A 115343-nucleotide genomic window follows, 5' to 3' on the forward strand; every position below is an offset into this window, starting at 1 on the left:
GCAGCCGGGCCAGCTCGTCCTCCTGCCCGGCGGCGGCCGCGGCCAGTTCGTCGGGCAGCGCGGCCCGCAACGCGCGCAGCGCGGTGGAGAAGGGGGCGAACGGCAGCCCGTCGGCGCCGATCTCCACGCAGCCGCCGAGCGCGACGACCGCACCCCGGCGGCAGGCGGCCGCGGCGAACTCCTCGACCAGCCGGGTCTTGCCGACGCCGGCCTCACCGCCGAGCAGCAGCGCCTGCGGCTCGGCGGCCTCGGCACGGGCCAGCGCGTCGTTCAGCGTCCCCAACTCGTCGCTGCGGCCTACGAACACGGGACTCACGGACCTGGTTTCCACAGGCCAGAGCATCCCATGCGGCTCGGAGCGGACGGCAGCGGTTTTCCACAGCCCCGGTGCGCTTGTCATACGACCCCGAGACAAGCCGCCCAGCGACGAACGCCCCAACGGCACACGACCCAATGGCACACGATCCGACGGCACACGACCCGCCAGCCCACCACCCACCGGCACACGGCCCGACAGCGTCCCGCCCACCGGCACACGGCCCGACAGCGTCCCACCCACCGGCACACGGCCCGAAGGCGCATGAGCCGACGGCAGTCCCGCAGACCGGTGGCCAACCCCCGTACGGCCACCGGCCTCCGGGCCCTGGGCCAGGCCCCCGGCCAAATCTCCGGCCAGGTTCTGGGCCGGGTCTCTGGCCGGATTCTGGGCCAGGTCTCTGGCCGGACTCTGGGCCAGGTCTCTGGCCGGACTCTGGGCCAGGTCTCTGGCCGGTCTCTGGCCGGACTCTGGGCCAGGTCTCTGGCCGGACTCTGGGCCGGGCCCCCGGCCGGACTCTGGGCCAGGTCTCTGGCCGGACTCTGGGCCAGGTCTCTGGCCGGACTCTGGGCCAGGCCCCCGGCCGGACTCTGGGCCAGGCCCCCGGCCGGACTCTGGGCCAGGCCCCCGGCCGGACTCTGGGCCAGGCCCCCGGCCGGACTCTGGGTCGCCGGGCGGGCGGAGCCGCCCGGCACCCTGTTCACACCGTGCCCGGGAGCCGGCGTCGGCTGCGGCGGCCGGTATGGACTTCTTCCGGCACGGCGGCCTGGCGGGCCGCCTCCTCGCGGCGGGCGGCCCGGCGGTAGCGGACGGCCTCGCGGACCAGACGGGCGTCGTCGGCCTGCCGACGCAGTTCGGCGGCACGGATCTGGTGGAGTTCGAGCTCGAACATGGCGTTTCCCTTGGTGAGAGACGGTGGTTGGGCTTCGCTTTTCGCGATGCCTCCACCTTCGTCTCCCAGGGGGGTCCGCCACATCGGGAGAGTTCCGCATCTTCGGACCGGCGCCGGACTCCGGACGCGCGTAAGGGGCCTCAGGTCGTCCATAAGGTGCTTACGGACGTCCTAAGGCCCCTTCTGACCTGGGCTGTCTCAGCTGGTCGAGGGCAGTCCGAGCAGCGCGTCGGAGTACTTGAGGACGGCCAGCAGCAGGCCGATGACACCGAGGGCGACACCCGCCCAGGCGACCGACTTGATCCACGGCGCCTGCGGCTTGCCGGGGGCACCGAAGGCGGGCCGGGCGATCACCACGACGCCGGTGATCAGCGCCACCAGCGCGAACGCGCCGGCCCACAGCGCGGTGGTCTGCCAGGCGTCGCCGTAGACCTCCTTGACCTGCGTGGCGACGCTCGCGGTCGACGAGGTCTGGAGCTGGCCTACGAGGGTCTCGCGGGCGGCGGCCACCGAACCGATCCAGCCACCCGTGAGGGAGACCAGGCCGAGCACGACGGAGACGACGGCGGCGGCGCCCAGGCCGACCCCGGACGGGCCCTCGGCCTCGTCCCCGGCCTCGTCCAGCTCTCCGGCAAGGTCGGCGTCGTCCTCCAGGTCCTCCGCTTCGAGGTCGGCGTCCGTGCCGTCGGCGGCCTCGGTCCCGGCGGCCGCCGCCTCCACCCCGGCCTCGGCTTCGGGCTTGGACTCCGTCACGTCGTCGGCCTCCGTGGTGACGCTCACCTTCTCCTCGTCGGTCGTGGCCTCGGTGCCCGTCTCGGCACCGGTCTCGTCAGCTGTCTTGGTTCCCATGTCCGGCACCGTACGGATCCTGTCTGAGAGGTCTCTTAATGATCGTTCTCTACGGCACGCGCGCGTGCTTCACGCCATTCCGGGGCGAGGATCGACCACACCTCCAGGTCGTGCCGTAGGCCACCATAGGGGTGCGCCTGGCGGCGTACGCCATCGCGGGTCATCCCCAGCCGCCGGGCCACGTTCAGGCTGGGCTCGTTGCCCGAGGCGGCGACCCACTCGATCCGGTGGATACCGCGCTGCTCGACCGCGAAGTCGATCAGTACCCGCATCGCGCGCGTGACGAGTCCGCGCCCGGTGCCGGCCGGCTCCAGCCAGCAGCCGACCTCGCAGTTCCCGTGCTCCGCGTCGAAGTTCAGGAAGAGCACCCCGCCGACGAGCGTGCCCTCGAGCCACAGGCCGTGCAGGGAGCCGGTGTCGGCGGCGCGCAGGTCGGCGTACCGCTGGAGCATCGCCCGCGCGGAGGGCACGTCCTTCTCCCTGGAACCGAAGGAGATGAACTGTCCGATGAACTCCCGCCCGCGTTCCAGGTGGGCCAGGAACTCCTCGGCGTGCCAGGGTTCCAGCGGGCGCAGTTCGCCGCCGTCGTCACCCAGGGATATCGCGTACATCGTGCTTCTCCAGTTCCACCACGTCTTCGAACAGCACGTCGAGCCTCTCATGCGCGGCACGGCACTCGGGCGGCACATGGCGTTCACGCGGCTGGTCCGGGCGAGGCCGACGCCTGGGCAGTTGGGCCTGACCACCTCGAAGCGGTACCGCAAAGCCGTCGGCTCTCCGGTCGGGATCAACGTCAGTCGAACTGGTCTCCGAGGGCCATGATCATGACCCCCAGGATCATCAGCCAAAGGGCTCTGCGGGTACGGCCCCGGGCCCCGAGCGCCCCCGCGGCCACACACACGGCGGAGCCCACGGCATAGGCGGCCGGGACCAGTGCGGGTACGCCGCCGCCCAGTCTCATCAGGGAGGCGGTCAGGCCCATCACGGTCAGCAGGGCCCCGGTCACGGTGGCGGTCCAGCGGGCCCGACGGGCGTCCTCGTAGGGATCCTCGTCGTCCTCCGCGGCCGCCACCTCGGTTATCTCGGGTTCGGTGTCGGATTCCGCGTGTCCGGTCATGGCGGGCGAGCGTAGTACCCGCACCTGAGGAAACCTGCTGCGAATGATGTCGACAACTGCTAGCTTCCGCTGGTCAGCCTTGATCGGCCCCTCGCCGACGACCGAAGCGGGTGCGTTGTTTGCCGGTCCGAATGAGCTCCTACGCATTGCCTTCCACTACGAAGATCACAAGGAGCCCGTTCACCCATGTCCGACACCAGGACCGGGGGCGACCGCCTCACTGACCGCCTGACCCACCCCCGTTACCCGCTCAGCAACGCCTACGACCCCCGCTGGGTGGTCGAGAACCAGATGGGCCCGCACGCCCTGTGGCTGCTGGAATGGCTGGCCCCCGCCCTCGGTCTGGACGCCCTGCGCCCCTGCGCGCGCGTGCTCGACCTCGGCTGCGGCCGGGCGATGACGTCGGTCTTCCTGGCCCGGGAGTTCCATGCCCAGGTCACCGCCGCCGACCTCTGGATCAAGGCCGACGACAACGCCCGGCGTATCGCGGAGGCCGGGTTCGCCGACCGGGTGCAGCCCGTGCATGCCGAGGCACATGACCTGCCGTTCGCCGAGGGGGGCTTCGACGCGATCGTGAGCATCGACGCCTACCAGTACTTCGGCACCGACGACCTCTATCTCCCCACCCTCGCCCGCCTGTTGCGGCCCGGCGGCCGGATCGGTGTGGTCGTACCGGCGCTCCGGGAGGAACCCGCGGGGGCCGAGCCGCCGGAGCACCTCAGGCCCTGGTGGGAGCCCGACTACTGGTGCTTCCACTCGCCCGGCTGGTGGCGCCGGCACTGGACCCGCAGCGGGGCGGTCGAGGTCGAGGCCGCCGACTGGCAGCCGGACGGCTGGCGGGACTGGCTGCTGTGGTGCGAGGTGGTCGCCGAGGAGAGCCCGGAGGAGTTCCATCGCACGATGGCCCGCCAGGTCGCCGAGATGCTCCGCGCCGACGAGGGCCGCGCCCTGGGATTCGTCCGCGTGGTCGCGCGCCGCAGATAGCGCCGCAGATAGCGCCGCAGATAACCGTACGGCCCCGGAGGCATCGCCTCCGGGGCCGTACGGCGTCGTCCGTGGGCTCAGCCTTCGCTGACGCCCAGCCGCTCCAGGATCAGCTCCTTGACGCGGGCCGCGTCGGCCTGGCCGCGGGTCGCCTTCATGACCGCGCCGACCAGGGCGCCGGCCGCGGCCACCTTGCCGCCGCGGATCTTGTCGGCGATGCCCGGGTTGCCGGCGATGGCCTCGTCGACCGCCGTACCGAGCGCCGAGTCGTCGGAGACGACCTTCAGACCGCGCTTGTCGACGACCTCGTCCGGGGTGCCCTCGCCCGCGAGGACGCCCTCGATGACCTGGCGGGCCAGCTTGTCGTTGAGGTCACCGGAGTTGACCAGCGCGGTGACCCGGGCGACCTGCTCCGGGGCGATCGCCAGCTCGTCCAGCGCCTTGCCCGACTCGTTGGCGCTGCGCGCCAGTTCGCCCATCCACCACTTGCGGGCGGAGGCCGCGTCGGATCCGGCGTCGATGGTGGCGACGATCAGGTCCAGCGCGGCGGCGTTGATGATCGCCTGCATCTCGACCGCCGAGATGCCCCACTCGGTGAGCAGTCGGTTGCGGCGGGCCAGCGGCATCTCCGGCAGCGCGGCGCGGATCTCCTCGACCCACTCGCGGGAGGGGGCGACCGGGACCAGGTCCGGCTCCGGGAAGTACCGGTAGTCCTCGGCCTCCTCCTTCACGCGGCCCGAGGTCGTGGACCCGGTGTCCTCGTGGAAGTGCCGGGTCTCCTGGATGATCGTGCCGCCGCCGCTCAGCACGGCCGCGTGCCGCATGATCTCGAAGCGGGCCGCACGCTCCACGGACCGCAGCGAGTTCACGTTCTTCGTCTCGGAACGCGTGCCGAACTTCTCGGTGCCGTTGGGGCGCAGCGACAGGTTCACGTCGCAGCGCATCTGGCCCATCTCCATACGGGCTTCCGAGACGCCGAGCGCCTTGATGACCTCGCGCAGTTCACGGACGTACGCCCGCGCGACCTCGGGAGCACGCTCGCCGGCGCCCTCGATCGGCTTGGTGACGATCTCGATGAGCGGGATGCCCGCGCGGTTGTAGTCGAGCAGCGAGTGCGAGGCGCCGTGGATACGGCCGGTCGCGCCGCCCACGTGGGTGGACTTGCCGGTGTCCTCCTCCATGTGGGCGCGCTCGATCTGCACGCGGAAGGTCTCGCCGTCCTCCAGCTGCACGTCGAGGTAGCCGTTGAAGGCGATCGGCTCGTCGTACTGGGAGGTCTGGAAGTTCTTCGGCATGTCCGGATAGAAGTAGTTCTTCCGGGCGAAACGGCACCACTCGGCGATCTCGCAGTTCAGCGCGAGACCGATCTTGATGGCCGACTCGATGCCGATCGCGTTGACGACCGGGAGCGCGCCGGGCATGCCGAGGCAGGTCGGGCAGGTCTGCGAGTTGGGCTCGGCGCCCAGCTCGGTCGAACAGCCGCAGAACATCTTGGTCTTGGTGCCGAGTTCGACATGGACCTCAAGGCCCATGACGGGGTCGTACGACGCCAGCGCGTCCTCGTACGACACCAGGTCGGTCGTGGTGGTCACGGTGAAACTTCCCTCTCAGCCCAGCAGGACGTCGTCGTCGCCCAGCCGCTTCAGCTCGCGGTAGAGGATGGCGAGGCCGGTGACGATCGCGACGGCGGACACGGTGGCATCGATCAGCCGCAGCGTGTCGTGCTCGGCGCGGGCCTTCTTGATCTGCTTGGCGACACCGACCGCGCCGAACACGGTGGTGGCCATCGACAGGTACGTACCGGACTTCGACTTCTTGAAGCCCTTGGCCTTGGACAGTGCGTTGCTCACAGCGACGGTGCCTCCTCAAGGAGCGGGTGCCCCCACCTTTCCACGAAGGCGGCCTCGACAGCGGCTCCGACCTTGTAAAGGCGGTCGTCCTTCAGCGCCGGCGCGATGATCTGCAGGCCCACCGGGAGGTTGTCCTCCGGGGCGAGACCGCAGGGCAGCGACATGGCCGCGTTGCCCGCCAGGTTGGTCGGGATGGTGCACAGGTCGGCCAGGTACATCGCCATCGGGTCGTCGGCACGCTCGCCGATCGCGAAGGCGGTGGTCGGGGTCGTGGGCGACACGATCACGTCCACCTGCTCGAAGGCCTTCTCGAAGTCGCGCGTGATGAGCGTGCGGACCTTCTGCGCGGAGCCGTAGTACGCGTCGTAGTACCCGCTGCTCAGCGCGTAGGTGCCGAGCATGATGCGGCGCTTCACCTCGGGGCCGAAGCCCGCCTCACGGGTGAGGGAGGTGACCTCCTCGGCGGAGTGCGTGCCGTCGTCGCCGCTCCGCAGGCCGTAGCGCAGGCCGTCGAAGCGGGCGAGGTTGGAGGAGCACTCGGAGGGCGCGATCAGGTAGTACGCGGAGAGCGCCAGGTCGAAGGACGGGCAGTCCAGCTCGACGATCTCGGCGCCCAGTTCCTTCAGCAGCTCGACGGACTCGTCGAAGCGCTGGATGACACCGGGCTGGTAGCCCTCCCCGCGGAACTGCTTGACGACACCGACGCGCATGCCCTCGACGCTGCCGTTGCGGGCGGCCTCGACGACCGGCGGGACGGGCGCGTCGATGGAGGTGGAGTCCAGCGGGTCGTGCCCGGCGATGACCTCGTGGAGGAGGGCGGCGTCCAGGACCGTACGGGCACACGGGCCGCCCTGGTCCAGCGAGCTGGAGAACGCGACCATGCCGTACCGCGAGACCGCCCCGTACGTCGGCTTCACACCGACCGTGCCGGTCACGGAGGCCGGCTGACGGATGGAGCCGCCGGTGTCGGTGCCGATGGCGAGCGGCGCCTGGTAGGAGGCGAGGGCGGCGGAGGAACCGCCACCGGAGCCGCCGGGGATCTTGGTGAGGTCCCAGGGGTTGCCGGTGGGCCCGTACGCGCTGTTCTCGGTGGAGGACCCCATGGCGAACTCGTCCATGTTGGTCTTCCCGAGAATGACCACGTCGGCGGCCTTCAGCCGCTTGGTGAGCGTGGCGTCGTACGGCGGGATCCAGCCTTCGAGGATCTTCGAACCGACGGTGGTCGGCACGCCCTCGGTGGTGAAGATGTCCTTGAGCGCGAGCGGGACGCCGGCGAGCGGCCCGAGCTTCTCGCCCCGGGCCTTCTTCTCGTCGACGGCACGCGCCTGGGCGAGCGCCCCCTCGCGGTCGACGTGCAGGAAGGCGTGCACCTTCTCGTCGACGGCTTCGATCCGGGCGAGGTGGGCCTCGGTGACCTCGACGGCCGTGAGCTCGCCGGAGGCGATCTTCGCGGCGGTCTCGGCGGCGGTGAGCCTGATGCAGTATTCGATCTTATTGGCCGTCATGGCTGTCTAGTCCTCCCCCAGGATCTGCGGCACCTTGAAACGCTGCTGCTCCTGGGCCGGGGCGCCGGAGAGCGCCTGCGCGGGGGTGAGCGAGGGACGGACCTCGTCCGCGCGCATGACGTTCGTCAGCGGCAGCGGGTGTGAGGTCGGCGGTACGTCTTGGTCGGCGACCTCGCTGACGCGGGCGACCGCGCCGATGATGTCGTCGAGCTGTCCCGCGAAGTGGTCGAGTTCTTCGGGCTTCAGCTCCAGACGCGCCAGCCGGGCGAGGTGGGCGACCTCCTCGCGCGTGATGCCAGGCATGCAGCGTTCCTCTGGGGTGAGTGTGTGTGGTTTGGAGCCAATCCTATGGGGCGGGGCCCGGTGACCGTGCAACGGTTTCCCCGGGCCCCGGAACCGCGGCGGCTCACCGGCTCAGTGGCGCTGCTCCCAGGCCACGCTCTTCAGGTAGTGGTTGTCGTACAGCTCCTGCACCTCGAGGAGGCTCTCCAGGGTGGCCTCGCCCAGGCGCAGGCGCTGGAGGTGGCGGAAGTACTCGAAGCGCTCCACGCCCGGTGTGATGACGATCAGGATGTCCGCGGTGCTGCCGGGGACGGCGGCGAAGGCGTGCGGCACCCCGGGCGGGATGACGACCAGGTCGCCGCGCTCGGCGGTGACGACGTCGTCGCCGGAGAGCAGCTCGGCGGCGCCGTCGAGCAGGTAGAACATCTCGGCGGAGTTGCGGTGCAGGTGCGGCCGGGCGCCGTCGCCGCCCTCGCCGAGGGTGACCCGAACGGTGGAGAGCGCGCCTCCGGTGGCGCTGCTGTCGGCGAGCAGCCGGACCCGGGTGGGGTCAGCGCCGACCAGCTCGGCGTCGGCCTCCCACACGATCACGGATTCATCGAACTTCGGTACGAACAACGACATTCCAGAACCCCCTGTTGATTGACCTGCCGTTCACGCGAGCCGTTCACACGAGGAACAGCAGCACCGCGCTGATCAGCACAACGATCGCGGTGGCGAAGTGGATCCCGTACGCGACCGCCTTCGTCCCGCCGTGGCGCAGCACTATCAGCGTGTCGAACAACGGCACGAGCGCCACACAGAGCATGAACCAGGCCTCGGCACGGGCGCCGGCGAAGGCGAGCAGGGCGAAGCCGATGACACCGAAGGTGCCGTCCCTGAGGCCCTTGACCGCGAGGTAGGCGGAGGCGTCGCCGTTCGGGTCGGCGGGGACGCCGTAGCCGGCGGCGGACGGGCCGGGCTGGAGCAGGAACCGGGCTCCGATGAAGAGGATGAACAGGTCGAGCACGGCGGCGAGCGTGTAGGCGGTGATGGTCATGACGGCCCCCTTGGGGTCTTTCTAGCAGCGCTAGGACTGAAAGCGACGCTAGTGGAGCCTTGGCAGATTGTCTAGCACTGCTAGAATCTCTGGCATGCCGATTCCGATGTGCCGGGAGCGCGAGCGGGCAGAGCGGGAACTCGCGGAGGCGGAGGGCTGGGACGCGGCCAGGGCAAGGGCGCGATCATGGCAGCGGTGGCCGAGGACTACATGTCGTTCGCCCGCCGACGCCCGGCCCTGTACGACGCGATGTTCACGCGCGGGGCTGTGTCCGATGTGCGGCTCCGCCGCGTGGGCGCGAGCAACCGCGAACGACCCGCACCCGCCCACGGCGCCGCACGAACGGTGAACGGGCGGGTGGGCCGAGATCTACTCGGCGGCCGGCAACGCAGCCCGCGGCCGCTGCCACCCCCGCGACCCCCGCGCCAACAGCCACGCCGTCGTCTCCTCCGGCGGCATCGCCGCGGCGACCAGCCACCCCTGTACGGCGTCACACCCGAGGTCCCGCAGCCGCTCCCACGTCTCGTCGTCCTCCACGCCCTCCGCGACGACCAGCAGCCCCAGCGAATGCGCGAGGTCGACCGTGCAGCGCACGATCTCCGCGTCCTCGTTGTCCACGGCCAGCCGGGCCACGAAGGACCGGTCGATCTTCAGCTCGCTCACCGGCAGCCGCCGCAGATGCACCAACGACGAGTAGCCCGTGCCGAAGTCGTCCAGCGACATCTTCACGCCGTGCCCGGTCAGACCCGCGAGGGTGTCGGCGGCCCGTTGCGGGTCCTCGAGCAGCACATGCTCGGTTATCTCCAGCTGGAGCGCCCCCGCCGGGACCCCGTGCCGGGCCAGCCGCGCCGCCACCGAGCCCGCGAAGCCCGGGGTGTGGACGTCGCGCGGCGAGACGTTCACCGCCACCGGCACCCGCAGCCCCTGTGCCCGCCACCGGGCGACCTGGGCGAGCGCGGTCTCCAGGACGTACTCCGTCAGATGGGGCATCAGTCCGGACGACTCGGCGATCGCTATGAACTCGTCCGGCGGTACCTTGCCGCGCTCGGGGTGCACCCACCGCACCAGCGCCTCAAGACCGGCCACCTGCCCGTCGAAGCGCACCTTCGGCTGGTAGTGCAACTGCACCTCGTGCGCGTCCAGGGCGCGGCGCAGATCGCCCAGCAGCCCCAGCCGGTCCGGGGTGTTGGAGTCCCGCTTGGACTCGTACACCTCGACGCCCGTGCGGTCCCGCTTCGCCTGGTACATCGCCACGTCCGCCCGGCGCAGCAGCCCCTCCGCGTCCAGCGCGTGGTCGGGGAAGACGGCGACGCCCGCGCTGGCCTCCAGGACGAGGGTGAGGCCGTCGAGGTCGAGCGGGGAGGAGAGGGCCGTGACCAGGCCCCGGGCGATCCGGGTCGCGGACGTCGTGGAGTCGGCGACCGGCAGTAACACCGCGAACTCGTCGCCGCCGAGCCGGGCCGCCTCCGCACCGCGCGGCAGCGCGGCCCGCAGCCGGTCGGCTATCTGCAACAGCAGCCGGTCACCGGCGAGATGACCGAGCGTGTCATTGACCGAACGGAATCGGTCGAGGTCGATCAGCATGAGGGCGGCGCGGGCGCCGATGCGTTCGGCGTCGTCGAGGGCGGTCCAGATCCGCTCAAGGAGCCACTGCCGGTTGGGCAGTCCGGTCAGCGGGTCGCGCAGCTGCTCCTCCGCGCGGGCCCGGGCTATCCACAGGGTGGAGTCGAGGGCGACCAGCGGGATGGAGAACAGCGGGAGCAGCAGCGGCTGGGCGACGGCGACCACGCAGATCAGCGGGGCGATGCCGAGCAGCGCGACGGCGACCAGACCCTGTCGCATCAGGGCGGTGTGGGCGACGGTGGGCACTCCGCCGCCGCGCGGTGCGTGCAGGTACCAGAGCAGGGCGCGGGTGACCGCGAGGTAGGCCACCGCGACGAGGACGACCTCGGGGGCGGTGGCGACGCTCCAACTGTCGGGGTTCCAGGGCGACTCGACGGTCGGTACCCGGCCGAAGACGCCGAGCACCAGCGCGCCGGCGCCGATGCCGAGGATGTCCACCGCGCCGTGCAGGACGCCCTGCCGCCAGCGGTGGCGCCTGGCTATGCCGACCAGGACGACGACGGTGAGGCTGACCATACCGGCGGGTACCCAGCCGTACAGCAGGAGTACGGCGAGGGTGAGGGCGGCGCCGGAGCCGGTGCCGCCCCACCAGCGGGCGCGGCCGAGCAGCACCAGGTGGCCGACGATGATGCCGGTCAGCACGGCCAGCGACCAGCCGACCGTGCCGGACGGGAAGAGGGCGTGGTTGTCGGTGAAGGCACGGTAGAAGCCCGCGCCGAGGGCGAACGCGGCGGCCGCGACGACTCCGGCGGGCAGCGCGGGCCAGGACAGGTGCCGTTCGTGCTCGTGGCCGGGCAGGTCGGGCGGCGGGTCGACGGCGGCCAGCGGCAGCGGGTCACGCGCGTCCAGTGCGACGCTCACCCCCGGTATGCCGACGCGCCGGTCGCCCCGTACCGTCCACCGAGTCCCCCGCCACGCGCTCGCCCGGCGGCGCAGCGGCAGCCGCGCTTCCGGGGCGGCGCTCTCGGTCGGTTCCATTCCCGTCCCTCTCACAGCCGGCGGTGCCCACGCCATGCGGTCCGTGCCCTGCAGGAGCACGGGAATGCCCCGACCGCATTTGGGCACGGCAGGTGCACATCTCAACAGTAGGCCGCAGAAGGCTTTCACGGGCAGCGGTCGTCGACGGTTGCCCGATTGCGCACCGGCCACCCGTATGCATCTGGTATGCGCCGAACGGGTGGCCTTCAACCGCTACTCCTCGGTCGGAAGGGCGACTTCGGCCGCCGCGTCCGGTCCCTGCTCCAAAAGGACGACAAATCCGTCCTCGTTCAGAACCGGAACCTTCACCTGCATCGCCTTGTCGTACTTCGATCCGGGGTTGTCACCCACGACCACGAACGACGTCTTCTTCGATACCGAGCCGGTCACCTTGGCTCCGCGGCTCTGCAGGGCGTCCTTGGCGCCGTCCCGGGTGAAGTGCTCCAGGGTTCCGGTCACGACGACGGTGAGGCCTTCCAGCGGACGCGGCCCCTCGTCCTCGCCGGTGGACTCGTCCTCCAGCGGGACTCCAGCGGTCTTCCACTTTCGGATGATCTCGCGGTGCCACTCCTCGGCGAACCACTCCTTGAGCGCCGTCGCGATGATGCCGCCGACGCCGTCGATGTTCGACAGCTCCTCCTCGGTGGCCTGCTCGATGCGGTCGATGGAGCGGAACTCACGGGCCAGTGCCTGCGCGGCGACCGGGCCGACGTGCCGGATGGAAAGGCCGTTGAGGAAGCGGGCGAGCGGGCGGGTCTTCGCCTCCTCGATCTTCTGGAGCAGGGCGAGGGTGTTCTTCTTGGGCTCGCCCTTCTGGTTGGCGAAGACCGTGACGACCTTCTCCTCGCCCGTCTTGGGGTCGCGCTTGGGCAGCCCGCTGTCCGGGTCCAGGACGTACGCCTTGATGGGCAGCAGCTTCTCGATGGTGAGGTCGAACAGGTCGCCCTCGTCGACCAGCGGTGGTTCGGCGGGCTCCAGCGGCCGGGTGAGCGCCGCCGCCGCGACCCCGCCGAAGTGCTCGATGTCCAGGCACTCGCGGCCCGCGAGGTAGGCCACCCGCTCTCTCAACTGGGCGGGGCAGGCACGGGCGTTGGGGCAGCGGAGGTCGATGTCGCCCTCCTTCATGGGCCGCAGCGGCGTCCCGCACTCAGGGCACTCGGCCGGCATCACGAACTCCCGCTCGCTGCCGTCCCGCAGGTCGACGACCGGGCCGAGGATCTCCGGGATCACGTCACCGGCCTTGCGCAGCACCACCGTGTCGCCGATCAGCACGCCCTTGGCCTTGACGACCTCCTGGTTGTGCAGGGTCGCGAACTCCACCTCGCTGCCCGCCACCGTGACCGGCTCGACCTGCGCGTACGGCGTGACCCGCCCGGTGCGGCCGACGCCGACCTTGATGTCGATGAGCTTGGTGTTGACCTCTTCCGGCGCGTACTTGTAGGCGATCGCCCAGCGCGGCGCCCGCGCGGTGGAGCCGAGCCGGCCCTGGAGGCGGATCTCGTCGAGCTTGACGACGACCCCGTCGATCTCGTGCTCCACGGAGTGCCGGTTCTCGCCGTAGTAGGCGATGAACTCCCGTACGCCGTCGAGGTCGTCGACCACCCGGTTGTGCGGCGAGGTGGGCAGGCCCCAGGTCTTGAGCAGGTCGTAGGCCTGGGAGAGCCGGGTCATGCCCTCGAAGCCCGCCAGGGCGCCGATGCCGTGGACGACCATGTGCAGCGGGCGGGAGGCGGTGACCCGCGGGTCCTTCTGGCGCAGCGAACCGGCCGCCGCGTTGCGCGGGTTGGCGAAGGGCTTGTCGCCGGCCACGACCAGCCGCTCGTTGAGCTCGGCGAACTTCTCCATCGGGAAGTAGACCTCGCCGCGGATCTCGACCAGGTCCGGCACCGTATCGCCGTGCAGCCGGTCCGGGATCTCGGCGATCGTACGGACGTTGGGGGTGATGTCCTCGCCGGTGCGGCCGTCGCCGCGGGTCGCCGCGCGGGTGAGCCGGCCGTGCTCGTAGGTGAGGTTGACGGCGAGGCCGTCGACCTTCAGTTCGCACAGGAAGTGGTACTCCTGGTCGCCCAGTTCCTTGTGGATCCGCTCGGCCCAGGCGGCGAGGTCCTCGTCGTTGAACGTGTTGTCCAGCGACAGCATCCGCTCGCGGTGCTCGACCGCCGTGAACTCCGTCTCGTACGCACCCGCGACCTTCTGGGTCGGCGAGTCCGGGGTGCGCAGCTCGGGGTACTGGTCCTCCAGCGCCTCCAGGGACTTCAGGAGCTTGTCGAACTCCGCGTCGCTGATGACCGGAGCGTCCTTCACGTAGTACCGGAAGCGGTGCTCCTCGATCTGCTCGGCGGTCCGCGCGTGCTGTTCCCGTGCCTCTGCGGGCACCGCCGTCTCCGCCTGCTGCTTGTCGCCGGCCACCGTGTTTCCTCCCGTTACTCTGGGTTGTCCGCGAGTGATCTCGCCGCCCGGACGCAGTGGGCGAGCGCCTGCCGGGCATAGGCGGGGGAAGCACCCGCCAGCCCGCACGACGGGGTGACCGTCACGGCCTCCGCGAGAAGCCCTGGTTGCAGCCCCAGCCTGCGCCACAGCGTCCTGACACCCATGACGCTACCGGCAGGGTCTGACAATGCCGTGTCCGTGCCCGGAACGACACCGACGAACAGCTGGGTACCGCCCTCCACGGCCTCGCCGATCGCGTCCTCGTCACGTTCGGTGAGGAGCGAGAAGTCGAAGGAGACGGCGGCGGCCCCGGCCCGGCGCAGCAGCGCGAAGGGCACGTCGGGGGCGCAGGAGTGGACGGCCACCGGGCCGCCGGTGTGGCTGCCGATGACGTCCCGCAGCGTCGACTCGACGACCTGGCGGTCCACGGCCCGGTGGGTGCGGTAGCCGCTGGCGGTCCGCACCTGACCGCGCAGTACGGCGGTGAGGGACGGCTCGTCGAGTTGCAGGACGAGCCGGGCACCGGGGATCCGGCGCCCGACCTCGGCGAGGTGCAGGCGCAGGCCTTCGCCGAGGGAGGCGGCCAGGTCGCGGCAGGCGCCGGGGTCGGAGAGAACGGACTCGCCGTTCCGCAGCTCCAGGGCGGCGGCGAGGGTCCAGGGGCCGACCGCCTGCACCTTGAGCGGACCCTCGTAGTCCTGGGTGAACTCCTCCAGCGCGTCCAGGTCCTCCCCCAGCCAGGAGACGGCCCGCCGGGTGTCCCGGCCCGGCCGGTCACCGAGCCGCCAGCCGCTGGGCTCTACGCGCGCGTAGAGCTCGACGAGCAGGCCGGCGGTACGGCCGATCATGTCGGCGCCGGGGCCGCGGGCGGGCAGTTCGGGGAGGAAGGGGAAGTCCTCGAAGCTGCCGGTCGCGGCCTTGGCGGCCTCTCGGGCGTCGGTGCCGGGGAGAGAGCCGACGCCGGTGGCCGGGCCGAAGGAGGGGGTTGCGTTCACGTGGGAAGCCTAGGTTCGGTGGCCGACGGGGGGGGTGCGACGGTGGTTGGTCACGTGCGGGTTGTGGGGGTTTGGTATCAGGCGCCGGGACGTACGGTCACGTCGTTGATCTCCGCGTCTCTCGGGAGGTCCAGGGCGGTCAGGATCGTGGTCGCCACCGACTCCGGGTCGATCCAGCGGGACGCGTCGTACTCCTTGCCCTCCTGCTGGTGGACCTTGGCCTGCATCGGGCTCGCCGTGCGGCCGGGGTAGACCGAGGTGACCCGGACGCCGTTGCCGTGTTCCTCGTGCCGGAGGGAGTCGGCGAGAGCCTTCAGGCCGTGCTTGGAGGCCGCGTACGCCGACCAGCCCGCGTGGGCGTTGAGGCCGGCGCCCGAGTTCACGAAGAGCACGTGGCCGCGGGCGGCGCGCAGTTGGGGCAGGAAGTGGCGGGTCAGTTCGGCCGGTGCGACCAGGTTGACGTTCAGCTGGTGGCGCCAGGACTTCGGGGTCAGCTCGCCGATCTCGCCCAGGTCGACCACGCCCGCGATGTGCAGCAGCGAGTCGACCCGGTCCGGCAGCGTCTGGTGCGAGAAGGCCCAGGAGAGCTTGTCCGGGTCCGCCAGGTCGCCCACCAGGGTGCGGGCACCGGGGAGCCCGGCGGCCAGTTCCTTCGCTCGGCCCGCGTCGCGCGCGTGCAGGACGAGGTCGTCCCCGCGCGCGTGCAGTCGGCGGGCCACGGCGGCGCCGATGCCGGAACCGGCACCGGTGATCACATGAGTTGCCATGAGGGCCATGCTCGCATCAGCCGGCGCTGCGGGCCGCCTCCAGGTGGGCGAGTACCTCGGCCGGCTCCTCGGCGAAGAACATCAGCTCCGCCAGGGGGCGGGGCAGGAAGCCCTCCGCCTCCATGCGGTGGAACTGCTGCTCAAGGCCGTCGTAGAAACCGGCGGTGTTCAGCAGGACGACCGGCTTGTCCGTGCGGCCGTGCTTCTTCAGCTCCAGGATCTCGGTCGCCTCGTCCAGGGTGCCGGTGCCGCCGACCATGATCACCACGGCGTCGGCCTTCTCCAGGAGGAGCCGCTTGCGCTCGGCGAGGTCGGACGCGATCACCATCTCGTCGGCGCCGGGGCGGACCTTGTTCGCGAGGAAGCCGACGGAGACGCCGATCAGCTTGCCACCGGCTTCCTGGACGCCGTCGGCGACAACCTTCATGAGGCCGACGTTGGAGCCGCCCCAGACCAGGGTGTGGCCGCCCTTGCCGATCAGTTTCCCGAAGTCACGGGCGGGGCCGGTGTAGCGGGCGTCGAGATCCGCCGCGGAGAGGAAGACACAGATGCGCATGGAGTCAGGGTAGGCGTGGCCGGGTGGCGGGTGCGGGCCGCGGGTAGCCGGCCTCGCACTTCCCGGCGCCTCCGGGTGAAGAAGCCGCCCTCGGGAACAAGCGGGCGCCCGTCGACGTCAACCACATATGCCCTCAGGACACACGATCACCATCGAGCAGTCCCCGCAGCACGTGCGCGTCGCACACGGCGATCTGATTCTCGCCGAGAGCGACCGGGCCCTGGTCCTCCACGAGACCGGCTGCCCTCCGCGCTACTACATCCCCGCCGAGGACGTCCGCCTGGATCTCCTCACGCCCTCCGAGTCGCACAGCGTGTGCCCCTTCAAGGGAACCGCCTCCTACTGGTCCCTGCCGGACGCGCCGGACCTGGTGTGGGCCTACCCCGACCCCAAGTCCGACATCGCTCAGATCAAGGACCACCTCTGCTTCTACGAGGTAGAGGTCACCGGCTGACGCCTGCCGTGTCCGCCGTCCGGACGGTCGACGCGATCGTCGCGGAGCCGACGACCCGGGTGTCGTCGTACAGGACGATCGCCTGGCCGGGGGCGACGCCCCGGACCGGCTCGGTGAACGTGACGCGCAGCTCGCCGTCGACCGGTTCGGCGCTGACCTCGGTCTCGCCGCCGTGCGCGCGGAGCTGGGCGGTGTAGCGGGCCGGGCCGGTGGGGGCGGTGCCGCACCAGCGGGGCTTGATCGCCGTCAGTCCGCTGACGTCCAGGGCGGCGGCCGGGCCGACCGTGACCGTGTTGTCGACCGGCGAGATGTCGAGGACGTAGCGCGGCTTGCCGTCGGCCGCCGGGGTGCCGATCCGCAGCCCCTTGCGCTGGCCGATGGTGAAGCCGAACGCGCCCTCGTGGATGCCGACCTTGGCGCCGGACTCGTCGACGATGTCGCCCTCGGCCCTGCCGAGCCGCTGGGCCAGGAAGCCCTGGGTGTCGCCGTCGGCGATGAAGCAGATGTCGTGCGAGTCGGGCTTCTTCGCGACCGCGAGACCCCGGCGCTCGGCCTCGGCGCGGATCTCGTCCTTGGTCGTCAGGGTGTCGCCGAGCGGGAAGAGCGCGTGGGCGAGCTGCCTCTCGTCCAGGACGCCGAGGACGTACGACTGGTCCTTCGCCATGTCGGAGGCGCGGTGCAGCTCACGGGAGCCGTCGGGGAGCGTCACGATCTTCGCGTAGTGGCCGGTGCAGACCGCGTCGAAGCCCAGCGCGAGCGCCTTGTCCAGCAGGGCCGCGAACTTGATCTTCTCGTTGCAGCGCAGGCACGGGTTGGGGGTGCGCCCCGCCTCGTACTCGGCGACGAAGTCCTCGACGACGTCCTCGCGGAAGCGGTCGGCGAGGTCCCAGACGTAGAACGGGATGCCGATGACGTCGGCGGCGCGGCGGGCGTCGCGGGAGTCCTCGATGGTGCAACAGCCCCGCGCGCCGGTACGGAAGGATTGGGGGTTCGCGGAGAGCGCGAGATGGACGCCGGTGACGTCGTGGCCCGCCTCTGCCGCACGGGCGGCGGCGACGGCGGAGTCCACGCCGCCCGACATGGCGGCGAGGACGCGGAGGGGGCGGGTGCGCTGCGGGGTGTCAGTCATAGCCCCTCCAGGGTAAGGGGCCACGGGAACCAGGACCCGCGAGTATCCGTTGGGGATCACATGGGGGCGACGACTGGTGATCGGGACCGGCGGATCGGGCGGCGGGCGCTGCTGGTCGGCGGGGCGGCGGCGGCCGCGGGCACGGTGGCGCTGACCAGGGACGAGCTGACGCGGCTGTACTGGCGGCTGCCGGGGGTGCGCAAGGCGCGGGTGGCCGGCGCGGTGGACTTCAGGAGTGCGCGCTGGGTGGCCGCGTCGCCCGCGAACTACCGGACGGCGAACCGGCCGGACGACTATCCGATCGACCGGGTGGTCATCCATGTCACCCAGGGCGGCTACGCGAGCGCGGTGAAGGTCTTCCAGGACCCGGCGCACGAGGCGGCGGCGCACTACATCGTGCGCAAGGACGGGCGGATCACCCAGCTGGTCCGCGAGCTGGACGTGGCGTTCCACGCGGGCAACCGGTCGTACAACGAGCGCAGTGTCGGCATCGAGCACGAGGGCTTCGTGGACCGCCCGGAGGACTTCACCGACGCGATGTACGCGGCGTCGGCGCGGCTGACGGCCGCGATATGCCGGCGGTACGGCATGTCCATGGACCGGGAGCACGTGATCGGTCATGTGGAGGTGCCGGGGACGGACCACACCGACCCGGGCAAGCACTGGGACTGGGGTCGCTACATGGGTCTTGTACGGCGGGTCGGACAGGCCTGACCCCAGGTTCCGCATGTGACTGAATCGTTATCCTGTGCTCGCTCTGCGCGTTGTCTGTGTCCGTTGCGTCCCCCACCCCAGGCGCTAGCTGCGCCTGCTCAACTCCGCCCCTTTTCAAGGGAGTTAAGCATCTCCAGCATCCATGGCCCCCGCACAGTCCCCCCGCTCTCCTCCTAACTTCGCCTCAGATTTCACACAGAGCTCAGGTCAAACATCCCCGCCATGACCCACACCTCAGAGCCCTCCTTCGAGACGGGCGGCAGCGAAGAGCAGGACACCCGCGGCAGGCGCCGGCGCGCCAAGGGCGCGGAACACTCCAAGGCCGAGCGCGTCACCGGGGCCGAGCACTCCAAGGACGCGACGGCCAAGCGCGGCAAGGGCGTTCACCGGCGGAAGTTCCTCGGCGGCATGGCCGGCGTCGGCCTGGGCGCCGTCGCCGCGGGCGGCGCGACCTTCGCCCTGCTGACCGACGCGAACGGCAACAAGGCGGGCGCCGCGACCAACACCGCCACCCTGTCCATTCCGGACCTCCTGGAGGGCACCACCTCCGACAGCACCACCACCTACACGCTCGAGGCGCAGACCGGCAGCGCCGAGGTGATCAGCGGTGTCACCAGCACCACCGCGGGCTACAACCAGTCGTTCCTCGGCCCGACCATGAAGTGGACCAAGGGCAACACGGCCCTCCTCAACATCACCAACAGCCTGGGCGAGGACACCACGGTCCACTTCCACGGCGCGCACGTCCCGGCCAAGATGGACGGCGGTCCCCAGGTCGCCTTCTCCGACGGGGAGACCTGGTCGCCGACCTTCGAGGTCCTCGACGAGCCCATGACGCTCTGGTACCACCCGCACGCCCTGGGCACCACGGCCAAGCAGGCGGTGCACGGCCTGGCCGGCATGATCATCGTCGACGACAGCGACAACACCACCAGCGCCGCGCTGCCCACCACCTACGGCACCGACGACATCCCGCTGATCTTCCAGTGCCTGGCCGTGGACGCCGACGGCGACATCAAGTACGACCTCACCGGCTACCTCGGCGGCGACCTGACCTACCCGCTGCTGGTGAACGGCACCAACGTCGACGACACCACGCTCACCTTCTCGGCGACCAAGACCCGGACCCGGTTCCGGCTGCTCAACGCCTCGCCGTCGGACATCATCACGATCCAGCGCAGCGACGGCGGCACGATGTCGCAGGTCGCCACCGACCAGGGCTATCTGTCCGCGGCGGCGGACGTGACCGAGATCCGGCTGGTGGCCGGCGCCCGCGCCGAGATGGTCATGGACCTGTCGGACGACGTCACCCTCCAGGCGGTCGTCACCACCGGCTGGGTGCGCGGCGGCAGCGGCACGTACGACTTCCTGACCGTCTCGGCCGGCGGCACCGACACCCCGGACGACCTGCCCACCTCGCTGCGGACCATCGACCGGTACGACACCAGCGACTTCACCGCGCGGACCATCACCCTCGGCCAGTCCGGCACGACCATGACCATCAACGGCTCGGCCGGCACGAGCATGAGCTCGATGGCCATGATCAGTACGACGCTGGGCTCCAAGGAGATCTGGACGATCAAGAACGGCACGCAGCTGGAGCACTCGTTCCATCTGCACGACGTGCCGTATCAGCTGATCTCCATCAACGGCGAGGATCCGACCGGCGTCGAACTCGGCTGGTACGACACCTACGAGGTGGTCGGCGGCGGCTCCATCGAGATCGCCATGGAGTTCACCGACTTCAGCGACGACACGTACATGTACATGCTCCACTGCCATCTCCTGCAGCACGAGGACGAGGGGATGATGGCGTCCCTCATGGTCACCGAGAGCTAGCCTGAACCTGGTTCTCGGGAAGGCTGCCGCCGGCGGTGGAAGCGCCGGCGGCAGCCTTTTGCCGTGTTCCGCCCGCAGGGGGGCGGGGACCGCCGCACTCGGGTCCGACACACGAAACACCGGCCCGGTGACCACGACTGAGTCGGTCACCGGGCCGGTGGCGGTGTCAGGGGCGCCGGGCCCCGCTGTCTCAGGAGGTGCTGACACCCACGGTGAGCGTCGCCTGGTACCCGTCGGAGACGCTGTCACCCAGTGCGGTCAGGGTCAGCAGGCCGGAGGAGGCGCCGCCGTCGTCGTAGATGGTGTCGTCGTCGAGGAGGGTCTCCGCGGTGGTGTTGTCGGAGTACGGCGAGACCGCCTGGACCTGGGCGTTGAGGTCCGCGTCGAAGAAGAGCTGGCCGGTGTGGATGATCGAGCCGCCCGTGTACGAGTCGTCGGTCAGTGTCACGTCGGTGTGCACCCGCATGTGGACGTGCACGGCCCGGGAGACGTAGTGGCCCGGCCAGATCGAGATGAGGCTCACCTCGCCGTCGGCGTCGGTCAGTTGGCCGCCGCGCAGGAAGGTGCCGTCGTCGTCCTCGGTGTGGCCGTTCTTGCCGACGAAGCCGGAGTACTCGCCGAGCGCGTCGCAGTGCCAGATCTCGACCAGCGCGTTCTCCAGCGGAGCACAGTCGTTGGCCTCGTCGACGACGGTGAAGGTGTACTGGACCTCGACGCCTTCCTTGTCCTCGCGGACGTCCTCTCGCACGAGCGCACCTTCGAGCGAGTAGGGCCCCTCGGTGACCTCGGCGTTGAGGGAGCAGACGCCGGAGGAGGCGTCGCTGGTGACGGTGGTGGAGGCGCCTGCGTCGGCCTCCGGGGCGGTGGTGGTGTCGGCGGAGGCGAGGCCCGCGGCCAGCAGTCCGCCGGCCGCGGCGACGGTGGCGCCGCCGATCAGCACGCGCCGCCGTTTCATGGTGTGGTCCATGCGGTGCCGGCCCGGCCGAGCGGAAACGGAGTCGGAGTCGGAGGGATCGGGTGCGGGGCTCTGCGCGGAGGCAGAGAGGTTGTCTGTCATGTCAGCAGAAGCTAGAGAGCCACCTGAGGTGTGCCCTCGCCCCGCGCTGTGCGCATGCTGATGAGAAATCTCGCAACTCGGCTTCTTTGGAAGCGACTTGGGGTCAATACCGCGTGTCGCGGAGCACCGTCGAAGTGGCCGGGATCAGCTCAGTCCGGCGGCCCGGGCCCGCTCCACCGCCGGTCCGATCACCTTCGCGACCGCCTCCACGTCGGCCTGGGTGGAGGTGTGGCCGAGCGAGAAACGGAGGGTGCCGCGGGCCAGGTCCGGGTCGGTTCCGGTGGCCAGCAGGACGTGACTGGGCTGGGCCACCCCGGCCGTGCACGCGGAGCCCGTCGAGCACTCGATGCCCTGGGCGTCGAGCAGCAGGAGCAGCGAGTCGCCCTCGCAGCCGGGGAAGGTGAAGTGCGCGTTGGCCGGGAGGCGGTCGACCGGGTCGCCGCCGAGGATCGCGTCCGGTACGGCCGTACGCACGGCGTCGATCAACTGGTCGCGCAGGGCGCCGATCTCGCGGGCGAACCACTCGCGGCGCTCGACGGCGAGGTTCGTCGCGACCGCGAAGGAGGCGATCGCCGGGACGTCGAGGGTGCCGGAGCGGACGTGCCGCTCCTGGCCGCCGCCGTGCAGGACCGGTACGGGGGTGTACTCACGGCCGAGGAGCAGGGCTCCGATGCCGTAGGGGCCGCCGACCTTGTGGCCGGAGACGGTCATCGCGGCGAGGCCGGAGGCGGCGAAGTCCACCGGGGTCTGGCCGACCGCCTGGACCGCGTCGGCGTGCAGGGGGATGCCGAACTCGCTTGTCACGTCGGCGAGTTCGCGGACCGGCAGGACCGTGCCGATCTCGTTGTTGGCCCACATGACGGTGGCGAGGGCCACGTCGTCGGGGTTGCGGGCGATCGCCTCGCGCAGCGCCTCGGGGTGGACCCGGCCGTAGCTGTCGACGGGGAGGTACTCCACCGTCGCGCCCTCGTGTTCGGCGAGCCAGTGGACCGCGTCGAGGACCGCGTGGTGTTCGACGGGGCTGGACAGGACGCGGGTGCGGGTGGGGTCGGCGTCGCGGCGGGACCAGTACAGGCCCTTGACCGCGAGGTTGTCGGCCTCGGTGCCGCCGGAGGTGAAGACGACCTCGCTGGGGCGGGCGCCGAGTGCTTCCGCGAGGGTTTCCCTGGATTCCTCGACCGTGCGGCGGGCCTTGCGGCCTGAGGCGTGCAGGGAGGACGCGTTGCCGGTGACGCCGAGGGTGGCGGTGAGGGTTTCTACCGCCTCCGGGAGCATGGGGGTCGTGGCGGCGTGGTCGAGGTAGGCCATGATGACGTCGATTCTACGGGGGGCGGGGTGAGGGTCGCCCAGCGCCGTAGGAGTCGATCGCCGTGAGCGGGTGCGGGCCGCCGGCGGCTGGTCGCGCCCACGCGGCGGAGCCGCACATGGACACGGCCCCGCGCCCCTGAGGGGGCGCTTCCCTGAACGGGGTTTGCAGGGTCCCGTTCACAAGCTCCAGGACACCGTGTTCGAGACGTCCATCGCGATGCCCAGGATCGCCAGGTCCGCGATGCCCAGGGCCAGGCCCAGGTAGGCGCGGCCCTTGCGGCTCGTGCCGCGCCACAGGGACACCAGGGCCAGGACGATCGCGATCGGGCCCAGGAACAGGTTCAGGACGAGGAGGCCGAGGAGGCCGAGGATGAAGGACGCCACGGCCATGCCGTCGGCGTCGCGGGTGCGGGGTTCGGGGCGGGTGGCGGCCGGGGCGGTGAGGTGCAGCATGGCTCAGCTCCTGGAAGTCGTGGTGGACGGTCAGTTGGCCGAGGTGCGGCGCCGGCGGGCGATGCGCTCGCGGAGTGCGAAGACGGCCAGCCAGACGGCGATCACGGCGGCGAGTCCTGCGGTGACGCCGAGCGGCGCGTGGGCCACGGTGCCCAGCACCACGCCGAGCAGCATGAGTGCGGCGACGAGGAACAGCATGGGATTCGATCCCCCCTCCGTTAAGTTTGGGTGAACGGTTGTAGTAACAGTTGTTCACTGACTTTGAGTCTAGCAACTCCCACGGCTTTTCAATTCCGGAGAACAGTTGTTAACTGGATGACATGAGTCACACCCTCGGCATCCGACAGGCCCAGAAGCAGAAGACCCGCCAGGCATTCCTGGACGCGGCGCTGGGGCTGCTGGAGGAGCAGAGCCTGAGCAGCCTGGGACTGCGCGAGGTCACCCGGGCCGTCGGGGTCGCCCCGACCGCCTTCTACCGGCACTTCCGCTCCACCGCCGACCTGGGCGTCGCCCTCGTCGACGAGGCGCTCGGCAGCCTGCACCCCATGGTCCGCACGACCGTCTCCACGCCCGGCCCGGAGCGCATCACCCGTGCCGTACGGCTGATCGCCGACCATGTGGCCGCGCACCCGGCGCACGTGCGGTTCATCGCCCGGGAGCGGCACGGCGGGGTGCAGCCGGTGCGCGAGGCCATCCGGGACCAACTGGCCCGGTTCGCCGAGGAGGTCAAGACCGAGCTGGCCAGGGACCCCGAGGCCGCCGGGTGGAGCGACGACGACCTGCTGATGCTCGCCCACCTCTACGTGGACCAGATGCTCATCACCGCGTCCCTGTTCCTGGAGACCCTGGAGTCGCCGGAGCCCTCGGATGCGGAGCGGCAGCGCGTCACCCAGGTCGCCGCCCGCCAGATGCGACTGATCAGCCTCGGCCGGCAGCACTGGCTGGACTAGGGCCTTTCCGGCGGATCATGCCGCAGACGCGGGGCCTGCCACGTCCACCTGCGGCGTTGTCGTCGGTTGTCAACGTCCCCCAGCCTTCGGCCGGGGGTGCCCCCACCGCGTTGCCGCCCTCCTGCGCCTTGCAGTCGGACGCACCAGGCCCCGCTCACCGGCGCTGATGATGTGCCGTTGTTCTCCTGCGACCTGATCCGCCGGACAGGCCCCAGGGCCGGGCAACGCGAAGGGGCGGTGCGTCCGGTCGCCGGACGCGCCGCCCCTGTCGTGCCACGCCTGGTGTCAGCTCTTCGTGGCCTGCTGGGTCGGAGCCCCGCTGGGCGCCGCACCGCCCGCGCCGGGACCGCCCTGGCCGCCGCCGCAACCGCCGCCGCCCTGACCGCCGCCGGGGCCGCCCTGGCCGCCGCCCGGACCCCCGCTCGGCATGCCGGTGGGGGTGCCGGTCGGCTTGACGGTGGAGTTGCCCGTGGGCGCACCGGAGGGAGCACCACTCGGCCTCCCGGAGGCGTTGCCGGTCGGCATGCCCGACGGAGCCTGACAGGACTGCGTTTGACCGGAGTTGCCGCTGCCGGACGACGACGAGTCGCCCGAGCCGCACGCGGTCAGCAGCAGCGGAGACACGGCGAGCAGGGCGACCGCGGGGACGAGACGTACACGCTTCATGAGAGACAGCTCCATAAAGGATGAGGGAGTCCTGAGGCGTGGCACTCAACCAACGGCGCTTAGGGCGTACTTGGGCCCGCACTGTCCCCGGCCTGTGATTCGGGTAAAGAGAGGCTCAAGTCACCGCGCTGACCTGCGTCTTTCCGGACGGTCGCGGTTTACTCGCTGGTACATGTCCGTGACAGAACGGGGTTCCGGCGGATACGTCAGCCGAGGCGGACCCGGGCCAACTGCCGTGACTGGGCGACCAGTCGGTCCGCGCTGTCCCAGACCTCGGCGTCCTCCTCCAGGAAGCCGCCGGCCAGGTTGCGGGTGGTGACGGAGACGCGCAGCGGGCCCGGGGCGGGGCGGTGGCGGACGTGGACGGTGAGTTCGACCGTGGGGACCCAGCCCTTGAGGCCGATCTCGAAGGCGGTGGGCGGCAGCGCGTCGACCGCCAGCAGCAGGGCGAGGGGGTCGGTGTCGCGGCCGTCCGCGAGGCCGAACCAGGAGCGCATCTCGCCCTTGCCGGAGGGGGCGCCGAGGGCCCAGCCCAGGGTGGCCGGGTCCAGCTTGAGCATCAGGCGTTCGGTGATGGCGGAACTGCCGTCGACGGGCGCCGGCCCGTCCTCGGGGCCGAAGCACTGGTCCATGGGCGGGATGGCCGGCGGGGTCGCCGTGGTGCGCACGTCGTCGGGGAGGGCGGCGAGGTCGCCGTAGGAGGCGAGGACGCGGATGCGTTCGACCTCGTTGCCGTCGTCGTCGTACTGGAAGAGCGAGGCCTGGCCGGTGGAGAGGGTGCGGCCGGTGCGGACGGTGTCCGTGCGGATCACGGCCGGCCCCGGCTGGGACGCGGTCAGGTAGTGCGCGGAGATGGTGAACGGGTCCGGATGCGGCAGCGTGTCCGCGAGGGCCCGGCCGAGGACGGCCAGCAGATAGCCGCCGTTGACGGCGTTGATGATGGTCCAGCCGGCCGAGAGGTCGATGTCGTAGACCCCCGGCACGCGCCGGGTGACCGCGGTGTCGCGGTCGAACTCGCTGTCGCCGATCACGGCTCGCGTGGAAGCTGCTTCTGGCATGGCTGAACAGTACAACAGGAAATTACTAAGCGGTAGCTTTCCCGGATGGGTGCCGCCGGTACGGCGATCAGCCAGTAAGGGATCCACCCCGCCGGGTGAGGTTCCGGCAATTTCTAGGTAAGTGTCCGGACACGTCCGTAACCCGGAGCCGGGAATTCCCCTCTATGGGGACATGAGCCTCACCGGGACTCCGTTCCTCTACACGACCATCGTCCTGTCCGTGGTCGCCCTCATACTGCCGCTCGTCCTGTGGTCGAGGATGCGCGGGCCCAAGGCCGTGCGCACCGTGGCCCGGGTCCTGATGCTGCTCTTCGCACAGGCCACCGCGGTGACGCTGATCTTCGTAGTGGTCAACAACCAGAACGACCTGTACGACAACTGGGCCGACCTGCTCGGCACCGGCGACCACGTCCAGCAGGCCGCGAACCTCGGCCAGGACGGGACCGGCGGCATAGCGCTGAGGCGGTTGCCCAAGGTGAGGCAGACCTTCACGGCGGCCGAGGGAGCGGCCATGCACGCGGCCGGCGGGGTACGGGTCACCCAGCTCAAGGGCCGGGTCTCGGGCGTGAACGCCGAGGTCTACGTCTGGCTGCCGCCCCAGTACGACGAACCGGGGTACCGCAACCACAGGTTCCCGGTGGTGGAGCTGCTGCCGGGCTACCCCGGCTCGGCGAAGGCCTGGTTCGGTTCGCTGAAGGTGCACGAGCAGCTGCTGCCGCTGATGAGGAGCGGCAGGGTCGCGCCCTTCATCCTGGTCGCCCCGCGCACCAACCTGCTGGCCGGTGTGGACACCGGCTGCGCCAACATCCCGGGCACGGTGAACGCCGACAGCTGGCTCAGCATCGACGTGCCGAGGATGGTGACCGACAACTTCCGCGCCGCCGCGGCTCCGGCGAACTGGGCGGTCGCCGGCTACTCGGCGGGCGCGCACTGCGCGGTCAAGCTGGCCGTCGCCCACCCGGACCGCTACCGGGCCGCGATCAGCCTGTCCGGCTACAACGACCCGATCGGCGAACGCAATTCACTCGCCGCGCAGAGCGTCACCCTGCGCGAGCGGAACAACCCCTATCTGCTGCTCAGGAAGGCGGCCGTGCCGCCCCGGATCGCCCTCTACCTGTCCGGTGAGTCAGGCGACGGCTACCAGGCCGGAGTGGCGCTCGAACAGCTCGCCAAGGCCCCGACCACCGTGCACGTGGTGTTCCTGCCGCGCAGCGCGGGCGGCCACAACATGGCGCTGTGGCGGCCCCAGGTGCCGGCGGTCTTCGAATGGCTGACGGTCAACATGGGCCAGAGCCGTGCCCGGTCCGGTACTACTCCTCGCGAACCGTCGTCCGCCGGTTCCACGCACGCGGCGCTCGCCAGTGGAACCGCATCGCGAGCAGGCGCAGCACGAAAGCGGTGACGACCGCGAGCCCGCTGGTGAACGGGGTCAGCGCGTCGTAGTGGATGCACAGCGCCACCATCGTCGCCCCGACGATCGCCGGGACCGCGTACAGGTCGCGGTCCCAGCGCAGCAGCGAGGGAACCTCGTTGGCGAGCACGTCCCTGAGCACACCGCCGCCGACCGCGGTGGCGAGCCCCAGGGCGACCGAGGCGGTCAGGTTGAGGCCGTAGGAGTACGCCTTCGTGGTGCCGGTGACGCAGAACAGGCCGAGGCCGGCCGCGTCGAAGACCAGGACCGACGACTGGATGCGCTCGACGTGCGGGTGCAGGAAGAACACCACGAGCGCCGTGAGCAGCGGGGTGCTGAAGTACCCCAGGTCCGTGAAGGCGGCCGGGGGCACCGCCCCGATGATCACGTCCCGGAAGATCCCTCCGCCCAGCGCGGTGACCTCGGCGAGCACGGCGATGCCGAAGACGTCGAAGTTCTTGCGGACGGCCAGCAGCGCGCCGGAGATGGCGAACACGAAGATGCCGATGACGTCGAGCGTGTGCTGGACGGAGGGAGAGAAGAGTTGCTGCAGCTGCACCCTGACATTGTGACCTGTCAGGGTGCATGAACCTTACAAAGCCAGGCTCACAGGGCGGGTTTCCCTGTGGTGAACAGCCAGGTCTGGAACAGGTCGTCCAGCTGCTGCCCGGAGACCTGCTCCGCGAGCCGGATGAAGTCGGCGGTGTCGGCGTTGCCGTAGCGGTGCAGCTTCGTCCAGGCGGGGAGCAGCTTGAAGAACGCGGTGTCCCCGATCCGTTCGCGCAGCATCTGGAGGGTCATCGCACCGCGCTGGTAGACGGCGGAGGCGAACATGGTGTCGCGCTGCGGGTCGGCGACGACGGTCCCCCAGAAGGGGTTGTCGGCGGCGCGGGAGTTGTAGCCGGCCAGGAAGGAGTCGTGGGCCGAGCGGGTGCCCTGGTGCTCCGCCCACAGCCACTGGGCGTAGGTGGCGAAGCCCTCGTTGAGCCAGATGTCCTTCCACTGCGCCACGCTCACCGAGTCGCCGAACCACTGGTGGGCCAGTTCGTGCACGATGGTCGTCTCGTTGCGCACCGCCGAGTAGGCCGGCTTGCTCTGCACCTCCAGCGAGAACCCCGCCTCCGGCATGTCGTCGACGATCGCGCCGGTCTCCTCGAACGGGTACGGCCCGAAGACCTGCGACCAGTAGTCGGTGGCGGCGGCCGTCACGGCGTACACGTCGACGCTGTTGCTGTTCGCGAGGACCGGGTCGATGGCGACGTAGATCGGGATGCCGGAGGGCGTCTTCCCCGTCCGGACATCGAACTTCCCGATGGTGGCGGTGGCGAGGTAGGTCGCCATGGGCCTGTTCTCACGCCAATGGCTGTACGTCGAGGCGCCCTTGTCGTACGTCGAGACCAGCCGGCCGTTGGAGACGCCGGTCAGGCCCTTCGGCGCCTTGATCCGGATGTCGTAGGTGGCCTTGTCGGAGGGGTGGTCGCTGGACGGGAACCAGGTGGAGGCGGCGTTGGGCTCGCAGGCGACGAAGACGCCGTCCGCGGTCTTCATCCAGCCGTAGTCGGAGCCGAAGACGATGGGGCCGTTGAGGGCCTCGGGTATCCCGCCGTAGGTGACGGAGACGGTGAACTCGTGCCCCTTGGGCAGCGGGTTCCTCGGCGTGACGGTGATCTCGTCGCCGGTGCGCGTGAACTGGGCGCGTCTGCCGTTCACTTCGACACGCGTGACCTCCAGCTTCTGGAGGTCGAGATCGAAGGAGGAGAGGTTCTGGGTGGCGCGGGCGGTGAGGGTGGTGAGGCCGTCCAGGCGGTCGGTGTCCGGGTTGTACGCCACGTCGAGGTCGTAGTGGCGGGCGTCGAAGCCGCCGTTGCCGAGCTGCGGGAAGTAGGGGTCATCGATGCCCGCGGCGCCCGGGGTGGGGGCAGGGGCGGCCGCGATGACGAAGGAGGCGGCTGCCGCGGTAGCGACAGCCGCCAGACGTGCCGAACGGGAGAGGCGCATGAGTCGTCCCTTTCGAGCGTGCTGGTCAGCGAACAGACACGGTCGACTCTGCGCCCTCCCGTTAGGGCATGTACATGCCTTTACCCAGTTGTGTCATGGGCTACTTCTCCGTTGACTCCTGGGAGTTCTGTGCCTCACCTGTGGAGGCGTCGGCAGCCTCGGACTCCTCGGCCGTCTCCGGTGCCTCGGCCTCGGCGGCCGGTTCCGGCGTCTCCGTCTCGGCGACCGTCTCCGGCGTCTCCGCCTCGGCGACCGTCTCCGGCGTCTCCGTCTCGGCGGCCATCTCCGCCTCCAGTGCGGCCACCGCCGCGGACGTCTCCGCCGACTCCGCCAGCACCTCGTCGGCGACCAGCTCGGCCGCCTCCTTGGCCACGGTCAGCAGCACCGTGTCCTGCGGGGCCTGGTCCTCGAAGTTCTCCGGGTGGTGGCAGGCGACCTGCTGACCGGGCTTCAGCTCGACGAGCTTGGGCTCGGTCGTCTTGCAGATCTCCGTCGCCTTCCAGCACCGGGTGTGGAAGCGGCAGCCGCTCGGCGGCGAGATCGGCGAGGGCACGTCGCCCTTGAGCAGGATGCGGTCGCTCTTGGCGTTCTTGCGCCGCGGGTCCGGGATCGGCACCGCCGACATGAGCGCCTTGGTGTACGGGTGCATCGGCGCCTTGTACAGCGACTCGCGGTCGGCCAGCTCCACGATCTTGCCGAGGTACATCACCGCGATCCGGTCCGAGACGTGCCGGACCACCGAGAGGTCGTGCGCGATGATCACGTACGTCAGGCCGAGCTCCTGCTGGAGGTCGTCCAGCAGGTTGACGACCTGGGCCTGGATCGACACGTCCAACGCGGAGACCGGCTCGTCCGCCACGACCAGCTTCGGGTTCAGGGCGAGCGCGCGGGCGATGCCGATGCGCTGGCGCTGACCGCCGGAGAACTCGTGCGGATAGCGGTTGTAGTGCTCGGGGTTGAGGCCCACGACCGACAGCAGCCGCTGGACCTCCGCCCTGACACCACCCGGGGGCGTGACGCCCTGGAGCTTGAAGGGAGTGCTGATGATCGTGCCGATGGTGTGGCGCGGGTTCAGCGAGGAGTACGGGTCCTGGAAGATCATCTGCACGTCGCGGCGCAGCGGACGCATGGCGCCCACACCGAGGTGGGTGATGTCCCTGCCCTCGAACTCGATCGTGCCGCCGGTCGGCTCCAGCAGCCGGGTGATCAGCCGGCCCATCGTCGACTTGCCGCAGCCCGACTCGCCCACGACGCCCAGCGTCTCACCGGACTTGACCTCGAAGTCGAGTCCGTCGACCGCGTGCACCGCACCGGCCTGCCGCTGGAGCAGGCCCTTTTTGATCGGGAAGTGCTTCTGGAGCCCGGTCACCTTCAGCAGGGTCTCGCCGGGGGCGGCGTCCTTGGTGAGGGTGGCACCTTCGCTCTGCGCAGGGATGGTCACCGCTTTGTCCTCGCTCACAGCTTCGGCGCAATCTCTTCGGTCCAGATCCGCTCCCGCTGCTCCTGCGTCATGTGGCAGGCGGCCCAGTGCTGGCTGCCGACCTCGGTCAGCTCGGGGCGGACCGTGCGGGTGACGTTGTCCTTCGGGACGTCGGCGTACGGGCAGCGCGGGTTGAAGGCGCAGCCGGACGGAACGTTGATCAGTGAGGGCGGGGAGCCCTTGACCGGGATCAGGCGGTCCTGCTGCTCACGGTCGAGACGGGGCATCGAGCCGAGCAGGCCCCAGGTGTAGGGGTGGCGGGGCTCGTAGAACACCTTCTCGGCCGGTCCGCGCTCGATGCAACGGCCGCCGTACATCACCAGGATGTCGTCGGCGAGCTCGGCGACGACGCCCAGGTCGTGGGTGATGATGATGACGGCGGAGCCGAACTCCGTCTGCAGATCCCGGATCAGGTCGAGGATCTGCGCCTGGACGGTCACGTCCAGGGCGGTCGTCGGCTCGTCCGCGATGAGCAGCTCGGGGTTGTTGACCAGCGACATCGCGATCATCGCGCGCTGGCGCATACCGCCGGAGAACTCGTGCGGGTAGCTGTCGACGCGCTTGTCCGGCTGCGGGATGCCCACCCGGTCGAGCATCTCGACCGCACGCCTCTTCGCGGTCTTCTTGTCGACGTCGTGGTGGATCCGGTACGCCTCCACGATCTGCTTGCCGATCGTGTAGTACGGGTGCAGCGCGGACAGCGGGTCCTGGAAGATCATCGCCATGTCGCGGCCGCGCAGCTTGCGCACGTGGTCGGGGTCGGCGGACAGCAGCTCGGTGCCGTCCAGCCAGATCTCGCCGGAGATCTGCGCCTTGCGCTTGCCGTACTGGCCGGCGGTGTGCAGGCCCATGATGCCGAGCGAGGTCACCGACTTGCCGGAGCCGGACTCGCCCACGATGCCGAGGGTCTTGCCCTTCTCCAGCGTGAAGCTGAGCCCGTCGACGGACTTGACCAGGCCGTCGTCGGTCGGGAAGTGCACCTTGAGGTCGCGCACTTCCAGGAAGGACGTCGGGGCGGGCGAGGTGAGCGTGGGCTCCCCCACAGCCGCTCCGCTTCGGTGCAGTTCGGTCATCCCAGCCTCACTCGCGGGTCGATGGCAGCGTACAGAAGGTCCACGGCGAGGTTGGCGACGGCGATCGCGAGGGCCGCGAACAGGGTCACCCCGAGAATGACCGGCAGGTCATGACTGCTGATCGCCTGGACCGCGGCGAGGCCGAGGCCAGGAAGGTTGAAAGTGGACTCCGTCAGCACGGCACCGCCGAGCAGCGCACCGATGTCCAGGCCGAAGACGGTGAGGATCGGGGTCATCGCGGAGCGCAGGGCGTGCCGGGTGATGACCACCCGCTCCCCGAGTCCCTTGGCCCGGGCGGTGCGGATGTAGTCCTCTCCGAGCACCTCGAGCATGGTGGCCCGGGTGAGGCGTGCGTACATCGCGGCGTTGAGCAGGGCGAGCACGATCCATGGCAGGAGCAGTGTCTCGAACCACACCCCGATGGAGTCGCCCGTGTTGAGGTCGTCCTTGAGGTGGATCCAGCCGAGGCTGTGCACGAAGAGACCCATGGCCACCATGCCGGTGAAGAAGACCGGCAGGGAGACACCCCCGAGCGCGCCGACCATCGCGGCACGGTCCCAGAACGAGCCCCGCTTGAGCGCGGAGACGATACCGGCGGCGACACCCGCGACCAGCCACAGGACACACGCGCCGGCGGCGAGCGCGCCGGTGACGGGCATCGCCTCCTTCAAGGTGTCCCACACCGGCTTCTCGGTGACGAAGGAGTAGCCGAAGCAGGGCGCGGGGCAGTGCGTGACGTCGTTTCCGTTGGCGTAGTCACGACCCAGCGGGATGCCCTTGATGAAGTCCCAGAACTGCACGAGCACCGGCTGGTCGAGACCGAGCTTGGTGCGAATGCCCTCGATCTGTTCGGCCCCGGTGGCCTTGCCCGCGAACAGGACGGCGACGTCCTGGCCCGCCCACTTGGGAAGGACGTAGAAGACGGTGAAGGTCGCGAGCAGAACGACCAGCACCATGACGATTATGGCGAACAGACGCCGGATGAGATAAGCAAGCACTGTGTGCGGCCCGGCGGTGGCCGGGCCTCCTCGTGGGAGGTCCCGACCACCGCCAGGGCCATCACCTGCCCTTCGGACTGGCGGGTTTCGGCGGCGAGGGTGCGATCACTTCGGGTGTCCGTCGACTACTTGACGACGCCCAGCGAGACGTAGTCGTAGCGGCCGTTGAAGGCAGCGGACGAGTAGATGTTCGTCAGACGCGGACCGCGCCAGGAGACGTTCTTCTCGTAGATGAACGGCATCCAGTCGGCGTTGTCGATGAGCTGCTTGTTCATCTCCTCGTAGTACGCGGTGGACTTGGCCGGGTCGGTCGACGCGATCGCCTCGTCGAAGAGCTTGTCGATCTTCGGGTCCTTGATCTGCGACTCGTTGTAGTTGCCGTTGTCGAAGATGAAGCGGCTGTCGAACAGCGGCTGGCCGTAGCCCTGGCCGGTGGGGAAGTCGGGGCCCCAGCCGCTCATCGTCATGCCGTAGCCGCGCGCCTTCACGACCTTCGGCGAGCCGGTGATGCTGGAGGACTGGGCACCGTCGATCGAGTCGACCTCGATCTTGATGCCGACCTTGGCGAGCTGCTCCTGCAGGGCCTCGGCCGTGTCCACCTCGGACGGGTTGTTGGTCCGCGCCGTGATCTTGGTGGAGAAGCCACTCGGCTTGCCACACTGCTTCAGCTCGTCCTTGGCCTTGGTGAGGTCCGGCTTGCCCTTGCGGGCCAGGATCCCGTAGGGGTCGTAGTCGGAGTAGCCAGGGATGGACTTCGGGAAGACCGAGTTGGCGATCTCGCCGCCCGCCTGGACACCGCCACGGGTCTGCTGCAGGCCCGCGAAGTCGGTCGCGTAGAAGACGGCCTTGCGGCAGTGGACATCGTCCAGCGGCTTCGCCGAGTGGACCAGCGCCACGTACCGGACGAAGGAGGTCTGGATGTTGTCGACGTCCGCCCGGTGGTCCTCCACCGCGGTGATACGGCCCGACTGGGTCATCCCGGTGCCGTTGACGTCGAGGTCGTAGTCACCTTCCATCAGCTTCTTGTCGTTCTCCTCCAGGTTGGCGGAGATCGTCACGGTGATCTTGTCGGGCAGCGCCGGACGGATCGGGTCCGAGGCCTTGTTCCAGGCGGTGTTGCGGACCAGCGTCAGGCTCTTGCCGGCGTCGTAGGACTGCACCTTGTACGGACCCGAGGAGAACGGGTGCTGGGTGTACTTGGCACCCGTGTCCTTGCTCGCCTTGACCGGTGCGCCGGTGGGCATGGCGAGGAACTGCTCGAAGTCGGCGTTCGGCTTGGGCAGTTTGAAGACGATGGTCTGGTCGTCGGGGGTCGCGATGGCCTTCAGACCCAGCTTGTCCTTGGTCTTGTCCTTGTACGGACCCTTGTACTCGCCCTTGGGGTCGAGGGTCTGCTTGATGTACGCCGGGCCTCCGGTGATCACATCGGTGGCCCAGATACGCTCGATGCCGTACTTGATGTCCGCGGAGGTCAGCTTGGAGCCGTCCTCCCAGGTGAGACCGGAGCGGAGCTTGTAGGTGTAGGTCTTGCCGTCGGCGGAGACCTGCGCGGGACCGGTGGCCAGGTCGCCGACCAGCTTGTTGGAGGCGTTACCCGGCTTGGTGTCATAGGTGACCAGGGTGCGGGTGAAGTACCGCATGAAGTCCCAGGTCATGCCGTAGTAAGTGCGCTGCGGGTCAAGGGAGTCGAAGTCCTGCTTGCCGATGAACTTCAGCGTCCCGCCCTTCTTGCTGGACGCGTTGACGACCTTGTTCAGGGCGGCGTTGAACCCGGCACCCTTGTCCTTGCTGTCGTTGTCGTCCCCGCTGCCGCCGCACGCGGTGGTACCCACCAGCGCTGCCACCACGAGAGACGCACCGGCGACAAGTCGCCGCCTCGGGAAACCTGTGGACATTTTCTCGTAACCTCCGAGATCCGCGTTCCCGGGCCTGTGCCGGAGAACCATGAAGAGAGCCACCTGACAGTAAGGCAGGGGCAAGAGGTGCGTCAGCGTGTTCCCTTGGGGTCCAGCGCATCACGCAGACCGTCCCCGAAAAGGTTGAAAGCAAGGACGGTGACGAAGATCGTGACACCGGGGAAGACCATGAACATCGGGTCGTGCTCGTAGGTCTGCAGCGCGTCACGGAGCATGCCGCCCCATGACGCGGTCGGCGGCCGCACACCCGCTCCGAGGAAGCTGAGGGCCGCCTCGGTGAGGATATTGGTGGGAATCATGAGCGTCGCGTACACCAGGATCGGTGCGACGAGGTTGGGCAGCAGTTCCCTGAACAGAATGTGCCGACGCCCGCCGCCCAGGCTTCGCGCGGCCTCGATGTACTCGCGTTCCCTGAGGCTGAGCGTCTGACCGCGGACGATGCGGCCGACGTAGGGCCACCCGAAGAAGCCGATGACCAGGACGAGGACAGCGATGCGCACTCCCGAGCCGGTCAGACCCAGCAGGTCGTCGGGGAGGACCGAGACCAGGGAGATGATGAACAGCAACTGCGGAAAGGAGAGCAGGGCGTCCATGATGCGGCTGATCAGCGAGTCGACCCAGCCTCCGAAGTAGCCCGCCACGACACCGAACAGCGTGCCGAGGACCACCGCGACCACCGCGGCGAGAAAGGCCACGAGGAGCGAAATACGGGCACCGTAGATGATGCGGCTGAAAACGTCCCGCCCCTTGTTGGGCTCGACACCGAAGAGGAAGTCACCGCTTACACCGCCCCAAGCGCCCTGAGGAAGGTTGGTGAACGGGTCCAGCTTCTCCTGGTGGAACTCGTTCGGAGGATGGCCGAGCAGCGAGACGATCAACGGAGCGAAGAGCGCGACCAGTACCAGGAAGACCACGAAGACGCCCCCCGCGAGCGCCACTTTGTCCTGCTTCAGACGGCGCCAGGCGATCTGCTTGAGGGTGCGGCCCTCGATCTTCGTGCCGCCTCCCGTCTCCGGCGACACAGTGGGGGCCGCTTCCGCGGTCGTGTCGTGCAATGGCGCCGTCATCTGGCAGGGACCCCTCTCAACCGGCGGTAGCCGGCGCGCGTTTGCCGCTGGTAGCGGCCTCGAACGATCAGTCACACAGAGGGCGAACCCCTAGCGATGGGAGTCTTAAACGCCCAGGTGATCAGTCGCCAGACTTGACGGCGAATGGATGCGCAACCGTGATGCAAGCAGCGGTTTCCCGTTATGCGGACGCGGGATCACGCGGGGCGAACACAAGGCCCACCGCCCCGGACCGGAGGAGTGATTCACTTCACGCCACAGAAACAACATGGAAGCATTCGCGGTCATTGCCCGGCAATCATCCGCCTGACCAATCGGGACAATCGACCCATCGGACACAGGGCCCATCAGGCACAAATGACGACATTTCAGGGTCCCTTGAGCCTTCGTCAGCCTCGCCCCGGGAACTCGCCCGGCGGATCCCGGAACCGGACGCCGGCGTCCCCACTGCCAACACGCTGAGCGCCCAACACGCCTTGATGCACGGGTAGTTGGCCGGGCGCATCCTGAACGGGCAATACGAGGCCTCAAATCGAGGTCAAGGCCGGTACCGGGCGACCGGCGTCTCAGTAGCCGCCGGGCGCGGGCGGATAGCCGTACCCGGCCACCGGAGCCGGTGGCAGTGCCGCGTGCGCCTCGCGGTCGTAGAACGGCCGTGCCGCCGCGCGCATCCACATCACCACCGGGTCGTACTCGTCGGTCATGGCGACCGTCGAGACCGGCAGCCCGTCCGGCACCGCCCCGATGGACTGCTGCATCATCGCCCGCACCGAGTCCACGGCCGGCGGCGACGTGTCGTACACGTCGAGCCCGATCGCGAGATACGGCGCGCCGAGCGCCGGCTGCACCCAGGCGCGCCGCAGGGAGCGGATCGCGGGCGTGCGGTGGGCGTTCTGCGACAGCAGCGCGTAGAACTGCGGGATCTCGATGGCCGGTTCCGCGAGCCGCAGCGGCCCCGCGGGCTGGCGGTCCAGGCCGGTCGCGATCCGGCGCAGATCCAGCCAGGGGACGCCGACGCCGCCGCCGGGGGCGTGCGGGTTGAGCCAGAGGCCGAAGTGGTCGGGATAGAGCGTGCGGGCCACGTCGAGACTGTCGACGACCTCGTACGAGCGGTTCCAGCCGCTGGCCGACAGTTCCTGGGCCGAGGTCACACAGGGGGCGTAGCCGTGGCCGTCGACCTCCATGTTCCCGTACTGGGCGTCGGGGGAGCCGGCCTGGCCGTGCCAGAGCAGCATCCAGATCTGGCCGGAGGAGGGCGTGGCGAGGGCGCGGAGGAGTGCCTCGTAGGCGTCGTAGCGCCCGGGGGTTACCTGGCGCAGCATGTGCTCGACCTGTCCGGTCGCCGCGGTGCCGCTGGCGCTCACGTGTTACCGCCCCTTCATTGAGTTGCCCCGCGTTGGAGGTCGCCCCGCGTTTGGAGACAGCTTAAGCGCCGAGGGGGTGGAGGCCGATGGTCCGTCGGCGGGTGCGGCTGGTCGGTGGCCGGTGGCGCCCACGCGGCGGAGCCCACATCGGCACCGCCGGCTGCCCCTAGGGGGTTCCTAGTGGCCGTACTGGTAGAAGGGGCGGACGTTCTCCCGCATCCAGTGGCCCACCGGGTCGTCCGCCACGTCCAGCAGGACCAGGTTCACCGGCCACTTCACCGGGACCCGGCCGAGGGCCTTGCCCAGCGCCTCCAGGGGCAGCGACCTGATGTCCCCCTCCCACTGGGAGAGTTCGACGCCCACGAACATCACGGGGTCCGCCGTCTCGACCGCGGCCAGGCAGCGGCGGGCCGTGGCGACCACGCCGGTCCCCGCGAACTCGGCGGAGGCCGCGGCCAGGAAGTCCATCGGGTCGTCCTGCCAGTCCGGTTCGAAGAGCCGGACCCGGCCGCCCGAGGCGGGGCCGTCCAGTTCGCTGCGGCCCGTCCGGCACAGCTCGGCGACCGCCTCCGGCGGCAGCGGGACGCCCACCACTCCCCCGGGGTTCACGGCTATGCCGACCTGCGGGGGCAGACCGCGGGCGAACTCGACGGCCGGGGCGATCGTGTACGACAGATGGGAGCCGACCACCTGGCGGAACTGCTCCTCGGAGCTGAAGACCGGGACGTACACCCGGCCCTCGATCTCCGTGGTGGGCAGGTCCAGCGGGCCGCTGTGCGGGCCGCCGCCCTCCGGCAACGGGATCCACAGGAAACTGCGGGCCAGTACCTCGATGAGGCGGCCCGCCGCCGCGGGGACGCCGAGGGAGGCCGACAGCACCTCCTCCAGTTCGTTGCCGGGCCAACCGCCGTGCGGGTGGGGGTGCGCCTGTGCCGGGAAGTCCGCGGGAATGTCCGCCGGGAAGTCCATCTGCCTACCGCCTGCTGGAAACCGCTGCTGCTGAGACTGAAAAGGCTAGCGGGTGGCTGTGACAATGCCTCACCCCGTCAGACGCACCGCTTTCCGTAAGGCCTCACCCGGCGGGCTTCTCCGCCTTCCGGAAGGCGATCCGGCACAGCACGTCCGCCGCGTCCCGGTCGAGGAGCACCGCCGAGCCCACACCCTCGGGCAGCCCGCCCTGCTCCACCGCGCGCACCAGGCGGGCGGCGGCGTGGCGGTGGCGCAGGAACGCGTACCGGGAGACGCCCCGGCCGCGTTCGCGCTGGCCGTCCAGTGCCGTGCCGGGCGTGACATCGAGGAGCAGCAGGTGCAGGGTGCCGCCGCGGCGGCGGGCCTCGCGGGCCAGCCAGTCGCGCACCCAGGCCTGGGTACCGCAGTCGTGCACCACCACACCCTCGCCGGTGCGCAGCGCGCGGCGCAGTCCGGCGTAGTGCGCGAGGCGGACCAGCGGGCGGTAGAGGGCGTACGGCAGGAAGCGGGCCAGGCGGGCGTCCCAGCGGTCGCGGGTGTCCTGGGAGTCGATCCGGGTGCCCTGGACGGTGCGGTGCATCAGGGTGGACTTGCCGCTGCCGGGCAGCCCGGTGACCACGACCAGGTCACGGGGGCCGAAGAGCAGGCCGTGCGGGCTGCGCCCTGCCCGGTCGCGCAGATCGCGGACGACCGGCGCCGGCCGCCCCCCGCACCGCTCGCGGGCCGGGGCCGTCGACTGCTCGGGCAGGGCGATGCCCGTCGTCGTCGCGTATGCCGTGGTCCTTGTCACCGTGATCGTCCTCCCTGGGGGTTCAGGAAAGGTTCTCCCCGCTTACTGTAAAGAGAAGGTAATGCACGGTGTCTCGCGGTTCCGTCCGCTTACGGCCACAGGCCTGTTACAAAGCTCCGCCCGGCATGCAATGATGTGCCCGCCAACTGCATACCGGCCGTTTGAATCCGCGCGGGAGAGTCCCCAGCCAATCTTCGCTGGGGCGCCGAAGGAGCAAGTCCCTCCCTTGAATCTCTCAGGCCCCGTTACCGCGCGGGCGAGGCACATCTGAAAAGCGGGCCGCTGTGTCAGCGGCCCCACCCAAGGTGCAAGCCAGGACCACTGGTGTGGTCAGGGCGAACCTCTCAGGTTCCGATGACAGATGGGGAGGACAGACCTCGCCTGTCATGCCCTGGGATCTTTGGGAGACGACCGACCGATGAGCAGTTCCGATTCCGCCGCACTCCGCCGTACCGCGCTCGATGCCCTGCATCGCTCGCTCGGCGCCACCATGACCGACTTCGCCGGCTGGGACATGCCCCTGCGCTACGGATCCGAGCGCGACGAGCATGTCGCCGTGCGGACCAGGGCCGGGCTCTTCGACCTCTCCCACATGGGCGAGATCGCCGTGACCGGCCCCCAGGCCGCCGCCCTGCTGAACCACGCCCTGGTCGGCAACATCGCCTCCGTCGGCGTCGGGCGCGCCCGCTACACCATGATCTGCCGGGCCGACGGCGGCATCCTCGACGACCTGATCGTCTACCGGCTGGCCGAGACCGAGTACCTGGTGGTGGCCAACGCCTCCAACGCGCAGGTGGTCCTCGACGCGCTGACGGAGCGCGCCGCCGGGTTCGACGCCGAGGTGCGGGACGACCGGGACGCGTACGCGCTGATCGCCGTCCAGGGGCCGGAGTCGCCCGGGATCCTGAAGTCGCTGACCGACGCCGACCTGGACGGCCTGAAGTACTACGCCGGGCTGCCCGGCACCGTCGCCGGGGTCCCGGCGCTGATCGCGCGCACCGGCTACACCGGCGAGGACGGCTTCGAGCTGTTCGTGCGGCCCGAGCACGCGGTGCAGCTGTGGCAGGCGCTCACCGAGGCGGGTTCCCCGGTGGGCCTGGTGCCCTGCGGGCTGTCCTGCCGGGACACCCTGCGCCTGGAGGCGGGCATGCCGCTCTACGGGCATGAACTGACCACTTCGCTGACCCCCTTCGACGCCGGGCTCGGCCGGGTGGTGAAGTTCGAGAAGGACGGCGACTTCGTGGGGCGCGAGGCGCTTCAGGAGGCCGCCGACCGTGCCGCGGCGAAGCCGCCGCGGGTGCTGGTCGGGCTGGTCGCCGAGGGCCGCCGGGTGCCGCGCGCCGGGTACCCGGTGGTGGCCGGCGGCGAGGTGATCGGCGAGGTCACCTCCGGTGCCCCCTCCCCCACGCTGGGCAGGCCGATCGCCATGGCGTACGTCGACGCGGCGCACGCGGCGCCGGGCACGGCGGGCGTGGGCGTGGACATCCGGGGCAGCCACGAACCGTACGAGGTCGTGGCACTGCCGTTCTACAAGCGCCAGAAGTAGACCCGCGGCGCCAGAAGCAGATCCACAGGGAGACACTGAGCGCGGCAGCGCGTGACCCTGCGCACATTTCCGCTGCTCACGCACGTTTCCAGCAGTCCTCTTCCACCAGCACTCCCCCGCGTACAGGAGAATTCAGGCCATGAGCAACCCCCAGCAGCTGCGTTACAGCAAGGAGCACGAGTGGCTGTCGGCCGCCGCGGACGGCGTGGCGACGGTCGGCATCACGGAGCACGCGGCCAACGCGCTCGGTGACGTCGTCTTCGTCCAGCTCCCGGCCGTCGGCGACACCGTGACCGCGGGCGAGTCCTGCGGCGAGCTGGAGTCGACCAAGTCGGTCTCCGACCTGTACTCGCCGGTCACCGGTGAGATCACCGGGATCAACGAGGACGTCGTGGACGACCCGTCCCTGGTGAACTCGGCCCCCTTCGAGGGCGGCTGGCTGTTCAAGGTGCGCGTCACGGACGAGCCGGCCGAGCTGCTCTCCGCCGACGAGTACACCGCCTTCACCGCCGGCTGAGGGCCGCCCAGACACCGGCTGAGGAGTCGTAGAAACAGATGTCCGTTCTGAACACGCCCCTGCACGAGCTCGACCCGGAGGTCGCGGCCGCGGTCGACGCCGAGCTGGAGCGCCAGCAGTCCACCCTGGAGATGATCGCCTCGGAGAACTTCGCTCCGGTCGCGGTCATGGAGGCGCAGGGCTCGGTCCTCACCAACAAGTACGCCGAGGGCTACCCGGGCCGCCGCTACTACGGCGGCTGCGAGCACGTCGACGTCACCGAGCAGATCGCCATCGACCGGGTGAAGGAGCTGTTCGGCGCCGAGTACGCCAACGTGCAGCCGCACTCCGGTGCCTCCGCCAACCAGGCGGCCCTGTTCGCGCTGGCCCAGCCCGGCGACACCATCCTGGGTCTGGACCTCGCCCACGGCGGCCACCTGACCCACGGCATGCGCCTGAACTTCTCCGGCAAGCAGTTCGACGTGGTCGCCTACCACGTGGACGACTCCGGCCTGGTCGACATGGCCGAGGTGGAGCGGCTCGCCAAGGAGCACCGGCCGAAGGTGATCATCGCCGGCTGGTCGGCCTACCCGCGCGAGCTGGACTTCGCCGAGTTCCGGCGGATCGCCGACGAGGTCGAGGCGTACCTGTGGGTCGACATGGCCCACTTCGCCGGCCTGGTGGCCGCCGGTCTGCACGCGAACCCGGTGCCGTACGCCGACGTGGTCACCTCCACCACCCACAAGACGCTCGGCGGTCCCCGCGGCGGCATCATCCTGGCCCGCCAGGCCTTCGCGAAGAAGCTGAACTCCTCCGTCTTCCCGGGGTTCCAGGGCGGTCCCCTGGAGCACGTGATCGCGGCGAAGGCGGTCTCCTTCAAGGTCGCCGCCTCGGAGGACTTCAAGGAGCGCCAGCGTCGTACGGTGGAGGGTGCGCGCATCCTGGCGGAGCGGCTCACCGCCGCCGACGCCCGCGAGACCGGTGTGAACGTCCTGTCCGGTGGTACGGACGTCCACCTGATCCTCGTGGACCTGCGCGAGTCCGAGCTGGACGGGCAGCAGGCCGAGGACCGCCTCCACGAGGTCGGCATCACGGTCAACCGCAACGCCGTCCCGAACGACCCGCGCCCGCCGATGGTCACCTCGGGTCTGCGGATCGGCACCCCGGCGCTGGCCACGCGCGGCTTCACGGCCGAGGACTTCACCGAGGTCGCGGACGTGATCGCCGAGACGCTGAAGCCGTCCTACGACGCGGCGGCCCTGAAGGCCCGGGTCCAGGCCCTGACCGGCAAGCACCCGCTGTACCCCGGTCTGAACAAGTAGTTCCCCGGCGGGGGCACCCGATGGCGTGTGCCCCCGCCCTTTTCGGAGGAGTTCCCGTGGCCATCTCGGTCTTCGACCTGTTCTCGATCGGCATCGGCCCGTCGAGCTCCCACACCGTCGGCCCGATGCGCGCGGCCCGCATGTTCGCACGGCGCCTGCGCAACGAAGGGCTGCTGGACTCCGTCACGTCGATACGTGCCGAGCTGTACGGGTCGCTCGGTGCGACCGGCCACGGCCACGGCACCCCGAAGGCGGTGCTGCTCGGCCTGGAGGGCGCCTCGCCGCGCACGGTCGACGTGGAGACCGCGGATGACCGGGTCGAGACGATCAAGGCCACGAAGCGCCTGTCGCTCCTCGGCGAGCACGAGATCGCGTTCACCTACGACGCGGACCTGAAGCTGCACCGCCGCAAGACACTCCCGTACCACGCGAACGGCATGACCCTCTGGGCGTACGACGCGTCCGGGGCGGAGCTGCTGTCCAAGACGTACTACTCGGTCGGCGGCGGGTTCGTCGTCGACGAGGAGGCGGTCGGCGCGGACCGCATCAAGCTGGACGACACGGTCCTGAAGTACCCGTTCCGCACGGGCGACGAGCTGCTGCGCCTGGCGAAGGAGACGGGTCTGTCGATCTCCGCGCTGATGCTGGAGAACGAGCGGGCCTGGCGCACCGAGGAGGAGATCCGCGAGGGTCTGCTGGACATCTGGCGGGTGATGCAGACGTGCGTCGCGCGCGGGATGTCGCGGGAGGGGATCCTGCCGGGCGGCCTGCGGGTCCGCCGCCGTGCCGCCATCACCGCGCGCCAACTGCGCGCCGAGGGCGACCCGTTGGCGCACGCGATGGAGTGGATCACGCTCTACGCGATGGCCGTGAACGAGGAGAACGCGGCGGGCGGGCGGGTCGTGACCGCGCCCACGAACGGCGCGGCGGGCATCATCCCGGCCGTTCTGCACTACTACATCAACTTCGTGCCGGGCGCCGACGAGGACGGCGTGGTCCGCTTCCTGCTCGCCGCCGGCGCGATCGGCATGCTCTTCAAGGAGAACGCCTCCATCTCCGGCGCCGAGGTCGGCTGCCAGGGCGAGGTCGGCTCCGCCTGCTCGATGGCGGCGGGCGCGCTGGCCGAGGTGTTGGGCGGCTCCCCGGAACAGGTCGAGAACGCGGCCGAGATCGGCATGGAGCACAACCTCGGCCTCACCTGCGACCCGGTCGGCGGCCTGGTCCAGATCCCCTGCATCGAGCGCAACGGCATGGCCGCGGTCAAGGCGGTCACCGCGGCCCGCATGGCCATGCGCGGCGACGGCTCCCACAAGGTGTCCCTGGACAAGGTCATCAAGACCATGAAGGACACGGGCGCCGACATGAGCGTCAAGTACAAGGAGACGGCCCGGGGCGGGCTGGCGGTGAACATCATCGAGTGCTGAGGAAGTGGGCCCTGACCAGCGCGTTCGTATCTTTCAGCGCTGTCAGGGCCTTCCCTGCTTACGCGGCGGAAAGTCCCTGAAATCTCCCTGGGACAGACGTGAAAGTCCCTGAAAAGTCCCTGGGATGTCCCAGCCGCGCTTCGCTCTTGGGGGTTGCCTGCCGGAGGGGCGACTTCTACCAGGCCGAGCTCACCAACCCCTACGCCAAGGACGATCCCCGCCGCGGCCGAGGACGGCAAGCCTACGGCTACGCCGTCGACGACTGGCCCTCGTACATCCCAGGACACCGCACTACGGCGATCCGGCTTCCCCCGAGAGCGGCGCCGGTTCAGACGGAGCGGTGGTATTGCCGCGGTACCTGGATGTCGCCACCGAGTTGACGGGCGGCGTGGCGGGCCCAGGAAGGGTTGCGCAGGAGTTCGCGGCCGAGGAGGACGGCGTCTGCCTTGTCGTTGGCGAGGATCTTCTCGGCCTGCTCAGGGTCGGTGATCAGGCCGACGGCTGCGGTGGGCAGCTGGGTTTCGGCCTTGACCCGGTCGGCGAAGGGGACCTGGTAGTCCGGGCCAACGGGGATACGGGCTCCGGGGGCGTTACCGCCGGTGGAGACGTCGAGCAGGTCGATGCCGTGGGCCTGGAGCTGGGGTGCGAAGCGGACGGTGTCGTCGGATGTCCAGCCCTGGCGGTCGTCCTCGGGGTTCTCGCTGAGCCAGTCGGTGGCGGAGATACGGAAGAACAGCGGGAGTTCCTCCGGCCACACCGCCCGTACCGCGTCGACGACTTCGAGGGCGAAGCGGGTGCGGTTCTCGAAGGAGCCACCGTACTCGTCGGTGCGGTGGTTGCTGTAGGGGGAAAGGAACTGGTTGATCAGGTAGCCGTGGGCGCCATGTATCTCGGCGACCTGGAAGCCGGCGTCGAGTGCACGGCGGGCGGCGTCGGCGAACTGCTGGACAGTCTCGGCGATCTCGGCGTGAGTCAGCTGGTCGGGGACGGTGTGGTCCTCGTTGAAGGGGAGCGGGCTGGGCGCCGACGGGGTCCAGCCGAACTCGTCGTCCGCGGCGATCGGCCCGCCGCCGACCCAGGTGCGCTCGGTCGACGCCTTACGACCGGCGTGCGCGAGCTGGATGCCCGGTACCGTCTGCTGCTCCTTCAGGAACGCGGTGATGCGCCGGAACGCGGTGACCTGCTGTTCATTCCAGATCCCGAGGTCGTAGGGGCTGATCCGGCCTTCGGGGCTGACCGCGGTGGCCTCGGTGAGGATCAGCCCGGTGCCACCGGCCGCGCGCGCCGCGAGGTGAGTGAAGTGCCAGTCGTTGGGCGCGCCGGTGTCCGGCCCGGTGGCCGCGGCGGAGTACTGGCACATGGGCGCCATCCATACCCGGTTGGGGATGGTCAGCGATCGCAGGGTGTACGGCTGGAACAGCGTGGTCACAGACATTCTCCTCCGGGTGGGGCACGCCAGAATCTTCCGGCGCCTCTTACGAGATTCACCGTACTACGACATGCATCCAACTACGAAACGTCTCGTACTATGGAGCCATGCCGTCACCCGCGAGCACCACGCCCACCCCGAGCCGGGTTCTGAACCACCCGCGCCGGGACGAGGTCCGTCTTGAGGCGGTGCTGCACGCGCTGGCCGATCCCATGAGGCTGCGGGTGGTCCAGGCGCTGGCCGGCTCGCCGGGCGAGATGGCCTGCGGGGACATCGAGCTGGCGGTCAGCAAGTCGACATCGACCCATCACTTCCGGGTGCTGCGGGAGGCCGGCGTGATCACCCAGTGCTATCGGGGCACGGCCAAGATGAACGGCCTGCGCCGTGACGACCTGGACGCCCTCTTCCCTGGCCTGCTCGACTCCGTGCTCGCGGCCGTCGCCGGGCGCCCCCGGCCCGACGGCACCTGAGCGGGGCGGGCTGCGGCCGCGTGTCAACGGCGGCCGCAGCCTCGACGGGCTACTCGGGCTGAGTGACAGCCGTGCGGCGGATGACCACTTCGCCCTGTTCGGTGGCGACGGCCACGGCGTACAGACCGGGGCGTTCGCCGTTGTACCTCAGGGGCAGGTCGGCTGCCCCGTCGCCCAGCCATGAGCGCATGTCCTTCTCGGTGCCACCGACCTCCATCCAGGTGATTCCCTGGGGGGTGGTCGTCTGCCCCGAGCGCGGCTGCGCCGCCGGGTGCTCGGACAGGCCTTCGATCAGGAAGACGTTGGGCAGGCCCCGCTGCCAGCAGGGAATCGTCTCCGGAACGCGGATCGCGTTGCGCTGCACGCCGTCCGTCCGCTTGCGCAACGGTTTGTCGATGATGTCGGTGCCGAAGTGCTTCGCCATCTCCTCCAGTTCGTCGCGCGAGTCGACGCGCAGGCACCAGCCGATGAAGACGTCGCCCCCTTCGATCTGGTCGTAGAACCAGCGGGCGTTCGGGTTGGTCTGCGGGGAGTAGGCGTCAATGACGCTTTCGACCTCGATGTACTGGTCCGGACCCACCGGCACGATGCGGTTGGCGATGCCGAGGTGGGGGAACCAGCCCCCTTCATACTGCCCGAACCCCGTCTCCTCGCAGAGCCGTTCAGTGCCTCCATAGATGTTGCGGGACCCTAGAGAGATATGGTCGATATGCAGCAATGTGCCCGTCCTTGGTCAGCTGGCCCTGGTCAGCGGGCCATGATCTCTTCGACGTCGTCGTCGTGGTGGGTGGTGGTAAGCGTGTGGGGTGATTTCGCCCGTATCCGGTTGCCGGCCACGGTGACGACCGCGCAGGCGACGAGCGAGGCCGCGATGAAGTAAAGGCCGCTGTCGAAGTTTCCGGTTGCGTCGCGCAGCCATCCCACGATGTAGGGCGCCATGAAGCTGCCGATGTTGCCGAGCATCGTGGTCATGGCGATGCCGACCGACATGGCGACGGGGCCGCTCAGGTGCCCGATCGGGATCTGCCAGACGAGGAAGAGGGCGGCGTAAATGCCGGACGTGAGCAGGAGCGTACCGAGCAGTGTCAGCCAGAGATTGGGCGCGTTGACGGCCAGCACGGTGCCGGCGGCGGCCAGCAGTGCTCCCCAGGCCACGTGCCACACCCGTTCGTTGCGCCGGTCGGAGCTGGAGACCCACGCCATGGCGACGAGTGTTGCGGGGATGTAGACCAGGCCGGACAGAAGTCCTGTCTGGACCACGCTCAGTTTTGTGTGCGCGTGCTCGGCGAAGCCGGCGATGATCAGCGGCAGGAACGAGGTGATGGCGGCGAAGCCGACCCACAGGAGGCTGACGCCCAGCGAGAGGGTGACCAGGCGGAGGTCGCGAAGGCGGTCGAAGATGTCCCTTGCGCGTATCTTCGGCTTCTCTACGGCCTCCCCCGTCGAGGTGACCCGCACCAGGGCTGCCCGCTCCTCCTCCGACAACCAGGCGGCAGTCGCGGGCGAATCGGTCAGGAATCGGAGCAGCACCAGCCCGATGATGATCGTTGGTGCTCCCTCAAGAAGGAACATCCACCGCCATCCGGCCAAGCCCATCAGGCCGTTGGCGTACTGCATGATGATCGCGGACAACGGAGTGCCGAGAATCGCGTAGAACGGCAGGCAGACCACCGCGGTGATCCGTCCCCGCATGCGCGGCGGGAACCAGATCGTCAGGTACATGAACATCCCGGGAAGAAGTCCCGCCTCAACGGCACCCAGGGCGATCCGGATCGCGACAAGGCTGCTCTCGCCTTGGATCAGGCTCGTCAGCATGGCGACGACGCCCCAGGACATCGTCAGGAAACCGAGCCATCGCCGTGGGCCCAGTTTGTTGAGCGCCAGATTGCTGGGAATCTGCAGGGCGATATAACCCGCGGAGAAGATCCCGGTGGCGAAGCCGAAGGCGGCGGTGCTGATGCCTAGGTCCGAGTTCATGGTCAGCGCGGCCGTCCCGAGGTTCACTCGGTCCAAATAGCCCGCGGTGTACAGGAGCAGGACCAGTGGTCCCAGTCGGATGGCGGCTTTTCTGATGGCCTGGCGCTCGACGAGCGAGGCGTCCGTCACAAGGAGATCCTTCTCAGAGTGATCGATGTGGTCGATGTGGTCGATGTGCCGTTACAGCCCGAGGAACGCACGCGCGTTGGAGGTGAGTGATTCGGCATCCGGTCCGTGATCGGTGGCGAAGCGGACCGGGCCCTGCTGCGCCATGTCGAACGGGTAGTCGCTCCCGCAGACGATCCCGTCCTTGGAAGCGTGCGCGGCCAGGAGCTCCAGCAGCCCGGGGTCATGGGTGACGGTGTCGAAGAAGAGCTCACCGAAGACGTCGTTCGGCGGCCGGGTCGAGTGGGCGCGTACGTCGGCTCGGGTGTGCCACCCGTGGGTCCATCGTCCGAGGAGTGCTGGTGCGCATCCTCCGCCGTGCACAAAGCAGATCCTCAGCCGCGGCAGTTGTTCCTTGACACCGCCCAGGATCAGTGCGGCGACGGCGGTGGCGCTCTCCACGGGGTTGCCGATGAGATTGGCGAGGTAGTGCTCCGACCACTCCGGCCGCGGCAGTTGCATCGGGTGAACGAGCACGGCGAGGGCGAGGTCCTCTGCGTCGGTCAGGATGCGGCGCAGGGCGCCTTGGTCCAGCGACTGACCGGCGAGCAGCGGCGGTAGCGCGATGCCCGCGATGCCTTCGGTCTGTGCCAGTCGCTCCATCTGGACACGGGCCTCGTCGGAGTCGTCGAGGCTCACCATTCCGAGACCCAGCAGCCTGCCGCCGGCCTCGGAGACCACGGCGGAGAGCGCGTCGTTGAAGGCCGTGACGTAGGTACCCGCACCCGCCCCGCCTCCTACGGGGAACGCGAACGGCGGCGCGGACAGAACACGCACGCCCACACCGGCGGCGCTCATGTCCGCGAGGGTCGCCGGGACATCGCTCATGCCCCGCGCCGAGATGGACAGCGGAATGTCGCCGAGGTAGAGCTCGCCGTCCCGGTCCCGCATCCCCCCGTACGGTGCTCCCGGAGGAAGGTGGAACAGCTCGGCGGGCAGCCAGTGGGCATGAACGTCGATCACTCCATCGGCGATCGGGGAGCTGATCACGACTGTCGCTCCTGCAGGCCGATCGAGCCGTCACCATGGATGTTCAGCGGCGGGTTGGCACTGTCGAGGTGTTCGACGGTGGTGAACACGAGCTCGGTGTCGCCGATGTTCTCGATGTCGTGCAGGAGGTATTCGCCCGGGCCGAAGACGAAGTGCCGGGTCTCCCCGGCGGAGTAGGAGACCTCCCGGACCGTCCCGTCGTGTGTGTGCTGGCGGCTGCGTCCCGGATTCACCGCGGTCCAGAAGTAGTCGAGGACGTGCCGGTGGGCGTGCCAGCGCTCACCGGGTGCCAGCCGGATCTCCCACACGCGAAGCCGTGACGTCTCGCTCAGCAGACGGGAGCCGACCCAGCCGTCGTGGGAGTGTGCCTCGAACTCCTCCCGTAGTTCCTGCGACCATCCGTCGAATCCGGTGGCGACAAGGTCGCCCGCCAGTGGCAGGTCCGTGAGAAAGCTGTTGTCGGTCATCATGCCTCCATGTCCATCGGTGGTGGTTCTTCGTACGTGCGCGCGTCGGCGGCCGGCGTCATCGCCCAGGGCCATAAAGGCCGAACCGCAGGCTCGGGTCTCCGGGCGTCCAGGTGTTCGAGAACTGGGACCGCTCGCCCATCGCGACGACCCGCTCCAGCAGCCGGGCGCTGAGCTCGAGCTGGACCGGCTCCCACTTGCGCAGGGCGGCGCTGATGTCGCCCTCCGCCTCCTCCAGCGCGGCGACCAGGGCCCAGGCGTCGGCTGCCGCCTTCGCGGTGCCGGCCGCGGCGTGCGGCCGGGCGGCACACGCGGCGTCGCCGATCAGGGCCACCCGGCCCTCGGCCATCCGGGACGCCCGCGCGTCCGACACGACCTGGACGTACGGCGTGGCCGTCGAGGTCACGACCTCGGCCGCCGCGGGCGACAGCATCCGCCGCGCGGCTTCGCGCATCTCGTTGACGTAACGGTCCTGGACCTGGGCCGGGTGGACCGACACCGTGCCCGGTATTCCGCGCTTGTCGATCAGCATCTCGGACAGTTCGGGGCCCGCCGGCACGTTGCGGTACCAGACGTAGTTCATGAGCCGGTCCTGCGGCCCGGTCCCACCTTCGCCCGGGATCGGGTACAGCGTGATGTGCGAGTGGGGCACGACGGTGTAGGAGATGGAATCCCGCAGCAACTCACGAGTGCCGTCGGACAGGTCCTTCTCGGGGACCGTTCCGCGCCAGCCGATGTAACCGGAGTAGGTGAGACCCGCGTCCGGGTCGAGGCGCTCGCGCCCGATCGAGGTGATTCCGTCGGCGAACACCACCAGGTCCGCGGTCACCTCACGCCCGCTCACGAACCGCACGGTGACGTTTCGCTCGTTCTGGTCGAACCCGCAGGCGTACTCGCCCAGGTGGTAGTGGTCCATCCCGAAGTCGCTGAGCAGGGCGCGGTAGAACGTGCCCCATGACGTGTAACTCCACGTCCTTCTCTCGCGGCTGACGATCTGGTTGTCAGTGTCGAGGTATTGCACCCAGTCGGTGGAGGTGCTCAGGGTCTCCGGGTGTTGCTTGCTGCGCTCGGTGAACCAGCGCAACGTGTCCGGCTGCAGCACGATGCCGCTGCCGCGGCCGTCCAGGGCGGTGGGGGTCCGCTCGAAGATTTCGACCGAGAAGCCGAGGTCGCGCAGGAGGAGGGCGGTGGTGAGGCCGCCGATCGACCCGCCGATGACTGCCGCGGTGGCGCCGTCGTACGCGTTCATGAGTACATCTCCTTGCTGGTGTTCGGTCCGGCCGGCGCCTTGGCCGGGTCCGGACCGAGGTGTACGGGGTCGCTCGGGAGTTCCGCCCCGCGGGTCTCGGGTGCGAAGGCCAGCCCGGCACCCGCGATCAGGCCGACCGCCGCGACACAGGTGGTCGCCAGCCCCAGGTCTCCGCCGAACCAGGAGACGGCGATGACACCGGCCACGAGCGGACCCGCTGCGGTGATGAAGCGGCCGATGCTGTTGGACAGCGCCATACCGGTGGCTCGCACGCTGGGCGGGAAGAGCTCGGGGCCGTAGACGAACGTCCCCGACAGGGCCCCGAACAGGGCGAACCCGACGACGGGCAGGGCAGCCAGGAACTCGGCATAGCTGTGCTGGAAGGGGAAAAGGTAGGCGATGCCGGCGGCGGAGACCGTAAAACTGATGGCGAAGGCCTTGCGCCGTCCGACCGCGTCGGCGAGGAAGCCCCACGAGGCGTAGCCGAGGATGCCGCCCGCATTGAACAGCATCGAAGCGACGGCGACGTGGCTGTTGCCCACCTCCGGGGACAGCGAGCCGGCAGCGGCGGTCTGACGGATGATCTGCGGATACCAGGTCGACACGCTCCAGAAGGCGATCAGCGAGCCGGTGGCCAGCGTCGTGCAGATGACCGTGCGGCTCAGGAAAGGCGGCGCGAGCAGCCGGCGCAGGACGAACCGGTCCTCCTCGGCGGTGTGGCCGCGCGCCTTCCGTGTCCGGCGCGCCTCGATGACGTCCCTGATCTCGGGCGGCTCGGGAACGTACCGGCGTATGAACCAGACCAGGAAGGCGGGAGCCACCGCGATGCCCAGCATCGGACGCCAGCCGTGGTCGCCGAGCAGGGCGTACGCGAGCGCGGCGACGAAGAAGCCGGCCGCGTAGCCGGACATCATCACGCCACAGGCACGGGCGCGGTGTCGGTTGCGCCATACCTCGGCCACCAACGCGGCCCCCACCGGCGCCTCGACGCCCGAGCCGAGTCCGGCGACGAACCGCAGCACGCCCAACTGCCACCAGGTGTCGGCGAACGCCGCCAGCGCGGTGAACACCGCGTAGGTGACGACACCGGCGGACAGCACCCGGACCCGCCCGAAGTAGTCGGCCAGGACACCGAACAGGATCCCGCCGACCGCCCAGCCGGCGAGGAACAGGGCCACGGTCAGCCCGCCGTACAAGCCGATACCACTCGCGTTCGCCACAATGCCGCTGTGGGGCAGCAGCTCGATCATGGCCGGCCCGAGGACCAGCGCGTAAAGGCTTCCGGCGAAGCCGTCCAGGGCCCAGCCCATCGTCGTCCCCAGGAGGACGAGCCATTGCATCCGGGTGATCTCCGTGCGCCGGCCGCTGTCGGGCAGGGCGGCCTCTGTGTTCGACATGTGCAGGTCCTTCGTCGGACGTTGCCGGACAGGAGTCGTCGTCGGAACCAGTGGGGGTGATGCCGCGTGAGAGCGAAGTGGTTAGTTGAGACGGCCGGGCTCGGTGCTCCCGTACCAGTCGACGTCGTCCGCGGCGGTGCGGACCACGACGGTCTTGACCCAGGTGAAGTCGTCGAAAGACTCCTGGCCGGCGTCCCTGCCGGCACCGGACTCCTTGACCCCACCCCAGGGGAGTGACGGCTCGAGCCGGTGGTGGTCGTTGACCCACACCATCCCGGCGACGACGCGATCCGCGACGCGGTGACCGCGCCCGATGTCCCGGGTCCAGACGCCGGCCCCGAGACCGAACCGGTTGTCGTTGGCCATCGCGACCGCGTCGTCCTCCGTGTCGAAGGGCACGACGACCGCGACCGGACCGAAGATCTCCTCGCGTGCGACGGTCATCGACATGGTGGCGTCGGCCAGCACGGTGGGCTGTACGTAGTAGCCGTCGCCCAGTTCGGCGGGCAGATCGGGAACGCCTCCGCCGGCGGTGACGCGGACGCCCTCCTCGATGCCGGTCGCGATCAGCCGCAGGACCTTCTCCCGCTGGACGCCGCTGATCAGCGGCCCGAGCTGGGTGCCCGGCTGGGCGGGATCCCCGATCCGGATCGCCGACGCCCGGGCGCTCAGCGCCTCGACGAAAGCGTCGTAGATCCCGCGCTGAACGAGGAACCGCGAACCGGCGACACAGGACTGGCCGGCTGCCACGAAAGCGGCGAAGGCCGCCCCCTCAGCGGCGACACGCGGGTCGATGTCGTCGAAGACGACGATCGGGGTCTTGCCGCCAAGCTCGGCGGTGACGCGGGCGAAGCGGGACGCGGTGGCGACCGCGGCAGCCCGGCCGGCCTCGGTTCCTCCGGTCAGGGTGACCTTGGCGATGTCCGGGTGCCCGGTGAGCCGCTCACCCACCTCCCGTCCGCCGGTCACCACGGAGACGACACCCTCGGGCAGCCCGGCATCGCGCAGGATGTCCACCAGCGCCAGTGTGGTCAGCGGGGTCATCTCGGAGGGCTTGATCACCACGGTGTTCCCGGTGGCCAGCGCGGCGGACAGACTGCGCGCCAGGATCAGCAGCGGGTGGTTGAACGGGGTGATGACGGCGCAGACGCCGAGCGGCGACCGTCGCTGGTACGTCAGGTAGGGGCCGTCGCTCGGCAGGACGGCGTCCCGCTGGGCGGCCAGCAAACCCGCGTTGTAGCGGAACCACTCCGGAACGCGCGAGAGCTGCGCCTTGGTCTCGGTGATGGGACGGCCGTTGTTCCGCGTCTCCAGCTGGAACAGCATCCCGCTGCTCGCCTCGATCGCGTCGGCGACCCGCAGCAGGTACCTGGCTCGTTCGCTGCGAGGCAGGCGAGGCCACGGACCGGACTCGAAGGCCGCCCGCGCCACCCGCACCACCTCGTCCACCTCGGCGACCGTGCTGTCCGCGATGGTGCGGATGACCTCGCCGGTGGCCGGGTTGCGAATGGCCCGAGCCCGGGAACCGGTTTTGTCCCCGGCTGTCGAGGTGGCGGCGATGTCCGTGCGCGAGGTGGTCGTCTCCGTCATGGGTTGCCCTTCGAGTGAAGCTGGACTGCGGGGTCCGGTACGTGACACACGCGGCCGGGCGTCAACGCCTCGGTACACCGGACTGCGGACGAGTATGCGGACGAGAAATGCGCATCTCTATGTTTGAGAGAACACACTTCATGCCGCTCCATGTCGCTCAGAACACTCGGCCGGATGCCATCCTGGAGACATGCCGATGACATCACCGGGTGGCACGGGCAACGCCGCGTCGAGCGGAGCGGAGTCGCTCGCCGAGCTCCGCCGCTGGTTGGATGCCGTGTACGCGCTCACCACAGCGGTGAACTCCGGGCGGAGCCTGCGGGAGGTCCTCGACCTGGTCGCGGAGACCGCGCGGTCCTTGCTGGGGTTCGACTTCTGCGGAGTCCTGATCCCCGATCCGGCACGGCGGAACCTGGTCATCGAGGGATGGAGCGGGCTGTCGGCCGAGTACGTCGCGCGGGTCAACTCGGACCGGCCCGTGCGGTTGCAGGGGGACAACGTTCACGATGCCCCGTCGAGTCGCGCCTTCCGGTCAGGTCTGCCCGTCGCGGTCCGTGACATCGCGGGCGAACCCCAGTTCACACCGTGGGGAGGGGTCGCGAAGGAACAGGGTTACCGATCGATGCTCTCCGTGCCGCTCGTCGCCGGGGCCGAGGTCGTCGGCACACTCAATGGCTACCACTCAGCGGTCCACACCTTCACCGACCACGAGATCGAGCGGCTCACGCTGCTGGCCAACCACGCCGCGATCGCACTCACCTCGGCGCAGTTGGTAGAGGAGCTCCAGCAGCTCAACAGCTCGCTGCGCCGCCAGCGCGACCTGGTGACGAAATCGGAGCAGATTCACGAACGCCTGCTGGCGGTCGCGCTCCGGGCCGGCGGCCTGGACGGCATCGTCACGACGCTGGCGGACCTCGTGTCACGTCCCGTTCTCGTCGAAGATGCCCGGGGCACCGTGCTCGCTCGGACCGGTCCGCCCGCTCAGCTTCCGAGCACCGACGCCAGAGCCGGGCTGGCCCTCGATCCGGACGGCTACGGGCTGCAACAGCCCGGCGCCGGGATCGTGCGGGAAAAGGGCGCCTACGTCACCGCCACGGTCCAACTGGCAGGGGAGGTCGTCGCCCGCGTGTGGCTGCCGCGCGGCGAGGCGGAGTTGTCACCGCTCGAAGAACGTGCCCTCGAACACGCGTCGATCGTGATCTCGCTCGAGCTGTTCCGTCTGCGCACCGGCGTCGAGGTCGAGCACCGGCTGCGAGGAGAACTGCTCGCCGACATCCTGAGCGGCACCCCCACCGACTCCCGCCCGCTGAGGGAGCGTGCCGATCGGCTCGGCCACGACCTGTCCCGCCCCCACGTCGCCTTCGTCGGACAACTAGACGTGGCAACCGAACCCCGGCGGTCCCTCGCCTACCAGCGCGCCCTGGCTCACGTGGCCGAACTCGCCGCCAAGTACACGCCGAGACCTCTGGTCGCGATGCACAAGGGAGCGGTGGTCGCACTGTGGCCACTGGACAGCGTTCACTCGCCGGCAACGGCAGGTGCCACCGACGACAAGGAACGGATCGCCCTTGTCGCGTCCTCGGTACGGCGCGCAATGGCCTCGGTTCCGGACGCCGACGGGGCAACCGTCGCGGTGTCGGGCACCGAGCAACGGACTTTCCAGCAGGCATACCGGACTGCTCGCGGCGCACTCAACGTCGCGCTGCGCACCGGCCGTTGCGACACCACCGTGACGCCGGACCACCTCGGGGTCGCCGGCCTGCTGCTGCAACTCAACGACGCCCAGCAGTTGACCGCCTTCGCGGACCGCACATTGGCGGAGGTTCGGCAGCATGATCTGCGGCGTGGCACTCACCTTCTGCAGACGCTCCGCGTCTACCTGGACAGCCGACTCAGCAAGACGGAAGCCGCCCAGCGGCTCAACGTTCATCCCAACACGGTGAGCCAGCGCCTACGGCGGATAGAGGTGCTGGCGGGCCTCGACCTGTCCGCTCCATCAACCATCGTGGAGGTTGGTGCGGCTCTCATGCTCCTGGAAGTCGCCGAGGGCGGGCAACCAGCCTGACCCCTACAGCGCGCTTCCCGCCTTCCGGTGCACAGATCGTACGTATGCGGTCTGCAGCACCGCGTCAGCGCCGGCCCCTGATGGTGGGTCGGCGCTGACGCGGCGGATCGCTGGGTGTGTGGTCAGTGGGTGGTGTGGTTGCGGGTTCGGTGTTCGGTGGTCCAGTAGAGGAGTGCGATGAGGGGGAAGGCGGCGCCGAGGATGGAGAGTGTGGTCCAGCCGCCGGTGCGGTAGGCGAGGGAGCCGAGCTGGGAGCCGAGGGCGCCGCCGATGAAGAAGGTGGCGATGAAAGCGCTGTTGAGGCGGGCGCGTGCGCTGGGGTCGAGCTGGTAGATGGTGTGCTGGCCGAGGATGAGGGTGGTCTGCACTGCCATGTCGATGAGGATCGCGGCCAGCGCGAGCAGGATGATGTTGTGCTGCCCGAAACCGGCGAGGGCGAAGGCCAGTGCAGCGACAGCGAAGGCGGCGCCGGTCATGGGGCGGGTGAGTTTACGGTCGGCCCAGTGTCCAGCAAACGGGGCGATGGCCGCGCCAGCCGCCCCAACGAGGGCGAAGATGCCGACGCCGATGGCGGAGTAGTGGAAGTGGGGGCCGGTCAGGACGAAGGAGACGGTGGTCCAAAAGGCGCTGAACGCGCCGAACATCGCGGCCTGGTAGAGGCCTCGGCGCAGCAATGCCGGGTGGGTGCGCACCAGTTGCAGGGTGGAACGCAGGACCTGGGTGTAGGGGATGGTGGTGGTAGGGGCGTGGCTCGGCAGGGCGGTGCGCAGGGCCACGGCAAGAATGGCCATCAGAACAGCGGAGCCGAGGTAGACGACGCGCCAGCCGGCGAGGTCGGAGACCAGGCTGCTGAGCGTGCGGGAGAGCAGGATGCCGGTGAGCAGGCCGCTCATCACCCGGCCGACGATCTTGCCGCGGGCGTGGTCGGGGGCCAGGTTCGCGGCGAAGGGGACCAGGATCTGGGCGACGACGGAGGTGGCTCCGCTGATCAGGGAGGCGATCAGCAGCATGGGGAAGCTGGTCGCGAAGCCGGCCACGGCGAGTGCCAGTGTGGTGACCGTCAGCAGTGTGGTGATCAGTCGGCGCTTTTCCAGCCGGTCGCCCAGCGGGACCAGGAACAGCATGCCGATCACGTAGCCGACCTGGGTCAGGGTGATCAGCCCGCCGGCGGCGGCCGTGCTGACGTGGAAGACATCGGCCAGCGAGGACAGCAGGGGCTGGGCGTAGTACAGGTTGGCGACGGTCATACCGGAGGCGACGGCCAGCAGCACGACGAGCCACCCGGGCACGCCGTGTGCGGCCTTGCCGGTGACAGACCCGCGCGGAACCTGACGGCCGGTGGCCTGGCTCTCAGTGGCCTGGAGATCAGTGGCCTGGAGATCAGTGGACACGGACACCTTCTCGGGAAGAGAACCGCGTTGCACGGTTCGGGGATGCTTCACAGTGATCGAACAGCGCCATCGCTGGCCTCACGCAACCCTCAGCAACCGCCGGCCGCCCACGCTTCCCCCACCGAAGCGATGATCCGGGATAACGGTTATCTCCCTGCGAGATAGGCGGAGCCGGGAGTCCCTGGTCCGGGCCTGGGGTCCGCTTGCAGGACCCGGACACGCAGGGGTCAGGTCCTCCGGCACCGAAGGGTCGCGACGAGCACAGCCGCACCGTGGGCGTCGCGAGGCCCCTCATGGATGTCCGACAGCCGCGACAGCTGGCCCCTGCCGCCCACCGGATCCATCTCAAGCCATGCGTTCGTACGCCCGGGCGAGCTGAACCCACCAGCGGGCACGGAATCAGCCACTCTGAGGTCTCCACCATCCGGACCACCGTCCTGCACGGCGTACAGCTGTGGGTGGCGCTGCCTGAACAGCACCGGCATACCGCCCGCGACTACCAGCACTACGAGGCGGGTGCAACGACCGCACTGGCGATCAGTGCTTCCTTCGAGCACGGTCTTCTCGTCGACAGCGGGGAGGTCGAGATGGCGGGAACGCTGCTGCGCCCGGCCGAGCTCGGCCACCTCGGCCCCGGCAACGAAACGCTGACCCTGACGAACACGACGGACACTGCTGCCCGGATGGTCCTGCTCGGCGGGACACCGTTCGGGGAACAGATCGTCATGGGTGGAACTTCATCGGCCGCAGCCATGAAGAGATCGTCCAGGCCCGGAACGAGTGTCAACAGGCGTCCGACCGGTTCGGCACCGGCGAAGGCTACGACGGTGACCGCCTTCCGCCCCCGCCCTGCCGAACGCCACCATCGCCCCGCGCAAAAACTCCGCAGCTCCGCCCCTGAAAGGCACGCGATGACACAGCCCGCCGGCACCCCTGTCGTCGAGCGCGAGTGGATCACAAGCACCGCTGCGAAATCCTGGTCGACGGCACCCTTTTGCCGGCTTCACCGAATACCGTGACCGCGACGAGCAGCGCGTTTTCTGCCACACCGAAATCGACGACGCCTTCGCCGGCCAGGGCCTCGCCTCCGTGCTCGTACAGCAAGCCCTGCCCCGAGGTCCGGCACTGGCTGAGGGCGATACTGCACTGACCGGCCTCCGCCGTTTCAGCGGCGCAAGTGCCGGATGGGTTCGTCCCGCCCGGCGGCGTCCAGGTGCGGCGCAATGACGTGGCCTGGGGCGCGGTCTTCAGCATCGCTGAGCTCCAGGCCGCCGACGTCGACCGCTGCGAGTGCAGCGGTGAGCTGCAGCAGCGCGTCGGGCTGCGTCAGGCTCACATCGAGCAGCTCTTCCATGCGTTTCAGCCGCAGGCCCACGGTGTTCGGGTGCACGAACAGAGCTTCGGCCGTTCGCGCTGCGCTGAGGTCGTGGGCCAGGTACACACGCAGGGTGTGCATGAGTTGGGTGTTGCGGCGCCGGTCGTAGTCGAGGATCGGCGAGAGTACGCGGTCTGCGAATCGAAGCAGCTCCGAGGGGTCCTCGAGTTGAAGGAGCAGTCCCTGCACCCCCAACGCGCCGATTTCCACTGTGCGGTCGCGACCTCCGCGTAGTTGCGTGATCGTCAGCACGCCTCGCGTGCTACGGAACGCGGCCGGGTAGTCGGCCAGGTCCGTACATGGCCGTGAGACCGCGACAGTGACGGTGATCGGTGTGGCGCGTGCAACGGACCGGCGAATGGCGTCAGCAGCCGTCATCGTCTCCGGCGCGGTCTGTGTCCCGATCAGTGTCGTGCGCCAGGAAGAGTCGTCGGCGGACGAACCGCCCAGGGGCCACAGCAGGACGACGTCGTCGCCGTGACGGGCCACCAACGGGCGCGGGCTCTCCCGCGATGCCATGGCGTGGACGGCTGCCAGCACCTGGCGCGGCGCGTCGGTCCGTCGGACACGACCAGGTTCGACCGTGTCACTGTCCGTCCGGATCAGGAGCACGGCGTGCGGGCGACGGAGGTCGTGGCCGAGGCGGCCGGCCCGCGCGACAACGGTCGCCAGGGCGGTCGGCTGCTGGGCGAGCAGATCGGTCAGCAGTTCCCCGCGCAACCGCGATTCCACCTCAACGGCGGTCCGCTCCCGCAGCATTTCGAGGCCGGCCACCACGGCCGCGTGCTCGATGGCCCGGTGGCCGAGCGGCCCGAGCTCGGCCAGCTCTCCTGGTATCCACATGCGTGCAACGACATCCGTGTCGAGCACCACCGCGGACGTCACCCACGATGTCCCGGCATGGCCCGTACGTACCTGGGCGGCCTCGGCGGCAGAGCCTTCCGCGATCGACTGGCGCACTGCCGCAAGGTCGTCGAACTCGCCCGGCACCGCACCGTCGGCCCTCGCCTCAGTCAGTGCATTCCCGTAGGCGTCCTCGAACAGCACGGACCGCTCGAGCAGCGTCGCAAGCGCGTGCGCGACTCCATGGACGCCCTCGCCACGGAGGGCCACCTCGGTCAGCTGCCGGTGGATGTCGCCCGTGCGCTGCAGCAGCGCATGCTGCTCGCGCAGCGATTCGTTCAGTTGTTGCAGTTCGCCGATTGTCTGCCGTTCCTTGTCCCTCAGGCGGGCCGTCTCAATCGCGATGGCGGCCTGATTCGCCAGGGTGGTGACCAGTTCCTGCTCGTCGTCGGAGAACTCGTGGACGTCGGCTCGGTAGCAGGTCAGGGTACCGACACAGGAGCCCGTGGTCATCAGAGGTACGGCGATGATCGAGCGATACCCCTGTTCACCGGCCACCCCGCCCCATGCGTAGTCGGTCTCGGCGGTGATGTCGCTGAGCGCGACTGCGCGGCCCGTTCGGAACGCTCGACTGGACGGGGCCTCTCCGGGCTCCCCCGATCCGATGCGTACGGGGTGTTGGGCGTTCACGCCCGCGATGTAGGCGGCGGAGAGTCCGCAAGCTCCCTCGATGGCGAGGACCTTGTGCGGGGAGTCCAGCAGCAGCACAGCGCAGAAGTCGTACCCCATCAGTCGGCACGCCGTCCGGGCCACGAGATCGAGCAAGGAGTGCACGCTTCCGGTGCTGTTCACCGCCTCGGCCAGTTCTGCGATACCACCGAGCCAGGTCCTGAGTTCGGCGTGGTGATCGGCAGTGCTGTTGTCCACGAGGTGACTGTGGCATCTCACAGTTGAATCCTCAAGAGCTGTGAATTTTGACATCTACGGAGCAAGGGCGCCGGCTGTCGGCGGCGAGCGGACGGAGAACTTCTCCGGAGCGGTGATCTCCACGGGCTGTCTGCCCGTGAAGATCACCGCGATACGTCAGCACGTGCACGCCGGTTCGCCGACGGCAGAGCCTACGGCCGGCCGCTCTCGGCGGCTCCGAATCCCGTGAGGGCCCGCAGCCGCAGATCCGCGAAACCGGGCTGCTGCTCTTCGCGCGCGGTGCACAGTGTGGTGACGATCGCCGACAGGAATGCCAGCGGGATGGACACGAGGCCCGGGTTCGCCAAGGGGAAGGGAGGCGTCACCTGGTGCAGGAACAGGCCGTGCGGGCCGATCACGGTGGGGCTGAGGGCGACCAGACCGACACAGGACACCAGCCCCACCAGGATGCCGGTGACGGCTCCGGCGGTGTTGAAGCGCTTCCAGTACAAGGACAGCAGAAGGACCGGGAGATTGGCACTCGCCGCCAGCGCGAACACCACGCCCACCAGGAACGCCAGGTTGACCTTCTGCATGCCGATCGCCAGCGCCACGGAGATCACGCCGAGCACGAGGGCCGTCATCCGGGCGACTTTGACCTCGCTCTGTTCGTTCGAGGCCCCCCGACGCAGTACACCGGCGTAGAAGTCATGCGCGAAGGATGCCGATGCGGTGAGCGTGAGACCCGCGACCACGGCCAGGATCGTCGCAAACGCGACCGCCGCGATGATCGCCATCAGCAACGTGCCGCCCATACTGCCCGCTCCGCCACCGAGGTACTGCGCCAGCAGCGGTGTGGCCATGTTGCCCGACTTGTCCGCTCCCTTGATCATGGCCGGTCCCACCAACGCCGCAGCGCCGAGCCCGAGGACGATCAGCCCCAGGTAGAAGACGCCCACGATGCCGATCGTCCAGTTGGAACTCGCGCGCGCGGATCGGGCGTCGGGGACCGTGAAGAAGCGCATCAGCACGTGCGGGAGACCCGCTGTGCCGAGCACTAGGGCCATGCTCAGCGACACGAGGTCGAGCCGGTTGGTGAAGTACGCACCGGAGCTCAGATACCTGTGCGCGTCGCCAGATGCCTGAGCGGCGCTCTCCAGCAGGTGGCCGACGGAGAAGTCGAAGCGTGCCAGCACCAGCACGGTCAGCAGGGCGGTGGCGACGAGCAGCAGCACCGCCTTGATGACCTGGACCCATGTGGTGCCGATCATGCCGCCGATCGTGACATAGAGAATCATCAACGCGCCGACACAGCCGATGGCGACGCCCCCGGCCAGGGTGCCGTGCAGGCCCAGCAGCAGGCCTATCAGTGCGCCGGCGCCGACCATCTGCGACGTCAAGTAGAAGATGTTGATGACCATGGTGGACGCCGCGGCCGCGCCACGCACAGGCCGCTGGCGCAGTCGGAACGCCAGGGCATCGGCCATCGTGTACGTGCCGGTGTTGCGCAGCAGCTCGGCGACGAGCACCAGCACGACCAGGAACGCCACCAGGAAGCCAACCAGGTACACGGCCCCGTCGAACCCGTACAGCGCGATCAGACCCGTCACCCCGAGCAAGGTCGCTCCGGACAGGTAGTCGCCTGCCACGGCGATACCGTTCTGCCAGCCGCGGATCCGCTGGCCGGCTGCGTAGAAGTCGGAAGCGGAACGGGTGCGCCGCCCCGCCACGTAACTGATGACGATCGTCGCGACGACAAACGCCGCGAACAGAGCGATGGACAGGATGCGATGACTCACAGCGCAGCCTCCAGCGACCGTTCGGCCAGCGCCTCACGCACCTGCTGCGCCAGCGGGTCGAGCCTGCGCTCGGCGTACCGGCGGTAGGCGATCGCGACAAGGAAGGTCAGCGCGAAGTTTCCCAGCACCAACAGGTAGCCCACGGTGAGACGGCCGACCACGGCGACACTCATCGCCCGCGGCTGATAGGCGACCACCACCATGGTGGTGAGATAACAGCCGAGGAACACAACGACAGCGGGCCAGACGAAGGAGCGGTGACGCCGTTCCAGTTCCGTGAACAGCACCGTGGGGGACTCGATCGGCTTCGGTGGAATTGACATGGCGGCTCTCCTGATAACTGATGTGCAGGAGCGGGCTGATTGCCCTCGGATCCTGGACAACTCAGGGTGAGCGACCTGCTCATCCGGCGCCATGTCATGTTCCACAGCACGAGCATCAGGGACTGTGGTTCCCCACAGGGGGCATGGGGCCGGGGTGCTGGACACCGGCGCTTGCGCCCCGCACGGTCGCGCGCGTCCCACCGCGCCGCTCCTGCCTTCGGCGCCCCGCATTCACGTAGAGGACAGGAACTGGCGGCCGATGGTTGTGCCGAGTGAAGAACTTGAAGCCAGCTGCATCCCCATCCTCGACAAGGTGACCAGGTGCGCGAGCCGTTGCGCTTCCCAGTCTTCGAGGCTTCTGGCCGGCGGATCTTCAGGTGGTGCCCATCCGTTCATGGCATGGGCAAGCCCGGCGGCGTCACCGAATGCCTTCGATGTTCCCGCCGCGGTGTGGGGTCGGACAGTGCCCGCGGCGTCGCCGAGCAACACCGCGTGATCGGCGACCATGCGGTAGGGCGAGAGATCAAATACTGGCTGCATGAAGACATGGGACAGGCGTACGAGGGCGGCGAACTGCGGCGGGAGCGAGTCGGCTGCCAGGGCGAAGAGCTCAGCGGTGATCTCCGGCGTCAACTCGCCCGGCGGAAGAAAATTGGCGAATCTCTTTCCGGAACTGCCGGTGAGGAGTCTCGGGAGATTTTGCTGGGCTGTATTCACGTACCACACCCAATTGACGCGTCGTGAACCTTCCTCACGCTCGCCGTTGGGCCCCGGTACCAGATAGCACAGCAGCTGCATGCCGCTCGCTCCGAAGAACGTGAATCGGCCCGAGAGAAGTTCAAGAAGATCGTCGGGAAGATCGGACTCGGGTTCCAGCCCGCGCCACGCGACATAGCCGGCGTAGGTGGTTTCAGCAGAAGGATCGAGCAGTGTGCGTGTGGCGGATCCGATCCCGTCGGCGCCGACCAGGAAGTTGCCTTGTGCGGTATACCCGCTGCCAAAGGTGGCTGTGACGTCGTGGCCTTCAACTTGTACGCTCTTGAGGGAACTGTCCAGGCGGTAGCACACGTCCGTGAGTGGCTCCCGTAGCGCGCGGTAGAGAGTGTCCCATGCGGTCATCAATTGCGGGGCGGCGTAACGTGTGGCTTTGCCATGGATATGTAGTTGCTGGCGTTCGTACAGTTCCACGCTCACCGATCGCGCCGTTACTCCCAGACGGGTCAACAGCGCCTCGACCTCCGGCTGCATGACGATTCCGGCGCCGCGGGGCTGTGTCCTGCCGGCGGAACGCTCGTACACGGCGACCTCCGCGCCGATGGACCGCAGTTCGTGTGCGGCCGCCAAGCCGCCGACGGATCCGCCGATGACCAGTGCCTTGAACGCGGTCTTCTCTCGCATGGTAAACACCAGTCCCTCTGAATCGTGCCAAGTTCGGGAGACAGGGCGGGCGGTCACCTCAGCGGACGGGAGCAGCGTCGCTGGGATGCCGTTCGGAACGAATGGGGCCGTCGATCGCCGAAAGCGCTCGTCCGCTGCGGCCGTTCCGTACGGCGATGAGCTCGGCCGCGATGGACACGGCGGTCTCCTGCGGCGTGGACGCGCCAAGGTCGAGGCCCACGGGCGAACGCAACCTGGCCAGTGCGGCGGGTGGCACACCGGCCTCACGAAGGTCTCGGACGCGAGCCGCCTGCGTTCGACGGGAGCCGAGTGCACCCACGTAGGCAAACGGTCTGCGCAGTGCCTCGACGAGCAGGGGCACATCGAACTTCGGGTCGTGGGTCATGACGCACACCACTGTTCGGCGATCGGTTTCCGCGGCCGCCAGGTATCGGTGTGGCCAGTCGACCACCACTTCGTGGGCGGAAGGGAATCGCTCCGGCGTGGTGAAAGTCGGGCGTGCGTCGCACACCGTGACGCGGTACCCGAGAAACGCCCCGATCTCGGCCACAGCGGCGGCGTGGTCATTGGCGCCGAAAACCAGCAGCCGAGGGCTGGGCGACCATGACTCGAGCAGAACACGGGTCTCCCGTGGTTCAGTGGAGCCGCCCGTGCCGTACACCCCCACCCTGGTGTCGTCTAGGCCCAGCATCATGCGGGCATCGGCCAAGACGGCTTCATCCAGGCCCGGTTGGCCGGTAGTCCCCAGGTGCCGGTCTTCCAGCAATACGATCGTTCGTCCGATCTGGCCGTCGGCGCCGGTCATCACCCGTGCCACGACGGCCGGCCGCTCGGCTTCCACAGCCCGGTGCCCGGCAGCAAGGACACGAGCCGTTTCCCCCTCCACGGCCTGCACGAAGACATCGATCTCTCCCCCACAGGTCAGTCCGGCGGCGAACGCGTCGTCGTCGGAGTACCCGAAGCTTGCGAGCTGCGGCTGCCCCGAGGACCGCGCCTCTCGCGCCAGTTCGTACACCGCTCCTTCGACGCAGCCTCCCGAGACACTGCCCACAACCGTGCCGTCAGCGTGCACACACAGGGCCGCCCCCGGCTGCAGAGGCGCGCTGCCTCGCACAGCCACGACGCTGGCGACGGCGTAGGGGACACCGGACGCGTGCCACTTGAGCAGACGTGAGGCCAGTTGTCGCATGCAAGTTCTCCCGATGGGCTGTCAGGTACGGGCAGTTGGCTCGGCGGTGGGCGTCATGCCCAGGAACACGCGGCCGTTCGTTTCGAGCGCCGCGGCGTCGATTCCGTTGTCCAGGAGGAAGCCGACAGGGTCCGGCTGGGCCATCTCGAAGGGGTAGTCGCTTCCGCACAGGATCCGGTCCGGCGAGGCGTGAGAGCGGAGCAGTCTCAGTACCTCGGGGTCATGGGTGATCGTGTCGAAGTAGAGCTGAGTGAACGATTCGGCCGGCGGGCGGCTGCTTCCCTGACGCACATCGTCGCGTGATCGCCACCCGTGTCCCCACCGCCCGATCAGGGACGGCGAGCAGCCTCCGCCGTGGACGAAGCAGATCCGCAGGTTCGGCAGTTCCTCCATGACGCCGTCCAGGAGCACCGACGCCACGGCGGTCGTGGTCTCCACCGGGTTGCCGATCAGGTTGACCAGGTAGTGGTGGTCCCACTCGGGCCGCGGCAACTGCATGGGGTGGACCAGCACGGCGAGACCGAGCTCCGCGGCGACAGCGAGCACCTCGCGCATGACGCCGTCGCCGTAGGACCGGCCCTGCACGAGAGGCGGGACGGCGACGCCGGCGACACCCTCCGTCTTCGCCAGTCGCGTCAGCTCCCGCCGGGCGGCATCCACGTCGTCCAGGCGCACCAGTCCGAGTCCGACGAGTGTTCCGTCGGTGGTGGCCACGGCCTGGGCGAGCTGTTCGTTGTAGGAGGCGATGTAGTCGTCCGCCTCGGCGGGCGCGTGGACGGGGAAGGCGAAGGGTGGTGCCGAGATGACGCGGGTACCGACGCCGGCCTTCACGGTGTCGGCGACGATGGTTTCGATGTCGGTCATCGCCGCGGTCGGGAACGTCAACCGGATGTCTCCGAGGAAGAGTTCACCGTCGCGGTCATTCATCCCTCCGAGCGGATTCCCCGGCGGCAGGGCGAGCAGTTCGCGCGGCAGCCAGTGCGCGTGGACATCGATGATCCCCGCACGAATGTCACCGGTTACAGCCATCTTCATCTCCTCGACCGTCCTCCACGGGGGACGGCTGATCACACGTGCCGCGGTCTCCCGCGGCACGCGGAGTTGTCAGGTTGTGGTTCGCTGCTGCTCCTTGGCAGCATGAGTGATCGCGCGTCGGATGGGTTCGTAGCCGGTGCACCGGCAGATGTTCGAGCCGACCAGACCTTCGACGCGCTCCGGATCGTCACCGATGGTGGGGTCGGACTCCAGCGCCCCGGCGGCCACCATGAGGAAACCCGGTGTGCAGAAGCCGCACTGCAGGGCATGCTCCGCGGAAAAGGCCCGCTGGAGCGGATGTGGCTCGCCGTCGGGCCCCGAGAGCCCTTCCACGGTGCGCACCGAACTGCCCTCGCACTGCACGGCGAACATGAGGCATGACCGGACGGCCTCCCCGTCCACCAGCACAGTGCACGCCCCGCAGATCCCGTGCTCGCAACCCAGGTGCGTGCCGGTGAGGCCGCAGTCCTCCCGCAGCACGTCGGCGAGGATGCGCCGTGGCTCCACGTCGAGTGGGTAGTCCTGGCCGTTCACGGTGAGGGTGATCTTCATCAGTGGCCTTCCTTGAGCGCGGCCACCCGCGATCGTTGGTCTGCGGCCGCTTCGCTCAGCGTTCTGCCGACCAGGACCGCGATGGCTTGGCGCTTGTACTCGACATCGGCGAACGGCTCGGCCAAAGGCGCGGCGTCCTGATCCGCGGCGATCCGGCCGGCCCGAGCGAACGGGTGGTTGTCGGGAAGCCGGTACCCCGTCGGGGGTGAGCCGACCTCGGCGCCGATCAGGGTTTGCTCGGCGGCGCGTGCCCGCACGGGCCTGTCGGCTGAGTTGACCAGTCCGATCCTCGCCTCGCTGATCACCCCGTCCCGCACGGTCAACGTCGCCGCGACGGCCACCTGGGCGAAGCAGAAGTGCGTGCGCCGGTGTTCGATGAAACCGACCCCGGTGTCGTCGCCGAGCAACGGGAGGCGCACAGAGGTGATGAGTTCCTGCGGTCGGCGCGCGGTCTGGTACGGACCGTGGAAGTAGTCACCGGCCGCGACCTCGCGCACCCCCTCGGGGCCCCGCAGTTCGACGACGGCATCAAGGGCGACGCCGATGGCACACCACTCCGAGGCGGGGTGTGCCCAGCCGAAGCTGCCCGCCATGGTTCCGCGGGAGCGGATGGGCGGATGGGCGATGTTGACGACGGCGCGGGAGAGCAGCGTGCCGAGCGGGCCCGGAACAGCCTCTGCCGACTCGAAGACCCGGTGGCGGATCAGGGCGCCGACGCGCAGCGTGCTGTCGTCCACGCTCATGTGGTCGAGCTCGGCGATGCGATTGATGTCGACCACCAGATCTGGGCGGATGCGCTGAAGGTGCATCTCCAGGATGAGGCTCTGTCCGCCGGCGAGCACCTGGGCCTTCCGCCCGGTGTCGCCGAGTGCGTCAACGGCCTCCTGCACCGTGCGCGGCACGACGTAGTCGAAGGCAGCGGGCTTCACCGGACCTCCTCCTCGAATTTCGGGGCGTGGGCCGCTCGCCACACCACGTCCGGGGTGAGCGGCATCTGCAGTAGGTCGGGGTCGGCGATGTGCAGCGCGTCGGCCACGGCGTTGACGATCGCGGCCGGAGTCCCGATACAGCCCGACTCTCCCGCCCCTTTCGCACCCAGTGGCGTGCTGGGACTGGGTGTGCAGGTGTCTTTGACCTCGATGGGCGGGACCTCGGTGTACGTCGGCAGCAGATAGTCCAGCAGGCCGTCGGCCAGCGCGGGCACGCCGTGTTCGTCGTACGTGAAGCCTTCGTACAGCGCCTGGCCAATGCCCTGCAGGGCCGACCCGAAGGCCTGCCCGTGCACCACCATGGGGTTGAGCACCACTCCGCAGTCGTCCACCGCCACCACCTGCAGTACGTTCACGGTGCCCAGTTCCGGATCGACCTCGGTAACAGCGGCGTGGGCACCGAACGGGAATGCCATGCCCGACTCGAACCGGTCGTCCACCCGCAGCGGGCCGGTGGCCTTCACCAGTTCACCCAGGTCCATGGCCGCCGAGCCGTCGTGGGCGGCATGCACCGCGCCGTCGGACCAGGCCACCTCGTCCACCGGCATCTCCCACAGCGTCGCCGCCCGCCCCCGGGCCTCCTCGATGAGGAGGGTCGAGGCGTGCTGCAACAGCGCCCCCACCACCTGTGCCGAACGGCTTGCGAAGGAGCCCAGCCCCTCGGGCTGTTCGTCCGTGTCTCCCTCCACGAGCCGCACCCGCTCCTCGTCCACGCCGAGGGTCTTGGCGACCAATGCGGGGAAGACCGTCTCGTGGCCCTGGCCGCTGGGGGCCGCGCCACACCGGGCAGTGACGGTGCCGTCTTCGTGTACCTCGATGCTGCCGAACTCGTGCAGTCCGCCCGGTTCACCCCCGGAGCGTTCCACGTAACAGGACAGGCCGATCCCCAGCGGCAGGGCGTCCGGGTCGCTGCGGCGCCGGGCCTGTTCGGCACGCCACTTGTCGTAGTCGAGCGTCTCAAGGGCCAGGTCGAGGGCGGCGGCGTAGTTCCCGCTGTCGTAGCGCCGGCCGGTGGGTGTGTCGTACGGGAAGGCCTCGGGCGGGATGAAGTTGCGTCGCCGGAGTTCGGCCGGGTCCATGCCCAGTCGGCGGGCCAGTACGTCCATCGACCGTTCGAGCGCGATCGCCGCTTCGGGCCGGCCGGCGCCCCGATAGGGGTACGTCAGCATCGTGTTGGTGAGCACCGAACGGAGGGTCGCGTGGACCCGGGGAGTGGTGTACGGACCCGTAGCCATCCAGGCCGTCTGCATCGGCAGCCCGACCCCGAGGTGCGGATAGGCACCGACGTCGGCATCGATCTTCAACTCGTAGGCGAGCAGCCGTCCCTCGGCGTCGGCGGCGAGCCGGACCTGCTGGTCCTGCCCCCGGCCACGGGTCGCGACCAACATGGACTCCAGACGGTCCTCGATCCATCGGACGGGCCGTCCGAGCTTGACCGCCAAATAAGCGACCACGACGAACTCCGGGAACGCCGCGCTCTTCGACCCGAAGGCGCCCCCGGTGTCCGGCACCACCACGCGCACCCGGTCGACCGACCAACCGAGCAGTGCGGCCAGTTCCCGGCGCAGCCGATGGGGCATCTGGTGCCCCACCCAGACCGTCAGCCGGTCTCCCTCGGGCACGGCGAGAATCGTCCTGCACTCCATGGGACTGGGCATCAGTAGCTGCTGGCGGTACCGGCCCTCCACCACGGCCGCCGCCTCCTGCCAGACGGAGTCCTCGATCGGCTCGCCGGTTTCCCCCTGCAGAGCGATGTTGCTCAGGCCGTCGAAAAGACGAACAGAGTCGTCCGATGCGGCGGACGTCGTCACCACCGCAGGCAGCGGATCGATCCGGAAGGTGACCTCGGCAGCCCCGTCCTCGGCCCGGTAGCGGTCCTCGCCCAAGACCACTGCCAGTGCCTCGCCCGGGTACCGAACCCGCTCTTTCACGAGCGCCGGCCACTCTCGGCCCGCCACGGCCTCCTCCGTGGACAGCTTCGCAAGCAACGTGTACGGCACCGGAGGCAGGTCTTGCAGGTGGGCGGCCGCCTGCACGCACGGGGGCATCTCCGCGAGGTCCGCTGCAGACCAGACCCCCACCACGCCGGGTACCTCCCGCGCGGCGGCGCAATCCAGCTCACGCAGCGTGCCGTGGGCGACTTTGCTTCTCACAAACACAGCGTCCAGGCAACCTGGCACTTCGATATCGGCGACGTAGCGGCCTCGGCCGGTGAGTAGCCGTTTGTCCTCGCGCCTTGTCCATTGCTCCACGACTACACCTCTGCTGCTCCACGACCACACCTCTGCGCATTGCGCGTTGTTGCGGGATCTACCACGTGTTCGCCATACGCATAGGGATGCGTCAGATCGAGTAAGAACCGAAGCTCGTCCCCGGTCGATCTCCTTGACGACCCGGGACATGTGCGAGCGCCACGCCATCGCGACTCGCACCTTGACTGGCGGAATCAATATAGCCGCCCGAAGGCGCGCACGCAGAGCGGCACAGAGACTGTGCGCTGCGGAAACAGACCTTGTGCACTGTGGTGCACGGGCGGCGGATCGTGCCTGTGATCCTCACTTCGGGCGTCTGGAGTGCGTCTTCCGTAATTATCCCGGGGCCCGGATCACATCCTTTACCCGCCGGTATTCATGTTGGTTCGATGCATACCTGGCGGCAATGCCCGCCATCGTGCGCCGGAGGGCTTTGACGGCTCGCGGAATGTGGAAACGCAGGACGTCTGCTGTGAGTTCCCTGCCTTTTATCTACCCCTTCATCTCTGGCAGAGATGACCGTTGTCACAGGTCATCGCCGTAGCTGCGGAAGCACAGACGGAGCTCACGGGTTCGTCCCTCGTAAGAGCACTGAAAACCGCTCGCTCACAAACTGCTCGCTCACCGCTAAGCGGTCCCATCCGCGACGACCATCCGGTTTCTCCTCCCGGGAAGGATCCCGTCCGTGTCCACTGAGCCCTTTCCAACCTCACGCTGAGGCGTGGCGAAGGACGACGATGGCCTTCACGATGTCGGTGATCCGGTTCGCGCTGCAGCGGAGCTTCCTGAGCAGGCGCCAGCCCTTCAGGACTGCCATGGCCTGCTCGCCGACGCACCGGATCTTGGCGTGGCTGCTGTTGTGCCGTCGCTTCCATCGCTTGAGCCGGCGGCCCCGGAAGGGCACGCGGACGAGGCGGCCGGCACCTTGGTATGCCTTGTCCGCCCAGCATTTCAGCCCAACGGCGGCGAGGGCATCGATGATTCCGTGGCTGCGGGCGGCGGTCAGATCGTGGGTCGCTCCGGGCGGGGCAGGGGATGCCCACAGCCAGGGTCGGCGCCAGGGCGGCCAGCACCTCGATGGCCTCGCGTTTGTAGCGGTAGACGGTCGCGATGCCGATACCGAACCCGGCAGCGAGCCGGGCGTAAGTGTCACCGCACCGCAGATGAGCCAGGGCAAGCAGAGACTGACGGCTGACGGGCAGACGCCGCCATCGCGCGCCGATCTCCCGCTGACGAGCAGCCAGTTGCCTGGCCAGGTGCCCCAGCGCGCGGCTGGACAGATCGATCGATGACGGGTAGACAAAGCGGGGGAAGACCTGACCGGGCCTTGGCCCAAGGCCGGGCCCGCCTGCGGAGAACCCGCACCTCCGCTGCTGCGAGGGCTTCCACGACACCAACCTGGCGCACGCCGACCAGATCTGTTTCGGGCCCTGGTGGGAGGTGCCCACGTCGCTGCCGCCTGTGGACGAGTCGGACGACGACGGCTCGTACTTCCGGCTCGGCGTCGTGCAGCACGTCGACGACGACCAGCCCAAAAATCGGGGTCGGCGTCGACGACAGTCGTCGCGGAGGGGCCTCCCTCTGCGAGCAACCACACCACACCACCGCCCCACGAGTAGCCCCCCGTCATGCATTATTGGCCGCTTACGCAACTGTTTAGGCTGTGGCTCGACCGGGTGCCAGCGCCACAGACATCAGTTGCGTAACAGGTTGCCTGCATGGGTGCCTATCCCTGTCGAGCCGTAAGCGGCCTCACAAGTCCCATCGCACAGGGGTACATGCACCATGATCAGCCGCCTGCTTGGCCGACTGACGGCCGCGAACACGAAAAACTCGATATCCGGACTTTCCGTGCCGTCCGATGCGGGTCTTCTTGGAGGGCCTGCTCACCGGGGGAGAAAAGTCTGGTGAGTTCGGAAAGCATCGCCCTGAGCGTGACGGCGTGCGGAACGCTTGAACGGGAAGAAGCGTCCGGGGCTTCGTGGATCTCGGACTCGGCCTCGGTTTGCGCCAGGGGAAGGCATTCGGTCCTGGCAGCCTTGCTCACGAGCCCATCGGTCGTAGGTTCGCAGCTCAAGAGCATGATCGGCTCGGCGGAGCACCTGAAGGTCAAGGTCAAGTACAAGGAGACGGCCCGGGGCGGGCTCGCGGTGAACATCATCGAGTGCTGAGCAAGTGGGCCCTGACCAGCGCGTTCTTATCTTTCAGCGCTGTCAGGGCCTTCCCTGCTTACGCGGCGGAAAGCCCCTGGAAACGCCCTGGGACAGACGTGAAAGTCCCTGAAAAGTCCCTGGGATGTCCCTGGGACTTCGGGTGCTTGGCGCCCGTGAACGGTCACCCACGCGAGTGAACCGCCGAGGCATTCCCCTGGTGCTGGGGAGCTGGGTCTGTAGCGTGCCCAGCGGCCGCTCACAGTCCGCTCGCACGATAACGGCAGCACCGGGCACAGAACGGGGAGACGCCATGGGTGCCCCTTCAACCAACAATCGCCATCTTCTGCTGGAGGACAGGCCGCCGCCGAGTATCCCCGCCCTGCAACGGCTTCCCGGCAAGGCCAGGCCACGCCAAGAGGTGCTGCGGGAGTGTGAGGCGGAGACCGCCGAAATGCGCGGGCACATCCCGCGGGTGCTCTGGGACTTCCTGATTCCGGATCTGACGCGCGCGTTCCGGTGGCGCGTTCAGCTCGACTGCGGCTGCGTCCCTGAGGTCCTCACTCGCGAAGGCTGCGCCCCGCCACACGAGATGCGGTGGGAGGAACACCTTCACGGCTCACGGCTGCCTCTCGGACAGATGATCTGCCAGCACGACGACTCCCCGCCCCCGCCCTATCGCGTGATCGCTGAGTGGGGAAAGCGGAGGGAGGTGGCGTTTCCTGCCGATCCAGTCGAGCCACCGGATCACATCGATCCCAAGGTATGGCCGGTGCTCCGCCACGACGAGCCGCACACTTCTGCCTTCTGGAAGGTGACGCTGGCTTGCGGCCACGTAGAGGAAGCCATTGCCCCCAGTCTCGATTGGAGGCCTGCCTCGGGGCCTCACCGGACAGATCCGTTAAGGGTCCAGCAGATGTCCGCCGAGTTCGAGGAGGCCTGGCGCGCGAATCCGGAACTGCAGACCGAGCGGGATCGGGAGCACACCCGGCGGATGCTTGCAGACGGCTGGCCGTCGCCAGAGCCTGAGCGGCTGTGTTATACCTGCCCTCAAGTGCGAATGATCTTGGCCTACGAGCGCATCGGATGGCTGGTTCCCCGGCAGCGAAAGGCTGAGAAGACGGCGAACACCGCGCCGACGCCCTCACGGTCCACCTTGGAGCGAAGGCTGAGAAAAGCCGAAGCCGAGGCCGAACGTCTTCGGGCTGAGTTAGACCGGATCTAATAGGGCCCGCTTCACCTTGGTGAAAGTCCGCAGGGGCGTTTCCCACCTCGCAGTTTCCAGAGTATGTACCCCGATAACATCGAGTGAGACGACAGGGACAACAGGCTCGATCAAGTCAGGGGAACGAGACAGCGGTGACGGGCGGGGCGGCGCGATTGCGGGTACCGGTGGGTGAGGACGCGGAGCCTGGGTCACCCGCGCGGGCTGTCGTCGGGTCCTGTTCATCGTGCACAACGTGACGTCCGCGACTCGCCTGCTGGACGTACTCCCACGGGGCGGTCCAAGGTGACACCGGGGGCGAGGCGTCCATCAACCGCTCCGACGCGCAGGAACAGATCGAGGAGTCCGTTAATAGCCGGGTAGTCCACCCGAGGACGGGTTCGCTGGGCTTTCCGCCGTCCGCATTGTCCTCAATGGCCGGTTCACCGTCGGCGCAAGAGATCTCCGGGATGAATGACCCATCTTCACTTCCGCGCTGCACGCCCATGGTCACAGAGGGATAAGCCGACACAGGGAGTCCGGAGAAGGTCTGCGCAAGGTCACCGGGGCCGGCAGCACTGCTGCGCCACCGAGACGAAGGCCAGCTTCGCGCGCGTGAGTTCGTCGGGTCTCTCATGGCGTCGCAGGCAGTCGACGAGGTGCTGCGCTGCTGCGGCGGCATCCGGCGGGCCTTCCAGGAGTACTCCGCCCAAGGTTCGTTGCAGCAGGACGTCGTCGTCGCCTTGACCCCGCCCGTTCCGTTCGGTGAGGATTTTAGCGTCTGCGGCTCCGAGGAAGTCCGCGTAGGTCTGGCGGCGGAGGGCGAACTCGCGGTGGCCGGACTCGGCGCGGAGCGTCATGCGAACCGATTCGAGCAGCGCGTCCGCCTGGCGGTCGCCCGCGTGCCGCGCCGCAGTGGCCTGCCGGATGCCGGCGCTGCGGGCGTACCAGCCGGTGACAACGCTGCCCGCGATCGCCGACCCCGCGGCAATCAATGCGATTCCCCAGTCACTCATGCAGCCATCCTCGCGATCAGCCACAACCTGCCACACCACCCTTGCCGAATGTGCGGCGTGGATCACCCTCGGCGGCCTTCGAACGCCGAACGATAGGATCAGGCCATGTCGTCCGACGACGCGGAAAAAAACGCCCCGACCTGCGGAAACAGCTGTTTCCGCACACCGGTTCCCGATAGACTGGATACTTTCGGACGGGCGACGGGCGACGGGCGACGGGCGACGGGCGACGGGCGACGGGCGACGGGCGACGGGCGACGGGCGACGGGCGACGGGCGACGGGCGACGGGCGAGCGGTTCTGTTCGCGGCTCGGTCCGCGGTGGCCCTGTATCGCCTGCTCGACGTTCTCCCCGTCTTCTCCGGTGACGACCGGATCACCCGCCTGTTCACCCTCGTCCCCGGGTCCGACTTCGGCGCCGACGCGCTCTCCGCGATCGATGCCCTCGGAGGCCGCACAGTGCCATGGAACGAGGCGCGCGGTCGCTCGTACGACTTGGTCGTCGCCGCCAGCCCGAAGGGCGACCTGAGGACGCTGCGCGGCCCTCACGTCCTTCTGCCGCATGGCGCGGGCTTCAACAAGTCGATTCCCGGCGAGGGTTCGGCTGACTCGGCGTCCGGGCTGGACCCGGCGTATCTGCGACGAACCGATCACGACGCTCCGATAGTGCTGCACGCCTTGGCCCATCCCAATCAGATCGCCAGGGTGGCCGCCGCGAATCCGCGGGCCGCCCGGCGCGCGAAGGTGATCGGCGATCTCACCCTGGAACGCGTCCTCGCCTCCTCGTCCCTACGTGACCGCTACCGGGCGGCGTTGGGCACCGGAGCCCGCAAGCTTCTGGTGCTGGTCTCCACCTGGGGGCCAGAATCCCTGATCCGGCAACACCCCGAACTGCCCGCCCTGCTCGCGGCCCAGCTGTCCCACGACGAATACCAGTTGGCGCTCGTGGTCCATCCCAATGAGCGCAGCCTGCTCGGGACGTATGAACTGGCCGAACGGCTGGCGCCGGCCCTCGACGCCGGGATGATCCTTCCGGATCCCCACGAGGAGTGGGCCGCCGTCCTGATCGCCGCCGATGCCCTGGTCACCGACCACGGATCGGCCGCCCTGTACTACTGCGCCGCCCAGGACCGCCCCATCGTGAGCGTCCACCAAGGCTGCGGCGAACTGATCCCCAGCAGCCCGATGGGCGTACTCCTGGACCAGGTACCGCAGTTGGAACGCGCCGAGGACATTTCCGACGCACTGCGGGCGTACCGGCCGGGTCCCGGGCACGCCGCCGCTGAGGCCGCGTTCGCGCCACCCGGTGATGCCGTGTACCGCCTGCGAGCCGAGGTCTATGCCCTGCTCGGTCTCGCGCCGCCCACGCACGGCCTCACACCCCGGCTGCTGCCTGTGCCAGCGCCCGCCACGCGTGTCCCCGCGGCGTTCGACGTCCATGTGGAGACCAACGCGGCCGGCGTCCGTATCACCCGGCATCCGGCCGGCACCGGGCTGCCCGGCCACCACTTGGCCGTGGAGCACGCCGCCGCCGTCGAACAACTCTCCCGTTCCGCAGGCCTGTTGTACCGCCGTCCGCTCCCGGCTTCCGCCGCCCCCGTGGATCTGGCCTGGACCGCCGACGGGTGGACTCGGCACGCCCTGTCCGCCTACCCGGGCTGTCGTTCAGCCGCGGCTCTACTGCCGTCCGGTGGGTGCCTGCTTAGAGTCCGCGGTCACGAGCAGACGTACGCCGTCCAGGTCGAACCGCGCTCCGAAGAAGGCCGGATCGTACGGATCGACCCGGCCGTCGCGCTGTCGGCCGTGCACGCCCGGCTGGTCTCCCGCCAGCCTGCCCCGGACGGCCCCACCGTGCTGAACTGCCTCATCGGAGAACGGACCTTCCGCATCATCCTCCGCCCGGCCACAGACGCCGAAGCCACGCAGGTGATCTAGACCAGGCCGTTGCGTCGCCGGAGGGTCTGGGCCGCAGTACGGTGCTCCTCGGCCTCCACCAGGTGCCCTTCGGCTGTGTCCAGCTCGGCGAGCGCGTCGTGGACGCGTGCCAGGTCGAAGCCCGAGCGCCGCCTGTCGGCCCGCCCGAGCGACTGCAGGTACAGCTCACGGGCCTCGTCCGTCCGGCCGAGGCGGTGCAGGACACCGGCGAGGGCGAATGCCGAGCGTCCGATCAGCCTCTCGCGCTTCTTCTCCACGAACCCGGTGTACGCCTCGGACAGCAGACGATGCGCCGTCTCAAGGTCGCCCACTTTGGCACTCGCCTCTCCCATCCGGTAGGTCTGGAGCAGGACGCCGTAGGGGTTGGGGATCGCCCGGTGCATGTCGCGGGAGCCGGCGAAGTCGGCCAGGGCCGCACTCCACTCACCCCGTGCGCCCTTGAGCATGCCTCGGTGCTCGATGGCCGACGCGGCCAGCTTGCGGTCCCGTTCGGAGTCCCCCAGCAGTTCCAGGGCGGACATCGCGCTGTCGATCTGCTCCTGGGCCTCGCTCAGCTCCTGCGACTCCCACAGTGGCCTGGCCAGCTGGCAGCGCGTGCGCACCAGCCACCCGGCGTTCCCCCCGTGCCGGACCGCTGAGTCGACGGCCCGCCGGAAGACCTCGATGACCTCGGACTGATGGGGATGGTCCAGGGCATGCGTCCACACGGGCTCGGACAGGGCCACGACCTCGGTGTCCATCCCACGGCCATGGGCCAGACGCGAGGACGCGAACAGCACATGGCGTTCCTCGTCCAGCCAGCGCGACGCACGTTCTGCCCGTTCAGCCCGTGATTCGTCGTCCACCGTCGCTTCCGGATCCTCCAGTGGAACGTCCGGCACACCGGGAACAGGGTCGAAAAGATCCACGACGGTCAGCCGACGGCCTGCGGCGAACCGGTCGGCCAGCTGAGCCTGCCGGACAAGCCAGCGCAGCAGCCTGGCCTGTGCCTCAGCCGCTTCCCCCTCCGCCGCCTCCCGGCGGGACCGGCGCAGGGCGTGCCCGCGCTGCGGCCCCGGCAGCCTCATCTGACCTGCCACCGTCAGCGACAGCAGACGCAAGTCCAGTAACCCGGCCCGGTCCAGCTCCTCCAGGGCGTCCTGGCAGGCCTCCAGTCCCAGCCCCGACAACGCGGTGACGGAGTGGAGCGTGAACGTCTCACCGGGGTGATGCGGAAGCAATCGGTAGAGCAGAGCCGCCGGGCGGGACAGATCGGCGTAGGCCGTGTCCCAGATGTGCTCCACGCCCGACACACCCTTCTCGTCCAACTCGGCCTGGAGATCGGCGAGGATACGGGAGAGCGGACGCAGCCGGTGCGTACGCACCCACCGGCCCGCCACATGCAGTGCCGCCGGGAGGCCATCACACAACCGGACCACCGCCCGTGCCGCCTCCGGGTCGGCGGCCAGCCGGTGGTCACGGACGATCAGCTCCAGCAGTTCCACGGCCGCCCGCTCCTCCAGCGGCGGCAGCGCCAGATCCACCGCGGCACCGGCTTCGAGGTCGTGGAGCGGGCCGTGACTCGTGACGATCAGCACGCTGCTGCCCGACGCCGGAAGCAGGGGGACGACCTCCGAGGCGTAGCGCGCGTTGTCCAGCACAAGGACCAGCTTCGCGTCCGAGGTCCTGTTCCAGTACTGCCTGCACCGAGCCGCGTACTGAGCCTGCACCTGGTCCGGCGCCACGTCGAGCGAATGCAGCAACTGGGAGAGCACATCACCGGGGTCAAGCACGCCGCCCGCCCGGAAGTCGTCGAGGTCGACCGACAGCACACCATCGGTAAAGGGGTAGCGGTCGAGCAGAGTGCGGGCGATCAGGCCGGCCAGCTCCGTCTTTCCCAAACCACCCGGCCCGCTCAGCGCCAGGACCAGCGGGCGGGAACGGCTCCGCCATTCCGTCACGGCGCGCAAGGCACGTTCCCGCTCATCATCGCGGTTGACGAAGTACACCGGCTCCGGCGGAAGTTCGACCCTCACAACACTCCCCTCGACCATCCACAGTGTCTTGCACGCACTGCCCAACGATCATGCACTCTAAAGACTTTCACCGCCCGGCGCCCGGTAGAGCCGAAGACCCCATGCCCAGGCAGCAGCCGCCGCCGGGAGCGGGCGGCCAGGCCCCTTTGGCAACACCCAGGCCAGCAAAACGGAGCACTTTACGCGTCTCCTGCCAGGCACCGACCGGCATCTGAGGCGACACCACCCGAACGAGGACGACACGCCTCGACCGCTCCCATCAGCGCGACTACGCCGACCAGAAAAGGCGATTCAACTCCACGAAGGAGCAGGCCCCATGAGCATCATGGACACGAACTCCACGGCCGGCGAGCATCTCATCCCTCTCGCCTCGCCGCTCGTCAACGGCACCGCGAAGGGCTCGGCCCGCGGCGAGCAATCCGAGACGGACGCCGCCCGGATCATCCTCCATCTGGAGCAGAACCACGCCGAGGCCAACGCCGTCGGCCTCGGCAGCCCCGAACTGGACGCCTTCCAGCGCCTGATCGTCAGCCTCGTCGCCGAAGCGGACGACCCGAAGGCCGTCATCGCCCACGTGGCCGAACTCCTCTGCGACCACGCCGAGAACAAGGCCTACCTGCCCAAGCTCATCCAGGAGTGCGAGCGCCTCGGCCTCGCCCTCCAGCTGACTGACGACACGGTCGTGGACCTCCCCGAAATCAGGATCATCGACGGCCGCCGCACCGCCGTCGCCCGCGCCGACGAGGTGGCCGTGGCATACGACGACGTCCACGTGGTCGGCCGCTGCCTCACCTGCAGCGGTGAGCTGGACGACACCGCCCTCCTGCACTTCCCTGCCAATGCCCTCGTGAGCTTCCGCGGCGTCCAGGACATGACTGGCGCGGACGTCAAAGTCTGCCGCCCGTGCGTCGAGGCGTCCGGTCTCCCGCTCACCGCCGCCCAGCGCGGCCCTGAGTGGATGCTCCGCTGGGGCTGCCCCCCGTGGTGCGTAGACGACCACGCCGCGCCGTGCGCCGCAGAGTTCCACAGCGCTTTCCCTGTTCAGACCAAGCTGCGAGACGCCGCCATCGACTCCAGCGGGTACAGCGGGTACGGCAACGGGCTGCCGTGGCTGTCCGCGCAGGTCGTCGTCAGCAACGACAAGCCGCAGGCGTACGGCCGCCGCACTCAGGTTTGGCTGGGCTACGGCGTCCACTTGGGCGAGCTGACCCCGGCCGAGGCGCGGAGGGCGCTGGAGGAGATGCGCGGCTTCGTCAACCGGCTGGAGCATGTGGTCAAGCAGGCGGAGGAGATCGCGCGGGACGACTTCGAGGGCGACCCCGAGATCGCGCGTCTCGACCGTGAGGCTGAGGACCGCCGGATCCAGGTGATCCGGAGCTCGCTGGAGCACGCCGCCTAGTCCAACCCTACGACGGCCCCCGGGCCGGCGACTCCACCGCCGGCCCGCGGCCTGGGCCCAGCCCCTAACCAAAACAGGAGTCAGGCTTGCCCAGTACTGTCCCCACATGCGCCCAGGCACCTACTCAGGGCAGCACTCCCAAGCCCAGCGACCTCGCCGGGTTGCGTCCAGGGAAGTGGTGTACGGGTTCGACCTGATCCGGGGGTTTGCTCCGGCATCGGGATGGTCCCCGCATAGATGAACGGCCACCGGCTGATCTTCGAGATGTCGAGTCACGAAGGAGATCAGCACGATGACCGCACCCGACAGTCTGCCCCTGCACGCCCTCGCCGAGGACAACCTCGCCGCGGCGAGTCCGGATCTGCTGCGCGCGATGATCAAAACGTTCGCCGACGCCCTCATGTCCGCGGAGGCCGACGCCCTCTGCGGCGCCGAATACGGGCAGGTCAGCGACGAACGCGTCAACCATCGCAACGGCTACCGCCCGCGCGAGTGGGACACAAGGGCCGGCACCGTCGAACTCGCTGTCCCCAAGCTGCGCCAGGGCAGTTACTTCCCGCACTGGCTCCTGGAGCGCCGTCGCCGGGCCGAGCAGGCCCTCATCTCGGTCGTCGCCACCGCATACCTGCTCGGCGTCTCCACCCGCCGCGTCGAGAAGCTCGCCGAGTCCCTCGGCGTCACCCAGCTGTCGAAGTCCCAGGTCTCTGCAATGGCCAAGCACCTGGACGAGCAGGTCACCGCTTTCCGCAACCGGCCCCTGGACCAGGGGCCTTACGCGTTCGTCTGGGTTGACGCGCTCACTCAGAAGGTCCGCGAGGGCGGCCGCATCATCAACGTCCACGCGCTGATCGCCGTCGGCGTCAACGCCGACGGGCATCGCGAGATCCTCGGCATCGATGTCGCCACAGCCGAGGACGGTGCGGGCTGGCTTGCCTTCCTGCGCTCGCTGACCGCCCGCGGCCTGTCCGGCGTCCAACTGGTCGTCTCCGACGCCCACACCGGCCTGGTGAGCGCGATCGGCGCGGTCCTGCCGGGCGCGTCGTGGCAGCGATGCCGCACGCATTACGCCCGAAATCTGCTGAGCCAGGTCCCCAAGTCGGCCCAGCCGTGGGTGGCCACCCTGTTGCGGACAGTCTTCGAACAGCCCGACACCGACGCGGTCCAGGCCCAGATGCGGCACGTGCTGGACACGCTGGAGGCCAAGTTCCCCAAAGCCGCAGCCCACTTGGACGCCGCCCAGCACGACCTGCCGGCGTTCACCGCGTTCCCTCGCGAGATCTGGCGGCAGATCTGGTCCAACAACCCACAGGAACGGCTCAACAAGGAAATCCGACGCCGCACCGATGTGGTCGGCATCTTCCCCGACCGCACCGCGCTGATCCGCCTGGTCGGCGCGGTTCTGGCCGAACAGAACGACGAGTGGACCGAGGCCCGCCGCTACATGGGGCTCGACCTGTTGGCAAAGGCCCGCCTCCACCCGATCGAGTCAGAAACCGACGACACCACCCTGCCCACCGAACTCACCGCATAGCCTCAAAGAAGAGATCACCGAGTGGCCGTCGATACACCACTCCACCTCGCAGCAGCCGCTTGACATAGGAGCAAGCGGACGTGACCCAGCGCCCACGGCCTGCGCCGCTCCCGCTACCGCGGCCTGGCCAAAACCTGGGCGACCAGCCGGCTGGGCTTCTGCCTCCAGACCCGCTCTCTGCTCATTCACAAGTCGGCCGACCCGCCGCTCCGCCGATGTAACGACCGCTGCGGGTCCTCCACAGAGACGGATCGCAGTACCTGGCCGAAGCTGCGCCGGACTTGCCGTCTGATCCGGATGGTCAAGAGCCCTCGGCCGGCACCGCGATTCACGGGCGCTCTCCCGGTCCTGGCTCCCGCCACTGGTCGCACCCTCACACGACAGAGGTGCGACCTGTCAGGACCGAGCAGTCCCGACGACGCCAATCGTCCCAACGGAGACGCGTCCACTTCATCCGTCGTCCCACGGGGCAGCAACAGGCCCTGACGGAGGGGCACGCACAACCGTCCACCAGTTGTCCAAAGCCATCAGATGCCGCCCAAGCATCAACGACCCGACTCTGCGGGCGTCTCACGCAGCATCGGATACGTTGTACTCAGCTCTCGACAGGACGTCCCCAAAAAGTCCCTGGCGTGCTCAAGGGAAGCCCGAGCGTGACAAAACAGCAGGTCAACTGCATGATCAACAGCCGCTCGCATGCCCGTCAAGTACAAGGAGACGGCCCGGGGCGGGCTGGCGGTGAACATCATCGAGTGCTAGGGGAATGGGCCCTGCGCGGCCCGTTCCTGTCTTTCGGTGCTGTCGGGGCCTGCCCTGCCCTGGTCCTCCCCGTCCTCAGAGGCGCTGCAGGTACCAGTGCTGATTGTGGTTCTCCTGGTAGGAGGTCCAGTCTCCCCAGTAGGAGTACTGGGTCACCCGCGCACCTGGCTGCGTGCTCCGGTCGAGGACGTCGATGACCTTGCGGCTCTTGCGGTTCTCCAGCTTGAACACCATGCCGTTGGTGCCCGCGGTGCCGGCAGGCACGGGGAGCCATTCCTTGTGCGAGCCGCTCGGGTCCCTGCGGGTCAGGATCTCCGTGCCGTTCGTGTCCGACGCGCCCACCACCTCGAGGTAGCGGTCCAGGGCGGCGTCCTTGTTCTTGATCCGGTAGCCGCCGCCCCGTACCGCGATGAGTTCCCAGTGCTCCGCCGCGGCGCCGGTGTACTTGTTCTGGGTGATGTTGGCGCCGTCGCCGGACCAGGACGGATTCTCGAGCTGGAGGTGATGGCCGCTGAGAGTGGACTGGATCTTGTAAGTGCCGCTCAGGTCGGGCGCGTTGATCGTCACCGGGATCGTTCCGGTGGTCACCCCGTCGATCTGCACGTTGATGTTCCCGCGGATGGCGATCGGCATGGTCGTCGCCGGAACGGAGGATGCCTGGTCGGTCGTCCCGGGGAACTCCAGCGTGAAATCGACGACGCTGGTCGCGCCGCTGGTGAACGGGCCGAGTCCGGTCGGCGGGTTCACCCGCACAAAGGGCGCGATGCTCTTGTCCGGCACCAGGTTGATGTTGCTGAGCCGGACGACCTCGGCCGTGCCGAGCTCGATGATCTTTCCGACGATCTGGTCGGTGTTGATGATCTCGGCGTACGTGCCCTGGGTGGCGGCGGCCACTCGCTCGCCCTGACCCGGATTTCCCCCGATGTGGGACAGCGGGGTGGGGTCGCTGTTCAGCCCTACCCCGTTCGACCTCACATTGCTGATCGCCAGGACGAAGATCTTCTCCGCCTTCAGTTTCTCGGCCACCGACACCTCGCTGATGTCGTAGGGCAGACCGGTGACGGTGGCCTTGATCGGATCGTGGCCGGGCGCGTCACCGAACCACACGATGATCCGTTTGGCGTCCTCGCGCCAGCCGATCGACCCACGGGGTGGCTGGGCGAGCTGGTCCAAGGCGTAGAACTGGCCTTCGGCCACGGTCGAGTCGCCGCCGCCCGCGTCCCAGGCGTCGATGCCGTTCTTGACCGCGGTGGTGTCGGCGGTCAACGACACCTGGTGGGCGAACCACTGTTCCCTGGGGTCGAAGATGTCCCGGTAGTTGCCCACGCCGTACCAGATGTCCGCCCCCACGCCGCTCGCCGCGCTCGTCAGCTTGTTCAGGATGTCGGACGAGCCCGCCCTCACCTTGGCGATGACGTTGTCCATGCTTCCGGTGCTGTCGGTGAGGAAGTAGACGTCGATCTTGGGGAGTACGCCTGTCGTGGGCAGGGCCACCCGTACGTTCTGACGATGGGCTTCCTTCCGGTCCAGGCTGATCGCAAGGTCGATACTCGACGGGTTCGGAGCAGTAAACATGACGGGTTTCTCCTTGTCTCGTGGTGCCGTTCTCTTCCGAGGCGAACGCCCGCAAGCGGCGGGCAGGCCCTGTCACACGGTCTGTCGCCAGTGTTCGGGAACTGGTTCGGGATAAATGGGTTCGCCACTGACGCGGTCGTTGTAGAACCAGATATGAAAGTCCTCCGGGGCGACGATCCGGTTCTGGTATCCGCGGCAGTTGTCGATGTCGTCCTGGGTGACCAGGTGCTCTGAGCGACGCTGATGGCGTTTCAGGCAGATCTCGTAGTCCATGCGGTGCAGGTGGATGAGATACAGGTGGGGATCCTGTTTTGTGCCGCCGTCGGTCCGCCAGTGGAAGCCGCCGTCCCACACCATGGGAACGCGGGCAAGGAGCGGTTTGGAGTAGAGCGAGTTGGGGAACCACGTCGATCTCTGGCTGAGGACCTTCTCCGCGGAGTCGAAGGCCGGTTCCTTGTCCTTGAGGTGCAGGACTTCATATCCGGTGCAGTTGACGTAGTCGTCGTCGAACTGGTCGATGTATGCACCGAGATCGCAGTAGCGGGGGTCGGGGGCGACGATCTCGTCGACGTCGGTGCAGAGCACGGTGTCGTAGCGGTCGACGAGTTCGTGCTGATGCTGCTGGACGAGGTCGCGCTGCCAGTCGCAGCTGAACACCTCCTGGTGAACCGGAATATGGATGAACCGGTTGGTGGGGCGGAAGTCCGGTGGGGGCTGGTGGTGGAGTACGTAGATGTCCTCGGGCGCGAAGAAGCGGGAGTAGTAGTCCAGCCAGATGGGGAGGAATTCGGGTTCGTCCCGGACGAGAGTGAGCACGGCCCGGGTGTTCCGGCGGCTGGTGGTCCTCCGGAGCGTCCACTGTTGCTGCGGGCCGTTCCAGAAGGAGTACAGAGCCGGTTCGGCAGCGTCGTCGTCCCGCGCGTCCCAGAGGTCCAGGTACTTGCCGGTGGCCGGATTCACCAGAGCGTGCCGGCCCGCCTCGAGAGGGACGAAACGCCAGTACTGGCTCGGTGTTGCCCGTTCCGGTGCGAGTTCGACCTCTGCGCGATCGCCTCCGCCTCCGCCCTCGACAGAGGCGGTCAGGAGCAGGCCGCTGTCCATATTCCTGACAAGGAAAGTGTGCTTTCCGCCGGGAGTGGGCTGCAGCCGCCATTGCTGCGCGCGGTGGTCCGCCGCCGGCCACGACTGGCGGACCCGTGGGCCGTCAGCGGTCAGCGCCTTGCCGGTACTCGCGTTGACGATTCTCAGCTGCGCATCGTGCGTGATCACGGTCTGCTCGGCGCCTTCCGCTCGTGTTATGCACCGCCCGGTTCCCCATTACGACGGCATATGACACTGGTGAAGCTAACCCGTGTCCACCGGGCCGGCCTGCGGAGAAGACCATGAGGGTGACATGTGGCATATACAAGGTGCATATGCCCTCACTCGATTCATCCGTCCGGGTTGAATCAACATGCCCCACGGCGCAAAAACACGCGAACGCTTGTACGTTGGCAGTAGAACATCCTTTCCTCTCGGACCGGAGACTTTCCTTCAGCCGCGAGTCGGCCGTGACCGACCGGACACGAGGAGCACGGACGATGTCCATGTTTGCCGCCTCCGGCGCCGGCGCGGCGCTACTGACGGTCTCCGCGCTCGCTCTGGGCAGGAATTCGGCCAATGAATTGACCGCGGACGAAGAAGGGACGCCGCGCAGCGTTTCCCTGGTGATTCCGGCACACAACGAGGAAGCGTCCATCGCCCAGACCATCGGTTCATGCCGGGAACAGACCTTTCCGATCGACCAGATCATCGTCATCGCGGACAACTGCTCCGACGCCACAGCGGATATCGCGCGCCGTCTGGGTGTCGTGGTCATCGAGGGACAGGGCGGGTCCAAGGCATCGGCTCAGAACCTCGCCCTGCCCCACATCACCAGCGACGCCGTGGTGGCCCTGGACGCGGATGCCACCCTGAGCCGGGACGCGGTGGAACTCATGATGGGCACCCTGCGCGGCGGCTGCGTGGGCACCTGCACATCGGCACGGCCCAGGGACACCAGCACCGTCTACAGCCAGTACCGCACGCTCTACCATGCGATCTCCAACGGCTGGGTCCGCCCTCTGCAGGACCGGCTCGGGCGGCAGATGGTCCTCAGCGGCATGGCCAACTGCCACCGCACGGACCTGCTCCGCGAGCTCGGCGGCTTCCCCAACGACAACATCACCGAGGACTTCAACCTGACCTGGACGCTGCACCGCCGCGCCCACCCGGTCCGCTTCACCTCCCAGGCCTTCGTCTACACCCAGGAGCCCACCTCGCTGGCCGAACTCCTGTCCCAAATGCACCGCTGGACAGCCGGATTCGCCCAGACGATGGTCAGACACCGTGCGCCGCTGACGGACGCCGCGTCGCTCGTCGTCGTGGGCACACAGGTCGTCGACGCCGCGCTCGGCGGCATCGCGCTGTGCAGCCTGCCCTGGTACCTCGCCCGCCACGGCTGTACACGTGGTCTGTGCACCTGGTGGAGCCCGCTGTGGGCGGCCGTCATGCTCTCGTCGCTCGGTGTGGCCGTCCGTCAGCTCGGGTGGCGGACAACGGCCAAGTGCCTGCCCGGCTGGGTGGTGATGCAGGGGCTCACCGGGCCGCTGGTCACCTGGTGGCTGTTGCGCGAGTGGCTGCTCGGCCGTCACCTCACGACCTGGACCGGCCGGCACGGGTGCAGGCCGGCCATCACCCCCATGACACGTCGCCGGAAGGCGGCGCTGGCCGCCGGCGGGCTCGCCGCCGCCGCCTTCATGGCACGCACGCGACTACGCCGGGTCACCGGCTCGGGCAGGTAGCCGGGGCCGGACAGCCGCCCCGGGACTTCGGCTGCCGGACGATCAGTGGGGCAGTGACGTCCAGTCGGCACGGACCGGGCGGTCGCCTGTCACCACCCGGGTGTCGTGGGCGGCACCTGCGTCGATCTCGATGACGCGGTACTGGTCCTTGTGGAACACCCAGTACCGGCTCTTGCCTCCGACCAGCTGCCGGTCGGGGACGGGCAGGATCGCGGAGATCCGCTCGACGCCGTCGAGCGCCGGCCAGGTGGAGAGGGGACGGTCGCCGCTCGAGACGCGGTCCTCGTGGGCCGTGCCGTCGTCGATCTCGATGACGCGGTACTGGTCCTTGTGGAACACCCAGTACCGGCTCTTGCCTCCGATCTGCTGGTGGTCGGGGACGGGCAGGATCGCGTCGATCTGCCCGACGCCCTTGAGAGCGGGCCAGGTGGAGATGGGACGGTCACCGCTGGGCATACGGTCACCGTAGTCAGGGCCGTCGTCGACCTCGATGACGCGGTACTGGTCCTTGTGGAACACCCAGTACCGGCTCTTGCCTCCGACCCGCTGACGGTCCGGTACGGGCAGCACCGCGCGGACACGGTCGATACCGCTCAGGGACGACCACGCGGAGACGGAGCGGTCGGCGCCGGCCACCCGGTCCTTGTGGGTGCCGCCGTCGGCGATTTCGATGATGTCGATGGGGCGGTACTGGTCCTTGTGGAACACCCAGTACCGGCTCCTGCCCTTGTCCCGCTGCTGGTCCGGGACGGGCAGGAAGACTCCTGCCCAGGGCCGGACCACTTCCTCCGACCCCTTTACGGCGGTGAACACGCCGAGCGCGTCGATGAACCAGCCGGCGCGGCCGTTGAAGCCCATGATCCCGTGGTCGTTGCCGGAAATCTTGAAGTCACTGTCGCCCCGGTCGGATCCGAACGGTCCGAACGAACGCCCACGGTTCGTCCTGAACGAGAGCTGGGTCACCAACCAGCCCTGTGAGCCGCGCACTTCGTTGATGGCCTCGCCCTCCTCAAGGAGGATCTCCTGCCGGGTACCGCCGCCGGCACCGTACACGGCGCCGGCCAGAGTGCTGCCGTCGGGCTTCCGCCACACGCACTGAAGGCTGTTGATCGCAGCACCGTGGTGGATGATCACCTTGGTGAGCGTCGAGGCCTCGGTGAGGTTGTCCGCGAACTCGCCGCCTCCACCTCCGCCGTACACATCGCTCCGTACGTAGCCGTGTGCCACTGCTGTTCCTTTCCGCGGCCACCGTCCCAGCGTCACGAAGCGGCGGGACGTCTCTTGATGACGACCGCTTTGATATCGGCCACGGCCCATTCGCCTTGCCCGCCCTGGTGCGCACTGGCCCAAGCGGATGCAGAAGTTCACCGGAGAAACGATTCCCGGCCCGCCGGTTCGACCGAACGATCCACTACACAACGCTTGCGACTCGACACTCTCAGCTACCATTGCCGCTGTGACCGATCTGCAAGCCGCGCTCTGGGGGCTGTTGGGAAGCGGCGTCGCGGAGGCACTCAACCTCTCAGCGTCCATGCGTCCCACCGGCCCGCGTCGCCGCTGGCGCTGGCCCTGGCACAGCCGCGCCGACCGCCCCATGGTGCTCGTGGCCATCGCCCTACGGCTGTTCGCCGGGTTCGGCCTGACCGCGGCCCTGGGTAATTCCGGGCAACTGCCCAACGCCACGGCGGCGTTCGCCGTTGGTGTGACCACTCCGCTCATCGTGGCGAAGCTCTTCCAGTCGATCCCCGTCTCCGAGTCCGGCTCACCACAGGGGCCCGAGGCCCAGCTGCCCGCCGCCCGGCCCGGGAGCGAGGCCGCCGAAGAGGTGTTGTCACCGTCCGGAGGACGCGATGCTGCGCGCTGACACTCTCATGGGCCGCCTGGTCACAGCACTGTCCGCCCTGCCGCCGGAGGCGCCCCCGGTACGACTGGACCGCCCCTGGAGCCGGCTCGCGGTGGCTCTGGCCGCGCGACCGCGGTGCGGCGGGGACGGCAAAAACGGCGGGGACGGCGGGATCACCGAGCCGCGCAGGATCACCTCCGGACCCAGAGCGAGATGGCTTCCCGCTCTCGCCACGACGTTGGGCGTCATGACGACCTGCCTGGCCGCCGCGGCGGCGCAAGGCGTGCTTCCCGATCCCTGGAAGGGGGTCGCGCCCAGTCATCTCCGCGAGGCATCCTCGTCGGAGCGATGGCACCTGGTCAGCAATGGCAGGCTCACCCCCCAACCCCACATCGGCGCGGTGGTGTTCACGCCGCCGTCCGGTCAATTGCTGGTGACCCTCTCCGCGGACGAGATGTCGACATGGGACATGACGGACCCGGAACATCCGGAACGTATCGGCTTCGAAAGGCACAAAGCAGGTCAGATCACGGCCGTCGGAGTCACCCCTGACGGCCGGACCGTCGTGACAGCGGACGGCCACGGGATGACGGGACAGAGAGTGGACACCGGAGAGGCCGCGTGGACCGTCGCCGACGGCGTCAAGGGCGTGAAGGCCATCCAGGCGGAGCCGCACACGGTGAAGTTCGCCGTCGCCGACTCGACCGGGTCCACACTGTTGCGGGACGTGCCCGTCGGCAAGGAACCGAGGGGCGGCAGCACGAGCAGGCTGCCCCTGACAGCCCGGTCCGCACAGTTCTCCCGGGACGGACGGACGCTCGCGGTAGCGGATCCGGACGGCGAGGTACGCCTGTGGGACGTGTCCCAGCCTCGAACACCCACGATCAAGGGGAATCCGTTCCGCCCCGGCGGCGGCTCGACGACCGCACTCGCGTTCAGCCCGGACGGCCGGCTGCTGGCCACCGTGGACGGCTATCGCACCGTTCACCTGTGGGACGTCTCCGACGCCGCGAAGCCGCGATACCTGGGGCGCCCCATCCCGAACGACCGGAGCCGCATCGTCACCCTCGCGTTCAGTCCCGACACACGCCTGCTGGCCACCGTGAGCGCCGACGGAACGGCGAGTCTCTGGTGGCGTACGCGCGTTCCGGAGGCCGATGTTCCTCCAGGGGCTACCGCACAGTAACCCCCTGCTTCTAGGCTGCCGCCAACTCACCATCAAGCCAAGGGAGTTGGGTCATGCGGGTACTGAGACGACTGGCGGCTGTCGTGGGTGCGGGGGCCCTGTTCGCGATGGCGGGCTCCGCCGCGCACGCGGACACGGGCCTGGACGCGGCGAAGTTCTCCGAGACCACCGCCATCGGCACGCACAACGCGTACGAGAAGGACAAGTACACCTACTGGGCGCAGGCCCTGGACTCCGGCGCCTCACTGCTGGAGCTGGACGTGTACGCGGACAGCCTCACCAAGCGGTGGCGGGTCAGCCACAGCAACCCGCTCGGCAACGACAACAACTGCGAATACGCCGACACCCCCAGCGAGTTGTACAGCCAGAGCCGGAACCAGGATCTGGGCAGCTGCCTCGACAACATGGCCGCCTGGGAGCAGCTGCACCCGGACCACGCGCCCGTCGTCGTCAAGGTCGAGCTGAAGGTCGGGTTCAACAACAACGTGGGCCTCGGCCCCGACGAATTCGACACGCTGGTGTCGCAGAAGCTCGGCAGCAGCGTGTACAAGCCCGCCGACCTGCTCGGTTCGTCGTACTCCACGCTCGACGCGGCCGCCAAGGCGAACGCCTGGCCGACCCGGGACGCGCTCAAGGGCAAGTTCATCTTCGAGCTGATCCCGGGCACGGTGGAGCAGGCCAACCCGTTCGACCACTACTGGACGGACGAGGAGTACGGCGACCACCTGCGGGACCTGTACGCCGCCGGGCAGATCTCCGCGGCCCAGGCCTTCCCCGCCGTGCTGGGCGCCGAGAACGGGGACCCGCGCACCAGCCGGTACGACGCCGGCATCCGGCCCTGGTTCGTGTTCTTCGACGGTGACGCCGCGACCTACGTCAACAACGGCTACGACACGTCGTTCTACTCCGCCAACCACTACATCCTGATCATGACGGACGCCTACAACGTCTCACCGGCGATCTCCTCGACCAGTCCGACGGACGCCGAGGTCGCGGCGCGGCTCGCGCTGCTCGCCTCCGACCACGCCAGCATCATCACCTCGGACTGGTCGACCAAGTCGGCGGCCGTGCTCGGCGAGGTGGCCACCCGGAGCTGACAAATCACGCGCCCACGCGGATCGCCGGTGCCGATCCGGGGAATACGGAATACGCACTTCCAATTCCTGACCCCCACTCCTGTCACCCCCCACCGGCACCCAGGGAGTCCCCCACATGCTGCACGGAATCGACGTGAGCGCGTACCAGTCCTCCGCCTACGACACGGACGGCCTCTCCTTCGTCTTCATCAAGGCGACGGAGGGGCGTTCGTACGTCAATCCCAAGCTCGCCGCCCAGACCAAGACCGGCCGTGACGCCGGACTGGTCGTCGGCTACTACCACTTCCTCTGGCCCGGCAACCTCGCCGCCCAGGCCGAGTACTTCGTCAAGCACGCCCCCGAGAAGGCGGGCGAGATCCTCGCCGTCGACTGGGAGACCACCGGCGACGGCACTCATGCGAGCAACGCCGAGAAGGATCGTTTCATCCGATCAGTGCAGGAACTGCGGCCCAGCCACCGGGTGGTGCTGTACACCAACCGCAACTTCTGGCTGAACATCGACAACACCTCGTTCGCCGGTGACGGCCTCTGGATCGCCGACTACGTCAGCGCCGGCCACCCGCGCATCAAGGCCAAGTGGCGTTTCCACCAGTACACCAGCGACCCGCACGACAAGAACGTGGCGGACTTCGCCGACAAGGCGGCTCTCAAGTCCTGGGCGAAGAAGGGAGACTGAGCTGCCGTCCGGCGGGACCGGCAGGTTTCGGGCCGCGGTTCCGGGGCCACACTGTGAACCGTGGTGACCAGCCCCGCCCCCTTCTGGGAGGCCCTCGACGCCACCGACCGGGCGGCGCTGCTGCGGGCGGCGACGCGGGTCACGCTCGCCGCCGACCGGCAGTTCCTCACCCAGGGCGAGGGCTCCGACCATCTCGTCGTGCTGGTGCACGGCTGGGTCAAGGTCGTCGCCCAGTCGCACGCCGGCTACCGCGCCCTGCTCGCGCTGCGCGGCCCCGGCGAGCTCCTCGGCGAGCAGGCCTCGGTGGAGAACGGCCGCCGCTCCGCCACGCTGGTCACGGCCACCGCCGCCGACCTGCTGCACCTGCCCGCCGGCCGCTTCCACGTGCTGGCCCGGGCCCGCCCCGGCATCGCCGCCGCCTTCGAGCAGACGCTGGTACGACGGCTGCGCGAGGCCGACGTCCAGCGCGCCGGCATCACCGAACCGGTTTCCGCCCGGCTCGCCACGCTCCTCCTCGACCTGGTCGAACGCTGCGGCCTGCCGGAACCGGACGGCCCCGGCCGCCGGATAGCCCTCGCCCTCTCCCAGGACGACCTGGCGGGCCTCCTCCTCACCTCCCGGCGGACGGTGAGCCGCGTCCTGGAGCAATGGCGGTCCCAGGGCTGGATAGTGACGGGACGCCAGTGGCTGGCGGTACGAGCGGTGGACCGGCTGAAGGAGCGGGCGTTCGAAGGGTGACCGCATCGGAGCCCGTCCTGCGATGCGGCACGGGCGGCGGAACCGGGCTCCCCAGATCGGTCCCGCCGCCGGCCACCCCCGTGGACCCGCCCGTGCCGGGAGCGTCCCCCGGTCTCGCTCTCGCACGTGACGGTTCCCCCGAGCCCACGGGGAGTCCGGGCGGCGCCGGGCGGCCGGCACGGTGACCGGCCCCGGCACGGTGTGCCGTGTCATGGATAGAACCTGCCGGCGGTGGCGTCTACGCCAGGTGGCGCACAGCGCCCCGAACCCGGTCGAGGTGTGCTCTCCGATCGTCCCGCCTGGCTATCCCCGGAATCCGTCCGGTCGTTCCGGAGACGCCTCCGCCAGGGCCTTCCGTACGCCCTCGGCGCCGTCCCGCAGGCCGTACACCGGGGTGCCCGGCTGCTGGCGCCAGGAGTCGTCGATGCCGCCGTTGTCGACCGTGTCGAAGCCGAGTTCGTCGATCAGGGCGCGGACGACCCGCTTGGCCGCCTCGTCGTCGCCGGAGACCGGGACGGCCTGCCGGCCGGGGTCGCCGGCGGGGCGGTGACGGTCCAGGATGTCCTGGGCGAAGGTGCCGTTGAAGGCCTTGATCACGGGGTGCCCGATCTGCCGCTCGGTCCAGCGGCTCTCCGTGAGGCCCCGGTCCTCGATGTCGTCGATCCGGCCGTCCCGCTCCCGCGGGTAGTAGTTGCCGGTGTCGATCACGGCGACGTTCGCCGCCGCGCCGTCCAGCAGGCCCGCCGGCAGGTTCGGGACCGCCTTCACCGGGACCGTGACGACCACGACCTCGGCGCCGCGCGCGGCCTCCTCGGCCGGTACGGCCGTCGCTCCCGTCTCCTCGGCCAGTTCGCGGAGCGTCTCGGGGCCGCGCGAGTTCGCCACGGACACGTCGTGACCGAGGGCGGTGAGCCGCCGGGTGAGGTTGCCGCCGATGTTGCCCGCGCCGATGATGCCGATCTTCATGACACGCCTTTCGAAAGTCGATGCACTTGCGCGCATGTGCTCGTGAGGGGCATCAACCCCGGGTGTATGTGAGCTATTCCACAGCTGCGCCGAACGGGTGAACGGTGGACCTCCGTCGGCCGGTGCGGCCCCGGACGCTCTCGAACGGCTCCCCGGCTAGCCCGCGAACGGATCCGCCAGTTCCGCCCGCAGCACCTCCGCCGCGGACTCCGCGTCCCCCACCGCCAGCGCCCGCACCAGCGCCTCATGGGCCTCGTCCCCGGTGTTCGGGTCGGTGGTGCGCAGGCCGGTCAGGGCCAGCAGCTCGATCAGGCCCTCGCGGAGCACCGGCCTGAACTCGGCGAACAGATCGGCGAGCACGGGGTTGTGCGCGGCGGCGACCACCGCCGCGTGGAAGGCGATGTCGGCGTCGACGAAGGCCGGGTCGTCCGCGTCCCCCGCCGCCCGCCGTCCCGCCAGCGCCGCCTCGATCGCCGTGACGTCCTCGGCCGTACGGCGCTCCGCGGCGAGCCGGGCCGCGTGCACCTCGACCGCCATCCGCACCTCGTACACGTCCGTCACCGCGGCCCGGCGCAGCCGGGTCGGCCAGTCCTCGGCGGCCTCGGTGGCGATGACGAAGACGCCCGAACCCTGCCGGGGCCGCACCAGGCCGGCACCCGCGAGCGCGCGCAGCGCCTCACGGACCGTGGACCGGCCGACGCCCAGCTCCTTCGCCAGCGTCGTCTCGCCGGGCAGCCGGGTGCCGACCGGCCAGGCGCCGCCGGTGATCTGCTCGCGCAGCCGGGCGGCGGCCTGTTCGACCAGGGGGCTCGGGCGGACGGGACCGAGGGCCATGCGGTGTCACCAACTCTGCTGCGGACCAACACGCTTGAGCGCGCTTCACAGGAATTCTCACTTGTCTGAGGACCTGAGGACTCGCTAGCGTACCGGTCATGACGTTCCGCGGTCTTCTTCTCGGCTGCCGCGGCGGGGCCTGACGCGACCGGCACCCCGCCGCGGGTCGCCGTGCTGCCGGTCACCGTCCGACCGACGAGCCGAGAGGCAGCAGCACCGATGACCACCCTCCTGTGGAATCCCCAGCGGCCCAGTCCCATGCCGTACCACCGCTACCGCCCCTTCCACGAGCGCGTGCACGTGCCCGTGACGGACCGGGGCTGGCCCGCCGCCCGGATCGAGCGCGCCCCGCTGTGGGTGCCCGTCGACCTGCGTGACGGCAACCAGGCGCTAGCCGAGCCGATGGACACCGCCCGCAAGCGCCGCCTCTTCGACCTGCTGGTCCGCACCGGCTTCAAGGAGATCGAGGTCGGCTATCCGTCCGCCAGCCGGGCCGACTTCGGCTTCGTACGGCACCTGGTGACCGCCGGGGCGGTGCCCGAGGACGTGACCCCGGTGGTCTTCACCCCGGCCCGGCGCGACCTGATCGACCGGACCTTCGACGCGATCGAGGGGATGCCCCGGGCCGTCGTCCACCTCTACATCGCCACCTCGCCGGTGTGGCGGGAGGTGGTACTGCGCCGGGACCGGGCCGAGGTGTGGCGGACCGTACGCGAGGCCGCCGCGCACATGGCCCGCCGGGCCGGGGACGCGCCCGGCGTCCGCTTCCAGTTCTCCCCGGAGACCTACAACCTCACCGAACCCGACTTCGTCCTCGAACTCTGCGACGGGCTGACCGAGTTGTGGGACGCGAGCCCCGACCGGCCGGTCACCCACAACCTCCCGGCAACCGTCGAGATCGCCACCCCGAACGTCTACGCCGACCAGATCGAGTACGCCCACCGCCAGCTCGCCCGCCGGGACTCGGTGATCCTCTCCGTCCATCCGCACAACGACCGCGGCACCGGGGTCGCCTGCGCCGAACTCGCGGTGCTGGCCGGCGCCCAGCGCGTCGAGGGCTGTCTGTTCGGCAACGGCGAGCGGACCGGCAACGTCGACCTGGTCACGCTCGCGCTCAACCTCTTCGCCCAAGGGGTCGACCCCATGGTCGACCTCGGCGACATCGACGCGGTCCGGGACACGGTCGAGGAGTGCAACCGGCTTCCGGTGCACCCCCGCCACCCCTACGCCGGCGAACTGGCCCACACCGCGTTCTCCGGCACCCACCAGGACGCGATCAGCAAGGGGCTCGCCGAACACGCCCGCCGGGCGGCCGAGTCGGGGGTGCCGGACTCCCAGGCCCCCTGGTCGGTGCCCTACCTGCCGGTCGACCCGGCCGATCTGGGGCGGACGTACGAGGCCGTGATCCGCGTCAACTCCCAGTCAGGGAAGGGCGGTGCGGCGTACCTCCTGCGCACCCACCACGGCGTCGACCTGCCCGAGCGCATGCGCCCCGGGTTCGCGCGCCTCGTCCAGGAGGTGACGGACACGAGCGGCCGGGAGGTCACGCCCAAGGAGCTGTACGACCTGTTCCGTACCGCCTACCTGTCCGACGGCGCCGACGGCGAGGTCCGGCTCGACTCCTGGTCGGCCCACGAGGAGGCGCCGGGCCGGCACCGCTTCGTCTGCACCCTGCACACCGGCGGCCGTACCGGCGACCACGAGGGCGCCGGCCCCGGCCTGCTCACCGCCTTCGCCGACGCCCTGACCGGCGCCGGCCACGCCACGGAGATCCTGGAGGTCACCGGGGGCGGGGCGTACGCCTTCGCGGAGTGCCGGGTGAACGGGACGACGGTCTGGGGCGCGGCCGAGGATCCCTCGCCACCGGCCGCCGGGTGGGCGCGGTGCTGTCCGCGGTGAACCGGGCGGCGGGCCGATGAGCGTCGTACTGCGCGCGGCGGACGTGCATGTGGTGCGCGACGGGCGGCCGATCCTCCAGGAGGTGTCGCTGACCGTGCGGGCCGGCGAGCACTGGGCGCTGCTCGGGGCCAACGGCGCCGGGAAGTCCACCCTGCTCGGCCTGCTCGGGGCCCTGGTCCATCCGACGCGGGGCACGGTGGAGGTCCTCGGCAGCCGGCTGGGCCGCGTCGACCTGCGCGAGCTGCGGACCCGGGTCGGCCATGTCGACCCCCGCCATCCGCTGACCGAGCCCCTGCGGGTGCGGGACGTGGTCCTGACCGGGCTGACCAACTCCGTCGCGCCGCTGCCGCGGTGGCGACCGACGCCGGAGCAGACGGCGCGTGCCGACCGGCTGATCGAGACGCTGGGGCTGGCCGCGCACCGGGAGTCCCGCTGGCCCACGCTCTCGCAGGGCCAGCGCGGACGGACCCTGATCGCCCGCGCCCTGATGCCCGAGCCCCGGCTCCTGCTGCTCGACGAACCGGCCTCCGGCCTGGACCTGCCGGGCCGGGAGCGGCTGCTCACCGCGCTGGACGCGCTGCGCCGGAACCGTCCCCGGCTCGCGACCGTCCTGGTCACGCATCATCTGGAGGAACTCCCGGCGGGCACCACCCACGCGCTGCTGCTGCGCGACGGCCGCGCGCTGGCGCAGGGCCCGGCGGCCGACGTCCTCACCGGCGACCAGGTCGGCAAGTGCTTCGACCTGCCGCTGGCCCTGGAACGGCACGGCGGCCGGTGGACGGTCCGCGTCGAGTCCCGGGCATGAGAAGAAGGGGGCCCGGGATCCGGGCCCCCTTCGCTCTGCACCCCTGGCGCCTACTTGTTGAGGTGGGCCCAGAACTCGTCGAACGACAGAACCTTGTCGCCGTTGAGGTCGCGGGTCCTGATGATGGCCTCGGCCACCGTGTCGGTGACGTTCCAGTCGCCCCCCTGCGCGAGAGCGGACTTGAACTCGGCTGCGGTGATGAAACCGTCACCGTCCGCATCGATCCGCTCGAACTGCTTGCGTGCTTCCTCGATGTCCGCCACCGGATCCGCCCCTTCGTAACGCATTACCGCCTGTTGACGGAGGTCAGATTATCCGGCGGCACGAGCACGCAGTGCGGCGACCACCCAGGCGAACTCCTCACGGTGCGCGGCCGCGGGCCCGATGCCCTTCACCTCGCACAGCAGTTGCCGGTACCGGGCGAGCCGCTCGTTGGACGCTGATTCCATCCGTTCGAGTACGGCGGCCGGGTCCCCGCCGCCCAGCACCTCCCGCACGATCGCCTCCGCCTCCGGTGACTCGGGAGCGATCCCCCGCTCACGGGCCTCCGCCGCCAGCTGCACCAGCCGCATGGGAAACCAGGTGGCCCGCCCGGAGGCGGCACCGCGCTCCTGGTCCCCCGCGTTGAACTCGATCACCCGCCGCATCTGCGCCCGGAACTCCGGGTCCTGGACCATCTCCGCCAGCTCCACCCAGGCGTCCACCTGCTCGGGGGTGGGCTCCTCCGGCAGGTCCACGGCAATGGAGCGCATCCGCTCCTCGATGTCCGGGTCCACGGCGCCGAGCCCGTGGAACAGCTCCGCCACGAACTCCTCCATGATCCGCTTCCGCTCGGCCGCCGACAGCCGTGCCAGTCTGTTCATCAGGGTCGTCTCCTCCGCACTCGAACCGCGTCGCGCCACCGTCGACAGCACCGCCCGGGTCACCTTCAGCGAGCTGATCTGCGCGTCCAGCGCCGCCACGTGCGCCGCCGCGACCTCCGCCACGGTCTGCTCGCCGGAGAGCACCGCACGCACGTGTGCCAGGCCGAGGCCCAGTTCGCGCAGGGTGCGGATCAGCTCCAGCCGGGCGAAGGACCGGGCGTCGTACAGCCGGTAGCCGCCGGCCGAGCGGCCCACCGGGGTGAGGACGCCCTCGTCGGACCAGTAGCGGATGGTGCGCACGGTCAGCCCGGTGGCGCGCGCCAGCTCGCCGATGGTGAAAAGTCCGGTGCTGTCTTCGATCATGTCTGCGAGTGTGTGCCTTCCAGTGGGTGGAGACTCAAGGAGCGGGCACGGCCATGGAGACCTTGCGGGACATTCTCGACGCGGCGGCGCGCGGTGTCTTCCCGCCGCCCGACGGCGGTACGACCGTCGTCCCGCAGCCGTCCGCCCGGGACGCGGGGGTGCTCTCCTTCACCGCGCACTCGGTCGTCTTCACCGACGAGGATCCGCAGTGGGTGTACGACACCCTGCGCGCGACCCCCTGCGATCCGCTGTGCGCGACCATGAACGCGCGTTTCCTGGTCTCCCTGATGGACCGCACGGGCCGCGAGCAGGAGACCATCGACGCGCTGCTGGTCGCCGACCCGCTCCCGGGCCGGCCGGACCTCCCGCTGACCGAACTCACCGGCCCCGACCACTCCCGGGTCGCCTACGCCCGCGCCCGCCGTGACGAGGTGCGCGCCTGGGCGGCGGAGGGCGGGGTGGTCGTCCTGGGCCGGGGGGTCGCGGGGCGCCTGGAGGTCTCGGTGGAGGTGGACGAGGGGGTACGGCGGCGGGGGCTGGGCCGGGCCCTGGTGACCGCCGCCCGGCAGCTGGCCGAGGAACCCCTGTGGGCGCAGGTCGCCCCGGGGAACGCCCGCAGCGTACGGGCGTTTCTGGCGGCCGGTTATCTGCCGGTCGGCGCCGAGGCACTGCTGCTCAGGGCCTGAGCCGCGCCGCCCCCGGCCGTGGTCAGCGGAAGATGCCGGTGTGGCCGAGGGAGTAGCGGCCCGGCTGCGGATAGACGGCTAGGCCGTGCGGGCCGCTGCCGACGTGGATGCGGGCCAGTTCGATGCCGGTGCGGGTGTCGATGGCGTACACCTCGGAGTTGTAACGGCCGGACAGCCACAGGACCTTGCCGTCCGCCGACACCCCGCCCATGTCCGGGCTGCCGCCGCCCGGCAGCCGCCACTTCTTCGTCAGCCGGTTCTGGGTGAAGTCGAAGACGGAGATGGTGCCCTCGCCCCGGTTGGAGACGTACATCTCGCGGGAGTCCCGGCTGACGTACAGCCCGTGGGCGCCCTTTCCGGTGGCCAGGAAGGCGGGCCTGGTGAAGCGGTCGCCGTCCAGGATCCACAGCCCGTCGGCCATCATGTCGGCGATGTAGAACAGCTTGCCGTCGGGCGAGACCTTGACGTCCTGCGGCATGGCGCCGTGGAACGGCAGCTTCTCCTGGCGGAGCACCTCCATCCGCTCGGTGTCCACCTTGAGCACCTCCCCGCTGAACTCGCAGGAGACGATGAAGTACCGGCCGTCCAGGGAGAAGTCGGCGTGGTTGACGCCGTAGCAGCTGACCGGGACGGTCTTGACGGTCTTCATGGTGTGCGCGTCCCGGAACACCAGCTGCCGGTCCGCGGAGGCCATCACGATCGCGTACCTGCCGTTGGGCGTGAAGTACAGGTTGTACGGGTCGTGCACGGCGACCGGCCGCCCGGCCCGGCCGGTCCTCGGGTCGATGGGGGTGAGGCTGTTGCCCAGGTCGTTGTTGACCCACAGGGTCTTCAGGTCCCAGGACGGCACGACGTGCTGGGGCTGCCGGCCGACCTGGATGGTCTCGGTCACCCGGTAGGTCTTCGGGTCGATGACGGAGACGGTGTCGGAGTTGGTGTTGGGGACGTAGATCCGGGACGGGTAGTCCTTGACGACGGGCGAGAGTCTGCCGGGGCGGTCGGCGGCGTACACGTCGGTCGGGTCGAGGACCGGGGGCATTCCCGGCAGCACGTCGACGACCGGCTCCGCCTTCTTCGCCTGCGGCTGCACGGGAGCGGTGCTGCGGGCGACCGGTGTCTCGGGGTCTCCGGATCCGCCGCCGCACGCGGACAGCAGCGCCAGGGCGGCGAGGGCGGCACCGACGACCGGCAGCCGGACGGCTTTCGTGGTTCGCATCAGCTCAGCAGCTCCGTGGTGGTGACCGCGCGCAGTCCGCGGCGGTCGAGTTCTTGGAGTACGGCGGGGAGGGCGGCGGCCGTGTCCGGATACCCGAAGTGCATGCTCACCACCGAGCCGCCCGTGACCTCCGCGAGCACCTGGCGGGTGACGGCGGCCGCGCCGGGCCGGGTGTAGTCGAGCGAGTCGACGTCGTACGACAGCACGTGCGGGTAGCCGGCCTCGGTGGCGAGCCGGGCGACGAGCGGCGAGGCGGTGGGCGCCCTGGAGGGGCGGAACCAGCTGCCGATCGAGCCGGTGAGCCGTCTGAGGCGGTCCGCGCAGTCGGTGATCTCCGCGCGGGCGCCGGCCTCGGCCATGGCGTTGACGGAGATGTGCCGCTGGGTGTGGTTGCCGAGGTCATGGCCGCCGTCGAGGATGCGGCGGGCCATGGCGGGGTATGCGTCGAGCCAGCTGCCCACGGCGAGGACCGTGAGGCGGGCGCCGTGTTTCTCGGCGGTGGTGAGGAGTCTGGTGGCGAGGGTGGGGTCGCCCTGGCCGTGGAAGGTGAGCGCGACGGAGGCGCTCGCGCGGGGGCCGTGCGTGATCTGGAGCGGCTGTCCGGGGAGGGCGCGCGGGGCGGGGGCGGCCGAGGTGGGGGTGGTCGATGCGAGGTTGGCGGCAGGGTGCGGGGGCGGTGTGTCGGTACCGGTGGTGCCGCAACCGGTGGCGAGTGTGCCTCCGGCGATGAGGCCGGCGCCCGCACGGAGGACGTCGCGTCGGTTGGAGGTGGTCACCCGTCCCATTTAAGGGGGGTTGGAGAGGAAAACAGGTGATTGACCTGATAAGGGGCTGATCAAGCGAGCCCCTCAGCGATCGGCCACCCGCATCTCGAACCAGGTCGTCTTCCCTCGCGGCAGCAAATCGACGCCCCACCGGTCCGCCAGCTTGTCCACCAGGAACAGGCCCCGCCCGCTGACGTCCAGCTCCTGGACCGGCATCAGACACGGCAGCCCCCGCGAGGGGTCCCGCACCTCCACCCGGATCCATCCCGGGCGGCGGCGCATCCGCAGGCCGAACACGCGGGCCCCGGTGTGTCGTACGGCGTTGCCCACGAGTTCGGAGACGAGTAAGACCGCGTCCTCCGTCATCTTGGGACTGAGCCGCCACTGGCGCAGGACGACGACCTGGGTGAGCCGGCGGGCGGTCGCCGCGGACTCGGGGCGGGACGGCAGCGGAACCTCGGCTTCCGTCGGGTTGCCGAAGAGCTCGATCGCCTTGAGTGCCCGCTCGTCCTCGACCGCAGGCGACCAGCGCGCCGCGGCCGCACGGCTGTGTCCCCGCGGCTGTTCGATGCCCTCCAGCCCCGCCATGCCCCCATCATGGCCGCCCGGCGCGCCCTCCGGGGCCGTTCCGGAGGAATACGCCCTCGCGAAGCTGCCGCCCGGCACCGGTCGAACGGCATATGCCGTGGGCATTTCAGGGACTACGGCAGCCCGCCCGACCTGCGACGACGGCTCATCTCCGGGCAATCGACAGACTCCCTCGACAAGGCAGACTTAAGGGTGCTTTAAGGCTCCCATAAACCGCCCCATCGAGGGACCCCGGAATCAGACATCACGTCAATTGCAAGTGGTTCGGGGCTTTCACAACCAGGCGGAGATCACAGGAACTTCGCCTTGCCCGGCCCTTCCTCCACGAAGCTGCGCATACCACGCTCACGGTCCTCGGTCGCGAACAGCCCCGCGAACCAGTTCCGTTCGACGGCGAGCCCCGTCTCCAGGTCGGTCTCGACGCCCGTGTCGATCGCCTCCTTGGCGGCCCGGAGCGCGATCGCGGGCCCCTGGGCGAGCCTGGCCGCCCAGGCGTGCGCCTCGGTGTAGACGTCGGCGGCGGGTACGACCCGGTCGACCAGGCCGATGGCGAGGGCTTCGTCCGCCTTGACCATACGGCCCGTGAAGATCAGGTCCTTGGCCTTGGAGGGCCCGACCAGACGGGGCAGCCGCTGCGTACCGCCGGCCCCCGGGATGAGCCCGAGCAGAATCTCCGGCTGACCGAGCTTGGCGTTGTCCGCGGCGATCCGGTAGTCGGCACAGAGGGCGAGCTCGCAACCGCCGCCGAGGGCGTACCCGGTGACGGCGGCGACGACCGGCTTGGGAATCCGGGCGACGGCGGTGAAGGAGTCCTGGAGATCACGGGAGCGCAGAATCATGGCCGCGTGGTCCATGTTCTGCATTTCCTTGATGTCGGCCCCGGCCGCGAAGACCTTCTCACCGCCGTAGATCACGACGGCACGAACGTCCTCGCGGCGGGTGGCCTCTTCCGCCAGTTCCTTGAGCCGGTCCTGGGTGGCGACGTCCAGCGCGTTCATCGGGGGACGCTCCAGCCGCAGCGTGCCCACGCCTTCGGAGACTTCGAGGGTTACAGTCATGCCTCGCAGGTTAGCGGGCGTTCACTGTCCCCACCGCAGCCGACGGCCTACGCGGTCCACTGCTTCCAGGACATGTTCCAGCCGTTGAAGCCGTTGTCCGGCGCGACCGTCTCGTCGTTCGAGTTCTTCACGGTCACCACGTCCCCGATGATCGAGTGGTCGTAGAACCAGGCGGCCGGCAGCCCCCGGTCACCCCCGCCCCGGATGTCCTGGAGCCCGACGCACCCGTGGCTGGCGTTGTAGTTGCCGAAGGCGCCGCCACCCCAGTAGTTGCCGTGGATGAATGTGCCGGACGTGGTCAGCCGCATCGCGTCCGGCACGTCCTTGATGTCGTACTCGCCGCCGTAGCCGACCGTCTCGCCGTTCATCCGGGTCACCCGCAGCTTCTCGCTGATGACCATCTGGCCGTTCCACGTGTCGTACCCGGGCTTGCCGGTCGTGACGGCGAGGGTCTTCACGACCCTGCCGTCCTGCATGACCTTCATCGTGTGCTTCTTGGCGTCGACGATCGACACCTGGTTGCGGCCGATCGTGAACTTCACGGTCTTGGCCTGCTGGCCGTACACCCCGTCGCGGCCCTCGACGCCGTTGAGGTTGAGAGTGACGGAGACCTTCGTGCCGGACTTCCAGTAGTTCTCGGGGCGGAAGTCGAGGCGGTCGTTGCCGAACCAGTGGCCCTGGACGTCGACCGCCGGCTCGGTCTTGACGGTGATCGCCTTCTCCACGGCCGCCGGGTCGGTGATGCCCCGGGTGAAACGGATGGAGAACGGCATCCCGACGCCCACCGTGGAGCCGTCCTCCGGCGTGAAGTAGCCGGTGAACGTGTTCTTCGGGGTGAGCGTGGTGAACGTGGAGTCCTCCGCCGACTCACGCCCCTCGGTGTCCTTCGCGACCGCGTGCACCGTGTACTTCGTGGAGTTGGCGAGGTGGCCGGCCGGCGTCCAGCTGGCGCCGCCCGCCGCGATCGCGCCGTCGACCTTGTTGCCCTTGGAGTCCTTGACCTCCACGTCGGTCAGCTTGCCCTTGGCCGCGCTGACCTTGAGCGACCCGCTGGTGTCCACGTCGGTCGCCCCGGACTTGGGGCTGATGCTGACGGTGGCGACGGACTGCTTGCTCGCCTGCGTCGTGGAGTCCTTCGCCTTGCCGTCCCCGCTCCCCTTGTCGGAGGAGCCGCCGCCCCCGCACGCGGTGACTGCCATGAGCAGAACACCGGCCGCGACGGCCAGACCCTTCCTCCGAGCCTGGACCGCCGCCCCCGATATCGGCCGTACGTTCAAAGTCGTTCTCCCCTCCCAGGGCCTGGTCAGGCCCACCCCAGCGCGTTCCGCCCGCGCATTGGCGCATAGTAACCGGACGGTTTTGAGCTTGGTGTTGGGCGAATGTCACCGTTGCGTCGCAACTTCTGTCGCCTCGCACGGCGGCTTCCGCCCGCACCGAACCGTCCCCCCACCTGGTTACTTGACCGCGCCGCCCGCCTTCCACTCCTTCCAACCCATGTTCCACCCTCCGAGGCCATTGTCGGGAGAGACCGTTTTGTCGTTGCTGTGGACGACTTCGACCACGTCCCCGACCAGGGTGCGGTCGTAGAACCAGCCCGCGGGCGTGTCCGAACTGCCGCCCTTCACGTCGCGCAGGCCCACGCAGCCGTGGCTGACGTTGAGGCGGCCCGGGGCGTCCGGCGCCCAGTAGTTGCCGTGCAGGAAGGTGCCGGAGTCGGTGAGTTTGAGGGCGTGCGGGACGTCGGGGATGTCGTACTCGCCGCCGAAGCCGACCGTGCGGCCGTTCATGCGGGTCACCTCGTGCATCTCCATCACCACCATCTTCCCGTTGTAGGTGGTGTGGGCGGGCGCGCCCGCGGTGACCGGGACGGTGGCGAGCAGGTCGCCGTCGCGGCGGACCTCCATCGTGTGCTGGGACGCGTCGACGAGGGAGACCTGGCTGCGGCCGACGGTGAAGGTGAACGTCTTGTGCTGGAGGCCGTAGACCCCGCGGGCCCCTTCGACGTCGCGGAGTTCGAGGCCGACGGTGACGACCGTGCCGGGCTGCCAGTAGTGCTCGGGGCGGAAGTCGAGACGGTTCTTGCCGAACCAGTGCGGGCGGACCTCGACCGCGGGCTTGGCGGTGACCCGGACGGCACGCTCGACGGCGGCCCGGTTCTCGATGTCGCGGCTGAAGGCGAGGGAGACGATCATCCCGGTGCCGACGGTGGCACGGTTCTCGGGGGTGACGTACCCGATGAAGCGTTCGTCGGGGACCAGCGTGGTGAAGGTGGTGTGGCGGGCCGAGCGGCGGCCCCGGCCGTCCAGAGCGACCACGTCGACCGTGTACTTGGCGGCGAGCGCGAGTTTCGGGTCGTCGGGCCGCCAGGTCGTGCCGTCCGCGGCCATGTGCCCGGGGACCGGGGAGTCCTGGGCGTCCTGGGACTTGACGACGCTGACGGATTCCAGGCGGCCGCTGGGCACCCGCACTGTCAGCCGCTCGCCTGGGCGCACGGCCTTGGTGCCGTCGTCCGGGGTGATGCGGATGACGTCCTCGGGGGCCGGGGGCGCGCCTCCGAGGACGTGGTCGATGCCGAGCCCGCCGCTGTCGTCCGAGGAGCAGCCGGCGGCGCCCGCCAGCAGCCCCGCCCATGTCAGTACCGCGGCCAACGCGGCCCCCGCGCGCCGTGCGCGCCGTGCGCGCCTCTGTGGATGCCTCACGTGGGACTCAACGACCGGGCCCGCCCCGGGGAAACGTGAGTGCGAGGCCGGCACTGGGCAGAACAGAGGGAAGGACGACGAGCTGGGGAGCCGCCGCGCCCGCGGGAGAGCCGCCGCGGGCGTGTCCGTAGCGAGCCGCCGAGCGTGCCCGGGACCGGAAGTCCGGGCACGGTCGGCTGCCCGGACACGGACCGGGTGCGCCCCGGGGGTCGGCGAGCCGCGGGACGACAAAGGGGCCGACAGGTGACGAGCGCAGCCGAGCAGCAGGGGGCACGGTCGCGGGCCCCGAGGGCGGAGGCCCCCGCGGTGAACGGGACGGCCCTCCCCGTCCCGGCGGCCTGGCCGGGGTCGTCGACCCCGCTGGGCGCCCGGTTCCGGGTCGGCCCGGACGGGGTGGCCGGAACCAACTTCGCCCTGTGGGCGGCCGGGGCCGAGGCGGTCCGGCTCTGCCTCTTCGACGAGCGGGGCCGGGAGACCAGGATCCCGCTGACCGAACTGACGCACGAGATCTGGCACGGATTCGTGCCGGGCGTGCTGCCCGGGCAGCGGTACGGCTACCGGGTCGACGGCCGCTGGGACCCGTGGACCGGCGCCCGCTGGAACCCGGCGAAGCTGCTGCTCGACCCGTACGCCCGGGCGGTGGACGGCGAGTTCGCACTGTCGCCCGAGGTGTACGGGCATGTCCGGGACTGGCCCGACCAGCAGGTCGCCGACACCGTCCGGGACGACCGGGACTCGGCGCCCCACGTCCCGAAGGGCGTGGTCGTCCACGATGACGACGACTGGTCCGACGACCACCGCCCGAAGACCCCGTGGGCGGACTCCGTCATCTACGAGCTGCATGTGCGCGGCTTCACCAGAATGCACCCGGGCATACCCGAGGAGATCCGCGGCACCTACGCGGGACTGGCCCACCCGGCCGCCGTCGAGCACCTGGTCGGCCTGGGCGTGACGGCCGTGGAACTCCTCCCCGTGCACCAGTTCGCGCACGAGGACCACCTGTTGAAGCGGGGCCTCAGGAACTACTGGGGCTACAACTCCATCGGCTACTTCGCCCCGCACGCGGCCTATGCCGCCTCCGGTACGACGGGACAGCAGGTCGGCGAGTTCAAGCGGATGGTGCGCGCGCTGCACGCGGCGGGGATAGAGGTCATCCTCGACGTCGTCTACAACCACACGGCGGAGGCGGGCGAGCTGGGCCCGACGCTGTCCCTCAAGGGCATCGACAACCGGGGCTACTACCGGCTCCAGGACGACGCCCGGCACTTCGCCGACTACACCGGCTGCGGCAACACGCTGCATGTGGTCCGGCCGCATGTGCTGCGGCTGATCACGGACTCGCTGCGGTACTGGGTGACCGAGATGGGCGTGGACGGCTTCCGCTTCGACCTCGCGGCCGCGCTGGCCCGCTCGATGCACGACGTCGACATGCTCTCCCCCTTCCTCGCCGTCATCGCCCAGGACCCGGTGCTGCGCCGGGTGAAGCTGATCGCCGAACCGTGGGACGTGGGCTCCGGCGGCTACCAGGTGGGCGCCTTCCCGCCCCTGTGGACGGAGTGGAACGACCGCTACCGGGACGCCGTCCGGGACTTCTGGCGCGGTGCCCTCCCGGACGTCCGCGACCTCGGCTACCGCCTCTCCGGCTCCAGCGACCTCTACGCCTGGGGCGGCCGCCGCCCCTACGCCTCCGTCAACTTCATCACCGCGCACGACGGTTACACCCTGCGCGACCTGGTGTCGTACCAGGCGAAGCACAACGAGGCCAACGGCGAGAACAACCGCGACGGCGCCGGCGACAACCGCTCCTGGAACTGCGGGGTGGAGGGCGAGACGGCCGACGAGGGCGTACGGGCGCTGCGCAGGCGGCAGTTGCGGAACCTCCTGACGACGCTGCTGCTGTCGACGGGCGTTCCGATGCTGGTCGCCGGCGACGAACTGGGCCGCACCCAGCGCGGCAACAACAACGCCTACTGCCAGGACAACGAAATCAGCTGGCTGGACTGGGAGTTGCTGGACGACCCGTCCTGGCGGCCGCTGTTCGACCTGACCTCCCGGCTGATCCGGCTGCGCCACCGCCACCCGGTCCTGCGCCGCCGCGCCTTCTTCTCGGGCCGCGCCCACTCGGCGGACGGACTGCGCGACCTGGCCTGGTTCACGGCACACGGCGAGGAGATGACCGAGGGCGACTGGTACGCGCCCGCCGCCACCCTCGGCATGTATCTCTCCGGGCGGGACATCCCCGGCCGCGACGAGCGCGGGGCACCGGTCCTGGACGACAGCTTCCTGACCGTCCTGCACGCAGGCGACCGCCCGGCGGAGTTCCTGCTGCCGGGCCCGCCGTGGGCGGAACGCTACGAGGTGCTGGTGGACACCTCGCGGGAGGAGCAGAGCGAGGCACCGGGCGTGGTGCACGAGGCCGGGACGGCGATCACGGTGCCCGCGCGGGCGGTGCTGCTGCTGCGGGTGGTCGGCTGAGGCGACGGCACAGCCGACCACACCAGCTCTCGGCGGCGCAGGGTCAGCGCTCCCGTGGTACGCCGCACAGGGCGAGCAGGTCATCCATCATGCTCTCGAACAGGGGCAGGTGATCGTCGAAGAGCGAGGCGAAGTGTCCATAGACGGCCATGCAGAGCAGTCCGTAGATCTGCCGCCAGCACGTGATCATCACCATGGCGACGCCGACTGGGTAGTCGTGCCCCATCAGCCGCCGGTAGGCCGCCACCTGAGCCCGAAGCCGGGGCTCCAGCTCGTCCTCCGACGGATACGGCAGGACGCCCCGACGCCACAGCTCTGCGAAGGTCTGTCCGAACAGGCCGCCCAACTCGCGCACCAGAACCTCGTCGACATGGCGCCCCGAGGCGACCAGCCGTGCGTAACCGGCACCCATGAGCAGGTCGAACTCTCCGGGGTTGGCGACCGACCAGTCCAGCACCGCGCGGGTTGCCGCGTACAGCCGCCCGCCGAAGTCCTCCGGGTCTCGGGCGCCTGCCGCCTTCGCGACGATCACCACGAAATCACTTGTGACTGCTTCGTAGACGGCGAGGGTGAGGCCGGCCTTTCCTTCGAAGTAGCGATACAGCGCCGGTGGAGTGACGCCCACTTCCCTAGCGACCGCGGACAGGCTCAGGGCCTCTGCGCCCTGTGAAGCGATGAGTGCACGTGCGGCCGTGATCGCGTCGCGCTCCAGCTCGGCGCGCAGGCGCTCACGGCGTGTCAAGGACCGAGCGGGCTCTTCCTCGGCGGACGGTCGCATGGCCACTCCCACCCCTCTGGTGCTTCCTGCACGCAAATCGCTGTCTTGATCCGTCAGTTGACGGATCATACGACTTGCGGTGAGGCCATGTTACGTGGTTAATACTCTTCACTACGTTTCAGAGTGTCACACATCACCTCAGAGCCGCGAAGGGACAGCGGATGGCCATGAAGCGCGGGACGGGTCTGGCATCGCGACAGAGAGGAGACGGGCTCACCCCTCGCTCACCAGGACATGACCAGGCGGCGAGGGGTGCCCCTCGTCGGGTTCGATTAGCGGACGGCACGCATCAGCTGTGCGTCTGTTCGATGAGGCGGATGACGCAGGGGGGGTGCGCCCGATTGTTGTTCGGGAGCACCCAGAAGGAGCCGTCGCTGTCGCGCCCCACCACGCGTCCGCTCCCCTTCAGCGAGTCGGGCACATGGCCCTTGGCGGCTTTGTGCAGTTCGACGAGTGCTTCTTCCCGGGTCTTGTTCCCTCGCACCCTCCGTATGACTTTGACTTGCCGTTGGGGTGGCGCTCCCTCGGCCGGCACGGTCTCCTCAGCGGTGATCAACCACGTGGTCATCCACCTGTCTCCTTGTCACCATGGCGGCTGCCCGCTCCGTGCGCGGCTTCGCCGTTCGACGTTTCGCGAGAGGGGAAGGGCGGCGGCCGGAGCCCCCGCCCACCCGGTTCGGCGGTGCTCAGCCGCGACCGTCACAGGCCTTGCAGTCCCCGCTGCCTCGGCAGCTGTCACACTTCCACACGCCCCGGTAGCCGGAGCCGCCGCAGGTGGTGCACTTGCCGTCGCCCTTGCAGCGCTGGCACATGGTCATTCCTCTCGTGGTCGGAGTGAGCGTCTCGGAGCTGGATCGGGCACGTCAGTAGGAGCGGGCTCGATCCCAGCCCCGGGAGTTGTTCAGCGAGGTGGTGAAGTAGTAGTTGGGCGCCTTGTACTTGCCGTCGGGCAGGTAGGCACCGGTCAGGGCGGGGCTGTAACCGCGGAAGACCGCGAGCGACTTGGTGAGGCAGTTGTTGGTCAGCACGGCATAGCCGTTGGCCTTCATCCGGCGGTATGCCGTCTGGGCGGTCGCGAGATTGCCTTGGGCGGTGTTGATGCACCGGTAGTAGTCGTACCGAGCCTGGCTGATGCTGCCTCGCAGCTGTGTCCAGGTGCCGCCCTTGATCCAGCTGCCGTTCGTGGAACCCGCCGGGATGGACGCGGCGCCGTTGCGCCCCTCCGTCGCGCCCCAGATCCAGTGGCTGGAGTTCCCCGTGTCGCGGACGGCCCATGCCACGTGGCCGGCCCCGCGAGCCCCTTCCTTGTCCTGGAACAGGCAGACGCGGCCAGTCGATGCAGCGCTGGCCGGAATGGCGACAAGTGCAGGCGTCGCGGAACCGAGAAGCGCTGCCGCCAGGGCGGTCGGCGCAGCACAACGCATGCGCAGATTCATTCGAATCATGGTTTGTTCCTCTCTTGGTGACGGGTGAGCCGCGGAGTTCGGCAGCCGGTGGAGCACTGCCGGAATCGACCGTGCCCGGGAGATCCGCGAGAGGCCAGACGGGTCGGCGCGGTGCATGGTGCAGTGCAATATGCACCGCTGTGACCAGGGGATCCACCGTCATGGTGCAATAAGAGAAGGGGTATTCGGGTGGGGAATTCACCGCCGACTTTCGAGAAGCTGGCCGAGGACTTCGCCGACGCTCTCGACGCCTGGGCCCAGGAGGTCAGACTCGCGCTCAACGGACGCCCGCAGAAGGTGCTCGTCCATGGGCTGCGCGTCAACCAGGGCAATGTCTCCAGGTGGCTCAGCGGCCGGGAGCAGATCTGGAAGGGGGGAGCCGCTCTCCCGGGGGCAGGGCTCACGCCGGGAGTCGTAAGGATCCTTGAGCTGCCGGATGCACGATCCGCCCGGCTGGCGCGGTTGGCCGACCAAGTGGACCGGCTGCAGCAACAGTTGACAGCACACGGCCGTGACTGGCGGAAACGGGCCGGAGATCATCTCCAGAGCCTCGCCGGGGCAGCGCCTGGCATCGCCGCGACTCCGGACGCGGAGCCGGACAACCTCGTCCGGCCCGGCACTGCCGACCGTCGATCGACCGTGCAGGACGGTCCGGGCCGGTCGCGCCGACGAGGCCGCGTTCCGAAACGGGCGAAGACCGCTTCCACCATTGTCGCCACGCTCGCGGTCGGCGGAGTGCTGGGAGCAGCGATCTGGAACAACGACAGTTCCGAAGGGGGCGCCACGTCGGCCGGAGAAAAGGCCGCCGGTCCGGAAAGCGGAGCCACAGCCACGCCCGGGACGCTGGAGAAGGGGGGCCTGGGTGAGGACAGCCGATGCAGTACCTCCTTCAAGGGGCCGGAAGCGGTCACCTGGCGGGTGTGCGCACACGTGGAGGCGGAGCGGGTGTCCTTCGCCCTCAAGCTCACGAACCGGAGTCGGGCGGAATCCATTGTCGTGATCCGTCTGGAATACGCACGAGCCTCCGCATTCCACCCCTGCCCGAAGGCACCGAGCCCCCGTTCCCTCAGTGTTCCGGCGGGGAAAACGGTCATCACGGACACTGGGCAGTGCGCCCTGCCCCGGGAAAAGACACCCACCGCCTATCAAGGCGTCGGCTGGGTGTTCGCCGTCAACACGAACACGGCCTCGTACGAGCTGTCCCCCACCGCGAACGTCTATCCGGACCGGGTCATCTGGAAGCCGGACCTGGTGGAGCAGTCGTCGGCGATGAGCGTGTCGCAAGCCGGGAGGGTCACCGTGTTGTGACCGGCCTTGTGCAAGGGGATCGAGCCGAGGACCACCAGCAGCGGGGTCGGGAACAGGAAGACCCAGAAGACGGCGCCGGGCTCGCGGCGGAACAGCCGGAACTCGGTGCGCGGGACGGGGTGTTCATGCTGCTTCCTCCTTCGTCAGGTCCAGGAACGCGTCGTCGAGGGTCGCGTCCACGACGCGGAGTTGATGGGCGGTGGCGCGGTGCCCAGTCGAGCGGGCTCGTATAGAAGGAGGCGTACAGCTCGAGGGCCTCGCGGACGGTGAGCTTGGGCTGCAGCTCGCTCTGCTGGAGCTGGGCGCCGAGGACGCGGGCGACCTGCTGGTGTTCGGCGACGGGATCGAGCCCGGTGACCCGGACGCGCCCGCCGTCGGGCACCCGCAGCCCCTCCACACACTCCACGGTGGTGGTCTTGCCGGCGCCGTTCGGCCCGAGGATCCCGAAGATCTCCCCTTCCTCGACGGCGAGACTCACCCCGTCCACGACGGTCCGGCCGCCGTAGGACTTCCGCAGGTCTGTCACTTCGATGACGGATGGCATGGACCGAGGGTCCCGTCCGGGCCCGGTCCGCCACATCGCCCGCCCCGCTGGAAGCGGCATCAACCGATCGGCTGATGCGGCGGATCCGGTTGTACGACCCCCCGAACATGCTGGTCGTAGGACCACCGACCGATTCCGGTCCGGCCAAAACTCGGTAGGCGTTGTCAGTGCCGATCCGTAGGCTCGCACCTGATGCCTCCGACACGTGCAACCACCAAGGACCGGTCAGCCGTCCGTATCCTGCTGCGCCTGTGGCCGTACGTACGGCCGGTGCGGACGCGGCTGTCCGTCGCCGTGTTCGTCGCGGTGATCGCCTCCTGTACGGGGCTCGTCATTCCGCTCGTCCTCAAGTGGATGGTGGACGGCCCGGTGGCCGACCGCGACCCCGGCGGGGTCTGGCTCGGTGCGCTGTACCTGCTGCTGCTCGGGATCGCCGAAGCGCTGCTCTTCGGAATGCGGCGCTGGCTGGTGGCCAGACCTCTCTCGCACGTCGAGGCGGGGATGCGGGCCGACCTCTACGGCCGTCTGCAGCGCCTGCCGGTCGCCTTCCACGACCGCTGGGCCTCCGGCCAGCTGCTCTCCCGAGCCACCACCGACCTGATGCTGCTCCGCATGTTCCTCGCCTTTCCGCTGACCTTCCTGCTGGTCAACGGGGTGACCATCCTCGTCGGCGTGATCATCATGCTGCTCCAGGACTGGACGCTGGGCCTGGTCATCCTCGTCCCCACGATCCCCGTGATGTGGACGTGCGTGATCTTCGAGAAACGGTACGCGGCGGTGGCCCGGCTCGCCCAGGACCAGGTGGGCGACCTGACGACGGTGGTCGAGGAGAGCGTGCTCGGCATCCGCATCATCAAGGGGTTCGGCCGGCACCGCAGCCAGGCGCGCGCGTTCCGCGAGCTGGTACGGACCCTGCGGGGCACGGAGCTGCGCAAGGCGCGGATGCTGGCGACGATCTGGGGCGTCATCGTGACCCTCCCGGAGGCGGCCATCGGGGCGGCCCTGCTGTGGGGGTCGATCCAGGTCGCCGAGGGCGAGCTGAGCACGGGGACGCTGGTGGCGTTCCTGTCGACGGCACTGGCGCTGCGCTGGCCGGTGGAGTCGATCGGCTTCCTGCTGGCGATGAGCCAGGAGGCGGCGACGGCCACCGAGCGGTACTTCGAGGTACGGGACGCGTTGCTGGAGGACGCCGATCCGTCTTCGGCCGGGGGTGCGTCGGGGCTGGTCGCGCAGTTCCCCGCGCCCCTTCAGGGCGCTTCAGCTGAGTCGGCCGGGAAGGGCACGGCTGGACAGCGCCCCGTCAGGGGCTCGGGGAACTGCGCGATCGGCCCCCACCGGCCCGCACTCGACGGCGGCGCCCTCGCACCGGCTCCCCAACCCGACGGCATCCGCTTCGAGAACGTGCAGTTCCGCTACCCGGACGCCTCCCCCGACTCACCCCCCACCCTCGTCCACATCGACCTGCACATCCGCCCCGGCGAGTCCATGGCCCTCGTCGGTGCCACCGGCAGTGGGAAGACCACCCTCACCGCCCTCATCCCCCGCCTGCACGAGACGACCTCCGGACGGATCACCCTCGACGGCCGGGACATCACCGCCATGCCCCGCGAGGAACTCCGCGCCCTGGTCGCCGTGGCCTTCGAGGAGCCCACCCTCTTCTCCGCCTCCGTCGGCGAGAACGTGCTGATGGGAGCCGGAGAAGGCGCCGGGGAGCCGGAGCTGGCCCGCGCCCTCGCCGTCGCGCAGGCGGACTTCGTGCACGCCCTCCCCCAGGGCACCGCGACCCAGGTCGGCGAGCAGGGCCTCAGCCTCTCCGGCGGCCAGCGCCAGCGCCTCGCGCTCGCGCGGGCGGTCGTCGGCCGGCCCCGCTTCCTCGTCCTCGACGACCCGCTCTCCGCCTTGGACGTCCACACGGAGGCCGCCGTGGAGGCCGCCCTGCGCGACGTACTCGCCGACACCACCGCCGTGATCGTCGCCCACCGCCCCTCCACCGTCCTGCTCGCCGACCGCGTCGCCCTGCTCTCCGACGGCCGTGTCACCGCCGTCGGCACCCACCAGGAACTGCTCGGCAGCAACGCCGAGTACGTCCGTCTGATGTCCGGGGAGGATCACCGCCGATGACCGCCGCCACCTCCCTGCCCGCCCCCGACGAGGACGACGAACTCCCCCGCCCGAAACAGGCCGACGCCGCCGGTGCGGCCGACGGCGACCCCTTCGACCGGGACGTCCTGCCCGTCCCGCCCGGCGCCACGGCCACTCTCCTGCGCTCGCTCCTCGCACCGATGAAGGCGCGGGTCGCCGTGACCACGCTCCTCCTGCTGCTCCAGCAGGCGGCCGTGCAGGCGGGCCCGCTGCTGGTGGCGTACGCCATCGACCGTGCCGTACCGGCGTTCCGCCACCACGACCACGGCCCGCTGATCGCGGTGGCGGTCGGCTACGGCCTGAGCGCCCTGCTCTCCGGGGGCCTCCAGTACGCGTTCATCGAGGCCTCCGCGCGGGTGAACCAGGACGTGCTGCTCGACCTGCGCGGCCGTATCTTCCGCCACGCACAAGCCCTCAGCATCGACTTCCACGAGCGCTACACGTCCGGCCGGCTGATCTCCCGCTCCACCACGGACGTCGAGTCGCTGCGCGAGCTGCTGAGCGAGGGCCTCCAGGAACTGGTCACGGTCATCCTCTCCTTCCTCTACATCTCGGCGATGCTGCTCTGGCTGGATCTGGGCCTGGGCGCGGTGGCCGTGGCCTCGTTCGTGCCGCTGTATCTGCTGGTGCGGCTGTACCAGCGGCGGGCGGTACGGGTGTACAAGGCCCGGTCCACGGCGATCGCGACGGTGATCGTGAAGTTCGTGGAGACGATGAACGGCATCCGCCCGGTGCGCGCGTTCCGCCGGGAGGCCGCCAACGACGCCGAGTTCGCCGTGCTCAACCGCCGCCACGAACGCACCAACGGCGACGCGCTCCTCGAAATGGCGCGGTATGTCGTCGGCTCCCGGCTGGTCGCCAACACCTCGGTCGCGGTGATCGTGCTGTGGGGCGCCTACCGGGTGGCGTCCGGCTCGCTGGAGCTGGGCGTCCTGGCCGCGGCCGTCCTCTATCTGCGCCGGCTGTACGACCCCATCGACCGCCTCGGCATGTTCCTCAACTCCTACCAGTCGGCGGCCGCCTCGCTGGAGAAGATCGCGGGCCTGCTGGCCCAGACCCCGTCCGTGCCGGAACCCTCGGTTCCCACGGAACTGCCGCCCCTGCAGACCGAACTCCCCGGCCGCGAGGTCGCCTTCGACGGCGTCCGCTTCGCCTACCGCACCGGCGGCGAGGTGCTGCCCCGCTTCGACCTCACCCTCCCGGCCGGCCAGACGGTCGCGGTGGTCGGCACCACCGGCGCCGGCAAGTCGACCCTGGCCAAACTGCTCGCCCGCTTCTACGACCCGACCGAGGGACGGGTCCTCCTGGACGGCGTGGACCTGCGCGAACTGACCGTGCCCGCACTGCGGCGCGGGGTGGTGATGGTCACCCAGGAGGCGTTCCTGTTCTCCGGCACGGTCGCCGAGAACATCGCCATCGGCCGGCCTGACGCCACCCGCGAGGAGATCGAGCAGGCGGCCAAGGCGATCGGCGCACACGAGTTCATCGCCGCGCTCCCCGACGGATACGACACCGACGTCCGCAAGCGCGGCGGGCGCATTTCCGCGGGGCAGCGCCAACTGGTCGCGTTCGCACGCGCCTTGCTCGCCGACCCGGCGGTGCTGATCCTCGACGAGGCGACCAGTTCCCTGGACGTCCCCGGTGAACGGGCCGTGCAACGGGCCATGTCGACGGTGCTGAAGGGCCGTACGGCCGTGGTGATCGCGCACCGGCTGTCCACCGTGGAGATCGCCGACCGGGTGCTGGTGATGGAGCACGGCCGGATCGTCGAGGACGGCCACCCGGCCGAACTCGTCGCGGCCACCGGCCGGTTCGCGGATCTGCACCGGGCGTGGCGGGACAGTCTGGCCTAGCGAGGAGAACGGGGTTCGCAGGGTGATCGACGCGTACGAGGATCCGGGCACGCCCGACACACGCGGTGGCTGGTACTACCTGTGGTGGCTGGTGCACCGCCAGCCGGGCCGCTCGCTGGCCGGGGCGCTGCTGGGCAGTGTCTGGCTGACGCTGATGGCCGGAACGCCGTACCTGATGGCGCGGGCCGTGGACGACGGACTGGTGCCGGGGCGCATGGCGGTGCTGGCCGGCTGGACGGCGGCGATCTTCGTCCTCGGGGCGGTCAACGCGTGGGTCAGCATCATGCGCCACCGCACGATGACCCGGGTGCGCATGGACGCGTACTTCCGCACGATCAAGGTGGTCGTCGGGCACGCGGTACGGCTCGGTGCCGCACTGCCCCGGCGGGTGGGAGCCGGTGAGGTCGTCACGATCGGCGTCGGCGACGTGCACACCATCGCCCAGGCGCTGACCGTCGTCGGCCCCGGGGTGGGCGCGGTCGTCGTGTACGCGGTGGTGGCGGGTCTGCTGGTGCCGATCTCGCCCCTGCTGACCGGCGTGGTCCTGCTCGGGGTGCCGGTGGTGGCGCTGCTCGCGGGCCCGCTGGCCCGGCGGC

Annotated in this window: 99 protein-coding genes, 6 pseudogenes and 1 riboswitch (2 of these 106 cut by a window edge); of the genes and pseudogenes, 33 read left to right on the plus strand and 72 right to left on the minus strand. The window is 69.5% G+C overall.

The annotated features are described in order from the left end of the window. The 5 genes from ACGFZQ_RS19335 to ACGFZQ_RS19355 form a co-directional block, all read right to left on the minus strand. Positions 1-343, minus strand: the start of a protein-coding gene (locus ACGFZQ_RS19335) for an AAA family ATPase (RefSeq protein WP_393841368.1). It extends 2738 nt beyond the left edge of the window; 343 of the gene's 3081 nt are visible here — the first part of the coding sequence; the start codon lies at positions 341-343; its stop codon lies off the left edge, out of view. Between the two features lie 673 nt (positions 344-1016). After that, positions 1017-1208, minus strand: a complete 192-nt coding sequence (locus ACGFZQ_RS19340; protein ID WP_351739568.1) for a hypothetical protein — start codon at positions 1206-1208, stop codon at positions 1017-1019. Positions 1209-1406: 198 nt separating this feature from the next. Further along, positions 1407-2057: a hypothetical protein gene (locus tag ACGFZQ_RS19345; RefSeq protein ID WP_393841369.1), complete on the minus strand. Its 651-nt coding sequence runs from the start codon at positions 2055-2057 to the stop codon at positions 1407-1409. Between the two features lie 35 nt (positions 2058-2092). Then, positions 2093-2668 (minus strand): GNAT family N-acetyltransferase, encoded by a 576-nt coding sequence (locus tag ACGFZQ_RS19350; protein WP_393841370.1) that lies wholly within the window; start codon positions 2666-2668, stop codon positions 2093-2095. Positions 2669-2850: 182 nt separating this feature from the next. Beyond that, on the minus strand, positions 2851-3174 hold the full coding sequence (locus ACGFZQ_RS19355; RefSeq protein ID WP_351739576.1) for a hypothetical protein: 324 nt from the start codon (positions 3172-3174) through the stop codon (positions 2851-2853). Between the two features lie 186 nt (positions 3175-3360). Here ACGFZQ_RS19355 and ACGFZQ_RS19360 point away from each other — a divergent pair, with 186 nt between their 5' ends. Then, positions 3361-4158, plus strand: coding sequence for an SAM-dependent methyltransferase (locus ACGFZQ_RS19360; RefSeq protein WP_393841371.1), 798 nt, complete (start codon positions 3361-3363; stop codon positions 4156-4158). Between the two features lie 77 nt (positions 4159-4235). On the opposite strand, the gene gatB is transcribed toward ACGFZQ_RS19360, so the two are convergent. From gatB to ACGFZQ_RS19415, 11 genes are all read right to left on the minus strand, one after another. Next, positions 4236-5750, minus strand: coding sequence for an Asp-tRNA(Asn)/Glu-tRNA(Gln) amidotransferase subunit GatB (gatB, locus tag ACGFZQ_RS19365; RefSeq protein ID WP_382544102.1), 1515 nt, complete (start codon positions 5748-5750; stop codon positions 4236-4238). Positions 5751-5765: 15 nt separating this feature from the next. Further along, positions 5766-6008 carry a hypothetical protein gene (locus ACGFZQ_RS19370; RefSeq protein ID WP_351739584.1) on the minus strand — a complete coding sequence of 81 codons (243 nt, stop codon included), beginning with the start codon at positions 6006-6008 and terminating at the stop codon, positions 5766-5768. After that, the gene (gene gatA, locus ACGFZQ_RS19375; RefSeq protein ID WP_393841372.1) at positions 6005-7513 is read right to left on the minus strand and encodes an Asp-tRNA(Asn)/Glu-tRNA(Gln) amidotransferase subunit GatA; all 1509 of its coding nucleotides are present in this window, start codon (positions 7511-7513) and stop codon (positions 6005-6007) included. The genes ACGFZQ_RS19370 and gatA overlap by 4 nt, the downstream gene beginning before the upstream one ends. 6 nt (positions 7514-7519) lie before the next feature. Next, positions 7520-7816, minus strand: a complete 297-nt coding sequence (gatC, locus tag ACGFZQ_RS19380) for an Asp-tRNA(Asn)/Glu-tRNA(Gln) amidotransferase subunit GatC (protein ID WP_018544665.1) — start codon at positions 7814-7816, stop codon at positions 7520-7522. A 111-nt stretch (positions 7817-7927) separates the two neighbouring features. Continuing rightward, positions 7928-8419, minus strand: coding sequence for a cupin domain-containing protein (locus tag ACGFZQ_RS19385; RefSeq protein WP_393841373.1), 492 nt, complete (start codon positions 8417-8419; stop codon positions 7928-7930). A 43-nt stretch (positions 8420-8462) separates the two neighbouring features. Then, positions 8463-8834, minus strand: a complete 372-nt coding sequence (locus ACGFZQ_RS19390; protein WP_351739592.1) for a DUF4267 domain-containing protein — start codon at positions 8832-8834, stop codon at positions 8463-8465. A gap of 369 nt (positions 8835-9203) precedes the next feature. After that, complete coding sequence (locus ACGFZQ_RS19395; protein ID WP_393841374.1) at positions 9204-11435, minus strand: putative bifunctional diguanylate cyclase/phosphodiesterase; 2232 nt, start codon at positions 11433-11435, stop codon at positions 9204-9206. Positions 11436-11648: 213 nt separating this feature from the next. Next, complete coding sequence (gene ligA, locus ACGFZQ_RS19400; protein WP_393841375.1) at positions 11649-13844, minus strand: NAD-dependent DNA ligase LigA; 2196 nt, start codon at positions 13842-13844, stop codon at positions 11649-11651. Between the two features lie 14 nt (positions 13845-13858). After that, positions 13859-14860: a methionine synthase gene (locus tag ACGFZQ_RS19405; RefSeq protein WP_393841376.1), complete on the minus strand. Its 1002-nt coding sequence runs from the start codon at positions 14858-14860 to the stop codon at positions 13859-13861. Between the two features lie 77 nt (positions 14861-14937). Further along, a complete protein-coding gene (locus ACGFZQ_RS19410) occupies positions 14938-15636 on the minus strand; it encodes an SDR family oxidoreductase (RefSeq protein ID WP_393841377.1) in 699 nt (232 codons plus the stop codon). 7 nt (positions 15637-15643) lie between these two features. Beyond that, complete coding sequence (locus ACGFZQ_RS19415) at positions 15644-16183, minus strand: TIGR00730 family Rossman fold protein (RefSeq protein WP_393841378.1); 540 nt, start codon at positions 16181-16183, stop codon at positions 15644-15646. 127 nt (positions 16184-16310) lie between these two features. On the opposite strand from ACGFZQ_RS19415, the gene ACGFZQ_RS19420 reads away from it, so the two are divergent. Beyond that, positions 16311-16637 carry a DUF427 domain-containing protein gene (locus ACGFZQ_RS19420; protein ID WP_393841379.1) on the plus strand — a complete coding sequence of 109 codons (327 nt, stop codon included), beginning with the start codon at positions 16311-16313 and terminating at the stop codon, positions 16635-16637. On the opposite strand, the gene mnmA is transcribed toward ACGFZQ_RS19420, so the two are convergent. Continuing rightward, on the minus strand, positions 16627-17766 hold the full coding sequence (gene mnmA / locus ACGFZQ_RS19425; protein WP_393841380.1) for a tRNA 2-thiouridine(34) synthase MnmA: 1140 nt from the start codon (positions 17764-17766) through the stop codon (positions 16627-16629). The genes ACGFZQ_RS19420 and mnmA overlap by 11 nt on opposite strands. Positions 17767-17826: 60 nt before the next feature. On the opposite strand from mnmA, the gene ACGFZQ_RS19430 reads away from it, so the two are divergent. Next, the gene (locus ACGFZQ_RS19430; RefSeq protein WP_351739614.1) at positions 17827-18480 is read left to right on the plus strand and encodes an N-acetylmuramoyl-L-alanine amidase; all 654 of its coding nucleotides are present in this window, start codon (positions 17827-17829) and stop codon (positions 18478-18480) included. 222 nt (positions 18481-18702) lie between these two features. Then, positions 18703-20319, plus strand: coding sequence for a multicopper oxidase family protein (locus ACGFZQ_RS19435; RefSeq protein WP_393841381.1), 1617 nt, complete (start codon positions 18703-18705; stop codon positions 20317-20319). A gap of 190 nt (positions 20320-20509) precedes the next feature. On the opposite strand, the gene ACGFZQ_RS19440 is transcribed toward ACGFZQ_RS19435, so the two are convergent. The 4 genes from ACGFZQ_RS19440 to ACGFZQ_RS19455 form a co-directional block, all read right to left on the minus strand. Beyond that, the gene (locus tag ACGFZQ_RS19440) at positions 20510-21376 is read right to left on the minus strand and encodes an intradiol ring-cleavage dioxygenase (protein WP_393841382.1); all 867 of its coding nucleotides are present in this window, start codon (positions 21374-21376) and stop codon (positions 20510-20512) included. Between the two features lie 144 nt (positions 21377-21520). Continuing rightward, positions 21521-22684, minus strand: coding sequence for a cysteine desulfurase family protein (locus tag ACGFZQ_RS19445; protein WP_393841383.1), 1164 nt, complete (start codon positions 22682-22684; stop codon positions 21521-21523). A gap of 177 nt (positions 22685-22861) precedes the next feature. Further along, on the minus strand, positions 22862-23134 hold the full coding sequence (locus ACGFZQ_RS19450) for a DUF4190 domain-containing protein (RefSeq protein WP_393841511.1): 273 nt from the start codon (positions 23132-23134) through the stop codon (positions 22862-22864). A gap of 33 nt (positions 23135-23167) precedes the next feature. Beyond that, the gene (locus ACGFZQ_RS19455; RefSeq protein WP_393841384.1) at positions 23168-23335 is read right to left on the minus strand and encodes a hypothetical protein; all 168 of its coding nucleotides are present in this window, start codon (positions 23333-23335) and stop codon (positions 23168-23170) included. A gap of 122 nt (positions 23336-23457) precedes the next feature. Between ACGFZQ_RS19455 and ACGFZQ_RS19460 the strand changes: the two genes are divergently transcribed. Further along, positions 23458-24087 (plus strand): TetR family transcriptional regulator, encoded by a 630-nt coding sequence (locus tag ACGFZQ_RS19460; RefSeq protein WP_393841385.1) that lies wholly within the window; start codon positions 23458-23460, stop codon positions 24085-24087. A gap of 285 nt (positions 24088-24372) precedes the next feature. On the opposite strand, the gene ACGFZQ_RS19465 is transcribed toward ACGFZQ_RS19460, so the two are convergent. Beyond that, a complete protein-coding gene (locus tag ACGFZQ_RS19465) occupies positions 24373-24753 on the minus strand; it encodes a hypothetical protein (protein WP_393841386.1) in 381 nt (126 codons plus the stop codon). A 206-nt stretch (positions 24754-24959) separates the two neighbouring features. Continuing rightward, positions 24960-25811 carry a thioesterase family protein gene (locus ACGFZQ_RS19470; RefSeq protein ID WP_351739634.1) on the minus strand — a complete coding sequence of 284 codons (852 nt, stop codon included), beginning with the start codon at positions 25809-25811 and terminating at the stop codon, positions 24960-24962. A 172-nt stretch (positions 25812-25983) separates the two neighbouring features. On the opposite strand from ACGFZQ_RS19470, the gene ACGFZQ_RS19475 reads away from it, so the two are divergent. Continuing rightward, positions 25984-27213: an alpha/beta hydrolase gene (locus ACGFZQ_RS19475; RefSeq protein ID WP_393841387.1), complete on the plus strand. Its 1230-nt coding sequence runs from the start codon at positions 25984-25986 to the stop codon at positions 27211-27213. Here ACGFZQ_RS19475 and ACGFZQ_RS19480 read toward each other — a convergent pair. The 10 genes from ACGFZQ_RS19480 to ACGFZQ_RS19525 form a co-directional block, all read right to left on the minus strand. After that, complete coding sequence (locus ACGFZQ_RS19480) at positions 27122-27781, minus strand: trimeric intracellular cation channel family protein (protein WP_351739640.1); 660 nt, start codon at positions 27779-27781, stop codon at positions 27122-27124. The genes ACGFZQ_RS19475 and ACGFZQ_RS19480 overlap by 92 nt on opposite strands. 47 nt (positions 27782-27828) lie before the next feature. Then, on the minus strand, positions 27829-29220 hold the full coding sequence (locus tag ACGFZQ_RS19485; protein ID WP_393841388.1) for a M1 family metallopeptidase: 1392 nt from the start codon (positions 29218-29220) through the stop codon (positions 27829-27831). A gap of 100 nt (positions 29221-29320) precedes the next feature. Continuing rightward, a complete protein-coding gene (locus ACGFZQ_RS19490) occupies positions 29321-30661 on the minus strand; it encodes an ABC transporter ATP-binding protein (RefSeq protein ID WP_393841389.1) in 1341 nt (446 codons plus the stop codon). Positions 30662-30675: 14 nt separating this feature from the next. Then, positions 30676-31773 carry an ABC transporter ATP-binding protein gene (locus ACGFZQ_RS19495; RefSeq protein WP_351739649.1) on the minus strand — a complete coding sequence of 366 codons (1098 nt, stop codon included), beginning with the start codon at positions 31771-31773 and terminating at the stop codon, positions 30676-30678. Beyond that, the gene (locus tag ACGFZQ_RS19500; RefSeq protein WP_351739651.1) at positions 31770-32771 is read right to left on the minus strand and encodes an ABC transporter permease; all 1002 of its coding nucleotides are present in this window, start codon (positions 32769-32771) and stop codon (positions 31770-31772) included. Before ACGFZQ_RS19500 ends, ACGFZQ_RS19495 begins: the two co-directional genes overlap by 4 nt. Before the next feature lie 125 nt (positions 32772-32896). Continuing rightward, positions 32897-34666 carry an ABC transporter substrate-binding protein gene (locus ACGFZQ_RS19505; RefSeq protein ID WP_393841390.1) on the minus strand — a complete coding sequence of 590 codons (1770 nt, stop codon included), beginning with the start codon at positions 34664-34666 and terminating at the stop codon, positions 32897-32899. A gap of 92 nt (positions 34667-34758) precedes the next feature. Further along, positions 34759-35754 (minus strand): ABC transporter permease, encoded by a 996-nt coding sequence (locus tag ACGFZQ_RS19510; RefSeq protein ID WP_351739656.1) that lies wholly within the window; start codon positions 35752-35754, stop codon positions 34759-34761. A gap of 566 nt (positions 35755-36320) precedes the next feature. Then, positions 36321-37118 carry an enhanced serine sensitivity protein SseB C-terminal domain-containing protein gene (locus ACGFZQ_RS19515; protein WP_351739659.1) on the minus strand — a complete coding sequence of 266 codons (798 nt, stop codon included), beginning with the start codon at positions 37116-37118 and terminating at the stop codon, positions 36321-36323. Positions 37119-37295: 177 nt separating this feature from the next. Further along, positions 37296-38087, minus strand: a complete 792-nt coding sequence (locus tag ACGFZQ_RS19520; protein WP_382540407.1) for an enhanced serine sensitivity protein SseB — start codon at positions 38085-38087, stop codon at positions 37296-37298. A gap of 103 nt (positions 38088-38190) precedes the next feature. Then, positions 38191-38883, minus strand: a complete 693-nt coding sequence (locus ACGFZQ_RS19525) for an AAA family ATPase (protein ID WP_393841512.1) — start codon at positions 38881-38883, stop codon at positions 38191-38193. Positions 38884-39039: 156 nt separating this feature from the next. Continuing rightward, positions 39040-39138: riboswitch (glycine riboswitch) on the plus strand. A 157-nt stretch (positions 39139-39295) separates the two neighbouring features. Here ACGFZQ_RS19525 and gcvT point away from each other — a divergent pair. The 4 genes from gcvT (at position 39296) to ACGFZQ_RS19545 (ending at position 43665) form a co-directional block, all read left to right on the plus strand. Beyond that, complete coding sequence (gene gcvT, locus ACGFZQ_RS19530) at positions 39296-40423, plus strand: glycine cleavage system aminomethyltransferase GcvT (protein WP_393841391.1); 1128 nt, start codon at positions 39296-39298, stop codon at positions 40421-40423. A 139-nt stretch (positions 40424-40562) separates the two neighbouring features. After that, on the plus strand, positions 40563-40940 hold the full coding sequence (gene gcvH, locus ACGFZQ_RS19535) for a glycine cleavage system protein GcvH (protein ID WP_351739667.1): 378 nt from the start codon (positions 40563-40565) through the stop codon (positions 40938-40940). Positions 40941-40978: 38 nt separating this feature from the next. Beyond that, the gene (gene glyA / locus ACGFZQ_RS19540; RefSeq protein WP_393841392.1) at positions 40979-42241 is read left to right on the plus strand and encodes a serine hydroxymethyltransferase; all 1263 of its coding nucleotides are present in this window, start codon (positions 40979-40981) and stop codon (positions 42239-42241) included. 56 nt (positions 42242-42297) lie between these two features. Further along, complete coding sequence (locus tag ACGFZQ_RS19545; protein WP_393841393.1) at positions 42298-43665, plus strand: L-serine ammonia-lyase; 1368 nt, start codon at positions 42298-42300, stop codon at positions 43663-43665. A gap of 328 nt (positions 43666-43993) precedes the next feature. On the opposite strand, the gene ACGFZQ_RS19550 is transcribed toward ACGFZQ_RS19545, so the two are convergent. Beyond that, the gene (locus tag ACGFZQ_RS19550; RefSeq protein ID WP_393841394.1) at positions 43994-45094 is read right to left on the minus strand and encodes an NADH:flavin oxidoreductase/NADH oxidase; all 1101 of its coding nucleotides are present in this window, start codon (positions 45092-45094) and stop codon (positions 43994-43996) included. A 107-nt stretch (positions 45095-45201) separates the two neighbouring features. On the opposite strand from ACGFZQ_RS19550, the gene ACGFZQ_RS19555 reads away from it, so the two are divergent. Next, the gene (locus tag ACGFZQ_RS19555) at positions 45202-45564 is read left to right on the plus strand and encodes an ArsR/SmtB family transcription factor (RefSeq protein WP_393841395.1); all 363 of its coding nucleotides are present in this window, start codon (positions 45202-45204) and stop codon (positions 45562-45564) included. Between the two features lie 49 nt (positions 45565-45613). On the opposite strand, the gene ACGFZQ_RS19560 is transcribed toward ACGFZQ_RS19555, so the two are convergent. The 7 genes from ACGFZQ_RS19560 to ACGFZQ_RS19590 form a co-directional block, all read right to left on the minus strand. Continuing rightward, positions 45614-46282, minus strand: a complete 669-nt coding sequence (locus ACGFZQ_RS19560) for a VOC family protein (protein ID WP_362085555.1) — start codon at positions 46280-46282, stop codon at positions 45614-45616. Between the two features lie 29 nt (positions 46283-46311). Then, positions 46312-47670: an MFS transporter gene (locus tag ACGFZQ_RS19565; RefSeq protein ID WP_393841396.1), complete on the minus strand. Its 1359-nt coding sequence runs from the start codon at positions 47668-47670 to the stop codon at positions 46312-46314. 51 nt (positions 47671-47721) lie between these two features. Continuing rightward, positions 47722-48696, minus strand: a complete 975-nt coding sequence (locus ACGFZQ_RS19570) for an amidohydrolase family protein (protein WP_393841397.1) — start codon at positions 48694-48696, stop codon at positions 47722-47724. Continuing rightward, positions 48693-49163, minus strand: a complete 471-nt coding sequence (locus ACGFZQ_RS19575) for a hypothetical protein (RefSeq protein WP_362085570.1) — start codon at positions 49161-49163, stop codon at positions 48693-48695. The genes ACGFZQ_RS19570 and ACGFZQ_RS19575 overlap by 4 nt, the downstream gene beginning before the upstream one ends. 58 nt (positions 49164-49221) lie before the next feature. After that, a complete protein-coding gene (locus ACGFZQ_RS19580; RefSeq protein ID WP_362085548.1) occupies positions 49222-50412 on the minus strand; it encodes an FAD-dependent monooxygenase in 1191 nt (396 codons plus the stop codon). Beyond that, a complete protein-coding gene (locus ACGFZQ_RS19585) occupies positions 50409-51809 on the minus strand; it encodes an MFS transporter (RefSeq protein ID WP_393841398.1) in 1401 nt (466 codons plus the stop codon). Before ACGFZQ_RS19585 ends, ACGFZQ_RS19580 begins: the two co-directional genes overlap by 4 nt. An 81-nt stretch (positions 51810-51890) precedes the next feature. Continuing rightward, positions 51891-53399 (minus strand): aldehyde dehydrogenase, encoded by a 1509-nt coding sequence (locus ACGFZQ_RS19590; RefSeq protein ID WP_393841399.1) that lies wholly within the window; start codon positions 53397-53399, stop codon positions 51891-51893. A gap of 190 nt (positions 53400-53589) precedes the next feature. Here ACGFZQ_RS19590 and ACGFZQ_RS19595 point away from each other — a divergent pair, with 190 nt between their 5' ends. Further along, entirely contained in the window at positions 53590-55464 is a 1875-nt protein-coding gene (locus tag ACGFZQ_RS19595; RefSeq protein ID WP_393841400.1) for a helix-turn-helix domain-containing protein, read from the plus strand. Between the two features lie 122 nt (positions 55465-55586). On the opposite strand, the gene ACGFZQ_RS19600 is transcribed toward ACGFZQ_RS19595, so the two are convergent. Continuing rightward, a complete protein-coding gene (locus ACGFZQ_RS19600) occupies positions 55587-56855 on the minus strand; it encodes an MFS transporter (RefSeq protein WP_393841401.1) in 1269 nt (422 codons plus the stop codon). A gap of 339 nt (positions 56856-57194) precedes the next feature. On the opposite strand from ACGFZQ_RS19600, the pseudogene ACGFZQ_RS19605 reads away from it, so the two are divergent. Further along, a pseudogene (locus tag ACGFZQ_RS19605) lies at positions 57195-57770 on the plus strand (pirin family protein); the annotation flags it as partial. After that, positions 57767-57965, plus strand: a pseudogene (locus ACGFZQ_RS19610) (GNAT family N-acetyltransferase); the annotation flags it as partial. The pseudogenes ACGFZQ_RS19605 and ACGFZQ_RS19610, both read left to right, overlap by 4 nt. A 55-nt stretch (positions 57966-58020) precedes the next feature. Here ACGFZQ_RS19610 and ACGFZQ_RS19615 read toward each other — a convergent pair. The 10 genes and pseudogenes from ACGFZQ_RS19615 to ACGFZQ_RS19660 form a co-directional block, all read right to left on the minus strand. After that, on the minus strand, positions 58021-60000 hold the full coding sequence (locus ACGFZQ_RS19615) for a helix-turn-helix domain-containing protein (RefSeq protein WP_393841402.1): 1980 nt from the start codon (positions 59998-60000) through the stop codon (positions 58021-58023). A gap of 191 nt (positions 60001-60191) precedes the next feature. Beyond that, positions 60192-61778 (minus strand): cation acetate symporter, encoded by a 1587-nt coding sequence (locus ACGFZQ_RS19620; RefSeq protein ID WP_393841403.1) that lies wholly within the window; start codon positions 61776-61778, stop codon positions 60192-60194. Beyond that, positions 61775-62101, minus strand: a complete 327-nt coding sequence (locus ACGFZQ_RS19625) for a DUF485 domain-containing protein (RefSeq protein WP_362085521.1) — start codon at positions 62099-62101, stop codon at positions 61775-61777. The genes ACGFZQ_RS19620 and ACGFZQ_RS19625 overlap by 4 nt, the downstream gene beginning before the upstream one ends. Before the next feature lie 231 nt (positions 62102-62332). Then, positions 62333-63499: an FAD-dependent monooxygenase gene (locus ACGFZQ_RS19630; RefSeq protein ID WP_393841404.1), complete on the minus strand. Its 1167-nt coding sequence runs from the start codon at positions 63497-63499 to the stop codon at positions 62333-62335. 58 nt (positions 63500-63557) lie between these two features. Beyond that, entirely contained in the window at positions 63558-64688 is a 1131-nt protein-coding gene (locus ACGFZQ_RS19635; RefSeq protein ID WP_393841405.1) for an XdhC family protein, read from the minus strand. Positions 64689-64709: 21 nt separating this feature from the next. Continuing rightward, the gene (locus ACGFZQ_RS19640) at positions 64710-65717 is read right to left on the minus strand and encodes an amidohydrolase family protein (protein WP_393841406.1); all 1008 of its coding nucleotides are present in this window, start codon (positions 65715-65717) and stop codon (positions 64710-64712) included. Positions 65718-65792: 75 nt separating this feature from the next. After that, positions 65793-66275, minus strand: a complete 483-nt coding sequence (locus ACGFZQ_RS19645) for a (2Fe-2S)-binding protein (RefSeq protein ID WP_393841407.1) — start codon at positions 66273-66275, stop codon at positions 65793-65795. Beyond that, positions 66275-67204 carry an FAD binding domain-containing protein gene (locus ACGFZQ_RS19650; protein ID WP_362085506.1) on the minus strand — a complete coding sequence of 310 codons (930 nt, stop codon included), beginning with the start codon at positions 67202-67204 and terminating at the stop codon, positions 66275-66277. The genes ACGFZQ_RS19645 and ACGFZQ_RS19650 overlap by 1 nt, the downstream gene beginning before the upstream one ends. Next, a complete protein-coding gene (locus ACGFZQ_RS19655) occupies positions 67201-69546 on the minus strand; it encodes a xanthine dehydrogenase family protein molybdopterin-binding subunit (protein WP_393841408.1) in 2346 nt (781 codons plus the stop codon). The genes ACGFZQ_RS19650 and ACGFZQ_RS19655 overlap by 4 nt, the downstream gene beginning before the upstream one ends. Before the next feature lie 679 nt (positions 69547-70225). Continuing rightward, positions 70226-70802 (minus strand): annotated as a pseudogene (locus ACGFZQ_RS19660) (transposase family protein). 753 nt (positions 70803-71555) lie between these two features. On the opposite strand from ACGFZQ_RS19660, the gene ACGFZQ_RS19665 reads away from it, so the two are divergent. Together ACGFZQ_RS19665 and ACGFZQ_RS19670 are read left to right on the plus strand one after the other, a co-directional pair. Beyond that, positions 71556-71687, plus strand: coding sequence for a hypothetical protein (locus ACGFZQ_RS19665; protein WP_393841409.1), 132 nt, complete (start codon positions 71556-71558; stop codon positions 71685-71687). Positions 71688-71979: 292 nt separating this feature from the next. Beyond that, a complete protein-coding gene (locus tag ACGFZQ_RS19670; protein ID WP_393841410.1) occupies positions 71980-72891 on the plus strand; it encodes a hypothetical protein in 912 nt (303 codons plus the stop codon). 539 nt (positions 72892-73430) lie between these two features. On the opposite strand, the gene ACGFZQ_RS19675 is transcribed toward ACGFZQ_RS19670, so the two are convergent. Next, positions 73431-73886, minus strand: a complete 456-nt coding sequence (locus ACGFZQ_RS19675) for a hypothetical protein (RefSeq protein WP_393841411.1) — start codon at positions 73884-73886, stop codon at positions 73431-73433. Positions 73887-74206: 320 nt separating this feature from the next. Between ACGFZQ_RS19675 and ACGFZQ_RS19680 the strand changes: the two genes are divergently transcribed. Beyond that, positions 74207-75820, plus strand: a complete 1614-nt coding sequence (locus ACGFZQ_RS19680) for a translation initiation factor 2 (RefSeq protein ID WP_393841412.1) — start codon at positions 74207-74209, stop codon at positions 75818-75820. Here ACGFZQ_RS19680 and ACGFZQ_RS19685 read toward each other — a convergent pair. After that, complete coding sequence (locus tag ACGFZQ_RS19685; RefSeq protein WP_393841413.1) at positions 75817-77835, minus strand: NB-ARC domain-containing protein; 2019 nt, start codon at positions 77833-77835, stop codon at positions 75817-75819. The genes ACGFZQ_RS19680 and ACGFZQ_RS19685 overlap by 4 nt on opposite strands. A 316-nt stretch (positions 77836-78151) precedes the next feature. Here ACGFZQ_RS19685 and ACGFZQ_RS19690 point away from each other — a divergent pair, with 316 nt between their 5' ends. Next, positions 78152-79234: a DUF6907 domain-containing protein gene (locus tag ACGFZQ_RS19690; RefSeq protein ID WP_393841414.1), complete on the plus strand. Its 1083-nt coding sequence runs from the start codon at positions 78152-78154 to the stop codon at positions 79232-79234. A gap of 292 nt (positions 79235-79526) precedes the next feature. Next, on the plus strand, positions 79527-80765 hold the full coding sequence (locus ACGFZQ_RS19695; RefSeq protein WP_393841415.1) for an IS256 family transposase: 1239 nt from the start codon (positions 79527-79529) through the stop codon (positions 80763-80765). 834 nt (positions 80766-81599) lie between these two features. On the opposite strand, the gene ACGFZQ_RS19700 is transcribed toward ACGFZQ_RS19695, so the two are convergent. Both ACGFZQ_RS19700 and ACGFZQ_RS19705 read right to left on the minus strand, forming a co-directional pair. Continuing rightward, positions 81600-83099, minus strand: coding sequence for an RICIN domain-containing protein (locus tag ACGFZQ_RS19700; protein WP_393841416.1), 1500 nt, complete (start codon positions 83097-83099; stop codon positions 81600-81602). A gap of 72 nt (positions 83100-83171) precedes the next feature. Then, positions 83172-84368: an RICIN domain-containing protein gene (locus ACGFZQ_RS19705; protein WP_393841417.1), complete on the minus strand. Its 1197-nt coding sequence runs from the start codon at positions 84366-84368 to the stop codon at positions 83172-83174. A gap of 311 nt (positions 84369-84679) precedes the next feature. Between ACGFZQ_RS19705 and ACGFZQ_RS19710 the strand changes: the two genes are divergently transcribed. After that, positions 84680-85921, plus strand: a complete 1242-nt coding sequence (locus ACGFZQ_RS19710; protein WP_393841418.1) for a glycosyltransferase — start codon at positions 84680-84682, stop codon at positions 85919-85921. Positions 85922-85963: 42 nt separating this feature from the next. On the opposite strand, the gene ACGFZQ_RS19715 is transcribed toward ACGFZQ_RS19710, so the two are convergent. After that, the gene (locus ACGFZQ_RS19715) at positions 85964-87148 is read right to left on the minus strand and encodes a jacalin-like lectin (protein WP_393841419.1); all 1185 of its coding nucleotides are present in this window, start codon (positions 87146-87148) and stop codon (positions 85964-85966) included. A 229-nt stretch (positions 87149-87377) separates the two neighbouring features. Between ACGFZQ_RS19715 and ACGFZQ_RS19720 the strand changes: the two genes are divergently transcribed. From ACGFZQ_RS19720 to ACGFZQ_RS19740, 5 genes are all read left to right on the plus strand, one after another. Then, a complete protein-coding gene (locus ACGFZQ_RS19720) occupies positions 87378-87785 on the plus strand; it encodes a hypothetical protein (protein ID WP_393841420.1) in 408 nt (135 codons plus the stop codon). Continuing rightward, positions 87772-88950 (plus strand): WD40 repeat domain-containing protein, encoded by a 1179-nt coding sequence (locus ACGFZQ_RS19725; RefSeq protein WP_393841421.1) that lies wholly within the window; start codon positions 87772-87774, stop codon positions 88948-88950. The genes ACGFZQ_RS19720 and ACGFZQ_RS19725 overlap by 14 nt, the downstream gene beginning before the upstream one ends. A 53-nt stretch (positions 88951-89003) precedes the next feature. Next, positions 89004-90047 carry a phosphatidylinositol-specific phospholipase C domain-containing protein gene (locus tag ACGFZQ_RS19730; RefSeq protein ID WP_393841422.1) on the plus strand — a complete coding sequence of 348 codons (1044 nt, stop codon included), beginning with the start codon at positions 89004-89006 and terminating at the stop codon, positions 90045-90047. Positions 90048-90162: 115 nt separating this feature from the next. Further along, the gene (locus ACGFZQ_RS19735) at positions 90163-90723 is read left to right on the plus strand and encodes a glycoside hydrolase family 25 protein (protein WP_351739685.1); all 561 of its coding nucleotides are present in this window, start codon (positions 90163-90165) and stop codon (positions 90721-90723) included. A 60-nt stretch (positions 90724-90783) separates the two neighbouring features. Further along, on the plus strand, positions 90784-91461 hold the full coding sequence (locus ACGFZQ_RS19740) for a Crp/Fnr family transcriptional regulator (RefSeq protein ID WP_393841423.1): 678 nt from the start codon (positions 90784-90786) through the stop codon (positions 91459-91461). A gap of 303 nt (positions 91462-91764) precedes the next feature. Here the strand turns inward: ACGFZQ_RS19740 and ACGFZQ_RS19745 are convergent, their stop codons facing one another. Together ACGFZQ_RS19745 and ACGFZQ_RS19750 are read right to left on the minus strand one after the other, a co-directional pair. Next, a complete protein-coding gene (locus ACGFZQ_RS19745; protein ID WP_351739691.1) occupies positions 91765-92463 on the minus strand; it encodes an NAD(P)-binding domain-containing protein in 699 nt (232 codons plus the stop codon). Between the two features lie 120 nt (positions 92464-92583). Next, the gene (locus ACGFZQ_RS19750; protein WP_351739694.1) at positions 92584-93261 is read right to left on the minus strand and encodes an FCD domain-containing protein; all 678 of its coding nucleotides are present in this window, start codon (positions 93259-93261) and stop codon (positions 92584-92586) included. A gap of 219 nt (positions 93262-93480) precedes the next feature. Between ACGFZQ_RS19750 and ACGFZQ_RS19755 the strand changes: the two are divergent. Together ACGFZQ_RS19755 and ACGFZQ_RS19760 are read left to right on the plus strand one after the other, a co-directional pair. Beyond that, positions 93481-95180, plus strand: a pseudogene (locus tag ACGFZQ_RS19755) (2-isopropylmalate synthase). Then, the gene (locus tag ACGFZQ_RS19760; RefSeq protein WP_393841424.1) at positions 95177-95965 is read left to right on the plus strand and encodes an ABC transporter ATP-binding protein; all 789 of its coding nucleotides are present in this window, start codon (positions 95177-95179) and stop codon (positions 95963-95965) included. The pseudogene ACGFZQ_RS19755 and the gene ACGFZQ_RS19760 overlap by 4 nt, the downstream one beginning before the upstream one ends. A 50-nt stretch (positions 95966-96015) precedes the next feature. Here ACGFZQ_RS19760 and ACGFZQ_RS19765 read toward each other — a convergent pair whose 3' ends face one another. Together ACGFZQ_RS19765 and ACGFZQ_RS19770 are read right to left on the minus strand one after the other, a co-directional pair. Then, the gene (locus tag ACGFZQ_RS19765; RefSeq protein ID WP_351739702.1) at positions 96016-96228 is read right to left on the minus strand and encodes an EF-hand domain-containing protein; all 213 of its coding nucleotides are present in this window, start codon (positions 96226-96228) and stop codon (positions 96016-96018) included. A gap of 48 nt (positions 96229-96276) precedes the next feature. Beyond that, positions 96277-97191 carry a MerR family transcriptional regulator gene (locus tag ACGFZQ_RS19770; RefSeq protein ID WP_393841425.1) on the minus strand — a complete coding sequence of 305 codons (915 nt, stop codon included), beginning with the start codon at positions 97189-97191 and terminating at the stop codon, positions 96277-96279. 53 nt (positions 97192-97244) lie between these two features. On the opposite strand from ACGFZQ_RS19770, the gene ACGFZQ_RS19775 reads away from it, so the two are divergent. Continuing rightward, positions 97245-97877 carry a GNAT family N-acetyltransferase gene (locus ACGFZQ_RS19775; protein ID WP_393841426.1) on the plus strand — a complete coding sequence of 211 codons (633 nt, stop codon included), beginning with the start codon at positions 97245-97247 and terminating at the stop codon, positions 97875-97877. Between the two features lie 22 nt (positions 97878-97899). Here the strand turns inward: ACGFZQ_RS19775 and ACGFZQ_RS19780 are convergent, their stop codons facing one another. The 6 genes from ACGFZQ_RS19780 to ACGFZQ_RS19805 form a co-directional block, all read right to left on the minus strand. Next, positions 97900-99093 (minus strand): YncE family protein, encoded by a 1194-nt coding sequence (locus ACGFZQ_RS19780; protein ID WP_393841427.1) that lies wholly within the window; start codon positions 99091-99093, stop codon positions 97900-97902. Continuing rightward, complete coding sequence (locus ACGFZQ_RS19785) at positions 99093-99878, minus strand: polysaccharide deacetylase family protein (protein ID WP_393841428.1); 786 nt, start codon at positions 99876-99878, stop codon at positions 99093-99095. Before ACGFZQ_RS19785 ends, ACGFZQ_RS19780 begins: the two co-directional genes overlap by 1 nt. A gap of 63 nt (positions 99879-99941) precedes the next feature. After that, positions 99942-100445: an ATP-binding protein gene (locus tag ACGFZQ_RS19790; protein WP_351739716.1), complete on the minus strand. Its 504-nt coding sequence runs from the start codon at positions 100443-100445 to the stop codon at positions 99942-99944. Positions 100446-100735: 290 nt separating this feature from the next. Further along, on the minus strand, positions 100736-101503 hold the full coding sequence (locus tag ACGFZQ_RS19795; RefSeq protein ID WP_351739719.1) for an enoyl-CoA hydratase-related protein: 768 nt from the start codon (positions 101501-101503) through the stop codon (positions 100736-100738). Positions 101504-101550: 47 nt separating this feature from the next. After that, entirely contained in the window at positions 101551-102780 is a 1230-nt protein-coding gene (locus tag ACGFZQ_RS19800; RefSeq protein ID WP_384487323.1) for an Ig-like domain-containing protein, read from the minus strand. Between the two features lie 177 nt (positions 102781-102957). Beyond that, on the minus strand, positions 102958-104151 hold the full coding sequence (locus ACGFZQ_RS19805; RefSeq protein WP_393841429.1) for an Ig-like domain-containing protein: 1194 nt from the start codon (positions 104149-104151) through the stop codon (positions 102958-102960). Between the two features lie 294 nt (positions 104152-104445). Between ACGFZQ_RS19805 and glgX the strand changes: the two genes are divergently transcribed. Further along, positions 104446-106677, plus strand: a complete 2232-nt coding sequence (gene glgX / locus ACGFZQ_RS19810) for a glycogen debranching protein GlgX (protein WP_393841430.1) — start codon at positions 104446-104448, stop codon at positions 106675-106677. Positions 106678-106720: 43 nt separating this feature from the next. Here glgX and ACGFZQ_RS19815 read toward each other — a convergent pair whose 3' ends face one another. The 3 genes from ACGFZQ_RS19815 to ACGFZQ_RS19825 form a co-directional block, all read right to left on the minus strand. Next, positions 106721-107524 carry a TetR/AcrR family transcriptional regulator gene (locus tag ACGFZQ_RS19815; RefSeq protein ID WP_393841431.1) on the minus strand — a complete coding sequence of 268 codons (804 nt, stop codon included), beginning with the start codon at positions 107522-107524 and terminating at the stop codon, positions 106721-106723. Between the two features lie 220 nt (positions 107525-107744). Beyond that, complete coding sequence (locus tag ACGFZQ_RS19820) at positions 107745-108023, minus strand: hypothetical protein (protein ID WP_393841432.1); 279 nt, start codon at positions 108021-108023, stop codon at positions 107745-107747. Positions 108024-108318: 295 nt separating this feature from the next. Further along, complete coding sequence (locus tag ACGFZQ_RS19825; protein ID WP_362575118.1) at positions 108319-108735, minus strand: hypothetical protein; 417 nt, start codon at positions 108733-108735, stop codon at positions 108319-108321. Positions 108736-109374: 639 nt separating this feature from the next. Between ACGFZQ_RS19825 and ACGFZQ_RS19830 the strand changes: the two genes are divergently transcribed. After that, the gene (locus ACGFZQ_RS19830) at positions 109375-110208 is read left to right on the plus strand and encodes a hypothetical protein (RefSeq protein ID WP_393841433.1); all 834 of its coding nucleotides are present in this window, start codon (positions 109375-109377) and stop codon (positions 110206-110208) included. Positions 110209-110222: 14 nt separating this feature from the next. Here ACGFZQ_RS19830 and ACGFZQ_RS19835 read toward each other — a convergent pair. Both ACGFZQ_RS19835 and ACGFZQ_RS19840 read right to left on the minus strand, forming a co-directional pair. After that, positions 110223-110303, minus strand: a pseudogene (locus ACGFZQ_RS19835) (ABC transporter permease); the annotation flags it as partial. A gap of 110 nt (positions 110304-110413) precedes the next feature. Further along, positions 110414-110788 (minus strand): annotated as a pseudogene (locus ACGFZQ_RS19840) (ATP-binding cassette domain-containing protein); the annotation flags it as partial. Positions 110789-110944: 156 nt separating this feature from the next. Between ACGFZQ_RS19840 and ACGFZQ_RS19845 the strand changes: the two are divergent. The 3 genes in view from ACGFZQ_RS19845 to ACGFZQ_RS19855 are tightly spaced (at most 22 nt apart) and all read left to right on the plus strand, a layout consistent with a single transcriptional unit that may run on beyond the window. Beyond that, positions 110945-112873, plus strand: coding sequence for an ABC transporter ATP-binding protein (locus tag ACGFZQ_RS19845; RefSeq protein ID WP_393841434.1), 1929 nt, complete (start codon positions 110945-110947; stop codon positions 112871-112873). Next, a complete protein-coding gene (locus ACGFZQ_RS19850; RefSeq protein WP_393841435.1) occupies positions 112870-114747 on the plus strand; it encodes an ABC transporter ATP-binding protein in 1878 nt (625 codons plus the stop codon). The genes ACGFZQ_RS19845 and ACGFZQ_RS19850 overlap by 4 nt, the downstream gene beginning before the upstream one ends. Positions 114748-114769: 22 nt before the next feature. Then, positions 114770-115343: the start of an ABC transporter transmembrane domain-containing protein gene (locus tag ACGFZQ_RS19855; RefSeq protein WP_393841436.1), read on the plus strand. It continues 1301 nt past the right edge of the window; only the first 574 of its 1875 coding nucleotides appear in the window; the start codon lies at positions 114770-114772; its stop codon lies beyond the right edge, outside the window.

The sequence above is a fragment of the Streptomyces sp. NPDC048254 genome (assembly GCF_043201895.1).
Lineage (GTDB): Bacteria > Actinomycetota > Actinomycetes > Streptomycetales > Streptomycetaceae > Streptomyces.

Excerpts from the sequence above, each read along its gene's own strand:
- ACGFZQ_RS19340 (WP_351739568.1), bottom strand. The coding sequence starts at position 1,208 with ATGTTCGAGCTCGAACTCCACCAGATCCGTGCCGCCGAACTGCGTCGG.
- ACGFZQ_RS19345 (WP_393841369.1), bottom strand. The coding sequence starts at position 2,057 with ATGGGAACCAAGACAGCTGACGAGACCGGTGCCGAGACGGGCACCGAG.
- ACGFZQ_RS19350 (WP_393841370.1), bottom strand. The coding sequence starts at position 2,668 with ATGTACGCGATATCCCTGGGTGACGACGGCGGCGAACTGCGCCCGCTG.
- ACGFZQ_RS19355 (WP_351739576.1), bottom strand. The coding sequence starts at position 3,174 with ATGACCGGACACGCGGAATCCGACACCGAACCCGAGATAACCGAGGTG.
- ACGFZQ_RS19360 (WP_393841371.1), top strand. The coding sequence starts at position 3,361 with ATGTCCGACACCAGGACCGGGGGCGACCGCCTCACTGACCGCCTGACC.
- gatA (WP_393841372.1), bottom strand. The coding sequence starts at position 7,513 with ATGACGGCCAATAAGATCGAATACTGCATCAGGCTCACCGCCGCCGAG.
- gatC (WP_018544665.1), bottom strand. The coding sequence starts at position 7,816 with ATGCCTGGCATCACGCGCGAGGAGGTCGCCCACCTCGCCCGGCTGGCG.
- ACGFZQ_RS19385 (WP_393841373.1), bottom strand. The coding sequence starts at position 8,419 with ATGTCGTTGTTCGTACCGAAGTTCGATGAATCCGTGATCGTGTGGGAG.
- ACGFZQ_RS19390 (WP_351739592.1), bottom strand. The coding sequence starts at position 8,834 with ATGACCATCACCGCCTACACGCTCGCCGCCGTGCTCGACCTGTTCATC.
- ACGFZQ_RS19395 (WP_393841374.1), bottom strand. The coding sequence starts at position 11,435 with ATGGAACCGACCGAGAGCGCCGCCCCGGAAGCGCGGCTGCCGCTGCGC.
- ACGFZQ_RS19410 (WP_393841377.1), bottom strand. The coding sequence starts at position 15,636 with ATGGCCCTCATGGCAACTCATGTGATCACCGGTGCCGGTTCCGGCATC.
- ACGFZQ_RS19415 (WP_393841378.1), bottom strand. The coding sequence starts at position 16,183 with ATGCGCATCTGTGTCTTCCTCTCCGCGGCGGATCTCGACGCCCGCTAC.
- ACGFZQ_RS19420 (WP_393841379.1), top strand. The coding sequence starts at position 16,311 with ATGCCCTCAGGACACACGATCACCATCGAGCAGTCCCCGCAGCACGTG.
- mnmA (WP_393841380.1), bottom strand. The coding sequence starts at position 17,766 with ATGACTGACACCCCGCAGCGCACCCGCCCCCTCCGCGTCCTCGCCGCC.
- ACGFZQ_RS19430 (WP_351739614.1), top strand. The coding sequence starts at position 17,827 with ATGGGGGCGACGACTGGTGATCGGGACCGGCGGATCGGGCGGCGGGCG.
- ACGFZQ_RS19435 (WP_393841381.1), top strand. The coding sequence starts at position 18,703 with ATGACCCACACCTCAGAGCCCTCCTTCGAGACGGGCGGCAGCGAAGAG.
- ACGFZQ_RS19440 (WP_393841382.1), bottom strand. The coding sequence starts at position 21,376 with ATGACAGACAACCTCTCTGCCTCCGCGCAGAGCCCCGCACCCGATCCC.
- ACGFZQ_RS19445 (WP_393841383.1), bottom strand. The coding sequence starts at position 22,684 with ATGGCCTACCTCGACCACGCCGCCACGACCCCCATGCTCCCGGAGGCG.
- ACGFZQ_RS19455 (WP_393841384.1), bottom strand. The coding sequence starts at position 23,335 with ATGCTGTTCCTCGTCGCCGCACTCATGCTGCTCGGCGTGGTGCTGGGC.
- ACGFZQ_RS19460 (WP_393841385.1), top strand. The coding sequence starts at position 23,458 with ATGAGTCACACCCTCGGCATCCGACAGGCCCAGAAGCAGAAGACCCGC.
- ACGFZQ_RS19465 (WP_393841386.1), bottom strand. The coding sequence starts at position 24,753 with ATGAAGCGTGTACGTCTCGTCCCCGCGGTCGCCCTGCTCGCCGTGTCT.
- ACGFZQ_RS19470 (WP_351739634.1), bottom strand. The coding sequence starts at position 25,811 with ATGCCAGAAGCAGCTTCCACGCGAGCCGTGATCGGCGACAGCGAGTTC.
- ACGFZQ_RS19475 (WP_393841387.1), top strand. The coding sequence starts at position 25,984 with ATGAGCCTCACCGGGACTCCGTTCCTCTACACGACCATCGTCCTGTCC.
- ACGFZQ_RS19485 (WP_393841388.1), bottom strand. The coding sequence starts at position 29,220 with ATGCGCCTCTCCCGTTCGGCACGTCTGGCGGCTGTCGCTACCGCGGCA.
- ACGFZQ_RS19495 (WP_351739649.1), bottom strand. The coding sequence starts at position 31,773 with ATGACCGAACTGCACCGAAGCGGAGCGGCTGTGGGGGAGCCCACGCTC.
- ACGFZQ_RS19505 (WP_393841390.1), bottom strand. The coding sequence starts at position 34,666 with ATGTCCACAGGTTTCCCGAGGCGGCGACTTGTCGCCGGTGCGTCTCTC.
- ACGFZQ_RS19510 (WP_351739656.1), bottom strand. The coding sequence starts at position 35,754 with ATGACGGCGCCATTGCACGACACGACCGCGGAAGCGGCCCCCACTGTG.
- ACGFZQ_RS19520 (WP_382540407.1), bottom strand. The coding sequence starts at position 38,087 with ATGGACTTCCCGGCGGACATTCCCGCGGACTTCCCGGCACAGGCGCAC.
- gcvT (WP_393841391.1), top strand. The coding sequence starts at position 39,296 with ATGAGCAGTTCCGATTCCGCCGCACTCCGCCGTACCGCGCTCGATGCC.
- gcvH (WP_351739667.1), top strand. The coding sequence starts at position 40,563 with ATGAGCAACCCCCAGCAGCTGCGTTACAGCAAGGAGCACGAGTGGCTG.
- glyA (WP_393841392.1), top strand. The coding sequence starts at position 40,979 with ATGTCCGTTCTGAACACGCCCCTGCACGAGCTCGACCCGGAGGTCGCG.
- ACGFZQ_RS19555 (WP_393841395.1), top strand. The coding sequence starts at position 45,202 with ATGCCGTCACCCGCGAGCACCACGCCCACCCCGAGCCGGGTTCTGAAC.
- ACGFZQ_RS19575 (WP_362085570.1), bottom strand. The coding sequence starts at position 49,163 with ATGACCGACAACAGCTTTCTCACGGACCTGCCACTGGCGGGCGACCTT.
- ACGFZQ_RS19580 (WP_362085548.1), bottom strand. The coding sequence starts at position 50,412 with ATGAACGCGTACGACGGCGCCACCGCGGCAGTCATCGGCGGGTCGATC.
- ACGFZQ_RS19585 (WP_393841398.1), bottom strand. The coding sequence starts at position 51,809 with ATGTCGAACACAGAGGCCGCCCTGCCCGACAGCGGCCGGCGCACGGAG.
- ACGFZQ_RS19590 (WP_393841399.1), bottom strand. The coding sequence starts at position 53,399 with ATGACGGAGACGACCACCTCGCGCACGGACATCGCCGCCACCTCGACA.
- ACGFZQ_RS19595 (WP_393841400.1), top strand. The coding sequence starts at position 53,590 with ATGCCGATGACATCACCGGGTGGCACGGGCAACGCCGCGTCGAGCGGA.
- ACGFZQ_RS19625 (WP_362085521.1), bottom strand. The coding sequence starts at position 62,101 with ATGTCAATTCCACCGAAGCCGATCGAGTCCCCCACGGTGCTGTTCACG.
- ACGFZQ_RS19630 (WP_393841404.1), bottom strand. The coding sequence starts at position 63,499 with ATGCGAGAGAAGACCGCGTTCAAGGCACTGGTCATCGGCGGATCCGTC.
- ACGFZQ_RS19635 (WP_393841405.1), bottom strand. The coding sequence starts at position 64,688 with ATGCGACAACTGGCCTCACGTCTGCTCAAGTGGCACGCGTCCGGTGTC.
- ACGFZQ_RS19640 (WP_393841406.1), bottom strand. The coding sequence starts at position 65,717 with ATGGCTGTAACCGGTGACATTCGTGCGGGGATCATCGATGTCCACGCG.
- ACGFZQ_RS19645 (WP_393841407.1), bottom strand. The coding sequence starts at position 66,275 with ATGAAGATCACCCTCACCGTGAACGGCCAGGACTACCCACTCGACGTG.
- ACGFZQ_RS19670 (WP_393841410.1), top strand. The coding sequence starts at position 71,980 with ATGGGTGCCCCTTCAACCAACAATCGCCATCTTCTGCTGGAGGACAGG.
- ACGFZQ_RS19675 (WP_393841411.1), bottom strand. The coding sequence starts at position 73,886 with ATGAGTGACTGGGGAATCGCATTGATTGCCGCGGGGTCGGCGATCGCG.
- ACGFZQ_RS19690 (WP_393841414.1), top strand. The coding sequence starts at position 78,152 with ATGAGCATCATGGACACGAACTCCACGGCCGGCGAGCATCTCATCCCT.
- ACGFZQ_RS19695 (WP_393841415.1), top strand. The coding sequence starts at position 79,527 with ATGACCGCACCCGACAGTCTGCCCCTGCACGCCCTCGCCGAGGACAAC.
- ACGFZQ_RS19700 (WP_393841416.1), bottom strand. The coding sequence starts at position 83,099 with ATGTTTACTGCTCCGAACCCGTCGAGTATCGACCTTGCGATCAGCCTG.
- ACGFZQ_RS19710 (WP_393841418.1), top strand. The coding sequence starts at position 84,680 with ATGTCCATGTTTGCCGCCTCCGGCGCCGGCGCGGCGCTACTGACGGTC.
- ACGFZQ_RS19725 (WP_393841421.1), top strand. The coding sequence starts at position 87,772 with ATGCTGCGCGCTGACACTCTCATGGGCCGCCTGGTCACAGCACTGTCC.
- ACGFZQ_RS19730 (WP_393841422.1), top strand. The coding sequence starts at position 89,004 with ATGCGGGTACTGAGACGACTGGCGGCTGTCGTGGGTGCGGGGGCCCTG.
- ACGFZQ_RS19735 (WP_351739685.1), top strand. The coding sequence starts at position 90,163 with ATGCTGCACGGAATCGACGTGAGCGCGTACCAGTCCTCCGCCTACGAC.
- ACGFZQ_RS19745 (WP_351739691.1), bottom strand. The coding sequence starts at position 92,463 with ATGCGCGCAAGTGCATCGACTTTCGAAAGGCGTGTCATGAAGATCGGC.
- ACGFZQ_RS19750 (WP_351739694.1), bottom strand. The coding sequence starts at position 93,261 with ATGGCCCTCGGTCCCGTCCGCCCGAGCCCCCTGGTCGAACAGGCCGCC.
- ACGFZQ_RS19760 (WP_393841424.1), top strand. The coding sequence starts at position 95,177 with ATGAGCGTCGTACTGCGCGCGGCGGACGTGCATGTGGTGCGCGACGGG.
- ACGFZQ_RS19770 (WP_393841425.1), bottom strand. The coding sequence starts at position 97,191 with ATGATCGAAGACAGCACCGGACTTTTCACCATCGGCGAGCTGGCGCGC.
- ACGFZQ_RS19775 (WP_393841426.1), top strand. The coding sequence starts at position 97,245 with ATGGAGACCTTGCGGGACATTCTCGACGCGGCGGCGCGCGGTGTCTTC.
- ACGFZQ_RS19780 (WP_393841427.1), bottom strand. The coding sequence starts at position 99,093 with ATGCGAACCACGAAAGCCGTCCGGCTGCCGGTCGTCGGTGCCGCCCTC.
- ACGFZQ_RS19785 (WP_393841428.1), bottom strand. The coding sequence starts at position 99,878 with ATGGGACGGGTGACCACCTCCAACCGACGCGACGTCCTCCGTGCGGGC.
- ACGFZQ_RS19790 (WP_351739716.1), bottom strand. The coding sequence starts at position 100,445 with ATGGCGGGGCTGGAGGGCATCGAACAGCCGCGGGGACACAGCCGTGCG.
- ACGFZQ_RS19795 (WP_351739719.1), bottom strand. The coding sequence starts at position 101,503 with ATGACTGTAACCCTCGAAGTCTCCGAAGGCGTGGGCACGCTGCGGCTG.
- ACGFZQ_RS19815 (WP_393841431.1), bottom strand. The coding sequence starts at position 107,524 with ATGATCCGTCAACTGACGGATCAAGACAGCGATTTGCGTGCAGGAAGC.
- ACGFZQ_RS19820 (WP_393841432.1), bottom strand. The coding sequence starts at position 108,023 with ATGACCACGTGGTTGATCACCGCTGAGGAGACCGTGCCGGCCGAGGGA.
- ACGFZQ_RS19845 (WP_393841434.1), top strand. The coding sequence starts at position 110,945 with ATGCCTCCGACACGTGCAACCACCAAGGACCGGTCAGCCGTCCGTATC.
- ACGFZQ_RS19850 (WP_393841435.1), top strand. The coding sequence starts at position 112,870 with ATGACCGCCGCCACCTCCCTGCCCGCCCCCGACGAGGACGACGAACTC.